Consider the following 115,343-nt stretch of genomic DNA (forward strand, 5'->3'; position numbering starts at 1 on the left):
GCAAAACAGGCAGCGTATGCTGGCAGGTGCATTATGGGAAAACGAATTCAATCTGGTTTTCACGAATGACCTCGGGCGACCTCTGAACCGCAGGACCGTATATAAGCATCTCAAAAAGATACTTGCCAGCATTGGCATGAATGATTGTTATTTCCATACGCTCCGCCATACATTCGCCACCTTATCTCTGCAAAACGGTGACGATGTTCTGACTGTGAAAGAAAACCTTGGACACCATTCTGCGGCATTCACCCTGAATACCTATGGTCACCTGACACAGGCTATGCGCCGTGATAGTGCAGAACGCATGGAGAAGTTGATTCAGACCACCGTGATTTCCAAAAATGCGTGATTGTCGTCAGGATTGTCGTCAAAGAAAGCAATAACCTCAATGTAATTTCGTTTTCTTTGCGATAATAGCAAAAACCGCACTTTATCTTTCGATAAAGTGCGGTAATCTGGCGGAGAGTCAGGGATTTGAACCCTGGAGACGCTCATCACGCCTACACGATTTCCAATCGTGCGCCTTCGACCACTCAGCCAACTCTCCAAATATTCATTTGTTCTCACAAAGGACAAGAGATATTATACCCGACAAATCCGAATCCGTCAAGCACTTTTTCAATTTTTCTTTTCTTTTTCTATCTTAATTTTTTCTCCTCCAAAAACACACCCTGCGCCGATGGCGCAGGGTGCATTTCTTTCACTTCTGGAACTGCGACCGTACTTCCATATACTGCACAATCTCCTCAACCACGCCGTCAAAGCCCAGCACGCCGCTGTTGAGCGACAGGTCGTAATTGCGCGCATCATACCAATCGTGACCAGTGTGATGCTTATAATACTTTGCACGGTATTCATCAATCTCCGCAATCTTGCGTACGACCTCGCCCTCCGGCAGCGAGTCCACTTTCATCGCCTGCTCGAGGCAGAAATCCGCATCCGCATGCACAAACACACGCACCACATCCGGACGGCCCTTAAGCACATAGTCTGCACAGCGTCCAATCAGTACGCACGGACCCTGATCCGCCAGCTTACGAATGATTTTTGCCTGATAATCAAACAGGGCATCATCCCGCAGATAGGCCTTGGAAGAATCGCTCGGCAGTGGCAGATCACCCTTATACCGGCTTTTCAGACGCGTGATCAGATCGGGCTTAAGACGCTCATCTGTAAACAACATCGCATTGATACCGCTGTCCTCAGATGCCATCGTAATGATTTCTCGGTTATAAAACGGGATATGCAGCCGGTCGGACAGCATTTTGCCAACCGTCTTGCCGCCGGATCCATACTGACGGGCGATGGTGATAATATACGGCTTCATATGGTCTCCCCCTTATTCACCCAGATATGCTTTTTTAATTGCGTCATCGCTCAGCAGGTCGGACGCTTTGCCGGTCTTGACAATTTTGCCGGTCTCCAGCACATAGGCGCGGTCGGAAATGGACAGCGCTTTCTTCGCGTTCTGCTCGACCAGCAGCACAGTCGTGCCTGCTGCCGAAACCTCCTGAATGATCTTGAACACCTCTCCAACAAACAGCGGGGACAGGCCCATTGACGGCTCATCCAGCAGCAGGATACGCGGTTTCGCCATCAGAGCACGGCCCATGGCCAGCATCTGCTGCTCACCGCCGGACAACGTGCCTGCAGGCTGGTTTTTACGTTCCTCCAGTCGGGGGAAACGCTGATAGACTTCAGCCAGAGAGGATTCCACCTCACTCTTAGGACGGGTATAGGCGCCCATTTTGAGGTTTTCGCGCACAGTCAACCCGGAAAATACGCGGCGTCCTTCCGGCACATGACTCATGCCCAACCGCACGATCTCGTGGCCGGGCTTTTTGGTGATGTCCTTGCCCTCAAATGTCACCGTACCGCCCTTGGACGGCAGCAGACCGGTAATCGTGTGCAGCGTAGTGGTCTTACCCGCACCATTCGCGCCAATCAGTGCAACGACCTCGCCCTCGTTTACCTCGAAGGAAACATCGCGCAGCGCATGAATCAGGCCGTAATATACGTTAATGTCCTTGACTTCCAGCATTGCCATTGGTTGGTTTCCTCCTTTCTCATTCGCCAAGGTAGGCCGTAACGACCTCCGGATTACTCAGCACTTCGGACGGCGTGCCTTCAGCCAGCAGACGGCCGAAATTGAGCACATACAGATATTCACAGATGCCCGAAACCAGCTTCATATCATGCTCAATCAGCAGCACGGTCACGCCGAACTTTTTACGCACCAGTTCGATCGTCTCCATCAGCTCTTCGGTTTCGTTCGGGTTCATGCCCGCCGCCGGCTCATCGAGCAGCAGCAGCATCGGGTCGGTCGCCAGTGCACGCGCGATTTCCAGCTTGCGCTGCTTACCATAGGGCAAGTTGGCCGCCCTATAGTCCGCGGCGCTTTCCAGTCCGAACACCTCCAGCAGCTCCATCGCACGTCTGTCCATTGCCTGCTCTTTTTTGCGATACGAGCCGACATGCAGCAGACTTTCCGCGAGCGTATAGGTGATCTCGTTGTGCAGGCCGGTCTTAACGTTGTCCAGCACAGACAACTCGGAGAACAGACGGATATTCTGGAACGTACGCGCTACACCCATTTTGCAGATATCGTGCGGCTTTTTGCCGATTAGGTTCTGTCCGTCCAGACGGATACCACCGTCAGTCGGACGGTATACGCCGGTCAACATATTAAATACGGTCGTTTTGCCCGCGCCGTTCGGCCCAATCAGGCCAACCAGACCGCCCTCTTCGATTTTCATGCTCAGCTCATCGACGGCGCGCAGACCGCCGAAGGAAATGCCCAGCGAAGTAACCTCCAGCATTGCCATGGTCACGCACCCTCCTTTTCGCTTTTCTCCAGTTTTTCCATCTGCTTCATGCCGCGCTTTTCAAGCAAGCGTGCCTTGAGCGAGGAGTTGTTGAACAGCATCATCGCAATGAGCAGGATCGCATAGATGAGCATACGGTAGTTATTGACCGCGCGCAGCAGCTCAGGCAGCAGCGTGAGCAGGGTTGCTGCGATGATCGAGCCCCAGATATTGCCCAGTCCACCCAGCACGACAAATACCAATATCAGAATGGACGTGTTGAAGTCAAATTTAGCCGCCGTGATGGTCGAGTAGTTCATCGCATACAGTGCACCCGCCATGCCCGCGAACGCTGCGGAAATAACGAAGGCCATCAGCTTGTAATGCGTGGTGGAAATGCCGATGGAATCGGCTGCAATCTTGTTGTCACGCACCGCCATAATCGCGCGGCCCGAACGGCTATTGATCAGATTTAGAATGATAAAAAGCGTAATGAGAATCAGCACAAAGCCCGAGGTAAAGCTGGACAGCTTTTCCACACCCGATACGCCCATCGGCCCGTTGATGATCATTTTGCCGCCGTCTGCGAGCTGAAACTTCTGCTCGAGAATACTAAAGTGCAGACCGGATGCATCTTTGCCGATATAAAGCACATTGATGATGTTCTTGATGATTTCACCGAACGCCAGCGTCACGATAGCCAGATAGTCGCCTTTCAGGCGCAGCACCGGTACACCGACGATTACACCCGCGATTGCAGCGCATATTGCACCGACAATGATGGCAAGGATCAGGCGCACCACACCGGACGGCACCGCGTCCGCCAGGCTCGTGGTCACCACGATGCCGGAAAACGCGCCGACCGACATAAAGCCCGCATGGCCGAGCGACAGCTCGCCCAGAATACCAACCGTCAGATTCAGCGATATCGCCATGATGATATAGGCACAGATCGGCACCAACAGTCCCTTCATCGAGCTGGAAATGCTGCCGGTGAGCACCAGCGTCTGCACCACAATGAATGCGACAATGACAATGCCAAAGGACAGCAGCGTATCGCGTCCGCTGCGGGAGGCGGCATACTTTTTCAGTTTCTTCATTGTTTTCCGCCCCCTTATACCTTTTCACTCACGCGCTTGCCGAGCAGGCCGTCCGGCTTGACCAGCAGCACAACAATCAGCACCGCAAACACGATTGCATCCGAGAGCTGGGTCGAGATGTACGCCTTGGCGAAAATCTCAATCACGCCCAGCAGGATACCGCCCAGCAGCGCGCCCGGAATGGAACCGATGCCGCCGAATACAGCTGCGGTAAATGCCTTGATACCGGGCATCGATCCGGTTGTCGGCAGCAGGGTCGGATAGGCGGAGCAGAGCAGCACGCCCGCAATCGCGGCAAGGCCCGAACCGATGGCAAAGGTCAGCGAAATCGTCGTGTTGACGTTAATGCCCATCAGCTGTGCCGCGCCCTTATCCTCGGACACCGCACGCATTGCCGTACCCATCTTGCTCTTGCCGGTAAACAGCGTCAGTGCAATCATGATAACAATGCACGCCACAATCGTAACAATCGTTACGCGCGTGATGGTCAGCTGTCCATCGAACAACTGAATCGGATCGCCGCCAACCACCGAAGTGAAGCTCTTCGTGCTCGAACCCCAAATCAGCAGTGCTGCGTTCTGCAAAAAGTAGGAAACGCCAATTGCCGTGATGAGTACCGCCAGCGAGGGCGCCATGCGCAGCGGCTTGTATGCCAGCCGCTCGATAACCACGCCCAGTACCGTGCAGACCACAACCGCAAGCAGTACGCCTGCAATCGGCGGCCAGCCCAGATAGGTTGTGGCACAGAAGCACATATACCCGCCGACCATAATGACGTCGCCATGCGCAAAGTTCAGCATTTTGGCAATGCCGTAGACCATCGTGTATCCCAACGCGATGATTGCGTAAATGCTTCCCAGACTGATGCCGTTTATCAGATGATTGAGAAAGCTCATGGTTTCATACACCTCAAATCTTTTTCATTTCTCTTATCCGTTTGTGGGATGGGGCGGTGGCTTGGCAGCCTCGGTCAAGCCGTCGCCCCACCCCATAATGCCGGTGAACGGGAAAATAGACAAAGGAGGGCCGTCGCAAAATACGGCGCCCTCCTTTGCTGCTCACTTGCGTCTTTTTTGTTCGGGTGCGCGCCGCGCACACCATTTTCACGCTTCAGGGAGAACCGTGTTCCCCTTGAAACCTGTTTTTACATACCTACGTATGCGCCGTTCTCGATGACCATGCCCTTCGGGCTCTTGGAAACCGCACCGGTGGAATCCCAGGTCATGTTCTCGCCGGTCAGGCCGTTAAAGGTCATGGAGGTGAACTGCGCGATCATCGCGTCACACAGCTCTTCGTTGGACATATCCGGCGTTGCACCGGCAGCCTCGAGCGCCTGTGCATACGCATAGATGCAGTCATAAGCGTCCGCTGCGAACTGGTTCGGAACCTCGCTGTATGCTTCCTTGTACTTGTTGACGAAAGAAACGGTCTTTTCATCGGTGGCGTCCGCGTTGAACGGAGTCAGCAGCATAACGCCCTCGGCCAGCTTCACATCGAAATTCTCAACGCCCAGAATACCGTCCATGCCGTCCACACCGAAGAACTTCGGTGCATAGCCCATGGAGTTGGCCTGCGTCAGAATCAGGGATGCCGGGGTGTAATAGATCGGCAGGAATACCAGATCCGCGCCCTTATCCTTCGCATCGTTCAGCTGCACCGAGAAATCGGTCGCGGAACCGTCGGTGAAAGTGGTGTCAGAAACAATCTCCAGACCCTTGTTCTCAGCCTCGGCGACAAACTTGTCGTGGATGCCGGTGGAGTAAACGTCATCGTTCTTCCAGATGATTGCAATCTTGGTACCAAGCTTCTGATCTGCAATGTATTCTGCGGATGCAGTACCCTGGTTCGGGTCGGCAAAGCACATCTGGAACACGTTGTCCTTGCCCTCGGTGGTTGCCACAGAGGATGCCGACGGGGTCAGCGCAAAGATACGGTCGGTATTGATATCAGTCGAAATCGCCTCACAGGGCTTGGAGGTAACCGAACCCAGAGACAGCTGCATGCCCCAGTCCTTGAGGTTGTTGTACGCATTGACAGCCTTCTCGGTGTTGTTCTCGTCGTCCTCGAACTTCAGCTCGATCTGGATGCCGCCCTGCGCGTTGATTTCATCCGCCGCGATCTGCGCGCCGCGCGCAACCGCATTGCCGTAAATGGCTGCGTCACCGGTCAGCGGAGAGGTGCCGCCGATCTTGAACGCCGCGCCGGAAGCGCTGCCGTCATCCGTACCCGCATTATCGGTGCCCGCGGTATTGCCGCCGCAGCCCGCCAGCGTACCAACCAGCATCAAACCGGCCAGCAGCATGCTGAGACTTTTCTTCATGGTAATCTTCTCCTTTACTGTATAATCTCCCCCGCCCCGCAGAATTTATTTCTGTAAAGCGTTCAGATTATTTTTTATTATACTACGGTTTTGTAAAATCGGCATTGTTTTTTTCAATTTGTGTGCAATTTCAGAAAAAACACCGATTATCTTTTGAACAAAAATGCAAATTTTGTGCTTTCTTCCGAAAAACATTTGTCCGCCGTGCAAGGAATCATGCAATCGTTTTCAGTATCACGCAGGTTTCTTTGCACCGGTCTGCCACTCCCCCTGCATCGTCATTGCCGCGTGCGCAAAAAACAGGCCCGGACACCGTCCGGGTCTGCTTTTTTACCGTCTCTGTCCGCGCTTTATTCCGCCCGCTCGAGCAGACAGACACAATGCGCCGCGATTCCTTGCTTTGCGCCCGTAAAACCGAGCTTTTCCTCGGTTGTTGCCTTAACCGACACGCACGAAACCTCGCAGCCGAGCGCCCCGGCGATATTCTGACGCATCTGCATGATGTGCGGCGCGAGCTTAGGTGCCTGCGCCAGCACGGTCGCATCCAGATTTCCCAACCGCCAGCCCTCTTCTGCAATCAGGGATGCTACATGCCGCAAAAGCGCCATGCTGTCCGCGCCCTTGTAGCGCGGGTCGGTGTCCGGAAAGTGCTTGCCGATGTCCCCCAGCGCCAGCGCGCCGAGCAGCGCATCCATCACCGCGTGGATCAACACATCCGCATCCGAATGCCCGTCCAGTCCGGTTTCGTGCGGGATGTCCACTCCGCCGATGATACATTTGCGGCCTTGCACCAGCCGATGTACGTCATATCCGTGTCCGATACGCATATTCAGTCGTCCTCCCTGTTCAAAAACGCCTCGGCAGCGGAAATATCCTCAGGCGTGGTGATTTTAATGTTTTCGTAGCTGCCATGCGTGGCGCGCACGGTTTGTCCCAGTGCTTCCACCGCTGCACAGTCGTCGGTAAACGAACGGTTTTGCCGCTGCGCATCGGTCAGCGCGCGCAGCAGTACCTCCCGCCGGAACACCTGCGGCGTCTGCACCGCCGCGAGCGTATCACGCGGTACATCGGCTGCGATGCAGCCGTTTTTGATGCGCTTGATGCTGTCCTTGACCGGCACGACCGGCGCTGCCGCACCGCATTCCGCCGCCGCGTGCACTGCCTCGGTGATGACCGCTTCACTCACTAGCGGCCGCGCGCCGTCATGCACGGCGACCAGCACGGTATCTTCGGGCGCAGCCGTAATACCCGCCAGCACGGATGCCGTGCGGCTGTCTCCTCCGCGTGTAACTGTGCGCAGCTTGGAGATACCGAACGCACGCGCCAAATCAGTATAGGGCATGATGTCCTGCTCTCGGCAGACCAGCACAATATCACGTACCGCTGCGCATTTCTCAAAGGCAGACAGCGTGTGCGCCAGCACAGGCGCGCCGGCAAGCGGCAACAGCAGCTTGTTTTCCCCGCCCATGCGGCGCGACGAACCCGCCGCCACAATAACCGCACACACCGCAGCGGGTACGGATTTTTTCTTTTTTCTTTCCTGCATATCCATGCTCCTTTGAAAAAAGGCTTTGCTCCACCGCAAAGCCTTCCTGATTACGTTCCTAAATGCTGATTTATCACCCGGGCAATCTCCTCCGGACTGCAGTCCAGCGCGAAGCACAGCTCGGATTCCAGAATCTGCCGCGCAGAGAGCAGCATTTTTTTCTCCCCCGTGGACAGACCACGCTCTCTGTCTCGCGCGGCAAGGCTTTTGACCACCTGTGCCACCTCGTCGAGGTCACCCGAACGGATGTGCAGCATGTTTTCCCGATATCGCTGATTCCATCCCTTGTTCTCACCTCGGGCAATGTCATCCAGCCGCTGCAAAAATGCCTGCGCCTGCGCACGGGAACAGACCGGGCGAATACCCAGCTTTTCGCACGCATCAATCGGAATGAACAGCTGCGTATCGTCCAGCGCCAGCCTGAGAGCATAATACGTCGCGGGCGCACTGTCTATTGTGCGCTCAACAATATCCGCAATCACGCCTGCGCCATGCAATGGATGAACGACCTTATCGCCGATCTGATACATAATGCCTCCGTTCCAGCAAGCCTCTGTGATCTTTTTTATCTTACATCATATTGACGCTATTGGCAAGGTTTTTCACACTTTTCATACCAATCAGCATACCGATGAGCAGCAGCCAGCAGCCGCCTCCTGCGCGCAGCAGCCACATCCCACAGCAAAGCAGGCCTACAACGCTCAGCAGAGCCAGGGCTGCCCGCACGGTCGCCGCACCGCCCGCGCACAAGTGTTCCAGCACCATTCCGCCGTCGAGCGGCGGCAGCGGCAGCAGATTGAACGCACCGAGCAGCACGCTTGCGCCCGCCAGCCGGTACCAACCGCACGCCTGTGCCACTACGGTGAGGGCAAAACTTGCCGCCGGTCCTGCCAGACACACTGCAGCCCGCGCAAACCGCCCTTCCGGCAGCGCGCAGTGCAGAACCGCACCACAGCAGGTCAGCGTCAGCCGGTGCAGGCGCCCGCCGGACAGGTGCAGCACCAGCAGATGTCCGCCCTCATGCACAGCGGCCGCCATCAGCACAAGCGGCAGCACGTTTGTCCGGTCCGCGCACCACAGCGCGGCGAGCAATACGAGAAAGCCGTCCCGTACCTCAACCCGGCCGCGCGTCACGCCAGTTCCAGATAGTCCGACGGATCGAGCGCCATGCCGTCTTTCCACAGCTCAAAGTGCAGATGCGGTCCGGTCGTATTGCCCGTCTGCCCGACCAGTGCAATCTCGCCGCCGCATTCCACCTCGTCGCCCACGCCTGCCAAAATGCTGCTGCAATGCGCATACAACGTGGAAAAACCATCCGGGTGATCGACGATCAGATAGTTGCCGTAATCCGATTCCCCCACCTCGCGCACCGTGCCGTCGGCAAAGGCCGCAATCGGCGTCCCCTCATCTGCGGCGATATCCAAACCGTAATGGAATGCCGGCTCACCTGTAGTTGGACTTAACCGGCTGCCAAATCCCGAAGTCAGTGTGCCCTCGGTCGGTAAAACATGCTCAAACGACAGCGCATGCACCGTGTCATCCACCGTATCCGGGAACAGGCTCTGCTCCCGGCCGAGCACATCTTCTGCACCGCCTGAGGACGCCGCATAGGTGTTCTCCTCTCCGTTCTGCTCCCCAAATACTGCATCCGCGTCCTCTCCACCGAATGCAGCAAGCACCTGATCCACGCCGGGCGTGCCTGCGAGCACCTGCGCGGCCTTCTCCCGTGCGGCGACCGCAAAAGGCGTATCCGTATATTTGACAATCCCCGCGGCAAGCACCAGCGCCACCACCACCAGCAGGCCCTTGCCGCTGCCCGCACGCTTGCGCACCGGACGTTTTCCTGTCATGTCCGCCGCCTCCTTTCACTTGGTACAGCTTATGCAGAGACGGGACAGGAATATGCCGCCGCGCTTTGCCTGTATTTCCTGCGCCGCAGCGCAATAGAAAGAAATAGGCGGCAAAGGGAACCGAAAGTCGCCTGTTTCCAAAACCGGCCCAGCTATGCCGGGTCGGTTTTGACAAACAGAAAAACAGGCCCGGAATCAAATTCCGAGCCTGTTTTTCTGCAATAGTCCTTGCAGTCGAAGACTGCCAAGGACGTATATTCGATTGAAAGCGTGGTTTCAATCGAGAATTAGCATACGCCCTGTGCGAGCATTGCGTCGGCAATCTTCTCGAAGCCGCCGATGTTGGCGCCCATAACCAGATTGTCCTTGTGGCCGTACTTCTCAGCCGCGGTGATGCAGGTCTTGAAGATGTTGACCATAATGTCGTGCAGACGCTGGTCGACCTCCTCGAAGGTCCAGGACAGACGCAGCGAGTTCTGGCTCATCTCCAGACCGGAGGTAGCAACGCCGCCCGCGTTGGCAGCCTTAGCCGGGCCAAAGAATACGTCATTTGCCTGGAATGCAGCAACTGCCTCCGGAGTGGACGGCATGTTTGCGCCTTCGGCAACAAACTTGCAGCCGTTCGCAATCAGTGCCTTCGCATCGTTCTCGTCCAGCTCGTTCTGGGTTGCGCAAGGCAGCGCGATATCGCACTTAACGCTCCACGGACGCTGACCCTCGGTGTAGGTGCTGCCCGCAACGCGCTCTGCGTACTCCTTGATGCGGCCGCGCTTGACTTCCTTGATATCCTTGACAACATCCAGGTTGATGCCGTTGGGATCATAGATGAAGCCATTGGAGTCGGACATGGTGACAACCTTCGCGCCCAGCTCGGTCGCCTTCTGGCAAGCGTAGATGGCAACGTTGCCCGAACCGGAGATGGCAACCGTCTTGCCCTCAAACGAAGTGCCCTTGTATGCGAGCATTTCCTTCATGTAGTAGCACAGACCGTAACCGGTCGCCTCGGTACGAGCCAGGGAGCCGCCGTAGGACAGGCCCTTGCCAGTCAGAACGCCGGTGAACTCGTTGCGCAGACGCTTGTACTGGCCATACATAAAGCCGATTTCGCGGCCGCCGACGCCGATATCACCTGCCGGTACGTCGGTGAACTGGCCGATGTGCTTGGAAAGCTCAGTGATGAAAGACTGGCAGAAACGCATAACCTCTGCATCCGACTTGCCCTTCGGATCAAAGTCAGAGCCGCCCTTGCCGCCGCCCATGGGCAGGCTGGTCAGGCTGTTCTTGAAGCACTGCTCAAAGCCCAGGAACTTGATAACCGAAGCGTTAACGGACGGATGGAAACGCAGACCACCCTTATAGGGGCCGATCGCGGAATTGAACTGTACGCGGAAACCGCGGTTAACCTGAACCTTGCCCTCGTCGTCTACCCACGGAACACGGAACATCACCATGCGCTCCGGCTCAACGATGCGCTCAACGATACCGTTCTTCTCCAGCTCGGGGCGGGCTTCAACAACCGGCTCAAAGCTCTCAAGAACTTCGAGAACCGCCTGCTGAAATTCCGGCTCGTTCGGATTGCGCTTTTGCACAGTCTCATATACGCCCTTGAGGTAAGAATTGGTAAGTGCCATTTTGTTTGTCCTCCTTACATTTCTGCCGCAGCCTCTTTCCAATTTTCAGGAAAAAGTGCGGAATCGCTTACATACTCGCGGTAGTGTGTAACTATTATATAGTATTTTGCAGAAGAGTGCAATAATTTAGCATGTTAGAAATATACATTTTTTTCTTGTCGAAAGGGGATAGAAATTGTGACATTTACCTGATATAATGAAACAGCCAAAGGAGAAACTTGCAAAATGACAGTTTTTGAAAAAATTTACGCAGTTGTGAGGCGTATTCCGCGCGGCACAGTGGCAACATATGGACAGGTGGCTTTTCTTGCAGGGAACCCGCGCTGGGCACGGGTAGTCGGCTATGCCCTGCATGTAAACCCCGACCCGGAGGGCATCCCCTGCTACCGCGTGGTCACGAAAGACGGCCGCACCTCTCCCGCGTTTGCCTTCGGCGGTGCGGATGTGCAGCGCGCCATGCTCGAAGCTGATGGCGTGGAATTTACGTTGGACGGCCGCGTGGATATGCAGAAATACCAATGGGAGGGCTTATCCTATGATTGACATTGCCAAACTGACCGAGCTGGCCGTTGCCTATGATGCAGGCGACCCGCGCCGCGTGCAGCATTTGATGAAAGTTTATGCATTCTGCCGCATCATCGGACAGGGCGAAGCGTTGGACGCGCAAACGCAGAATATCCTTGAAGCCGCAGCCATCCTGCATGACATCGGCATCCATGAAGCCGAACACAAGCACGGCTCCTCCGCCGGCAAGTGGCAGGAGCTAGAAGGCCCGGCGGTCGCCGCGCCGCTGCTGGAACAAGTGGGTGCGGACCCGGCAGCGTGCGAACGAATTTTGTGGCTGATTGCACATCACCATACCTATACTGCATCCGAGGACCGAGACTTCCGCATCCTGCTAGAAGCGGACTTTCTGGTAAACGCCTATGAAGATGCACTCCCGCCGGATGCCTGCCAAACTGCGGACGAAAAAGTATTCCGCACACGCACCGGCCGAATGCTTTTACAGAAGCTGTATCTTGCGCCTCCATATCAGCCGTAAATCTGCACAAAAGCGAATCGGATATTGCCTGCCGCCTTGTCACGCGGCAGGCTTTTTTTGAACATTCTGTGAAGATGGTTGACATTGCCTTTCAACCGGCTATAATGTGTTAGTAAGCTAATAGTAAGGAGGCTAACAAAGTGTGTGACAAGCGAATCGGCACGGAGCTTGGCATGCTCAACAACCTGATCAAACGGCAGATGGTCTGCACCACCGGCAAAGATGAAATGGCAAACATCACCGGGATGCAGGCGATGATTCTGTGGTTCCTGATGCAGGCAAAGGAGGAGCGCTTTCAGCGGGATATTGAAACCTATTTCCGCATCCGGCGTTCCACCGCAACCGGTATCCTGAATCTGATGGAAGATCATGGTCTGCTGCGGCGCGAGCCGGTGGAGCAGGACCGGCGGCTCAAGCGTCTGGTACTGACCGACCGGGCCAAAGCGCTGTATGAGCGTATCCAACAGGCGATGGCGCAAACCGAGGCACTCATGGAAGAGGGCATTGATCCGGAAGAGCTTGCCGTCTGGTTTCGTGTCTGTGAAAAAATCCGTGCCAATTTAGAAAAATATCAACGCAAGGCTTCGGAGGGACAAGGATGATTAAGAGGCTGTTAAAAAGCGTGCGTGAATTCAAAAAGGAAGCGCTGCTCACGCCGTTTTTCGTTGTGCTTGAGGTCGTGATGGAGGTCGTCATCCCCGCGGTGATGGCGCTGCTGATCGACCGCGGCATTGATGCGCAAAACATGGGGGAAATCTGGAAATACGGCATCATTCTGATTGCCTGCGCCATGCTCGCACTGATTTTCGGTGCGGCGGCAGGCACTTATGCCGCGCGTGCCTCCACGGGCTTCGCCCGCAACCTGCGCCACGATATGTATTATGCGGTACAGGACTTCTCATTTTCCAACATTGATAAGTTCTCCACCGGTTCAATCGTCACCCGTCTGACAACCGACGTCACCAACGTGCAGAACTCCTTCCAGATGTGCACGCGCATTGCGGTGCGCTGCCCGGTGATGCTGGTGTTCGCACTGGTCATGGCGTTTCAGATCAACAGCCAGCTTGCACTGATCTTTCTGTGTGTACTTCCGATTTTGGCGATCGGTCTGGGCGTGCTGATGAAAATCGTCGCACCGGTATTTGAGCGCGTGTTCAAAACCTACGACCGCATGAACACGGTCGTGCAGGAAAACGTGCGCGGCATCCGCGTGGTCAAGGCCTATGTGCGTGAGGACCACGAAACCGAAAAATTCAAAGGCGTTTCCGGCCTGCTGTACCGCCAGTTCTCTAAAGCGCAGAAAACCATGGCGGGTGTTATGCCGCTCATGCAGTTCTGCATGTATGCCTGCATGCTGCTCATCTCGTGGTTCGGCGCGCGCCTGATTGTGGGCGGCACTATGACAACCGGCGAGCTGACCAGCCTGTTCTCCTACGCGATGCAGATTCTGATGAGCCTGATGATGGTGGCCATGGTATTCGTCATGATCACCATGTCCAAGGCCAGCGCGGAACGTATTGTGGAACTGCTCGAAGAAAAGTCCGACCTGCATAACCCGGAAAACCCGGTTACTGAAGTGAAGAGCGGCGACATTGACTTCGAAAATGTCAACTTCAGCTACAAAGGCGACGTAAACAAGCTCGCACTCCGGGATGTCAACCTGCATATCAAAGCCGGTCAGACCATTGGCATTCTGGGCGGTACCGGCTCGGCAAAATCCACACTGGTGCAGCTTATTCCGCGCCTGTATGATGTGACTACCGGCTCGGTCAAGGTCGGCGGCGTGGACGTGCGCGACTATGATATCGAGGCGCTCCGCGAACAGGTCGCCATGGTATTGCAGAAAAATGTGCTGTTTTCCGGCACAATCAAAGAAAACCTGCGCTGGGGCGATGAACACGCGAGCGATGCAGAACTGGAACGTGTCTGCCGTCTGGCACAGGCCGACGAGTTCATCGAGCAGATGCCGGACAAATACGATACCTACATTGAACAGGGCGGCACCAATGTGTCCGGCGGCCAGAAGCAGCGTCTGTGTATCGCCCGCGCGCTGCTGAAAAAGCCCAAGGTACTGATTCTGGATGACTCGACCAGTGCGGTCGACACCAAGACAGACGCGCTCATCCGAAAGGCGTTTGCGGAAGAGATTCCGAACACGACCAAGCTGATTATTGCGCAGCGTATCTCCTCCGTACAGGATGCCGATCAGATCGTCATTCTGGACGGTGGCACGATTCAGGCGGTCGGTACACATGATGATCTGCTGGCAAACAACACGATCTATCAGGAAATCTACAACCAGCAGATGAAGAAAGGAGGCGAGGAATAATGCCAGGACCCGGAATGAGAGGACCGATGGGCGGTCCAGGCCGTCACGGCCAGATGGCCGGCGGCAAGCGCAGCAAAAACCCGAAGAAAACCCTCGCGCGTTTGCTCCGTTATTTTAAGGGCGGCTACGCCGTGCAGTTTACCGTGGTTCTGGTCTGCATCCTGTTTTCCGCGGTGGCGAATGTCGCAGGCTCAATGTTCCTGCGCGTGCTGATTGACGATTATATTGCGCCGCTGCTTTTGCAGGCCTCGCCCGTGTTCACCGGACTGATTCATGCCATCTCGCTTATGGCGCTGGTATATCTGGTGGGCATTGTTTCGACCTTCCTGTATAACCGCATCATGGTGTCGATTTCGCAGGGCATCCTCAAGCAGGTGCGCGACGAAATGTTCGAGCGCATGCAGAAGCTGCCCATCCGCTATTTTGATACGCACACCCACGGTGACCTGATGAGCCATTTCACCAATGATACCGACACGCTGCAGCAGATGCTCAGTCAGTCTGTGCCGCAGATGTTCTCCTCGCTGATCACCATTATCGCGGTGTTCATTGCCATGCTGGTGACCAACGTCTGGCTGACCATCTTTGTATTGCTCGGCATTGCCGTGATGCTAGTGGTCGTTAAGCGCATCGGCGGCCAGTCCGCCCGCTTCTTCCTCGAGCAGCAGACCGCACTGGGCAAGGTCAACGGCTACATTGAGGAAATGATCGGTGGCCAGAAGGTCGTCAAAGTGTTCTGCCATGAAGAAAAGTGCAAAGAGCAGTTTGACGTACTCAACGATGCGCTGCGCGAAAGTGCGAAAAACGCCAATACCTTCGCCAACATTCTGATGCCGATCATGTCCAACATCGGCAACCTGCTGTATGTGCTGGTGGCGGTAGTCGGCGGCACGCTGGCACTGTCCGGCGTGGTCGGCAGCAGCATTACCATCGGCGTTATCGCCTCTTTCCTGCAGCTGACCAAATCGTTTACCATGCCGGTGACTCAGATTTCGCAGCAGTTCAACTCCATCATTATGGCGCTGGCCGGTGCGGAACGTATCTTCGAACTGATGGACGAAGAGCCGGAGCAGGACAACGGTTATGTCACACTGGTTAACGCCAAGTACGACAAACAGGGCAATCTGGTCGAAACCCCGGAAAAAACCAACATCTGGGCATGGAAGCACCCGCACGAGGATGGCACTATCACCTACCAACAGGTCAAGGGCGATGTGCGCTTCTACGACGTGGACTTTGGCTACAACCCGGATAAAATTGTACTGCATAACATCACGCTGTACGCCGAACCCGGCCAGAAGGTCGCTTTTGTCGGTGCGACCGGCGCGGGCAAGACCACAATCACCAACCTCATCAACCGCTTTTATGATATTGCGGACGGCAAAATCCGTTATGACGGCATCAATATCAACAAAATTAAGAAGTCTGATCTGCGCCGCTCACTGGGTATCGTTTTGCAGGATACCAACTTGTTTACCGGCACCATCCGCGACAACATCCGTTACGGCAATCTGGACGCCACCGATCAGGAGGTTGAAGCGGCCGCACAGCTGGCCAACGCCGACGACTTCATCCGCCGTCTGCCGGACGGATATGACACCGTCATCGACGGCGAAGGCGGCAGCCTGTCGCAGGGCCAGCGTCAGCTGATTTCGATTGCGCGCGCAGCCGTTGCCGACCCACCGGTTATGATTCTTGACGAGGCAACCAGTTCGATTGACACACGCACGGAATCCATCGTGCAGGCAGGCATGGACAGCCTGATGTACGGCCGCACGGTGTTTGTCATCGCGCATCGCCTGTCGACCGTACAAAACGCGGACGTCATCATGGTGCTGCAGCTCGGCCATATCATCGAGCGCGGCAACCATGAGCAGTTGATTGCCCAACACGGCAAGTACTACCAGTTGTATACCGGTGCATTCGAACTGGAGTAATCCCGTCCAAACCATGTATCAAAGCCGAGGCGCATGTCCCCGGCTTTGATAAAAACAGGCCGCAAAGCGGCCTGTTTTCTGTTTGATACATGCCCTATGGTGCAAAAACGTGCAAGAACCGCCTTACGGCGGTTCTTTTTTTGTTATTGCGTTGATATGCGGCGCAAAATCTGCCGGAATCGGATGAGAAACAGTGTTGTTGTCGTGGCAGCTGCCAGCAGATCGGCGACCGGCTCGGCAAAGAACACCGCAAACAGCTTATCCTCAAATAAATGCGGCAAAATCAAAATCATCGGGATGAGCAGGATGATTTTTCGCTCAAGCGCGAGGAACAGCGAAATCTTAGCCTCTCCCAGCGCGACAAAGCTCTGCTGGAACGTGTTCTGGAACGCCGCCACAAATCCCACGGCAAAATAGATGCGCAGCGCCCACGCCGTCTCGTCGATCAGCGCGCTGTCGTGCGCGAACAGGCGCGCAAGCAAATGCGGAGCAAGCATCGCAAGCGCCCAGACACCGAACGCAAACACACAGGCGATCATCAGGTTGTATCTGACCGACTGTTTCATGCGGTCAGGCCGCTTTGCGCCGTAATTGAAACTCAAAATCGGCTGTGCGCCCTGCGCCAATCCCATCAGCGGCATCTGCACCATCTGCGCCACCGAAGTCAGGATGGTCATTGCGCCGACGGCCAGATCGCCGCCGTACTTCTGCAAAGACACATTGAAGGTCACAGTCAGCAGGCTCTCGGTGGACTGCATGACAAACGGCGATGCGCCCAGCGCAATCGCGGGCAGCAGCAGACGCTTATCCAGCCGGAAAAAGGCTTTTTTCAGCCGCAGCGCAGTCTTGCTTCCGGTCAGGAACCGCACCACCCACAAAGCGGAAACCGCTTGCGAGATGACGGTTGCAATTGCCGCGCCGCGCACACCTAGTCCAAACACAAAGATGAATACGGGGTCAAGCGCAACATTTAATACCGCGCCGATGAGCACGGTTTTCATTGCAACGCCGGATTTGCCCTGTGCGGTGATAAAGCCATTGAGTCCGAGCGCGGTCATGACAAAAATCGTACCCAGCACATAGATATTGAGGTACTGCATGGCATAGGGCAGCGTGTCCGTCGACGCACCGAACAGCACCAGCAGCGGTTCCTGAAACAGCAGAAACAGTACGGTCAGCACAACCGCCAGTCCCCACAGCGCGGCGGTGCAGGTGCCGAGCGTGCGCTCTGCCTTTTCGTGTTCCCCCGCGCCCATCGCAATTGAAGCACGCGGCGATCCGCCCATGCCAATGAGCGCGGCAAAGGCCGAAATCAGTGTGATAACCGGAAAGGTTACGCCCATGCCGGTCAGCGCCAGCTTTCCTTCCACCGGAATCTGTCCAATATAAATGCGGTCAACAATATTATACAAGAGGTTGACCACCTGCGCGCACACGGTCGGCAGCGCAAGACGAACAAGCAGTGGGCCGACCGGGTCGTTGCCCAGATCGGCCGCACGCTTTTGCTTTTTCTGTTTTTCCATGTCAGCGCGCTTTATCCTCCCGGATCAGAATGCGCAGCGCCTCGACCGCCGTGCGTACGCCGCGCTCGGCCGCGTCGGGCGGAATATTCGGCGCCTCATCGTTATCTGCATTCCACAGGACGTTGAGCACCGCGCCGCAGCGCACATGCAGCGTCTGCGAGACGATCAGCAGCGCTGCAGTCTCCATTTCACTGGTCAGCGCACCCGCCGCCTTCCATGCCTTCCACTTGGCGAGCAACTCATCCGCGACAGGCTGCTGTGCGGGGCGAATCTCACCGTAAAAGCTGTCCTTGGACTGAATAACGCCGATATGGTGGGTCAGGCCCAGTTTGACCGCCGCGTCCCGCAGCGCGCTGACAACCTCAAAACTCGCCGCCGCTGGGAATTCGATCGGCAGATACTCACGGCTTGTTCCCTCCTGTCGGATTGCTGCGGTCGCAATGACGATGTCACCGCCGCAAACCTCGTCCACGATGCCGCCCGAAGTGCCCACACGGATGAAGGTATCCGCACCGCACTCAACCAGCTCTTCCAGCGCAATTGCAGCCGATGGACCGCCGATACCGGTCGAGCACACCGCAACCGGTTCACCGTCCAGCGTCCCCGTCCAGATCGTATACTCTCGATTTTGGGCAATCTGCTTGGGCTTGTCAAAATAGCGCGCGATTTTCTCGCAGCGCGCCGGGTCGCCCGGCAGAATCACATACCGACCCACATCACCCTTGGTAATCTGCAAATGCATCTGTTTTCCATCAATCAACATACCGGTTTTCCCTCCCGTTCAATCACTCGGATATTTTTTTCCGCTTTTGCGCGCGGCAGCATGACCTCATGCCCGCAGCCCGCACATTTGAGCTTAAAATCCATGCCCGTGCGCAGCACCTTCCACTGCTTGGAGCCGCAGGGATGCGGCTTTTTCATGGTCAGTACATCGCCGACCTGCACATCCATACTCATTTCCCCTTCCTGCAGGATGGCCGCTGCCATCCTCTCGCTTTTATCATACCATATTTGCAGTGCTAATCCCAGCCGTTTTTTCATATAGTATGACAGACCCCAAAGGAGGCTCTGCTATATTATGAAAACAAGCGAATGTTATCTGCCCGAGGGCAGTTACACCGCGCTGCCCGAGGTACGGCAGGCGCTCACATCCCTCGACGGACTGCGGCACGCGCAGGACGAAGGGATGATTCTGGAAGCGGTCGTGCAGCGATGCACCCCCGCGCATGACCTGCTGTTCGACCTGGGCTTTGCGCAGGGCATTATGCCGCGCTCGTGCTGCGCGCTGGGTGTGGCCGAGGGAGACACGCGAGAAATTGCCATTCTGTCCCGCGTGGGCAAACCCACCTGCTTTGTTGTCACCGAGATAGACGAAAGCGCGGACACGCCGCTCATCTGGCTGTCGCGCACCATTGCACAGCAGCGCGCGCAGGACTATTTGCTCGAGACCCTGCGGCCAGGCGACGTCATCCCGGCCTCCGTCACCCATTTGGAGAACTTCGGCGCGTTTGTCGATATTGGCTGCGGTGTGGCATCACTCATCGGAATTGAGAATCTGTCGGTTTCGCGCATTTTCCACCCTGCCGATCGACTGCATGTCGGCCAGTACATCCACGCTGTCGTGCGCTCGGTCGATGCGGAGGCGCGCCGCATTTCGCTGACCCACCGTGAGCTGCTCGGCACCTGGGAGCAAAACGCCGCGTTGTTTTCGCCCGGCGAAACCGTGCGCGGGGTGGTACGCTCGGTCGAGCCGTACGGCGTTTTTATTGAGCTTGCCCCCAACCTGTCTGGCCTTGCCGAGCCGCGCGACGACCTCACGCCCGGCACTATCGTGTCGGTCTACATCAAATCCATCCTGCCGCAGCGCATGAAAATCAAGCTGACCGTCATCGACATCCTCGCCTCTGCGGGCACGCCTGATCCGCCGCCGTATTTTATCACCGAGGGACATATCGACCAGTGGGTGTACACCCCTGCCTGCTGCGATCGAAAATATATCGCAACCGTGTTCGAGTGAACCCTTATTTTCCGTTCTTGACACGCTCCCAATAGGCTTTGGCGGCCTGCTCGGTTTTGTTCGGGCCGTAGTCATAGTAGTGTGCATGCTTGATTTCATCCGGCAGATACTGCTGCTTCACCCAATGGTTCGGGAACGCGTGCGGATACTGATAAGTCAGCCCACGGCCGAGCTTTTGCGCGCCGCCGTAGTGCGCATCCTTGATATGCGCCGGGATATCGCCGGTTTTGCCCGCGCGCACATCCGCCATCGCCGCGTCAATCGCCGCGGCGGCGCTGTTGGACTTGGGCGCGGTCGCCATCAGGAGGACCGCCTCGGCCAGTGGGATGCGCGCCTCGGGCAGACCGAGTTGGAACGCGCTGTCCACGCACGCCTTGACGATGGCCGCGCACTGCGGATACGCGAGGCCGATGTCCTCGCTTGCAATGACCAGCATACGCCGCGCGGCCGAAATCATGTCGCCCGCTTCGAGCAGACGCGCGAGATAGTGCAGCGCGGCGTCCGGGTCCGAGCCGCGGACAGACTTTTGCAGCGCGGACAGGATATCGTAATGGCTGTCGCCGTCGCGGTCGTAGCGCATGTTGGAGCGCTGCGCCGCCTGCTTGGCATCCGCCAGCGTCACGCCGTCCGCGCCCGCACCCAACACAAGCAGTTCAACTGCGCCAAGCGCCTTGCGCACATCCCCGCCGACCGCCTGCGCAATGTAGGTCGCAACGCCATCCTCGACCGGCGTGCTCTTGTCCCCGATGGCAAGGGAAAACGCCCGCTCGACCGCGCGCTGCATATCCCCTGTCTCGATGGGCTTGAACTCAAAGACCGTGCTGCGGCTGAGTATCGCATTGTAGACATAGAAATACGGGTTTTCCGTCGTGGACGCAATCAGCGTCATTTTACCCGTTTCGATGAACTCCAGCAGGCTCTGCTGCTGCTTTTTGTTGAAATACTGAATTTCGTCCAGATACACCAGCGCGCCGTTGGGCGCAAGAAAGGTGTCCAGCTCATCAATAATCGCCTTGATATCCGCGATGCCCGCAGTCGTGGCGTTGAGGTGATACAGTTTGCGCTCGGTTTGCTTTGCAATAATGGATGCGACCGTGGTCTTGCCCACGCCGGACGGGCCATAAAAAATCATATTTGGAATCGTACCCGACTCAATCACGCGGCGCAGCAGACCGGTTTTGCCCAGCAAATGCTGCTGTCCGACCACATCATCCAAGGTTTTCGGGCGAATTTTATCCGCTAAAGGTTGATACATTTCTTTCTCCTTATAAAATCAGGCTGCGGCGACAAGCGCAGTAATGATTGCCCAGCCGAATACACTGACTAAACACAGCAGGGTAAGCACCAGGGCGGCCACCCTTTCTGCACCGGTACATTTTCCACGAAACAGCCGCACGATCATGTTACAGGCAAGCGCAGCGGACAATACCATCCAAATCGCAGGCCTGCTGAACAGCGGCGAAACCGCGTCGTAATATGGGCGCATGGCCGGACCGATGTCCCCAGCTGTCATCACCCGCACCCACAACAAAAACAACATCCACAAAACTGCCGCAAAGCCAAGTACATATCCTGCCTTTTTCATGTCGCTCCCTCCCATTGCTGATAGCACGATTATATCACGCTTTCGGCAAGCACACAAACAGCGCTTGACTTTTTCACTTTACTGTGATAAACTATCCGCAGTCAGTAAAACAAAAAGGAGAGTTTCCCCGATGGACAAGCCCTTTCTCGCAAAGCTGCGCCGCATTGACCCTTATGTGCCGGGTGAGCAGCCGCAGAGCAACGATATCATCAAGCTAAACGCCAACGAAAACCCGTATCCGCCCGCGCCGGGCGTTGCCGAAACACTGCGCACATTCGACGCCTCGCGCCTTGCGCTTTATCCGGACGCGAACGGAAAGGCGCTCAAAGCTACGCTTGCAGGCCGTTTTGGCGTAAAACCGACGCAGGTGTTTCTCGGAAACGGCTCGGACGACGTGCTGGCGCTTGCGTTTCAGTCGTTCTTCTGCTCGGGTGAGCCGATTCTCTATCCGGATATCACCTACTCGTTCTATCCGGTCTGGTGCGATCTGTTCCGTATCCCGTATGAGACCGTGCCGCTGGATGAGAACTTCTGCGTGAATGTCCGAGACTATGACAAGCCGAACGGCGGCATTGTCCTGCCCAATCCAAACGCACCGACCGGACGCGGCGTGTCGCTCGACTTCATTGAGGACCTTTTGCAGCACAACGCGGACTGTGTCGTCATCATCGACGAAGCCTATGTCGACTTCGGCGCACAGAGCACGGTGCCTCTCATTGAGAAATATGAAAACCTGCTCGTCGTGCAGACGATGAGCAAATCGCGCTCACTCGCCGGCCTGCGCATCGGCTATGCGCTCGGCTCAGAAACACTCATTGCAACGCTCGAAGCGGTCAAAAACTCCTATAACTCCTACACCATGGACACACTTGCGCTTGCCGCGGGCGAAGCCGCAGTCAAGGACGAAGCGTATTTTCAGGACACCTGCCGCAAGGTCATGGGCACGCGCGAACGCACGGCTGACGCGCTGCGCCAGCTCGGCTTCACCGTCCAGCCCTCACTGACCAACTTCCTGTTTGTCACGCACCCAACCAAAAAAGCGCCGGAGATTTTTGAATATCTGCGGCAGAAAAATATCTTCATCCGATATTTTAAGCTGCCACGCATTGACAACTATCTGCGCATCACCGTCGGCACCGACGAGCAGATGGACCGTATGTTGGAAGCGCTCCGGGCTTTCCTGTAAGAATATCCAATTAAAAAGAGCGGAAGAAGCCTTCCGCTCTTTTGTTATGCCTTGATAACGATTCCCAGCCGTTTTGCAAGCATAGCCGCCTGCTCCATCGTCACGATCGCGCCACGCAGTTCGGCATTTGTGTCAGATACCGCGATGCCGTCCAGCACGCAGTCGGTCAAGTCCAGCCCCGCCAGTGACGTATGCAGTAAGCGCGCGGACCGCAGCACAGTGCGCGTCAGTGTCCAGTCCTTCCACTGGCAATCGCAGAATGATGCGCCTGTCAGGTCGCTGCTCAAAAACGCTACCCGGCGCAGCCGCGTCCGATCAACCACCGCATCGGACAGGCGGCAGTCCCGCACATCCACCTCGCGCCAGCCAGTCTCAGCGAAATCCGCCCCAACAGCCTTGCAGCCGATTAGCTCCACCCGTTCAAAAAACGCATCCCGCCATCCGCTGCCTGAAAGCTCGCAGTCGTCGAGCACCACGTCTGCAAAATCCGCGCGCTCCCAGCGGCAGCCGGTCAGACGGCAGCCCTCCAGCCGCACACCGCGCAGCCGCAGTCCTTCATACCATGTGCCAGATAAGTCTGCCCCGCGGATGCATACATTTTCCACCGTTTGCTCGTCATGCGCGGCACGGGCCAGCAGTATATCCGCGTCCTGTACAGATTCCAACGACGCGGGCAAATGCGCGCTCATGCTTTATCGAGCAGCTTGATGATCTCGTCGATCTTGCCTTCGCGGGCCTGCTCGTCGCCCGTTTCAAACGCATCCTGCACACAGCCTGCTAAGTGCCCGCGCAGCACCTCGCGCTGCGCCTTGTGCACGAGCGACTCAACCGCCTGCAGCTGCGTGACAATTTCCATGCAGTAACGGTCGTCCTCAATCATCTTGAGCACCCCGTCGAGCTGACCGCGTGCGGTACGCAGCAGCGGCTCGACCTTTTTCCGGTCCGCCCTCATTTCAGGCCGACCACCTTATACCCCGCCTGCTCGACCGCCTCGGTCAGCTTGGCGTCATCCGGCAGGGTGTTGCTTTGAACCGTCGCGGTGCCGTTTTGCAAATCCACCTGCGCACTCACACCGTCAAATGCCTCCAGCGCCTTTTTGACATGCGCCACGCAATGCTCACACATCATGCCTTCGATCTGAATTACCTTGGTCTTTTCCATTTGCTTTTCTTCCTCCTTCGGCAGTATTACACACTGGCTGCTCTCCGGCTTGGGAGAGGCCTTGAAAAACTTCAAACGCAATGCGTTGGAAACCACACAAACCGAGCTCAGACTCATCGCAGCCGCGCCGATCATCGGGCTGAGTTTCAGTCCCAGCGGCAGCCACAGCACGCCCGCCGCAATCGGGATGCCAATGCAGTTATAGAAAAATGCCCAGAACAGGTTCTGACGGATGTTACGCATGGTCTGCCGTGACAGCCGTATCGCGTCGACTGCATCCATCAAATCGCTCTTCATCAGCACCACGTCCGCCGACGCAATCGCCACATCTGTGCCTGCACCGATGGCGATGCCCACATCCGCACGCGCCAGCGCGGGCGCGTCGTTGATACCGTCGCCAATCATGGCCACCTTGCGGCCCTGCTCCTGCTTTTCGCGCACCACACGCTCCTTGTCCTGCGGCAGAACCTCGGCCACCACATCCTGCACGCCCAGTTCTGCGGCAATGGATTGCGCCGTCGCCTGATTGTCGCCGGTCAGCAGCGTCACCTGCACACCCAGCTTTTGCAGCGTATCGACCGCGGCGCGGCTGCTCGGCTTGAGCACATCCGCTACCGCAAAGATGCCGACCACCTGCCGGTTAGCCGCAAAGTACAGCGGTGTTTTGCCCGCGGCAGCAAGGTTTTCGCCCATCTGCTGCGCCGAGCGCGACAGCGCAAGGCCGTTTGCCAACAGCATACGGCGGTTGCCGGCCATGCAGCGCACACCGTCGATTACCGCGCGCACGCCCTGTCCTTCAATCATTTCAAACGAATCGGTTTTGCGCTCCTTGACATGCTTGGCGCGCGCATAGCGCACGATTGCATCCGCAAGCGGATGATCGCTGTGCACCTCAAGGGACAGCGCCAGCGACAGCAAATCTTCCGGCTCCACACCGAAGGATTTGATATCGGTGACGACCGGACGGCCCTCGGTCACGGTACCGGTCTTGTCCAGCACGACGCAGTCCACGTTATGCAGGTTTTCCAGTGCCTCAGCCGACTGGAACAGCACGCCGTTTTTCGCACCCACGCCCGTACCGACCATGATGGCAACCGGCGTTGCCAGTCCCAGCGCACACGGGCAGGAAATCACCAGAACCGCTATCGCACGAGTCAATGCAAAGCTCGGGGTCTCCCCGACCACCAGCCAGATGATCGCAGTCACCAGCGCAATCAGCATGACAACCGGCACAAATACGCCTGCGACCTTATCCGCGAGCTTGGCAATCGGCGCCTTGGATGCGCCCGCCTCCTCGACCAGCCGGATGATCTGGCTGAGCGTTGTATCATCGCCCACGCGGGACGCTTTCATCGCAAAATAACCGTTTTTCGTCACGGTTGCGCCAATCACCATGTCACCCTTGTTCTTTTCCACCGGCATGGACTCGCCTGTGATGGCGCTCTCATCGAGATAGGCATGCCCCTCTACAATCTGGCCGTCTACCGGCACAGACTGCCCTGCGCGCACGATAACGTAATCGCCCACGCGCACCTCTTCAATCGGTACGGTAACCTCCTGCTCACCGCGTATAACCGATGCGGTCTGCGGCCGCAAATCCATCAGAGCGGCAATGGCCTCGCCGGTCTTGCGCTTGGCGCGCGCTTCAAAGAACTTGCCGAGTGTGACAAGCGTCAGGATCATACCCGCGGACTCAAAGTACAGGTCATGCGCATACTCATGCACGCGCGCCATGTCGCCCGCAGCGCCCGCATAACCAATCTGAAACAGCGCGTACACACCGTACACCACGGATGCACCCGAGCCGACCGCAATCAGCGCGTCCATCGTGGGCGCGCGATGCCATATCGTGCGGAAACCGTTGATAAAATATTTGCGATTGACCAGCAGGATGGGCAGCGTCAGCAGCAGCTGCACCAGTGCCAGCGCAAACGCATGCGCCTCGCCGCTGACAAAACCGGGCATCGGCAGACCCAACATCGGTCCCATGGAAAAATACATCAGAATAATGAGGAACACCGCGGAGACAAGGATGCGAGTTTTCATTTCATGCAGCGCATCCTCGGGCGCGGCATCCTTTGCAGGCGCCGCCGCGCGCGTGCCGCCGTCCACAGCGGCAGTGTAGCCGCCCTCTTCAACCGCGCGGATGATCTGTTCGTCGCCGCATGCACTCTCATCATACTCCACCGTCATGCTGCCTGCCAGCAGATTGACCTGCACTTCGCGCACACCCGGCACAGCGGAAACGCTTTTTTCCACATGTGCAGAGCACGCCGCGCAACTCATCCCGCCGACGCGAAATCGTTGTTTCATATCAGGATCTCCTTTTATCTCTCACCCCTCCCCCGGGGAGGGGGTCTGTTGCACAGTTAGTATACCCCACGCACTTTATTTTGTCAACCCTCTGTGAAAGATGCTGTTTTTTCCGCTTCTCTTGACAAATCCGCTTAAAAACGGTAAAATAAACACAATTAATGGTAGTTGAAGCGGTTCGCAAGGACGCAGTGAAACGAAAGTTTACACTGCGTCCTTTTTTTGTTCCGCTGCACTGCAACAGAATAAAAAGGAGAAAACCCAAATGCCCAAGAACAAAAAACAAGATATTGTCTTTACCCTGCTGATGGCCGCCGTGATGGTATACGGCATGATCTGCTACAATGTTGCCCTCAACATCGGCGGGTGCCGCAACGAGGTCTTTGGCGCAGCGTTTCACGAGTTTCCCATCATGTGGCCGGTCGCGGTACTGCTGGAGCTGATTTTTGTCGGCCGGCTGGCACAAAAGCTGGCATTCCGTCTGGTCGACCCACGCACTGTCCCACCGACCGCCATCATGCTGGCAATCTCCGCGATGTCGGTATGGCTGATGTGCCCGTGCATGAGCTTTTTTGCCTGTCTCTTTTTCAAGGGCGGCCTTCTGCAAAGCGAGTTTATCGCTATCTGGGTGCAGACCACCGTGCTCAACTTCCCGATAGCGCTGCTGCTGCAATTCTTCGTGGCCGGACCGCTGGTGCGCCTGATTTTCCGCCGCATTTTTCCCGATTAACCGCCCTATACATGCAAAAGCCGCACGAGTTTCGTGCGGCTTTTGCTTTCTATTTGCTTATTCGTGAATAGTGGTCGAGAAGGACAGACATTCCTCCTGTCCCGGACGCAGCATGCGCACGCCAACCTTGTTTTCGATTGCGTGGTCAAGATAACCGCCATCCGGCAGCGTGCTCCACGGCTCCAAGCAGACATAAGGCACGTCAAAATCCTTATACGCGCTCCACAGCGCAAAATACGGAAAGTCCGCAAAGTCCATGGTTACGGTTCGGTCGTTGCACGTACTGCCAATGGTCGCACGGCGCACCGGAAGATCGTCCATAATGATTGCATCATTGCGGAACGTCTCGCGCGTGATAGGCAAATAGCCGTCTTTGAGCAGCAGATCACCGTGCGCGCGGCTGAGCATCACGTTTTCATCCGTCAGGATCGGATGCAGCACCGTCGTACCCTCAAACGCCACAAAATAGTCCTCAATCGACTCATTCGGCTGCCAGCAGAGTGTGTATGCATCGTGCCCGCCGACTTCGTAATACATATCGGTATCGCTGCGGTTAAACACGACATGTTCTTTTTTCAGAGTTGCGCCTGTCAGCGTATAGCGCACCGTGCAGACAAAATCCCACGGATACATTTTCTTGGTGAAATCGTTTGCTTCCAGCACAAATTCCACGTACTCATTGCCTACAGCACCGATCTGCCATTCCAAATCACGACCGAAGCCGTGCTGGGTGATTTCATAGGGCGTGCCGCCCACCGTATAGGTTTTATCCTTGAGCCGCCCAACAATCGGGAACAGAATCGGCGCATGCCGTTTCCACACGGCAGGATCGGCCTGCCAGACATATTCCGTGCCGGTTTTTTTACTCTTAAAACTGCTCAATTCCGCCCCAAACGGATTGATCTCCACCCGGAAAAGCTCGTTTTCCAATACCTGCATTGTGTATCCGCCTCCCTTTTTACTCTGATTTAAGCATAGCTTTTTTCACCTGCAAAGTCAATCCGCCGCCTGTTTTTTAGCATTTCCGCCGGATTTCACCGTCTGCATTTGGCAGTTTCGCCGGATTTATCCGCATGCATTGACAATGCGCGCTATATTGCATTACAATATAGTCAGTACCTTGCAAAGCAAAACACCAAGGAAAGGGAGGGCGGCCGGTGTGATACCATCACAACTGCTCAAAGGCACACTTGAGGGCTGTATTCTTGCCGTGCTCAGCCGCGCGCCAACCTACGGCTACGAGATCACCGAACAGCTTTCCGACTATGGCTTCGGCCAGATTGCCGAGGGTACGATTTATCCGCTGCTGCTGCGGCTGGAGAAAAACGGGCTGGCGCAGGCGGAATACCGCGCCTCCGAGGTGGGTCCCAAGCGCAAATACTACGCGCTGACCGACAAAGGCCGCGTGGAATTGCAGAATTTTCTCGCAAGCTACCGCGAGCTGACACAAGCGGTTGATAAACTTCTGGCTGATACAGGAGGCGATTACCATGACCAAGCAAACCCTACTGCTCAGAGATGAAAACGAACGCTCTGCAAGCCTTCTTTCCCATCCCACCGAACGTATCTTCCAACAAATCACTGTTTACATCCGTACCGCCCCTATCAACACTTATTATCAGGAAAGCATTCGCCGCGATATCGTACAAATGCTGCTCGACGCAGAAGCCCACGGGCAAACGGCAGAAGCTGTCATCGGCGCAGATTACCGTGCCTTCTGCGACAGCGTGATCGCAGAAGTGCCGCCGCTGACCCGCCAGGAACAGTGTCTATACGGCCTGCGCGGCGTATTGTTGACCGCCTACTTTCTCATTGCATACTGGCTGATTCCTATCATTGGGCAGCTACAGCAAAGCTGGCCAATGATGCCTGTTACCACGGGCAATCTGGTCGGCGCAGCACTTGTCGTGTTGATTATGATAACTCTTTCCCTGCTTACCCGTTACTTTTCTCGCAGTCCGTTGACACAGCTTTACAGCAGCAGTATGAAAGTCCGCTTGCTGTTTTTGCCTTGGTTTTTGCTTTATCTCATTGCCAGTGCGTTTCTGCGTACCACCGTCTTTTCTGTCAATTTCCCGGCGGCGGTGGCAGTGCTCACCATGCTATTGCTGCTGCACTGCTGGATCGACCGCCAAACCGACTAAACTGCAAAAAAGTCCTGCCGGGATTCCGGCAGGACTTTTCTATGTTTTTCGTTCAAAGCAGTTCCATCTTAGAGTCCGCTTCAGTAATTGGCCGCAGCGGACGGCATGGCACGCCGACCGCAAGGTATCCCGCAGGGATGTCCCGCGTCACCACACTGCCCGCGCCGATAACCGCACCGTCTCCAATGTTCACACCGCCGAGCACCACAACATTCGCTGCAATCCAGACGTTATTCCCGATGTGGATGTCCTTGGCAAACTCGGACATCGAGACATGCCCGTCCGGATAGCGCATGCTGGTGCGCTCGGACGCAATGAGCGGATGGTCGGTCGCCATGAGCGACACATTCGGGCCGAACATCACGTTATCCCCGATAAAGATGCGTGCATCATCCATGACGGTCAAATTGAAATTGCAGAAGAAATTCTCTCCGATAAAGGTATGAAAGCCATAATTGAACTGGATCGGCCCCTGAAAATAGTATTTCTCACCGATCTGCCCGATAAACTCACGCACAATGGGCAGTCGCGCGGGGTCGTATTCGTCCATCGCATTGAATTTCTGACACAGGATGTGCGCCTTATGCTTGATGTCGCGCAGTTCCTTGGTGCGCGCGTCAAACAGCCTGCCCGCAAAGATTTTTTCTTCCTCCGTCATTCTTTGCCGCCTCCCGCCAGTTCCTTTACCGTGCGCTTACGCGAGCGCGGCCTTGAGTTCCTCTACCTTGTCGGTATTCTCCCACTTAACGCCCAGCTCCTCACGGCCCATATGGCCGTAAGCGGCAAGCTGCTTATAAATCGGCTTGCGCAGGTCAAGCGTTTCGATAATTGCCGCCGGACGCAGGTCAAATACCTTGCGCACTGCTTCGGCCAGCTTACCTTCGTCCACAGTGCCGGTGCCGAAAGTCTCGACCATGATGGAAACCGGCTCGGCTACACCGATGGCATAGGCCAGCTGAAGCTCACAGCGCTTGGCCAGTCCGGCCGCAACGATATTCTTAGCCACCCAGCGCGCCGCATACGCCGCCGAGCGATCCACCTTGGTCGGGTCCTTGCCCGAGAACGCGCCGCCGCCGTGACGGCCGATGCCGCCGTAGGTATCGACGATAATCTTACGGCCGGTCAGACCCGAATCGCCCTGCGGACCGCCGATAACAAAGCGGCCGGTCGGGTTGATGAAATACTTGGTGTTCTCGTCGAGCAAATGGGACGGAATGACCGCCTTGACAACCTGCTCAATCATATCCTTGCGAATCTGCTGAAGCGAAACCTCCGGGCTGTGCTGGGTGGACAGCACAACCGTGTCCACACGCACCGGCAGATTGTCATCATCATACTCAATCGTCACCTGGCTCTTGCCGTCCGGGCGCAGATAATCAAACATGCCGTTCTTACGCACCTCGGTCAGGCGCTTTGCCAGCTTGTGTGCCAGAGAGATGGGCAGCGGCATCAGTTCGGGTGTTTCGTCACACGCATAGCCGAACATCATGCCCTGATCGCCCGCACCGATGGCGAGGTCGGCGTCTGACGCGCCTTCCTTGCGCTCAAGCGAGTTGTCTACGCCCAACGCGATATCGGCGGACTGCTCATCGATTGCGGTCAGCACCGCGCAGGTGTCGCAGTCAAAGCCGTACTTGGCGCGGTCATAACCGATTTCCCGAATGGTATCGCGCACAACCTTGGGGATGTCCACATAGCAGGTGGTCGAGATTTCGCCCATCACCTGTACCATGCCAGTGGTGCAGGTGGTTTCGCAGGCAACGCGCGCATACGGATCATTCGTTAAGATTTCGTTAAGGATCGCATCCGAGATCTGGTCACAGATCTTGTCCGGATGTCCCTCCGTTACGGATTCCGAGGTGAAAAAATGATGTGCCATGATATAATTCCTTCCTTTCTGGTACGTCGGGACACAACAAAAAACGCTCCCGTCAGGGAGCGAAAAAGCCGTTTTGCCCCCTCATCTTTCGTCTTCCTACGCCGGATTTGGCACCTTACGCATGGTTTTGCGCAGGTTGCCGGGTTTCATTGGGCCGTTCCCTCCACCGCTCTGGATAAGGTCGTATATTTACTTACGCGGTTTATTTTATATAAAAACAGAATATTTGTCAAGCGAAAATTTCAGTAAATTCGGATATTGTATGCGGATTGACATTTTCTTTGTACCCCGTTATATTAAATAAGTAAGAATGTGCCCTGCCGTCGTTCAGTTTGCGCGGCTTTGCGGCATATTCTTATTCGCATTCACCATGCGTCCTACGGACGCATTGTTTTTATCACGGGAGAGAATAAGGATATATGAACGTAAATGTAGGAATCGATATCGGCTCAACAACGGTTAAAATCGTCGTTGTGCGCGATGGAGAGATCATCCACAAGCACTATGAGCGCCACTTTTCCAAGGTACGCGAAAAAGCGGTTGAGCTGGTGCGAAATGCGCGCGCGCTGATCGGAGAAGACACCACGCTGCGCTGCGCCATCACTGGCTCGGCAGGCCTGGGCGTCGCCAAAGCTGCCGACATCGACTTTGTGCAGGAGGTTTTTGCCACACGCAAAGCGGTTGGCGTGCATGTGCCGCAGGCGGATGTGGTCATCGAGCTGGGCGGTGAGGACGCCAAGATTGTGTTCCTGTCCGGCCAGCTGGAGGAGCGCATGAACGGCTCGTGCGCGGGCGGTACCGGCGCGTTCATCGACCAGATGGCCGTGCTGCTGGACGTAACCCCGGCTGAACTGGATCAGCTCGCGCAGGGCGCGGAGCGCATCTACACCATCGCGTCCCGCTGCGGCGTGTTCGCCAAGTCGGATGTCCAGCCGCTGTTAAATGAAGGCGCGCGTAAAGAGGACGTTGCCGCGTCCATCTTCCAGGCGGTCGTCAACCAGACGGTCGCAGGTCTGGCGCAGGGCCGCGAAATCAAAGGCGACGTGCTGTTCCTGGGCGGGCCGCTGTTCTTCTTTAAGGGCTTGCAGCACCGTTTTCAGGAAACGCTCGGTCTGGACGATGCGCATGCGCACTTCCCCGACCTCGCCCCCTACGCAATTGCCGCAGGCGCGGCGGAGTACGCGGGCGACACACAGAAAACCTATACCGTCTCGTCACTGCTCGACGCGCTTGAGCATGCGGCCGGCGCACCGGTGGTGGCAAACTATCTTCCGCCACTGTTTGAAAACGAAGCGCAGTACGAGGAATTCAAACACCGCCACGGCGTGCACGATGTCATGACGCAAAACGTCACGATGTACGAAGGGGACGCTTATCTCGGCATCGACTGCGGCTCGACCACGACCAAGCTGGTGCTGATTGGTGAGGACCATCAAATTCTGTACCATCACTACCAATCTAATAAGGGCAACCCGGCGGACGTTATCCGTGAGCAGCTCACCCAGCTGTATAAGCTGTGCGGGGACCGCGTACATATCGTTTCCAGCGCGGTCACGGGCTATGGTGAAGCGCTCATTCAGAATGCTTTCGGCGTGGACTTCGGACTGGTAGAAACGGTCGCGCACTTCCGCGCGGCACGCCACTTCTGCCCGGATGTCGATTTCATCATCGACATCGGCGGACAGGACATCAAGTGCTTCAAGATCCGCAACAAGTGCATCGATAACATCTCGCTCAACGAGGCCTGCTCGTCGGGCTGCGGCTCGTTCATCGAGACCTTTGCCCGCTCGATGGGCTACTCTATCGAGGAATTCTGCAAGCTCGGCCTGTTTGCCCAGCATCCGATCGACCTCGGCTCGCGCTGCACGGTATTCATGAACTCCTCGGTCAAGCAGGCTCAGAAGGACGGCGCAGGTATCGACGCGATTTCGGCCGGCCTGTCGGTTTCGGTCGTCAAGAACGCACTGTATAAGGTTATCCGCGCGCACTCGCCGGATGACCTCGGCCAGCACATCGTCGTGCAGGGCGGCACCTTCCTCAATGATGCCATTCTGCGCTCGTTCGAGCAGGAAATCGGCCGCGACGTGACCCGTCCGGCAATTGCCGGCCTGATGGGTGCTTACGGCGCAGCGCTGCACGCCAAGGACAACCGTCCGGAACAGACCTCGCTCATTGGGACAGACGTGCTCGCCGGTTTCGAGCACACCGTGCGCACAGCGCGCTGTGGTCTGTGCGAAAACCACTGCAGCCTGACCATCAACGACTTCGGCGGCGGCCGCCGTTTCATCTCAGGCAACCGCTGTGAGCGTCCGCTCGGCGGCGTGAAAAAGACTGAGCTGCCCAACCTTTATAAATGGAAGCTGGATAAACTTCGCAGCTACGGCGAACCGTCCGGCAATCCTGCGCCGCTCGCCACGATTGGCCTGCCGTTCGGCCTGAACTATTACGAGCTGCTGCCGTTCTGGACGACTTTCCTGCGTTCGCTCGGTTTTGAAACCGTGCTGAGTGACGTGTCCACCCGCGACATGTACATGAAGGGACAGCACTCTATCCCGTCGGACACGGTATGCTACCCGGCCAAGCTGATGCACGGCCATATCGAAAACCTGCTGGAAAAGGGCGTGGACGCGATTTTCTATCCGTGCATGACCTACAATCTGGACGAGGGCCGCGCGACCAACTGCTATAACTGCCCGGTCGTGGCGTACTATCCCGAGCTTTTGAAGGCGAACGTCGCAGCGCTTTCCGATTTTGACTTTATGATGCCGTATTTTGAGCTGGCTGACCCCAAGCGGTTTACCCAGCACGCGGCAAAATATTTCTGCGGCAAGTACCCGCAGCTGAAGAAAAAGCAGGTGGAAGCCGCTTCAAAGGCTGCTTATCAGGAGCTGGCCGACTATTACGCGCAAATCCGCGCAGAGGGCCAGAAGGCCATCGCTTATGCCGACACGCACGGACTGGATATTGCGGTCATCGCGGGCCGTCCGTACCATGTCGACCCGGAGATTAACCACGGCATCGACCAGCTGATCGCCTCGTTCGGACTGGTCATCGTGTCTGAGGACGCAGTCTGGCAGCTGACCGAAGCGCCGCAGGTACATGTGCTTAACCAGTGGACCTATCATTCGCGCATGTACGGCGCGGCGAAATACGTCACCAAAAAAGAAAACGCGCAGCTGATTCAGCTGGTGTCCTTTGGCTGCGGCATCGACGCCATCACCACCGACGAAATGCGTGCCATTTGCGAAAATGGCGGCAAACTCTATACACAGCTCAAGATTGACGAGATCAGCAATCTCGGCGCGGCAAAAATCCGCATCCGCAGTATGCTGGCCGCCGTAGAGGAGGGCAGAAAACTTGCAAAACAACAACACGACGCCTAAAACCTATCAATACGCGCAGTTCACAGAGGAAATGCGCAAGGATTATACCATTCTGGTACCCAATATGCTGCCGGTGCAGCTCGGCCTGATGTGCCGCCTGATGAAGAACTTCGGCTATAACATGGAACTGCTCAACACGTTCGGGCCGAACATCGCGGAACAGGGCCTGCGCAACGTGCACAACGACACCTGCTATCCTGCGCTGCTGGTCATCGGCCAGCTGCTGGATGCCATTGAGTCCGGCAAATACGACATCCACAAAATTGCGCTCATCCTGCCGCAGACCGGCGGCGGCTGCCGCGCTTCCAACTACATCCATCTGATGCGCAAGGCGCTGGAAAAGAACGGATATGGCTTTATCCCGGTCATTTCGCTCAACTTTGCCGGTCTGGAAGAGGATGCCAACCCCGGCTTCAAGCTGACCAAGACCATGCTCATCCAGATTGCTTACGCGCTGCTCATCGGCGATTTGATTATGCTGGTAGCCAACCAGTGCCGTCCGTATGAAGTCGTACCCGGCTCGACCGAAAAGGCCATCGAAATCTGTATGAACGCGGTTACTGCGCGCTTTACGGGCGACCGTATGGTGCGCTACAGCGAGGTCAAGCACCTGTACCAGTATGTGCTGACCGCTTTCGGCAAACTGCGTCTGGACAAGACGCAGAAAAAGAAAATGGTCGGCATTGTGGGCGAGATTTACGTCAAGTTCTCCCCGCTCGGCAACAACCGTCTGGAGGAGTTCCTGCTTTCGGAAGGCTGCGAGCCTGTGCTGCCCGGTCTGACCGACTTCTGCCTGTATTCCATCTACAACTCGGTTATCGACCATAATCTGTACGGCCGCTCGGCCAAGCGCGCCGCCATTTACAAGTTCGTCTATCAGTTCCTGCTTGGCAAACAGGCGGATATCATTAAAATTATGAAAAAGGACGGCAACTTCCGTCCCCCGATGCCGTTTGACGAGGTGCGCAAAAAGTCGCACGCCATCATCGGCGAGGGTGTTAAGATGGGCGAAGGCTGGCTGTTGCCGGCTGAAATGGTCGAACTCATCAGCGAAGGCGTAACCAACATCGTCTGCACCCAGCCGTTCGGCTGCCTGCCCAATCATATCGCGGGCAAGGGCATGATCCGCCGCATCCGCGAGGTCTACCCGCAGGCGAACATCGTCGCGGTCGACTATGACCCCGGCGCATCCAAGATCAATCAGGAAAACCGCATCAAGCTGATGCTGTCGAGCGCAGAGTGACGCAAAAAACCGGAACCCTTGGGTTCCGGCTTTTTGTTGCTGCGCACGCGGGGTCACTCCGTCCGCCAACCGGGGTAATTGGCGTCGAGGTAATACGGGATATAGTCTTGCAATTCGTCAGGAGTCGGGTAGTCTGTCACGGCAACGCCCGCGGCCGCTGCCGCCTTCGCAGCGGGTGAGCGGCGCGTATCCGTCATGCCGAAGCGCGCGGCGGCGATCTCGACCAGCTGTGCGTCGGTCGCACGGGGCAAATCCATGCCCTGCTGCCAGATCAGCACAGCATCGTCTCCTTCGCCCCAGTAATAGGCAGTCGTCGTCTGCGCGCCGTCCCGCACGCGGGCGACATTTTCCTCCTCCCAATCGTAAATATGCCAGTCGCCGTTCTGCCAGTCGCGGTTGTCCATCTCACCCAGTCCAGTGACCGAGTGACAGGGAATTTTGTATACCTCCCCGTTTCCCCCCTCCTCAAAGCGGTATTCCATGTAGCGGTCGCCCGGATAGTCCAACCGGTAGGCGATGCGCCCGTCAGGCAGCACGCACCGGTCGTACACTCGCATCTCCGAAAGGTCATACGGCACCGCCCCATGCCAACCGACCAAAACCGCGAACAGGCCAAGCAGCACGGCACACAGCAACGCGGTAACCGCACACCCCTTTAGAAACGCCCGCAGCTTGCCGCGCCGCCACGTTTTTGCCACGCCGTCCAGCGCACGCACCTCCCGCTGCTCCTCCGCCATCTGCGCAAGCGGTGCGTCCAGCGCCGCCAGCTCCGCGCGACAGGACGCGCAGCCTGCCAGATGTTCTTCAACCAGCGTGCGCGTCTCGTCCGCACACACGCCGTCCCGATAGAGCGGCAGCAGGTCGCGGATCACATTACAGCTCAGCTTCATCCTGCAATTCCTCCTTCAGTTTCAGTCTCGCACGGTGATAGGTCACCCGCGCCCAGCTTTCGGTTTTGCCAAACAACTGCCCGATCTGCGCAAACGGCAGCTCGCCGAACAGCCGCAGCGAAAACACCTCTTTGTAGGGTTCGGGCAGCGCATGCAGCGCCTTGTGAACAGCAAACGCCGTCTCCCTGCGCAGCAATTTGTGCTCCAGATTCTCGACGCAATCCTCGGCCGGTTCGCCGCCCCGGTTTTTGCGCAGCCAGGTGTAATACTCGTTTTTGGCGATCTGGCACAGCCAGACATACAGGCGGCATTCGCCCCGGAAGCCACCGATTGCTTGCAGTGCCTTGAAAAACGCCTGCTGCGTGACCTCTTCGGCTATGCCCTCGTTTCGGCACAGCGACAATACATACCGGTACACGTCGGTGAAGTACGTCCGGTACACCTGCTCGAAGTCCTGCACACGCCCACCTCCTTTTTTCACAGATAAGACCAGCCACTCCACCGTTCGTTACAGCACGGCGGAGAAATTTTTTGCCGCTTTCCAGTATAGCACGCTGCGCACCCGCCGCATAGGATGCAATGACCGCCTTCCCCCCGCGGGAAGTGCGGCCGAAATCTTTCAAACTGGGAATGATTGCATGGACCACGAAATCTTTTCCCCGCTGTCCGACCTGCCCGAAGGCTCACGGGCGCGCGTGCATGCGCTGCATCTGTCAGGCGGCATGCGTCGCCGCCTGCAGGACCTCGGGCTAGTGGCAGGCACGCGGGTATCCTGCATCCAACGTGCCGCAGCGGGCGACCCGACAGCCTACCGCATCCGCGGCGCGATCATCGCACTGCGAGCGGATGACGCCGCGCAAATCGAAATCGGGGTGGACGCTTGATGGAGTCGGAGCGAACCCCAGTCGTGGCGCTGATGGGCAACCCCAACGTCGGCAAATCCACTGTGTTCAACGCGCTGACCGGCGCGCGCCAGCACACCGGCAACTGGAGCGGCAAGACGGTGTCGGGCGCACGCGGCACAATGCACTGCGGCGGCCGCGAAATGACGCTGGTCGACCTGCCGGGGACCTATTCGCTGCGCCCCCGCTCGGCAGAGGAGCGTGTCGCGCGGGATTTTCTCGCCGGCGGCGAAGCGGATGCGGCCGTTCTGGTTGCGGACGCAACCTGTCTGGAGCGCAATCTCATTTTGATTCTGCAAGTGCTGGAACTCCTGCCTAACGTCGTGGTATGCCTGAACCTGATGGATGAGGCGCGAAAAAAGCGCATCCACATCGACATACCTGCACTTGAGCGCGAGTTGGGCGTACCGGTTGTGCCGTGTGCGGCGCGGCGCGGCCGCGGTCTGCCCTCGCTGACGCAAGCTGTGTGCCGTATATTAAACGGTGAAACCGTCCCTCACCCCACCGCTATCCGTTATTCCGCCGAAATCGAGCAGGCCATACGCGCATCCGGCCTTGCGCGCGCAGATGCGCTGGCTGCGCTTTCAGACTGCCCGCCCGAAGGACTGTCCGTGCAGCAGCTGGATGATTTACTAACCGCTGCGGCAGCGCTGCGCGCCGAGGAAATCGCCCTGACCTGCGTGCAGGTCCCCGCGGATGCAGATGCGCGCGACCGGCGTATCGACCGTATCCTGCTCAGCCGCCGGTTCGGGCTGCCTCTCATGCTGCTGCTGCTTGCGCTTGTGTTTTACATCACTCTGTTTGGCGCTAATGTCCCGAGCGAATGGCTGGGCGAACATCTGCTCGGTCTGAGCACACCGTTTGCCACCTTTCTGTCCACACTCGGTCTGCCGCCGTTTGCCGTTTCCCTGCTGGTCGACGGCCTGTGGCGCGTACTCGCGACCGTCATCTCGGTCATGCTGCCGCCCATGGCCATCTTTTTTCCGCTGTTTACACTGCTCGAGGACGCAGGCTATCTGCCGCGCGTCGCCTTTCAGCTCGACCATGCCTTCCGCTGCGCGCATGCCTGCGGCAAACAAAGCCTAACCATGTGCTTGGGTCAAAAACGGATGCGCAATGCGCTGCATTTCCATCTGCGTTAAAGGCAGTTAAAATGTAGGCTAAGCTTTGGCAAGAGTGGTTGAGATGGATATTTTGCGGTGCTATACTCGCTTTTGGACACAGGGAAAATCAATTCACACCCTGCAATTACATGCAAAAAAGGGAGTAATCACGAATGCAGACAAAAAGAGTATTGGCAGGCATCCTGACCAGCACGCTGCTGCTCGGCACCTACCCGTTCGCTTCCGCAGCGGACTATAACGATTCAAGCGTCACCGGTGCTGCGGGCTGGCAGGCATGGACCGAAGCGTGGAACACCATTGCCACCGACTACACGCAGGTTTCCATGACACCCGGCGCGGACGAGACCCAGCTGAACTTCGCCTGGTACAGCAAGGACGAGACCGGCAAGAGCGCAACGCCGGTCGTCCACTTCGGCACGGACAAGAATAACCTTGCTGGGTTCACCGGCACTTCTGCCGCCGTGGACACCAGCCTGACCGATGGCACGGCCTATTCCTACAACCATGTTACTGTGACCGGTCTGAAGGCCAACACCACCTACTACTACACGGTAGAAAAGAACGGTGTGCAGACCGAGGTCAAGACCTACCAGACCGGCGACTTTGAAAGCGCGCAGATCCTGTACGTCGGCGACCCGCAGATCGGCGCTTCCAAGGGTCAGACGCAGAACGGCGAAGCGCTTGCTGCGGACAGCGGCGCTGCCAACACCGCCGCGCGTAACGACAGCTTTGCCTGGGACCGCACACTGGATATTGCGCTCCAGCAGAATCCGGGGCTTGATTTCGTGATTTCCGCGGGCGACCAGATCAACAAGACCGGCAAGCCCAAGGAAGAGGAGTACGCGGGTTACCTTTCCGCCAGCGCGCTGACCAGCCTGCCGGTTGCCACCACGATCGGCAACCACGACTCACTCAACGCGGACTACCAGTACCACTTCTACAACCCGAACCAGACCGGCTACGGTGAAACCGAAGCGGGCGGTGACTACTATTACTCCTACGGCTCCAGCCTGTTCATCGTGCTCAACACCAACAACTACAACGTGGCCGAGCATGAAAAAACCATCCAGAAAGCCGTAGCCTCCGACCCGGACGCTAAATTCCGCATCGTCACCATCCATCAGGACATCTATGGCTCTGGCCTTGACCACTCGGACACCGACGGCATGATCCTGCGCACCCAGCTGACCCCAATTTTTGACGAATACGACATCGACGTCGTTCTGCAGGGCCACGACCACACCTACAGCCGCACCAAGCTGCTCTACGGCGACGGTCAGACCCACGGCACCTACGAATTCCGCCTCAACGAGGACGGCTCGGACTACGACTGGGACAATGCGTACAACACCCAGACCGATGAGCAGATCCCGCTCTATCCCGAGGATGAAGCCGGTCAGGCCAAGCACGACGCATTCCAAGCCGACAACGAGTGCTACACCATCGAGGATATGCAGGGCAACACGGTCACCAACCCGCAGGGCATCCTGTACATGACCGCAAACTCCGCTTCGGGTTCCAAGTTCTATGAGCTGATCGCTTCTCAGCAGGATTACGTCGCCGAGCGCAGCCAGAACTGGCTGCCGAGTTACTCGGTCATCAACCTGACGGCCGACACCTTCTCGATCGACACCTACCAAATCACCGACGCCGGAAAGGTGGAAAAGATCGACAACACCTTCACCATCAAAAAGACCGATGAGCAGTCCGCAGCGGTCACCGTGGACGGCGCAGCCAAGCAGGTTGCGACCGCTTCGGTCAGCGGTGAGACCTACTACCGCCTGCGCGACCTTGCCACCGCGGTAAACGGCACAGCTGCCCAGTTTAACGTCGAGTGGAAGAACGGCGTCATCGTCATCACCGGCGAGCACTACGACACCGCAGCCCTTGCCCCGGCTGCCGAGGCGACCGGCGTCAAGCAAACCCTGACCATGCAGGTAAACGGCAAGACCGTGACCACGGCCGCTGCCGACGTAAACGGCAACTACTATGTCCCGGCAAGCCTGCTGTCCACGCTGGGCATCAAGGGCACGGTATCGAATGGCACGCTGACCATCACCACCAAGTAATTTTCCCCCTCTTTCTTCCGTTCCTACATTCTTTCGGCAGATTCTCCGCGGATGACAGCGCATCCGCGGAGAATTTTCCGGTTTCCCCTGTTTTTCGTCTTTGCCTTGCGCGCAAGACATTATCCATTTCCGTAAAGCGAGTGATTGATTTGCATACCGACCAAAAACAACCCGTCCGCCGTCTGCTGCTCCGCTGGGCGCCGCCGCTTTTGCTGCTGCTTGTGTTCTGCGTATTTGTTGTGCGCATCAATGCGGTAGATAAATTCGGACTCGTCTCCCGTGAAGGGCAGACCTTTGAGAAAGGTGTCGTCACCGAGATCATACAGGACAACTTGCAGTACGACGGCAGTCGTGTGGGCGAGCAGCTGGTGCGCGTGGAAATGAAAACCGGCGCGCGCGCCGGTCAGACGCTCGAAATGACCAGCTCCTCCGGCTATCTGTTCGGCGCGGGCTGCACCGTGGGAATGAAGGTCATCGTCATGCAGAGCGTGTCGGGCGACTCGACCGTTGCAAGCGTCTATGCGCAGGACCGCGAAACCGTTATCTATGTATTTGCGGGGCTGTACCTGCTGGTGCTGTGTCTTGTGGGCGGCAAGCAGGGCGTGAAGGGCGCGCTCGGTCTGGTGTTCACCTTTTTCTGCATCCTATTCATGTATCTGCCGCTTGTCTACCGCGACCATTCCCCATTCTGGGTGTCGGTGTTCATCTGCACTATCACCACGATCGTCACCATGTACCTGATCGGCGGCCCGACGATGAAAACGCTGGTCGCGACCGGCGGTACGGTTGCGGGCGTGTGCATCGCAGGTCTGACCGCGACCGCGTTCAGCGCAGCTTCGGGCATCACGGGCTGGAACGTCAGCGACATCGAAAGCCTGCTGACACTGTGGAACACCAACGGCATCCAGGTCGGCGGCCTGCTGTTTTCCGGCCTGTTGATCTCCAGTCTGGGGGCCACGATGGATGTTGCCATGTCAATCGCCAGCGCCATCAGCGAGATCCACACCCAGACGCCGGATATCTCCCGCCGCGAGCTGTTCCGCGCGGGCATGCGCGTCGGACGCGACATGATGGGCACGGACTCCAACACGCTTATCCTCGCCTTTGCGGGCGGCAGCATCAGCATGCTGGTGCTCGACTATGCCTACGACCTGCCCTATCTGCAAATCATCAATTCCAACAACATCGGCATAGCCATCATGCAGGGGCTGGCCGGCAGCTTCGGCATCGTGCTGAGCGTCCCGGTGACCGTGCTGCTCGCCGTTTTCCTGTACACGCTCGGCCGAAAAACACCAGCAGCCTAAACCAATCCAGCGGCGGCGCCTTTGGGACAAGGCGCCGCCGCTGGGTTATAATCCGTACACTTTTCCGCAAATTGTCTGGAAACCGATTCCAAGATACCCAAAATGTAAAAGATAACAGGATTTCTCACCGGATTTCATGTAATAAAACTCTTGTAATGCGCGTCGGTTTTGCTTAAAATGGTTGTGTATGATTTGTCGCCTGCGGGCGGCACAGGCCCACACACAGAATGCGGAAAGAACACTGCATGGAGGAGGAAGCATGAGCAAAATCGAACCATATATCACCAGCATCCCGGATTTTCCCGAACGGGGCGTGATCTTCCGAGACATCACCACGGTCATCGGCAACGCGGATGGCTTGCAGCTGTCGGTGGACGAAATGGCCGCGCTGCTGGAGGGGGAAAACTTTGATGTGATCGCAGGGCTGGAATCGCGCGGATTCCTGTTCGGTATGCCGATCGCCTACAAGCTGCACAAGCCGTTCATTCCGATCCGCAAGGCCGGCAAGCTGCCGCGTGCGACCGCCGGGATGTCCTACGAGCTGGAGTACGGCACCGCCTCGATCGAGGTACACCGTGACGACATCCAGCCGGGGATGCGTGTCGTGCTGATCGACGATCTCATCGCCACGGGCGGCACGCTGGAAGCGGCGGCCAAGCTGCTCGAGTCGCTCGGCGCAACCGTGGTCAAGATCGTCTGCCTGCTCGAGCTGAAGGGACTGCACGGCCGCGACCGTCTGCAGGACTATCCGCTCGCCACCGTTGTATCCTACGACGGCAAATAAGAAAAGGGAAAATAGAGAAAATAAAAAGGGGCTGAAACCACACATGTTTGAAAAGATGTTCAAACTGTCGGACAACCACACCACCGTCCGCACCGAGGTCATGGCGGGCATTACCACCTTCATGACCATGGCATACATCCTTGCGGTCAACCCGAGCGTGCTCGGCTCGACCGGTATGGATACCACCGCCGTACTGCTGGCGACCGCGCTGGCATCCTGCCTCGGCACGGTCTGCATGGCATTCATGGCAAACCTGCCGTTTGCGCTGTCCGCTGGCATGGGCCTGAACGCCTTTATGGCGTACACCGTTGTCGCCGGTTACGGCTACAGATGGCAGGTCGCGCTGCTCGCGGTCTTTATCGAGGGCCTGATCTTTATCGTTTTGTCACTGACCAACGTGCGCGAAGCGATTTTCAACGCCATCCCGCTGACGCTCAAAAAGGGCGTTTCGGTCGGCATCGGCCTGTTTATCGCCTTCATCGGCCTGCAAAACGCGGGGCTGTCGATCGACTCCTCCACGCTCGTCACCATCACCAGCTTTACCGACAACTTCCACACCTCGGGTATCTGCGCGCTGCTCGCGCTGGTCGGCCTGTTTATTACCGCGGTGCTGTATATCCACAAGGTTAAGGGCGCAATTCTGTTCGGCATTCTGGCGACCTGGATCATCGGTATGCTGTGCCAGCTGACCGGCCTGTATATCCCGGACGTGGAAGCGGGCTTCTACACCCTGTTCCCGGCCTTCGGCATGACCGACTTTACCAAGCTCGGTCTGACCTTCGGCCAGTGCTTCAATGTGGATTTCGGCGCGGTCGGCATCTTCAACTTCATCGTGGTCATCTTCTCGTTCCTGTTCGTCGATATCTTTGACACGCTCGGCACGCTGATCGGCGTAGCCACCAAGGCGAACATGCTCGACAAGGACGGTAAGCTGCCGCGCATCAAGCCCGCGCTTCTGTCCGACGCGATTGCGACCTCGGCGGGCGCTATTCTCGGCACCTCGACGACCACGACCTTTGTCGAGTCCGCCTCCGGCGTGGCTGTCGGCGGCCGCACCGGCCTGACTGCGCTGGTTACTGGCATTCTGTTCCTGGTTTCCACGCTGTTCGCGCCGATTTTCACCGCTATCCCCTCCTTTGCCACCGCTCCGGCGCTGATTATGGTTGGCTTCCTGATGGTCGGCACGGTCACCGAAATCCGCTTCGATCTGGACAACCTGACCGAAGCCATCCCGGCTTATCTCGCCATCATCTCCATGCCGCTGTTTTACAGCATTTCCGAAGGCATCTCGATGGGCGTTATCTCCTATGTTTTGCTGAACCTTGCCGCAGGCAAGGGCAAGAAGGTCACCCCGCTCATGTATGTACTGGCGGTGCTGTTCATTCTCAAATATATCTTCCTGTAAGCAGAATATCGCACGGGCCGCTATCCTCCAGGATGGCGGCTTTTGTATATCCTGCATCGAATGATTGACGGCACGGTAAAAAACGATTACAATGTGGATATCTTACATCCCACGTTTTCCCCGAAAAGGAGATTATTATGAAAAAAAGACTCACCGCCCTATTGCTGATGCTTGCGCTTCTTGTCCCCTGCCTGCCGCTTGCTGCGGCAGCCGAGGATACACCTGTTGCCGCAAGCACAAACACCAAACTGATTGCCTTCACGTTTGATGACGGCCCCTCGACCTATACCGCCACCCTGCTCGATGGTCTGAAAGCCCGTGGCGCCAAGGCAACCTTCTTTATGAACGGTACAAACGGCTCACACGGCATTGTCAACCACAAAGACCTGCTCACCCGCATGCGGGACGAGGGTCACCAGCTCGCAAACCATACTTATCAGCACCTCATCCCGTTCGACAGCTACGGCGCGAGCACGATCTCGAGCGAGGTCAGCCGCGTGGAAAGTCTGCTGTTTGACCGCATGGGCGGCTCATACACCGACATGGTGCGCACCCCCGGCGGCGCAACAGGCGGCGCGGTCAAGAGCACAGTTGCCGCGCCCATCATCCTGTGGAGCGTGGACCCGCTCGACTGGAAGTACCGCAACGCAAACACGGTCTACAACAACATCATCAAAGGCGCGCATGATGGTGCAATCGTGCTGACGCACGACATCTATCAAACCAGCGTACAGGGTGCGCTGCGCGCAATTGATACGCTCAAAGCGCAGGGCTATGAGTTCGTAACCGTAGCCGAACTGCTGCGCCGCCGCGGCATCACCCCACAAAACGGCGTTGTCTACACCAGCGCCCCGAACAAGGGAACTAACCTGCCCGCGTATACTGCGCCGACCATCACCTCCACACCGGGTGACAACGGTGTTTCGGTTACGTTTTCAACTGCAGACAAGGGGCTAACGCTGTATTACACGACCAGCACCGCGACCCCGCATCTGGGAAGCCAGAAATACACCGGCCCGATTACCATTACCAAGGACACAACGTTCACCGTGGTCGGCATTGACAAATACGGCACGCGCACGCCGGTGACAACCAAAACGGTTGCCGGCATACCGCCAACGTCTGCGCCGACGGTTTCCTATGAAAACGGCTTGCTGACGCTCTCGTGCGCCACTGCGGGCGCGTCCATTTATTACACGACCGACGGCTCCACGCCGACCGCCGAAAGCACGCCCTATACCGGGCCGTTCGCGCCCACGACAACCACCAAGTGCATCGCCATGCTATCCGGCCATCTGAACAGCCCGGTTGTCACCTGCACACTGACCAAGTACGGCCGCCTGTTCACCGATGTACCCGCGGAAAGCTGGTATTATGACAGCGTGGGCGAGGTTGTCGAGCAGGGGCTGATGAATGGCACGAGCGCCTATACCTTCTCGCCCGATACGGTTGTCACACGCGCCATGCTGACCACGGTGCTGTATAACCTCGCAGGCAAGCCCGAAGTGGGCGATAACCTCGGCTATCCCTATGCCGATGTGGATGCAAACGCCTATTATGCCCTGCCCGTCTACTGGGCGCGGGCCAACGGACTCGTGACCGGCTACAACGACGAAACCTTTGCACCCAATGACACAGTTACCCGCGAACAGGCCGCCGTACTGCTCTACCGTCTGGCAAATTACCTCGGCATGGATACCAGCGCACGCGCCGATCTGTCCGTGTACACGGATGCCGCACAGGTGAGTGCATACGCGCAGGAAGCCATGCAGTGGGCGGTTGCGTCCGGATTGCTGAACGGCCGCACCGCAACCACGCTCGCCCCGCAGGGCAGCGCCACCCGCGCGGAGGGTGCAAAAATCCTGACGAGCTTCACCGCACTGACATAGCTCCATAACAGACAAAAACAAACGGGACGTACCATCCAAGTACGTCCCGTTTATTCTATCCAGTCGATTTCACAGGGTACGGGCAGAAAGCGAAAATGAATGATAACTTTCTGCCGCTTCACCTTGCCTTTTTCTGTTTTTTCGTATGTACCCTGTCCGACCTCGATCCGCTCGATCAGTTCAAACAGCAGAGACGGTGTCAATTCCTCCACATCCGTATAGCGGCGAATGATCGCCCGCAAGCGTTCCTGTAGCCGCTGCAAGCTTTGCGCCCCACAATCCGACTGCACCGCGTCGATCTGCTGCTGCAGCGCAGCCGTTTTGCGCTCATACCGTTCGAGCAGCGGATAAAAGTTTGTCTCCCCGATCTTCCCTGCCGCGCGATCTTCATAAAGCTGCGCAACCAGACGCTGTACCCGCGTTAGCTCCTGTGTCAGCCGTTCCCGCTCACGGCCTGCTTCTCGTCCCCGCTCATCCAGACGCAGGCGATGCTGCAACCGCTCGAATAAGGCATCGCAGTCCTGTTCGGACAGGCAGACATAGCGCCGCACCGCATCCAATACACAGTGGTAGAGCGACTCATAGGAGATAAAATGATTGGAACAGGCAGCGGTGCCCCGGAGTTTGTACGCGCCGCAGGCTAGACTCGCCGCCGAGCCTTTCTTGCGCGTGCCGACCGTGGACATGGCCTTGCCGCAGTCCAAGCAAAAGACGAGCCCGGAAAACAGATTGGAAAACGCCCCTTTCCGGTCACAGCGACGAGCCGACCGCTGGCGCTGCACCGCGTCAAAGGTCTGCTGGCAAACCAGCGGCTCATGGCAATCTGGAACGATGATCCACTCGTCCGCCCGCTTTTCGCGGGTCTTTTTGCTTTTGAAGCTGACCTTGTCGGTCTTCCCCTGCGCAATATGCCCCAGATACACCACATCCTGCAACATACGGCTAACCCCCACCGAGGTCCATACCTTGTATTTGGAGGAATGGTTTGGATTGAGTCCCGGATGCACCAAGGTGCGATAGACAGCCGGCGGCGGCTCGCCGCGCTCGTTCAGCATCCGCGCGATCTCCGCCGGGCGCTTGCCTGCCGCCGCCCATGCAAAGATCTGCCGCACGGTCGCGGCGGCCCGCTCATCCGGAATCAGGTGGTTTTTGTCTTGGGGATCTTTTTGATACCCGTATGGCGCAAAATTGCCGATAAACTTACCTGCCCGCATTTTGGTATGCAGCGCGCCGCGAATCTTGCGGCTGGTATCGCGGGCATACATCTCGTTGATGACATTTCGAAACGGCGCGAGGTCGGTATCCGCCCGCGCAGTGTCGATTCCGTCCCCTACCGCGATAAGGCGCACGCCATGCTCAGGAAACACCAATTCCAGATACCGCCCAGTCTGGATATAATCGCGCCCCAGCCGCGACAGATCCTTGACCAGCACGACCTCGAACCGGTGCTGCTCCATATCACGGAGCATATCCTGAAAGCGCGGACGGTCGAACCGTGTACCCGACCAGCCGTCATCCACATATTCCCCGACGATGGTGAACCCGTGCTGTGCCGCATACCCTTGCAGCAGGCTGCGCTGGTTCTGGATGCTCTTGCTTTCGCCGAGATTGTCGTCGTCGCGGCTCAGCCGCAGGTACAGAACCGCCCTGCAGGCGGCTGTTACTTCACACATAGCATACGCCCTCCTTTCTAATCACCGCCTGCAAGCAATCCGATGCGTTATGCCTGTGTCCCGACTGTTTCTGCCTCAAATTGTGCCGCAATGACGTTCTCGAGCAGTTCGAGCAGAAATTGACGATACTGCGCTGAACGCTCGTTTGTCTGCGTATCGTTCACAGATCGGCCTCCTTTCCATCTCGGTTGAATTTTATGCTTCTTCGCTTCCTGGATTGCCTGACTGGTGCAGAAACTTGGTACAAAAAACTTTTATCAAAGAAGCGCTGATGCAGATGCTCATCTTCTATGCCGCTTACCCAAGCATGTGCATGGGTTTCGGATGCAACGCCTGCGGCGTGACCGGCTGCCGCATCATCGACTCACCGCGGGAGCGGCTCATCGCCATTCTGACCAACACGTTCGCGCCCTGCAACGGGCGGTTTCCGCTGCTGATTTTCCTATGTGCCGTGTTTTTCACGGACAGCGCAGCAGGCGGTGCACTGCTGCTCACCGCCGTAATCGCAGGTAGCGTCGTGCTGACCCTTGCAGCCTCTCGCCTGCTGTCGGCAACCGTACTGAAAGGCGCCCCCTCCTCTTTTACGCTCGAATTGCCGCCCTACCGCGCCCCGCAGATTGGGCAGGTGATTGTGCGCAGCGTGTTCGACCGGACGCTGTTCGTGCTCGGTCGTGCGGCGGCGGTAGCTGCACCCGCAGGCGCACTGATTTGGCTGCTGGCCAATCTCGACATCGGCGGCATATCAGTGTTTTCGCACCTGACCGCCTTGCTCGACCCTGCCGGGCGTCTGTTCGGTCTGGACGGCGTGATTCTGCTGGCCTTTATCCTTGCCTTTCCGGCAAACGAGCTGGTCATGCCGCTCATCGTCATGGGCTACCTTGCAACCGGATCTATTACGGATGTTGCCGACCTTGCCGCGTTCCGTACACTGCTGCTGGCCAACGGCTGGACGGTCTGCACCGCGCTGTGCACACTGGTGTTTTCGGTAGCGCATTGGCCGTGCTCGACCACCTGCCTGACCATCTGGAAAGAAACACGCAGCATCAAATGGACGCTTGCCGCCTTTGCTCTGCCAACCGCGTTCGGCCTTGCACTCTGCCTTGCGGTACACGGCGTATGCACACTCATCGGACTTATCTGAAAAAAGCCGCCTCACAGGGCGGCTTTTTTACGTGCACAGAGCACAAGAACATTTGTTTTCTTTCCCGGTTTATGCTATACTGATTTCGTATCTCCAAAATGAAACGAGGAACCCCATGGAACCGACCAAATTTGACATAAAATACGCCGCCGTACGGCGCGCGATTATCGAGCAATCCTTCGCGCACTTGAACGACCGCCAGCGAGAGGCGGTATTCACCACCGAAGGCCCGCTGCTCATTCTGGCAGGCGCAGGCAGCGGCAAGACCACTGTGCTCATCAACCGCATCGTCAACATTCTGCGCTTCGGACAGGGGCTGACCAGCCAATTCGCTCCTGAGGGCGCAACCGAGGATGACTTGCTGTTCCTGACCGAATATCTGACCGCACCCAAGCCGGAAAACCGCGCGCGCGCCGAAAAGCTGTGCGCGGTTGATGCCGCGCGCCCGTGGCAGGTCATTGCCATCACCTTTACCAATAAGGCCGCACGCGAGCTGCGCGACCGTCTGCTGGCCGCGCTGCCCGACGAACAAGCGGCAAACGACGTCTGGGCCTACACCTTCCACACGGCCTGTCTGCGCATTCTGCGCCGCCACGGCGATCTTCTGGGCTTTGACAGTGCGTTCACCATCTACGACGAGGACGATAAAAAGCGTGTGGTCACGAACTTGCTCAAGCAGTTAAATCTCGACCCGAAAGCCTTTGACCCGCGCACGGTTATCAGTATGATTAGCCGCGCCAAGGACAAGCTGATGACGCCGAAGCAGTTCGCCGCGGACGCTGCGGGCGACTACTTCCGTGAAAAGGTTGCGGATGTCTATAAGCTGTACGAAAAGGAGATGCGCAAGGCTTGCGCGCTCGACTTCGACGACATCATCATGAAAACCGTGCTGCTGCTGCAAAGCAACCCGGACGTGCTGGACTATTATCAGCGGCAGTTCCGCTATGTGCTGGTGGACGAGTATCAGGACACCAACTATGCCCAGTATGTGCTGACCAGTCTGCTCGCGGGGCATTATGAGAATATCTGCGTGGTCGGCGACGATGATCAGAGTATCTACAAATTCCGCGGCGCGACCATCGCCAACATTCTCGAGTTTGAAAAGCAGTTTAAAAACGCCAAAACCATCCGTCTGGAGCAGAATTACCGCTCGACCGGCAATATTCTGAGCGCCGCCAACGAAGTCATCCGCAACAACGTCGGCCGAAAGGGTAAGGAGCTTTGGACCGATCAGGCGGGCGGATCGAAAATCCATCTGCATCGCTCGGACAGTCAGGAGGGCGAAGCCGCCTATATCGCGGACACCATCCGCGAGGGTGTGGAAGCAGGCCGGCGGTGGAGCGATTTTGCGATTTTGTACCGCAACAACGTTCTTTCGGATAACATTGCTGCCGCGTTCATCCGCGCAGGCATCCCCTATCGCGTCTATAAGGGCCGCGACTTCTTCTCACGCGCCGAGGTGCGCGATATGTTCGCCTATCTGTGGGTGTTGGAAAACCCGGCGGACGAACTTCGTCTGCGGCGCATCATCAACGTACCCACGCGCAAAATCGGAGACAAATCAGTCGAGACCGCATCGCAAATCGCATTGGAAAACGGCATGCTGCTGTATGACGTCGTGCGCAACGCCTCGCAGTTTGCGCCGCTCACGCGCAGCGCATCCGCAATGGAGAAATTCGGTACGATGATGGAAAACCTGCGTCAGCAGCGGGAATTTCTTTCGCTCTCCGAGCTATACGACGAGCTGCTCGAAAAAACCGGTTATCGCCATGCCCTCGAAGAAAAGGGCGGCATGGAAGAACAGGGCCGTTTGGAGCACATTGAAGAACTGAAATCCTACATTGTCGACTATGAGGAAAAGAACGAAGCGCCCACGCTGGGCGGCTTTTTGGAAAACATGGCGCTCTACACCGATGCAGACCAGTCTGCCGAGGACGAGGATGCGGTGCTGATGATGACCATGCACTCCGCCAAGGGCCTGGAGTTCCCCATCGTGTTCCTTGCAGGCATGGAGGACGGTCTGTTTCCCGGCTTCCGCGCAATGGAACGCGAGGAGGATATGGAAGAGGAGCGGCGGCTGTGCTATGTTGCGGTCACGCGCGCCAGAGAACAGCTCTACCTGACCTGCGCCGAGCGCCGCCTGCTGTACGGCCGCACACAGTACGCGCATCCCTCGCGCTTCATCGACGAGATGCCGCGTGAGCTGCTCGACAGCAACATCGTGGAGAGCCGTATGTTCTCCTCCGCCACCCAGCCCGAACCCGGCCTGCCCCGTGCACAGATCACACGTGCGCGCACGCTTTCGTCCGCGTCCTCGGTTGCTTCTGCACCCAAGGCTGCGGGTGCGCCGCTGCCGGATTTTCCGGCGGGCTGCCGCGTGCATCATAAAGCCTTTGGCGACGGTATGATTGTATCGGTAAAGCCGATGGGCAATGACGCACTGCTGGAAATCGCGTTCGACCAGAAGGGCACCAAACGACTTATGGCCAAGGCAGCGGCCAATTTTATGCAGAAAATCTGAAAAATACAAAAAGTAAGGCGGCTGCCGATTGGCAGCCGCCTTACTTATGCCACAGGCATACAGTAAATAGGAGAAAAGAGAGAGATTGTCAGATTATTGCCATTCCAGATAGGTTTCCGCATTTTCCGAAGTAACAATGTCACATCCCGTATCCACTTCTTTTTCCACAGTTTCACCTGCAAGGTATGCTTCAATAGCCTCTACTACCATTTTTCCCATTGTTGCAGGCTTTTGTGCGATAGTAGCGTCGATTTCGCCGTCAATAATTGCCTGCGCTGCGTCCGGCTGACCATCAAAACCGCAAATCTTAATCTGATCACGCAAGCCTGCCGCTGCAACCGCCTGACCCGCGCCGATTGCCATATTATCGTTTGCGCAGAAAATGACCTTCAAATCCGGATAGGCCGCCAGGAAATTCTCCGTAACTTCCATCGCCTTGGAGATTTCACAGTTTGCATAATCCGAAGCCACAATTTCAATGTCCGGATACTGAGATTCAATCACTTCCGTAAATCCCTTAACACGTTTGGTTGTTGCATCGTTGCCGGAATTGCCATCCAGAATAACACACTTGCCTGCATCGACATTTTCACCGACCCATTCGCCTGCCAATTGCCCGCCGGCATAATTGTCTGTGCCGATAAACGAAATATACGGCCCGCCATCCGCGCCGGAATCCACCAGAAATACCGGTATTCCTTTCTCATCCGCCTGCTCAATCACATCTACGATAGCCGTGGAGGAGCAAGCCGAGGTGACAATTGCCGTTACCCCTTGCTCGATGTAGGTTTCAATCAAGCTGATCTGCTTATCCACGTCTGTTTCTGCGTCCGGTCCGGAAACAACAACTTCATAGCCCGCGGCTTCGCCTGCCTCCTTAATCGCTTCGCCATATGTCACATGGAATGGATTATTCATGGTTTTGGTCACAACGGCAATCGTTCCATTTTCGCCGCCGGAGCCGGCTGCGTTGTCCGTGCTGTCATCTGTTCCGGATGCATTATTCTGTCCTCCGCAAGCACTGATTGCCATGCACAACATTGCTGCCGATAATACTGCTGCTAACGACTTTTTCATCTGTGATTCCCTCCATACAAGCTTCTCTTGTTGATTTTCTACCGATTGTGCTTATTTATTCGACGCAATCCGCGTACGAATCACATCCAATGAAACTGCGGCGATGATAATCACACCGACAACCAACGTGGTAAAATAGCTTCCCACACCAAGCTGTACCAATCCGTTGCGAATCACTGTAACGATAATGGCGCCGATTACGGTGCCGAAAATACCGCCTTCTCCACCGGCAATGCTGGTGCCGCCAATCACAGTAGCGGCAACCGCTTCCATTTCGTAGCTCTGACCGGCTGTAGGCTGTGCTGCGGTTAGGCGTGCCAAATAAACGACCGATGCCAATGCAATTGCCAACCCGGACAACACAAACACCTGAATGGTTGTTCGTTCCACATTCACACCGGAAAGACGCGCGGTTTCGCAATTCGATCCCACTGCAAAGATATACCGTCCGGATGCGGTATGCGCCAAAAAGATGTACGCCGCAATTGCAATGATAATAAAGACATAGACCGGAACGGGAATACCTGCCAAAAAGCCTTGTCCAATAAACGAAAACCTGTCATTCTTTACCGCAATTTGTGCAGAATTTGTGATCCACAGGGTCACTGCACGCACAATATACATGGAACCAAGCGTCATGATAAAGGCAGGGATCTTGATGTACGCAACGATGACTCCATTGATAAGTCCAACCAGAAACCCTGTTGCCAACGCTACCACAATACATAGCAGAATACTTCCCGTCGCATTCAGCGTCAGACCGCTTGTCACACAGCACAATGCCAAGAGCGATCCTTGTGACAGGTCAATGCCGCCGGTCAATACTACAAAGGTCATTCCGATACCCATGATGACATATACGGCGGACTGCCGCAGGATCTGCATCAGGTTATTGGTACTCCAAAAGGTATCTGTTGTGACAGCAAAGAAAACCAGTAAGAGTGCAAGCGGCAACAGCGATCCTATTCCGTTTACCCGTTTTATTTTGACCCAAATCTGTTTTGCCTGTTCCATCTCACTGCCCTCCTAACGCATAGTGCATAATGGCTTCCTGCGTTGCATCCTTTCTATCCAGCGTTCCTGTCAGCCTGCCCTCATGAAACACAGCAACCCGGTCGCATATTCCTAAAATTTCCGGCAGTTCGGAAGAAATAACGACAACCGCATGCCCTTGTCCCACCAGCATGTTTATGATTTTGTACATTTCGCTCTTAGCGCCAACATCAATGCCTCTTGTCGGCTCATCAAAAAAGTAAATTTTTGATTCCGCACAAAGCCACTTGGCAAACACGACTTTTTGCTGGTTGCCACCCGATAAGTACTTGATTTGCCGATCCAGCGAAGGCGCTTTAATCGACAGCATATCCCGGTATGCCGCCACATCCGCATACTGCTTTTTTTCATCCAAAAACGGGCCGCATTTATACTTGTGCAGACTGGCAAATACCATATTCCATGCAATCGACTTGGTTAAAATCAGACCCTCTTCCTTCCGGTTTTCCGGCAGCAAACTGATACCGCACCGAATCGCATCCTGCGGGTTTCTGATATGCACCTCTTTTCCGTCCACAGTAATTTTTCCCGCCGCCTTTTTCAGCGCACCAAAAACCGCCTTTGCCGTAGTGGTTCGCCCTGCACCGACCAATCCCGAAAAGCCCAGCACTTCACCACGACGCACTTGAAAGGAAACATCCTCAATCAAGCCTTTTACGGTTAATCCCTGCACATCCAGCAGCACATCGCCGATTTCCGATTGGCGGGCCGGATATTGTTCCTCCAAATCACGCCCTACAATAAGCTTGATGATTTGGTCCATATCCATTTGCTTGACATCTTCGATGGTGGCAATATACTTTCCATCACGCAATACCGTTCCGCTGTTTCCAATTCTTTTTATTTCTTCCATGCGGTGTGAAATATAGATGAACGTGATTCCCTTTTTCTGCATGCGCAAAATAATATTGAACAGGTTATCAATTTCATTATCCGACAGGGAAGAAGTTGGCTCATCCAGAATAACAATTTGCGGGTCCTGTGAAAACATCTTAACGATCTCCACAATCTGCTGTTGCGCAACCGAAAGTTTTTTCACTTGCATATGAGGATCGAGCGCAACCCCCAGCTCGCTGCCCCATCGAACGCATTCGCTATACATTTTGTTCCAATCGATAAAGCCTGCCTTATTTTTTATCTCACGTGTCAAAAAGACGTTTTCCGCCACTGTCATATGCGGGATCAGACTGTTTTCCTGAAAAACAGTGCCGATGCGCAGCTTCTGCGCCTGATGAATATCTCCGACGTTTATCTTTTCACCTCGTAAATAGATCTCTCCTGATTCCGCATGGTAGACACCTGTTAAAATTTTCATCAGTGTTGATTTTCCGGCACCGTTTTCACCCAGTAAGCAGTGTACCTCCCCTTCCCGAATGCTGAATGACACATCATCCAACGCTTTGATTCCCGGAAACACTTTTGTGACATGTTCAAAACGAATAATCGGAACTGTACCCGCTCCTTCCATCTTCCCACCGCCTTTCTCACCGCATATTGATGGTTCTGTCCGCATTTCCCAAGGCATTTTTTACTTTTCTTTAATTCGCTTCAATTACTACCTTCATACTTTCATCCGTTTGGCTGACTCGAATCGCCTCATCATAATCATCCAGCTTAAATTTGTGGCTGATAAACTTCTTCCACGGAAAATCATTCTGATGGCGCAGCATCATCTCCATGGTCGGCCGATAGCCCGTAGCCGCGTGGTTGTTCATGCCAATGATGCGAATATTCTTGCCGGTCACCTCTGCCATGTTGATTGGAATACCGCCCATATCCACATACATACCCACTTCAAGAAATACGCCGCATTTGCGTACCATACGCAATCCCTCCGGAACCACAGACGGCACGCCGGAGCATTCGCACACAACATTAGCGCCCAGCCCGTGCGTTGCCTCACGCACCATCTGCACCCGCTCGTCCGCTGTTGTATTCCGCACATTGAGTACAACATCCGCGCCGAATTCCTTGGCCAAATTAAGTTTATAATCCGAAATATCCGTTGCAATCACCGTGCCGGCCCCCAGCATGCGGGCTTTGATAACATGTGCCAATCCCAGCGGACCACAGCCCAGCACCACCACGGAACCGCCGAATTCAAAACCTTCGCCATCAAACGCAAACATTTCCTTTGCCTTATCCAGCGAATAAGTAACGCACATCAGCTCTGTCAAAACTGCCATATCATCCGGGAGCTTGTCCGGTACCTTGTACAGATATGCCTTGGGCGGCAGGAACATGTATTCGGCATTGGCTCCGAACAAACTTGGCTCCCGCGTTATCGACATGGTATTACCGAAACACTCTCGTGATGGATCTTCGCACCACGGATACCACGATGCTGTTCGACAATAGTAGCATTCGCCGCATACGATATCCGGACAAAAGGTAATTCGTTCCCCTACATGTATTTCTTCTCCGTAAAAATCTTTCCGAACAACGCCCGGAGAAACGGCGTCCAGAATCCCAACTGCCTCATGACCCATGATGTATGGATAGGCAACGTTAAATTCTGTGTCGCTCCCGCTGTTTTGTCTTGTTTCGCCGCGGTAAGAATGCTTATCCGTGCCACAGATGCCGCATTGGATCACCTTCAAAACTGCGCCCTCATACTTCTCCAAATCCGGATAGGGGAAGTGTTGAATTGAAATTTTTCCCGGTCCCTCAATAACAGCCGCTTTCACCTGTTTTGCCATATCCATCATCCCTTCTCTTTAAAATTTTTAAAAAATATCTAAATTTATTTTGTGTTTTAATTAAATCATTCTTCTTCTTTTTTGTCAATATGTCTATTTTTATGAATTATTCTTTTATTTTTTGTTGTTATTATCCTTATAACTGGAATATTTTTCTTTTGATGGAATTAAATTATTTAAAAAATTTTTTAATTTTTTATTTGAAATTTTGATTTGCATACGTTATCATAGAATCAGCATCAGGAGGCGAGGCCCATGAAACTCAAAGAAATTGCCGCATTGGCAGGCGTTTCCCCCGCAACGGTTTCCTTAGTTCTCAACAACCGTGCCGGCGTGAACGAAAGAACCCGAGCGCAAGTTGCGAAACTGCTATCCGAACACGGCTATTCCATACGGCATGAAACCACTGTTCCCGCCAAAAGAAACATTCTTTATATTCGTTTTCGAGGTTCCGGGCATCTCTTTGAATCCGTGGACGATTTTTATGAAAAAATATTCGACGGAGCGGATTCCACCGCAAAAAAACTGGGCTACAACATCAATGTAACCAATACCAACCTAACCGGCTTACCGCACCTTCTCGACGAAGCGAACCAGCAATCTCTGGACGGCATTATTTTCTTCGCCTCCGAATTTGATCCCATACATGCCGATTTATTTTCGGCAACCCGCATTCCAACCGTCGTGGTTGACTCGCGCTTTCCCGAACACGCCATCAATTCCGTCACGGTGGAAAGCACTTTCAGCGTCTATCAGGCATTGCGCTATCTGTACGATCTCGGCCATCGACGCATCGGCTTTTTAACCGCTAACGAGGCCACCGGCGCACTGCCGGAACGACAAAACGCATTTTATCATTCCCAACAAAAGCTCGGTTTGGAATTGAGACCGGAAGATATTATCACACTTCCCATTTTTGTTGATCCCGCCTGTCGTGCCTTCAGCCGTTATCTGGAGCAAACCACCGATTTACCTACCGCTTTTTTTGCTTACAATGACATCATAGCCGCCGGCGCTCTCAAAGCACTATCTTTTTCTTCCCTTCGTGTACCGCAAGACCTCTCCATCGTCGGTTTTGACGATTCCCTCGTTTGTTCCCTCTTTTCCCCCGCTTTAACCACAATGCGTATCCCCAAACAAAAAATCGGCGAATTGGCGGTAAAACGATTGGACGAAATTATCAACGGTGATACCACCGTATTGGTGTCGCTTGTTGCCTCCGAACTCATCGTTCGAGACACTACCGCTCCACCACGCTCCCCCCAATCTCTTGCCGTTTCCACGCACGCATAAAAAAGGCTTGATATCTGTTTGTTTCAGATATCAAGCCTTTTACTTATCATTTCAGACGGCATACCACGCCATCCGTTATTCACCTTAAGCCGCCCCGCGCACGGGAAACGCCGCCCGGAACCACAGGAAACCCATAATAAACGCTGCAACGCCCAACACCGCCACAAGAGCGAACCATCGGTCAAGTCCCATGACATACCATCCCTCAATGCCGATTTGGAAGAGCAGCATAATTACCATCAGGCCGAGCAGCACAAGCGTCACCACCATTACCGCACCGTTGATAACAGCAAGCAGATATTTCGCCCAATGCTGCCCCACGCCGTATAACACCGCAGGAATCAGATATACCGCTGCAGCCAGCGCAGCTGCAACCCACATCGTGCGGCTGCCAAAGCTGCCGAAATACGGAATGCTGCCCTGCATCGTGGGAGAAAGCGATATGGCAAGCACGATCATCACCCAAATTACAGCCAGACCCGCAGCCCAGCCAACCACCGATTTCCGCACTGTTTTCCGCATCGTTTCCACCCCTTTCCGATATCTGCTTTCAGTTTAACCCAGCCCGCGCGACCTGTCAACGCCAATCTGCATCCCATAAAAAAGCGGGCCGCATTCAGCATGCTGCCCGCTCTATTCCACCAGTTTCTTACGCAGCGCTTCAATCGCGCGCTTTTCAATGCGCGACACCTGCACCTGTGACACCCCGATAATTTTGGATACCTGCTGCTGCGTCAGGTCGCGCGAAAAGCGCAAAGAAAGCACCTGCCGCTCGCGCTCCGGCAGTGTGCCGATCGCCTCACCCAGTGACAAATACAGGCAGGTGCGCTCCTCCATGCCCTCATCGCCCACCATATCGCCCAGCCGTCCGCCGCCGGACAACTCGCGCTCAAATGAATCCACCGTCACGTCCGCCTGCTCACAGGAAGCGACCTCTTCCACCGTCAGTCCAGCAGCCGCCGCAACCTCGGTCACCGTGGGCGAGCGCCCGGTGCGTCCCTCCAGCTCAGCCTGAATGCGACGCACGCGCACCGCGCGTTCCTTGACCGCACGCCCGACCTTGACTGCACCATCGTCCCGCAAAAAACGCCGGATCTCGCCCGCGATTTTGGGCACCGCATAAGTAGAAAATTCGTTGCCGAGCGCCACGTCAAAACCGCGCACCGCCTTGATAAAGCCCACACAGGCCAGTTGGTACAGGTCGTCCGGGTCTACGCCGTGCCCGTAGTACCGTCGCGCAATCGACCAGATAAGCCCGCTGTTTTCCTCAATCAGCTGCGCTTCCGCATCGCGGTCGCCCGCCGCTGCCCGCTCGAGCAAGCCGCGCATTGCTCCGGTCACGCGCCACGCTCCCGCAGCAGCTTAATCATCGTCACCATCGTTCCCTTGCCGGGCGTGGAGCGCACGCGCAGCTTATCGGTAAACGATTCCATAATGGTAAAGCCCATGCCGCTGCGGGTATCGTCCCCAGTGGTGAACATGGGCTGTCTCGCCTGCTCGACATTCTCGATACCGCGTCCGGTGTCCTTAACCTTAATTTCCAGAATACGCCCTTCCAGCAACCGCACCGTGACCGTAATAAACCCGGTTTTATCCGCATAACCATGGACAATCGCATTTGTGACTGCCTCGGATACGACGGTTTTGATATCGCCCAGCTCCTCCATTGTTGGGTCGAGCTGCGCCACAAACGCGCCCACCGCCTGCCGCGCAAACGCTTCGTTAACCGAGTGGCTTTCAAATTTCAGGCTCATTTTGTTGATGACCGCGCGCAAATTACTCCCCCCTCTCGAAAATCATGACCTGCGGCAGACCCGCCGCCTCAAACACACGCATGGGCTGCGGCGGCGTGCCGCGCACCACAAAATCGCAGCCGCTGCGCGCACAGGTGCGGTGCAGATGCAGCACGACCGCAAGGCCCGAACTGTCCATAAACGTCAGTCCCGCCAAATTGAGCACCAGCTTTTCGCAGGGATAGAGCGCCATCAAATCCTCGCTCTGCTCAATGGCTTCGCGCGCAGCATGATGATCCAGCTCACCCGATAGCGAAACCGTCAGCACGCCGCCGCTCTCCGCCTGTGTGATATGCAGCATAAGTGTTTTTCACCTCATTTTTTCTGTCAAAACAAAAAAGGCTTGTACCTTCCCGGTACAAGCCTTAGTTTACCATTTTTTACCGTTTTATTCTGCCGCTTTCTGTCGCGTGCGCAGGATTTTTTCCGCCTCGCCAATCAGGTACAGCGAACCGCACACCAGCACGCAATCGCGTGGCGCGGCCTTTTCCAGCGCCAGTTCAAGCGCGCGCTCAATCGTATGGCAGTCATACACCTCACCGCAGTGCTGTTCGGCAATGGCCGCCGCAGTCTGCGCAGGCAGCGCGCGTGTATCCTCCTCAGGCGCGCAGGCAAAGAACACATCTGCGCGGCGTGCCATCTGATAAATGCATCTCCCATATTCCTTATCTTTGACCATACCCATCACGACCAACAGACGGCGCATTTTGAGCATTTCGTCCACCGTGCGGGTGAGTGCCGCCACGCCCGCGGCATTGTGCGCCCCGTCGAGCAGCACCAGCGGCTGATCCATCATGCGCTCCAGCCGTCCGGGCATGCGCGCCCGCGCCAGTCCGCGCACCTCAGCTTCCTGCGGGATGTTCCAGCCGCGCTCCCGCAGCGCGGCAAGCGTACGCAGCGCAGTTTGTGCGTTTTGCAGCTGATGGCGGCCGGGCATCGGGATGGTGTAACCCTGTCCTCCGCGCACAAACGCCGAACCCGTGATATCGCAGCGCAGCAGCTGCATATCCTGCATGCCGTCATACCAGACCGCGCCCGCCGCGTCGCACGCGCGCCGGATGACTGGCAACGCCTCATCCGGCTGACCGTCCGCACAAACCACCGCACAGGCGGGCTTGATGATCGCAGCCTTTTCGGCCGCGATTTCGGCAACCGTGTCGCCCAGCACCGCCATATGATCGCGCGAAATCGGGGTGATAACACACACCTCAGGTGCCAGGATGACGTTGGTCGCGTCGCACCGGCCGCCAAGTCCAGTCTCAAGCACGACGATATCGCACCGCTGCTCGGCAAAGTACAGAAATGCCAGCGCCGTGGTGAACTCGAACTCACCGATGCGCTCACCCTCCGGCAGTGTCAGCCCTTCACAGGCCTGCGCCACACGCGCAGACAAACGCGTTAAATTCACATCCGGAATCATGACGCCGTCTACGCGGATGCGCTCATGAAACTGCACGAGGTAGGGCGAAGTATACAGTCCTACATGATATCCCGCCGCGCGCAGCACAGAATCCAACATGCACGCGGTCGAACCTTTGCCGTTCGTGCCCGCCAAATGCACGAATTTCAGTCCGTCCTGCGGATTGCCCAGCGCCGCGCACAAAGCGCGGATGCGGTGCAGGCCGGGCGCGCCGGAAAATCGACCGAGCGAGTGAATATAATCAACGGCGGTTTTGGGAATTGCGGTATTCATAGTAAACCCTTTCCTGAAAAACGATATGCAACATTATACCATGCCTCGCCAAAAAGAAAAAGGAGAAACCGCAGTTTCCCCCTCTTCCGTTGCTCGACTGACTCAAAGCGCAATCTCCGGTCCCATCTCGACCGCGCCGCCCGTAGCGTCCCCCGCGCCGTCCATATCGCCCGCAGAAACCGAGGGCAGCGGACAGGCAGGCGCTGCCACAGCGGAAAACGCATCATAGGGACTGTTCTTCCAGCGCTTGTTCTGCGCGGGCATCTGTACGATGCCGCCGTTTGCCGTTGTCACATCCGCGCGCATCCGCTTGGTGCGCTGCTCCTTCTGCGCACGACGCAAGCGGTTTGCCTCCTCCTGCTTTTGCTCACGCTCGGCGCGTTTTTTCTTGGCACTGAGCAGCTTTTCCGCTTGCAGACGGCTGATTTTCCGTGTCGCACGCTGCAGCAGCGTGCGCAGCGAACGAATAGCGCGCCGTGCTTTGGCTGCGTTTTCGCCGGAGGACATGGCCTCGCCCTGCAGGCTGTCAATCGTGCTGTTGATATCCGAAATCAGCATATTCACCTGCCCCACACTCGCTGCACGGGCCAAGCGATGATACTTTCCCTTGGTCGAGTAGTTGCGCGGGTTGGTGACGAAAATCGTCTTTTTCTGCTCCTTCGGTTTGTTCATCTCCGCAAACCAGTGCAGCAGCTGCCTTGCCTTCTCCATCTGCTCAGCTGCCGGAGATTTTTCGAAATACTTCCATGTCTGCGCTTTCTCCTCGCCGACATATACGCCCGTGATATCCGTGGCGCTCAGCGTGCGCAGCAGCCGCATCAGTGCGTCGCAGCCCTCGTGAAACTCCTCCGGACCCTGCGCCATTTTATCCAGAAACGCCTGATCGATCACCAGATGCTTTCCGCCGCCCAGCCCGATAGCGAGCTGCTTCAGTTCGTCTCCATCCTGCACACTGCCGGTCGCAATCTCGATGTCAGGAAAGCTGTCACGCAAGCTTTCCAGCACCTCATTGACCGCGCGCGTCCAGTCGGTCTGCTGCCAGTCGGTATCCAGCGTCACTGTATCCTGCGGCTCCGCCTGACCGGCGGCGCGATAAGTGTCCACACCGGTACTCCGAAGCTGCTGTCCTGCCGCACGATAAAGTGCCCGTATTCGCTGAATTCGTTCCACCATAATCTGTCCCTCCATCCCTTGCTGCCAATTAAATCCCTTTATATGTAAATATCCGACCAAAACGGCAAAAAAGTAATGGACAGTTTCAACAATTTTTCAACCTTTGTTTCGTATTAAATACGGGGAAGCGAAAAGCGCCGCAGGCTTTTTGCCTGCGGCGCTTGCATTTGAATTGAACCAATCAGCCCAGTGCCGCGATGGATTCCTCCAGCTTTGCGAGGTGCTCGCGCAGCTTTTCGGCCTTCTCGCGCTCGACCGCGACAACCTTCTCAGGCGCCTTGTCGACGAACTTCGGGTTACTCAGCTTTTTCATGACGAACTCGATGTCGTCCTCGACCTTAGCCTTCTCCTTTTCCAGGCGCGCGCGCTCGGCGGCGAAGTCGATGAGGTCGCCCATCGGCATATAGAGCTGCGCGTCGCCCGTGACGACCGAGGCCATCTTGGCCGCGTCCGCGGGTACTGCGTCAATCAGCTCGATGCCGGATGCATAAGCGAGTTTCGGGAAGAAGCCTTCGCCGGCAGCGAAGGTGTCCTTCTTCTCGGTCAGGATGAGCACCTTGGCCTTCTTGGACGGCGGAACGTTCATCTCGCTGCGGCGGTTGCGGATGGCGCGCACCGCGTCCATCAGTGTCTCCATCTGCGCCTCTTCAGCAGCAAAGTGCAGCTTTTCGTCGTACTCCGGCCACTGGGAAACCATGACCGAGGGGCCTTCGTGCGGCAGCGCCTGCCAGATGGTTTCGGTGATGAACGGCATGAACGGATGCAGCAGCTGCATCGCGCCGGACAGCACATAGCACAGCACCTTCTGCACATTCTCGTCGCCCGCCTGCAAACGGGTCTTGGCGATTTCGATATACCAGTCGCAGAAGTTGTCCCAGATAAAGTCGTTGAGCTTAGCGGCAGCCAGACCCAGCTCGTACTGGTCGATGTTGCGGGTGACCTCGGCAATGAGCGTATTGTATTTGGACACGATCCACTTGTCCTCGAGCGCCAGCGTCTCGGGCAGCTCGGCGGCCTTGTCCTTGCCGATGGTCAGGTTCATCTGGATAAAGCGCGACGCGTTCCAAATCTTGTTGCAGAAGTTACGCGACGCCTGCACACGCTCATCCGAGAAACGCATGTCGTTTCCGGGGCTGTTGCCGGTCGCCAGCGTGAAGCGCAGCGCGTCCGCGCCGTACTGGTCGATGATTTCCAGCGGGTCGATGCCATTGCCGAGCGACTTGGACATCTTGCGGCCCTGCGCGTCGCGCACCAGCCCGTGAATATACACGGTGTCGAACGGGGTCTGGCCCATGTGCTCGACGCCCGAGAAAATCATGCGGGCTACCCAGAAGAAAATGATATCATAGCCGGTAACCAGCGTGGAGGTCGGATAGAAGTAGTCCAGCTCGGGCGTCTTGTCCGGCCAGCCGAGCGTGGAGAACGGCCACAGTGCAGACGAGAACCAGGTATCCAGCACGTCCTCTTCCTGACGGACGTTCTTCGAGCCGCACTTGGGGCAAACGTGCACATCTTCCTTGGAGACGGTCATCTCGCCGCAGTCGTCGCAGTAGAATGCCGGGATGCGATGGCCCCACCACAGCTGACGCGAAATGCACCAGTCATGCACATTTTCCATCCAGCGCAGATAGGTCTTGGAGAAGCGGTCGGGTACAAACTTGGTCTTGCCCTCGGTGACAACGTCCATTGCGGGCTTGGCCAGCGGCGCCATCTTGACAAACCACTGTGCCGAAGTCATCGGCTCGACCGTCGTGCCGCAGCGATAGCAGGTGCCGACGTTGTGCTCGTGGTCCTCAATTTTAACCAGATAACCGCCCTCTTCGAGGTCCTTGATGACCGCCTTACGGCACTCGTAGCGGTCCATGCCCTCATACTTGCCGCCGTTTTCGTTGACGGTCGCGTCCTCGTTGAATACGAGAATCTGCTCGAGGTTGTGGCGCTGGCCCATCTCGAAGTCGTTCGGGTCGTGGCAGGGCGTGACCTTGACGCAGCCCGTACCAAACTCCATATCAACGTAATCATCGCCGAAAATCGGGATTTCACGGTTCATAATCGGCAGGATGCAGGTCTTGCCAATCAGATGCTTGTAGCGCTCGTCGTTCGGGTTGACTGCAACGCCGGTATCGCCCATGAAGGTCTCCGGGCGGGTGGTCGCCACGACCAAATCGCCCGAACCGTCCGCCAGCGGGTAGCGGATGTGCCACAGCTTGCCCGGCTGGGTCTCATATTCGACCTCCGCGTCGGAAAGCGCGGTCGTGCAGTGCGGGCACCAGTTGATGATGCGGTGGCCCTTGTAAATCAGCCCCTTGTTATACAGGTTGACAAACACCTCGCGTACCGCCTTGGAGCAACCCTCGTCCATCGTGAAGCGCTCGCGCTCCCAGTCGCAGGACGAGCCGAGCTTTTTGAGCTGGCTGATGATGCGGTCACCATACTTGTTCTTCCAGTCCCAAACGCGCTCGAGGAACTTCTCGCGGCCGAGGTCGTAACGGGTCAGGCCCTCTTCCTTGCGCAGGTTCTCTTCCACCTTAATCTGGGTGGCAATACCCGCGTGGTCGGTGCCGGGCATCCACAGCGCTTCATAGCCCTGCATGCGCTTGGTGCGGATGAGGATGTCCTGCAAAGTCTCGTCGAACGCATGGCCCATGTGCAGCTGGCCGGTCACGTTCGGGGGCGGAATGACGATGGTATAGGGTTTCTTGTCCGGGTTGACCTCGGCATGGAAAAAGCCGGAGTCGTTCCAGAAGCTGTACAGCTTGTCCTCGACCGCTTTCGGGTCGTAGGTCTTGGGCAGTTCGCTCATGGGTCTATCTCCTTTTGAATTGAATTAACGTTTTTTTGCAGCACCGACGCCGCTCTGGGGTGGCAAATATCCCTTGCTGTTTCTCCCGTCAGATGGGTGGAAGCCGTTTGGCAAAACACACTTTTGCGCGCGAAGCGCGCCCTGAAGGAGGGGGAGGTGATTCACAAGAGGCCGGGGGAACCTTGGTTCCCCCCACCTCTTGTGCGCCTGCGGCGCGTAGCCGCACGTTTCCCGCTGCCCGCGAAATACGGGCAAACAAAAAAGCACGCCGTCCGTATAGGACGAAGCGTGCTCCGTGGTACCACCTAAATTCGCGGCAAAACTGCCGCGCACTCATTGACCCGTAACGTGGGCGGGACGGGACGGCCTACTGGTTTCAGCCCTCCTGCTCCAAAGCGACCTTCTTCCTTCCCGCCGAAGGGCTTGCACCGAACCGCCCTCTCTCTTGACGCGCGGGGACAGGAATACTCCTCTTTGTCATTGCATTTTGCGTATTAACTTAATCAGTATATCCACAAAAATGGGGTTTGTCAAGATTTTTGCGCCTCAGAAATGTCAATTTGACCATGTTCTTTTTCAAAGCGGCGAATATCTTCCCGCGCAAGATACATTAAGTGTCCATTGATAGAGCGGCCTTCGTAGGACGCAACATAACGTAGCTTTTCCAGCGTTTCCTCATCCACGCGAAAACCGATGTGTTTGGACTCACCCATAATACACCTCAAAACACTTGAACTTATTTTAAGTTCACTTTAAGACTTTTATGTGGTATGATGTTGGTAGTCTACTAAAAATGTACTAAGAATATACTAACAATTTGGAGGTGTATCTCATGGATGAACTCAACTACAAGGACGCCTATCTGTATCTGGTGCGCGCGGTGGACGACCTTGTCCGCTACATGGAGCTGTCGGACGAAACCGCCGACCGCAAAACCGTCCTTTCCGGACTGCGGCAGGCGCTCTCCGGCGCGGAGGAGCGCGCCATCGACTGAAAACCCGTCCTGTAACTTGTGCTTTGCCGCCCCTCTGCTATAATGAAGGTATCAAAACACAGGGAGGCGATCGCCATGCGTCAAAAGCTCCGTTCTGTTCTCTGCCTGTTTGCTTTGCTCCTTGTTCTGCTGCCTGTTTCCGCGCGCGCCAACGGCCTGCCGACCTCGTCCATTTACATCAGCATCGCCGGGATGAACGACGGCATTGTATCTGTCGCCCTGCTCGGAAACGAGCCGTATGACAATCCCCCGCAAAATCCGCCCGAAGCGCTCACCGCCGCCCTGCCGGACGGCTGGTATGTGTGGGACTATGCACCGTACAACAGCGAGCAGGTGTTTTTATGGACCATTCCCTTTCCCTCGCCGTTCCGTGCGGCGCTGCTGCATGAGGACGGCACGGTGCTGCTGACCGGCGAGGCCGAGCGCACCCGCGCAATGCAAACCTTTACCATCAACGCACAGACCGGCGAAATCTCGACCTCACCGATTGGAATTGGCCTGCTCAAACAATTTGTCTGCACCTTTATGGTAACGCTCCTCATCGAGGCAGCGGTGCTGCTGCTGTTCCGTTTCAAGCTGTACGAAAACCTCAAGCCGTTTTTGCTGGTCAACCTTGCAACGCAGACTTTGATGACGCTTACCTATGGGCGCATTTTGCTCTCCGCCGATTGGAGACAAGCCTTTTTCTGGGCGTTTGCCGTCGAAGCGGTTATTTTCGTCGTCGAAGTGCTTGCCTATGCGCGCTTTCTGCGCGGACACACCCGCGCGCGCCGCGTGGCGTATGCCATCACCGCCAACCTTGTGAGCTTTGTCATCGGCACGCTGTTCATCACGCCGGTTTACAGCGCGCTGGCGCATTTGATGTATTAGAAGGAGGAATCGAATGACCCGCAAACGAAAATTTCTGCTTGTGCTGCTCGCCATGGCGGTGCTCGTCGCGGTGTCCGGTCTTGCGTGGCAGACCGTCGGCAAACAACAGACCATCCAGGCCGAAGTGCGCACCGCGCGCATGACGCAAATTGAAAACACCGTGCCGGACGGCATCCTGTCGGCGCAGGAGCTGCTTTCACAGCCCGTCGAGCAAGACGGCGTGAGCTTGCACCGCGCGGCCTACTATCCGCAGGCCGAGGCGCTCGTATGCTTCTTCGAAAACGAGGACCCCAACCGGGATATATACCCCGCCGCACTCCCCAACTGCAACGCTACCATACTGCCCGATGCATACGGCATCACGGCATATATTTTTGAGGACGTGCCGGCCGATGCGCTCACCGGCGGCGTGGTCGTCGAGATGACTGACTGGCAGTTTGAAAGCTGCAAACCGCTCACCTTTGCGCTGGGCGCCTGATTGTACGCAAATTTGTGCAACTTCCCCTTGCATTTGCCGGAAAACTGTGTTTTAATAATACTGTTATGGAATAACGATACCTGCGATGAACAGGGAAAGTACCGTCACTCCCCTCTTTTCAGAGAAAACGGCCTTTGGCTGCGAGCCGTTCAAAGAGACCTGACGCGAAGTTCCCCTGCGAGCACCGGCGCTGAACGGCTTTTCCAGTAGGCGCAGGCGAAGTAACGCCCCGTTACCGGCGTTCAATGAGCGCCCGGCCTGTCCGGGAATCAGGGTGGTACCACGGAAGATGTATTATACGCCTTTCGTCCCTACTTTTTCGGGACGAAAGGCTTTTTTATTGCGTCCCTGAACGATTTTTCATAAAGGAGAGTCATCATGAAAGAAAAACTGCAAGGCATTTTGCAGGCCGCCAAGGACCAGCTTGCCGCTGCGGGCGACGCCCGTGCGCTCGACGAGGCGCGTGTACGCTTTCTCGGCAAAAAGGGCGAGCTGACCGCACTCTTAAAGGGCATGAAGGACGTGGCCGCAGAGGAGCGTCCGGTTGTCGGCCAGCTCATTAACGACGTGCGCGCCGAAATCGAAACCATCATCGACAAGCAGAAGGAAGTCATCGAGCAGGCTGCGCTGGCACATAAGCTGGAGGCTGAGACCATCGACGTCACTCTGCCGGGCGAGGAAGTCGTCATCGGCAAAAAGCACCCGCTCAATATCGTGCTGGACGAGCTCAAGGAAATCTTCATCGGTCTGGGCTTCTCGATTGCAGAAGGCCCGGAGGTCGAGCTGGACCACTACAACTTTGAAGCGCTCAACATCCCGAAGGACCATCCCGCGCGCGACACGCAGGACACCTTCTACATCTCGGACAACGTGGTGCTGCGCACGCAGACCTCGCCCATGCAGGTGCGCACGATGGAGCAGAAAAAGCCCCCCATCCGCATCATTGCACCGGGCCGCGTGTACCGTTCGGACGCGGTTGACGCCACCCACTCCCCGCTGTTCCATCAGATTGAGGGGCTGGTCGTCGATAAGGGCATCCGCATGTCTGACCTCAAGGGCATCCTTGAACTGTTCGCCAAAAAGCTGTACGGCGAGGACACGGTCGTGCGGTTCCGCCCGCACCACTTCCCGTTCACCGAGCCGAGTGCCGAAATGGATATCCAGTGCTACCGCTGCCACGGCGCGGGCTGCCCGCTGTGCAAGGGCGAGGGCTGGATCGAAATCCTCGGCTGCGGCATGGTGCACCCCAAGGTGCTCGAAATGAGCGGCATCGACCCCGAGGAGTATTCGGGCTATGCGTTCGGCATCGGTCTGGAGCGCACGGTCATGGGCCGTTTCAAGATTGACGACATCCGCCTGTTCTACGAGAACGACGTGCGGTTTTTGGAACAGTTCTAAGAACTTCGTTCGAAACCACGCTTTCGAACGAAAGGATGCACCGTACCTCCGTACGGATGCATCCCACGCTGAGAAAAAACCGTGATACACGGCCCAGGCCGCCCTCTCTTGGTCTGCGACCAATTCACCTTGTGCTCCCGGTTTTTTCGGCTGCTTTGCAGCCTTTCTAAAATGCGCCTGACGGCGCGGTATCCTGAACATTACGATAAAGGAGCGTTCATCTATTATGAAGTTGCCGCTTTCCTGGCTTTCGGATTATACCGATATTTCCGGCGTCACCCCCAAGGAGTATGACGCCCGTCTGACCATGTCCGGCTCCAAGGTCGAGGAGGTTTACTATCTCGGCGCGGAGATTGAAAACGTCGTGACCGGCAAAGTGCTGTCGGTTGTCGACCATCCGGACTCCGACCACCTGAAAATCTGCCAGATCGACGTGGGTCAGAGCGAACCCATTCAGATCGTCACCGGCGCGCCCAATGTCACCCCCGATTCGGTGGGCGAAATCTGCCCGGTCGCGCTGCACAAGTCCACGCTGCCCGGCGGCGTCAAAATCACCAAGGGCAAGCTGCGCGGCGAAGTCTCTAACGGCATGATGTGCTCGTTCCAGGAGCTGGGGCTGACGCACGGCTGCGTGCCCTACGCCTGCGAGAACGGCATCCTGTTCCTGCCCGAAGGCACGCCCGTGGGCGAGGATATCAAGAAGGTGCTCGGTCTCGACGACTACGTTGCCGACTTTGAAATCACCTCCAACCGTGCCGACTGCTTCAGCGTCATCGGTCTTGCGCGCGAAACCGCCGCGACCTTTGACCGTCCGTTTTCGGTCAAGGAGCCGGTGGTCAAGGGTTCGGGCGACGACATCAACAAGTATATGTCGGTTGAGGTGGTCGACACCGATCTGTGCCCGCGCTACACCGCGCGTCTGGTCAAGAACATCAAAATCGAGCCGTCCCCCGCGTGGATGCGCGAGCGTCTGCATGCCTGCGGCGTACGCCCGATTAACAACATCGTTGATATCACCAACTACGTCATGCTTGAATACGGTCAGCCGATGCATGCGTTCGATTACTCCTGCCTGTCCGACGGCAAGATTGTCGTGCGCCGCGCTCGGAACGGCGAGTCCATCCAGACCCTTGACGGGCAGGATCACGACCTGACCGACAAGATGCTGGCCATCTGCGACAACGACAAGCCGGTTGCAGTTGCGGGCGTTATGGGCGGCGCAAACTCCGAAATTGAGGACGACACCAAAACGGTCGTGTTCGAATCCGCCTGCTTCCACGGCGCAACCGTGCGCGTGACGGCCAAGGCGCTCGGCATGCGCACCGAGGCATCCGGCCGCTTTGAAAAGGGCCTTGACCCGTCGCTGACCATGCCCGCCGTGCAGCGTGCGTGCGAGCTGGTCGAAATGCTCGGCGCGGGCGAGGTTGTCGACGGCATCATTGACGCATGCGCCGCCGACCTGACCCCCAAGACGCTGCCCTTTGAGCCGGACAAGATGAACGCACTGCTCGGCCTTGACCTTTCGGCCGACGAGCAGAAGGCATATCTGGAACGCCTCGAGTTCCGTGTTGAGGACGGCAAGGTCATTATCCCGTCCTTCCGCGTGGACATTGCGCGCATGTGCGATCTGGCGGAGGAAGTCGCGCGCATGTACGGCTACGACAAGATTCCGACCACGCTGTATGCCGGCGAAATGGTGCAGGGCGAGTACACGCCCAAGCAGCTGGCGGAGCAGAATGTCTCGCTGACCTGCCGCGAGGCCGGTTTTGACGAGGCGATGAGCCATTCTTTCATCTCCCCGAAGTTCTATGACATGATCGGCTGGGATAAGGACGACCCGCGCCGCATCTCCACGACCATTCTCAACCCGCTCGGCGAGGATTTCAGCGTCATGCGCACGACCGTGCTGCCCTCTATGCTGCAATCGCTGGCGCACAACCATGCGCACCGCAATCCGACCGCGTCGCTGTTTGAGCTGGGCACAGTCTATATCCCGACCGTCAAGGACGGCAAGGCCGACCCGGACGTTTTGCCGCGCGAAGAGAAAATCATCACCCTCGGCAGCTACGGCCGCCTGTCCTTCTTCCAGTTCAAGGGCGTAGTAGAAGCCATCTGCCGTGAGCTGAATGTCAAGAACGTGCAGTTCATGCCGGAAAAGAACAACCCGTCCTATCATCCGGGCCGCTGCGCCAACATCCTGATCGACGGCAAGCCCGCCGGTGTGTTCGGCACGGTGCATCCGACCGTCGCCGCACGCTATGGCCTGTCCGGCGAAGTACTCGCCGCCGAGCTGCCGCTGGACGCTCTGTTTGAAGCAATTGACCCAGTCAAGCTCTATCACCCGCTGCCCAAGTTCCCAGCGTCGACCCGCGATATCGCCGTGCTGGTCGACGATGCGGTACCCGCAGCCTCCATGCAGGCTGCGATCGAAAAGGCCGCAGGACACATTCTGGAAAACGTCAAGCTATTCGACGTGTACAAGGGCAAGGGCATCCCCGAGGGCAAGAAGTCGGTTGCCTACTCGCTGTCCATGCGCACCCCCGACCGCACGCTGACCGACGAAGAGTGCGATAAGGCAATGAAAAATGCACTGGCAGCGCTGGAAAAAGATTTCGGTGCGGTTTTGCGCGGATAAGACTTTACTTTTCGGCCGTTTTGTATTATGCTGTTTATAGCAAAAAGCCAACCGGTAGGATCGGAAAGGAGACAGACATGCTTGACGGCACAAGAAAATTCAGCCTTGTAGACGAGTCCAACAAGGAAATGAAGCGCACGCTGACCGCAGTATATGACGCGCTTAAGGAGAAAGGGTATAACCCGATCAACCAGATCGTGGGCTATCTCCTCTCCGAGGACCCGACGTACATCACCAACCATAACAACGCGCGCAGCCTGATCTGCAAGATCGACCGCGACGAGTTGATGCAGGAGTTGGTACAGTTCTACCTCGATAACTGAGGCAGGGCTTGACAAACGGAGTAAATCCGTTATAATGAAAGTAGAAAAAGGGCAGTCCGGCAAAGACGGTTGACCCTAAGTATCTATCATTTCAAAAAAATGACCGTACCCGGGGCAAGTGGGCGGTCATTTTTTTATGGTTTTGATGATTTCAAGAAGGATCAGCAGCAAAATGATCTGCCACAGCATCTCCATAAAAACCACCTCCCTTGCAGGAGCATGGTCAACCGCCTTTTGTCTTGCCGGACTGCTTATTTCCATGATAGACTATCTTTTACTTTTTGTAAAGCGAAAGGGAAATTATGAACGGTTTTCTCCCAATAAACAAACAGGATATGGTCGATCGCGGCTGGTATTACTGCGATTTTCTGCTCGTCACGGGCGACGCTTATGTCGACCACCCTTCCTTCGGAACCGCTATTATCTCGCGCGTTCTGGAGGACGCGGGCTACAAGGTTGCCATCCTCAGCCAGCCGGATTTCCATGACGAGCGCGACTTCGCCGCCATGGGCCGCCCGCGCTATGCGGTGCTCATCAACGGCGGCAACATCGACTCGATGGTCGCGCACTACACCGCCGCCAAAAAGCGCCGTTCGAACGACGCCTATACCCCCGGCGGCAAGGCAGGCAAACGCCCCGACCGCGCGGTGACCGTCTATGCGATGCTTGCGCGGCGCGCGTTCCCGGATACGCCTATCTATCTCGGCGGCATCGAAGCCAGCCTGCGCCGCTTTGCGCATTACGACTACTGGGCCGACCGCGTCATGCCCTCGATACTGGAATCGACCGGTGCAGACGGGCTGATGTTCGGCATGAGTGAGCACTCGGTTGTCGAATTGGCAAACAACCTCAAGCACGGCAAAAAGGGCGCGGACGCTTGCGTCGGTGTGCGCGGCACGGCCTATATGGCACATGACGCAGGCGGCATCCAAAACGCGGTAGAGTGTCCGTCCTACGAGGACGTGTGCGCGAGCAAACCGGATTACGCCCGCTCGGTCAAGCTCCAATATGACGAGCAGGACGCAGTGCGCGGCAAAGCGCTTTTGCAGCGCCACGGAAAGCGCATGCTTATCCAAAACCCGCCTGCACGTCCGCTGACCATGGAAGAGATGGATCACGTCTATGCTCTTCCCTATATGCGCACCTATCATCCGTCCTATGAATCACTCGGCGGCGTGCCCGCGATTCAGGAAGTACAGTTCTCCATCATCCACAATCGCGGCTGCTTCGGTGCATGCAACTTCTGTGCGCTCGCCTTCCATCAGGGACGCTATATTCAGGCGCGCAGCCACGAAAGCGTGATTGCAGAAGCCAAACAAATCGTGCAGATGCCCGGCTTCAAGGGCTATATCCACGACGTCGGAGGACCGACTGCCAATTTCCGTTTCCCGTCCTGCAAGCAGCAGGAGGAACACGGTTTATGCAAGAACAAGCGCTGTTTGTTCCCATCAGCCTGCAAAAACCTGGAGGCCGACCACGCGGATTACCTCAATCTGCTGCGTGAGCTGCGTCAAATTGAAGGCATCAAAAAGGTATTTGTGCGCTCCGGCCTGCGCTACGACTATATGATGGCCGATCATAACGACGCCTTTTTCCGTGAGTTGGTCGAGCACCATATTTCAGGCCAGCTCAAGGTTGCGCCCGAACACATGAGCGATAACGCTCTGTATTATATGGGAAAACCATCATTCTCCGTATATGAGCAGTTCCGTGAGCGATACGCCCGCATCAATCAGAAACTGGGCCGCAAGCAATATCTGGTGCCCTATCTGATGAGCTCGCACCCCGGCGCGACGCTGGACGACGCGATTCTGCTGGCCGAGTACCTCAACCGCGTCGGCTATATGCCCGAGCAGGTGCAGGACTTCTACCCCACGCCGGGCACACTGTCAACCGCGATGTACTACACCGAAATCGACCCGCGCACAATGAAGCCGGTCTATGTTGCCAAAACGCCCGAGGAAAAGGCCATGCAGCGCGCACTGCTGCAATGGCGGCGGCCGGACAAGCGGCCGATTGTGCTCGCCGCGCTCAAAAAGGCCGGCCGCGAGGACCTGATTGGCTTCAGCAAAGAATGTCTGATTCGTCCTACGCGTGGCGAAAAGCCGCCTGTTCCGTCCGGTCGTGCGGCAAAATCCGGAAAGAGCGCGCGCCCTGCGGCTCACCGCCCGACCGCCCCCAAGAAAAAAGGCTGGGCCAAGGCCAAGCGCAAAAAATAATGCAGTCAATCGTCAGAAATCTGCACAATGCATGCCGCGCCTTCTTCTTGCGCTGTGCGCTTTCTCTCCAAACTTTACGAAAGCCGTTGACGAAACGGCTTTCTGTTGATAAAATTATGTAGCAAGCTACTTACTGATAAAGGGGGTTTTCACTTGGACAGTCCGGTTTTTCCCGGCGATCTTTTTAAGATGATTAACATTCTGTTCATTGCACATGCCGATGCAGCGCTGCGCCCACTCGGACTGACCTGTGCGCAAAGCGATCTGCTGGAATATCTGGCCGAGCGCGGCGAGGAGGAAACCACGGTGCAGGACATCGGTCAGCATTTCCAACTCAAGCATCCGACTGTAATCGGCTTTATCCATCGGCTGGAGCAGAAAGGCTTTGTCACCAGTTCGGTTTCGCAGCGCGACCGACGCTGCCGCGTCATCCGACTGACCGAAAAATTCGACGAAGTGCAGCGCGTCATGCGTGAGACCCGCGACACGATAGACGCCCGCGTTACGCGCGGTTTTACCGCCGAGGAAATGGCGCAGCTGGAAGAATATCTGTCCCGCGTCTACCACAATATCAGCGAGAGCTGATATTTTTTCGCCTTTTTATGTAGCTACCTACATTTGTCTTATTACAGGAGGTAATATAATGAGAAATAATAACGACTCTGTGTTCCGCGATGCCCCTATCCCTAAGGCAGTCGCGCAAATGGCCGTGCCAACCATGCTGAGCATGCTGGTGGTCGTACTGTATAACATGGTCGATACCTTTTTCGTCGGCCAGACGGGCGATGCCAATCAGGTGGCGGCGGTTTCGGTGGCAACGCCGGTGTTCCTCATCCTGATGGCCTTCGGCAACATGTTCGGCATCGGCGGTTCGTCTCTCATCTCTCGCCTGCTGGGCGCAAACGAGGGCGAACGCGCCAAAAAGGTCAGCGCGTTCTGCTGCTACGGCTCACTCATCTGGGGCGTGATTATGATTTTCGTGTTCCTTGCCGCCATGCCGTTCATCCTGTCGATCATCGGCACCAGCGAATACACCATCGGCTATGCCCACGACTACCTGTTCTGGATTTCGCTCGGCGCGCCGTTCATCATTTTCGCAAACGGCTTTTGCAACCTGATTCGCGGCGAGGGCGCAGCCACCGCCTCTATGATTGGCAACATGGTTGGCACGGTGGTCAACATCATCCTTGACCCCATTATGATTCTCGCACTGGGCTGGGGTGTTGCAGGCGCAGCCATCGCCACGGTCATCGGCAACATCTGCGCCTGCTTTTTCTACCTGTTCTACTTTCTGCGCGGCAAAACCGTGCTGTCCATCCATCCGCGCGACTTCGCCGTGCGCGGCATCATCGGCGGCGTGATCTCCATCGGCCTGCCTGCCTCGCTCAACAACATTCTGATGAGCCTGTCCAACATCCTGCTCAACAAATACCTCGCAGGCTACGGCGATGACGCAGTCGCAGGCATGGGCGTGGCCATGAAGGCCAACATGCTGGTGATTTTTGTACAACTCGGCCTTGCCATGGGTGTGCAGCCGCTTATCGGCTTTGCCTACGGCGCGAATAACATCCGCCGTGTGCGCGGGGTGGTCAACTTCTCGGCCGTCTGCACAACGATCATCGGCGTGATTCTGACTGTGATATACTGGTTTACCGCCGACTCGATTATCTCCATCTTTATTGACGACGCCGCCGTTATTGAAGCGGGCGTACCCATGCTGCGCGCGCTGATGTTCTCCTCTCCGGTGCTGGGCATCATGTTTGTGCTGCAAAACGCCCTGCAGGCGATGGGCCGCGCAGCCGCGTCCCTTATCCTCGCGGTCAGCCGTCAGGGCTTTGTGTTCGTACCCTGTGTCATCATCGCGGGCGCATGGTTCGGCATGACCGGCATCATCTTCTCCCAGCCGGCGGCCGACCTGTTCTCAGTGGTCATGAGTATCATCATGTTCATCGTCATCGCTCGCCGTCTGTCCCATACATCCGAAAACAAAGCCTAAACAGATTTTTCTCTTTACGCGCACATACTCGCTCTGAGCGGGTATGTGCGTTTTTTGCCGTTTTACCTAAAGCCGCGTATTTTGACTGCGTTTCTTTTTTGATTGCACGCGCCGCAGTTTGGTGTTAGAATAGAAGCTGATATATTGTGTAAATCTCACATCTGAATGAGGGATATCTTTTATGTGGATCGCAAACAACTGGAAAGAATACGCCGTCATCGACTGCGGCGGCGGCGAAAAGGTGGAGCGCTGGGGCAATCAGGTGCTGGTGCGTCCCGACCCGCAGGCCATCTGGCCGCGGGCGGAGGGCTGCCGCGCCTGGGACAAGCCGAACGCCATCTATCACCGCTCCAAGGCGGGCGGCGGACAATGGGAGATTCGCAAGCTGCCCGAGCAGTGGGCGATCCATTACGGCGACCTCACCTTTCAGCTCAAGCCCATGAGCTTCAAGCACACCGGCCTATTCCCTGAGCAGGCCGCCAACTGGGACTTTATCGACCGCATGGTGCGGGGCGCGGGCCGTCCGGTCAGTGTCCTCAACCTGTTTGCCTATACGGGCGGCGCAACGCTTGCCGCGGCAAACGCGGGCGCGTCGGTCTGCCATGTGGATGCTTCCAAGGGCATGGTGCAGTGGGCACGCGAAAACGCCGCGTCCAGCGGCCTTGCTGAACGGTCCATCCGCTGGATCGTAGACGACTGCAAGAAGTTTGTCCAGCGCGAAATTCGGCGCGGCCGCAAGTACGACGCCATCATCATGGACCCGCCAAGCTACGGACGCGGACCGTCGGGCGAGACGTGGAAAATTGAAGAGGACGTGGCCGACTTCGTCGAGCTGACCATGGGTGTTTTGTCGGATAATCCCCTGTTTGTGCTGATTTCCAGCTATTCGACCGGGCTTGCCCCGTCGGTGATGGCCTATCTGCTCGGCATCACGGCGGCAAAGCGCGCCGCAGGACACATTGAAGCGCAGGAACTCGGCCTGCCGGTCGAGGCGACCGGACTTGTTCTGCCGTGCGGCTCAAGCGCGCGGTTTATCGCAGAAACATAAGACGGACAACCATCAACCGGGATAAAGAGATAAGGAGTTGAACGTTATGCCTTCCATGCTTCATTTTACCAATGTTCTTTTCTCACTGATTGTCGCCTTTGTGCCGATGGCTATCGGCCTGCTTCTGCTGTATTTTGTCATCAAAAAGGCGGTTAAGGATGCCATCAACGAATCCAACCGACCGAAATTCTAATTTTTTTTGCAAGGACGAAAAGCGATGTCTGAAATCATCAAAACCGAAAACCTGCAATACGCCTACCCCGTCGAGGAAGGCCAGCTCGCCGTGCCCGTGCTCAAGGGTGTGAACCTGTCCATCCAGCGCGGCGAGTTCGTCGCGGTGCTGGGGCACAACGGCTCGGGCAAGAGTACGCTCGCGGGCTGCTTCAATGCCATCCGTCTGCCGACCGGCGGCGTGTGCTACGTCGATATGATGGACACGCGAGACGAGAACAACACCTACGAGGTGCGCAAGACCGTCTCGATGGTGTTCCAGAACCCGGACAACCAGCTGGTTGCGACCGTGGTTGAGGAGGACGTGGCGTTTGCCCTCGAAAACATGGGCGTTCCCCCCGCAGAAATCCGCAAACGCGTGGATGAAGCGCTCAAGGCCGTCGGCATGTATGAATACCGCACGCAGGCGCCGCATCGCCTGTCCGGCGGACAAAAGCAGCGCGTGGCCATCGCAGGCGTAATCGCCATGATGCCGCGCTGTGTTGTACTGGACGAGCCGACCGCCATGCTCGACCCGCAGGGCCGGCGCGAGGTGATGTCGGTTGTGCGTGAGCTGAACCGCAAATTCGGTATCACGGTCATTTTGATTACCCACCACATGGACGAGGCCGTGCAGGCTGGGCGCGTGGTGGTCATGCATCAGGGCAATGTGCTGATGGACGGCACGCCGCGCGAAATTTTCACACAGGTGGATACGCTGCGCGCCGCGTCGCTGACCGTGCCGCAGACCATTGAGGTGCTGTACGACCTCGACCGGCAGGACGGCGAAACCCTGCCTATTGACGCACTCTCTGTGGATGAGTGCGCGGATATTCTCGAAAAATATTTACAGTAACCTCCAGGGGTATCCATACCCCCTAGATACAGCCAATGGTTCCGTAAAAACCATTGGCTGATACCCCCGGACGCCGCCCAAGGCGGCTGAGTCGGGGACAACAAACCGAGATACATGCTCCTGGTTTGTTGGGATTTGGCAGTACACTGCAAAATCCATTTGAACGCGCGCTTTGCGCGAGAAACGAAGTGGGAGGACGAATCCTTTGTCAACCATTCTGGAAACACGGGGCTTGACCCATATCTATGGCGCAGGCACCCCTTTTGAGCGCAAAGCGCTCGACCACGTCGACCTGAAAATCGAAAAAGGCGAAATTCTGGGCGTTATCGGCCACACCGGCTCGGGAAAAAGTACGCTCATTCAACATTTTAACGGTCTTTTAAAGCCCGACGAGGGCGAAGTGCTGTTGGGCGGCCAGTCCATCTGGAACGAAAAAGGCAAATGCGCCAGAGAGACACGCTTTCGCGTCGGCCTGGTGTTCCAGTACCCGGAATATCAGCTGTTTGAGGAGACGATTGCCCGAGATATCGCCTTTGGCCCGACCAACATGGGGCTGAAGCAGGCCGAAATCGACGAGCGCGTCATTGAATCCATGCGTGCGGTCGGGCTGGACGAGGGCATGGCGAACCAGTCGCCGTTTGCGCTGTCCGGCGGACAAAAACGCCGCGTCGCCATTGCGGGCATCCTTGCCATGCGGCCGGAAGTGCTCGTACTGGATGAGCCAACCGCAGGCCTTGACCCGCAGGGCCGCGATGAAATCCTGGGTCTTATCCGCGACTACCACAAGCAGTCTGGCGCAACCGTTCTGATCGTCTCACATTCGATGGAGGACATCGCAGGTCTGGCCGACCGCCTGCTCGTGATGAATCACGCGAAAGTCCTGTTCTGCGACACGCCGCGCGCTGTGTTCTCGCACGCAAATGAAATCATCGCGGCGGGGCTGGACATTCCCATGATTACCAAGGTGATGCTGGAACTGAAAAAACGCGGGCATGACGTGGACACCTCGGTCTACACGGTGCAGCAGGCGCTGGACGCCCTGCGCGCCTGCAAAGCGAAAGGGGGTGCGCGCTGATGCTCAAGGATATCACCATCGGTCAGTTTTTCCCCGGCGACAGCGCCGTGCACCGACTCGATCCCCGCGTCAAGATTGTGCTGACGGTCGCGTTCATCGTGCTGCTCTTCCTTGCGGAAGGGCCGGTATCCTACGCGCTGATTGTCGCATTTCTGGCCATTATCATCGGCATTTCGCGCATTTCCCCCAAACTGGTCGTGCGCGGACTGCGGCCGATTCTGTTCATTGTCGCCTTCACGGCGGTACTCAACCTGTTCTATACACCGGGTGAGTATATCTGGCAGTGGGGCTTTCTGCATATCAGCCGCGAGGGCATCCGCACAGCGATTTTCATGGTCATCCGTCTGATGCTGCTGATTATTGCAACCTCTATGCTGACCTATACGACCAGCCCTATCCAGTTGACCGACGGTTTGGAGCGGCTGCTTTCGCCTCTCAAAAAGCTGCACGCTCCCGTGCACGAGCTTTCCATGATGATGTCGATTGCGCTGCGCTTTATTCCGACACTTATCGAGGAGACCGAGAAAATCATCTCGGCGCAAAAGGCGCGCGGCGCGGATTTTGAATCCGGCAGTCTGGTGCAGCGCGCAAAAGCCATGATTCCCATTCTCGTACCGCTGTTTATCTCGGCGTTTCGCCGCGCGGACGAGCTGGCAACCGCGATGGAGTGCCGTTTATACCGCGGCGACGTGGGCCGCACACGCATGCGGCAGCTCAAAATCGCCCGTGTGGATATCTGCGCGTTGCTGATCTGTGCGGCCATGTTCGCGGCGATTCTCCTGCTCAGGCGGTACGGCCTATGAACATTGCCGTGATTTTGTCCTACGACGGAACGGCCTACAACGGCTGGCAGATACAGAAAAACGGCCCGTCCATTCAGGAATCGATGGAAACCGCGGTTTTCCGGCTGCTCGGCCAGAAGGTGCATGTTTCCGGCGTAGGCCGCACGGACTCGGGCGTGCATGCACGCCGGTATGTAGCGAATTTCAAGGCGGACTGCACCATTCCGATGGACCGTCTGCCCTATGCACTCAACAGCTTTTTGCCCGAGGACATTGCGGTTTCGGGTGCAGTAGAGGTGCCGGAGAACTTTGACGCACGATTTGACTGCACCAAAAAAGAATACGCCTACTATATTTTCCCGTCCACTTTGCGCAACCCGTTCCACGCGCGTTACGCCTACCGATACAACTATCCGCTCGACATCGAGCGCATGCAGGCGGGCGCACAGCGCTTTGTCGGGAAACAGGACTTTGCCGCCGTGCGCAGTCAGGGCACGCCGGTCAAAAGCACGGTGCGCACCATCTTCTGGTGCGAGGTCGAGCCGGTGGACGACTTAATCCGCATCCGCGTGTGCGGGGACGGCTTTCTCTATAATATGGTGCGTGCCATCGCGGGCACACTGACCTATGTCGGCGGCGGAAAACTCACGCCGGACGATGTTTCCGCCATCCTGCGCGCGGGCGACCGCGAGCAGGCCGGCCCTACCCTGCCCGCCTGCGGCCTGTTTATGAACCGGCTGTGGTACGAGCACACACCGGAGCTTGCCCGCTTCCGGCTGGATGCGTAAGCGGCTTTCGGATAATTTATTTTTTATTCACATTTTCCACCCCCAAACGCGATACAATGAGGAGACGGAACAACATGAGCGAACAACAGCCCACCAAGTCCAAACAGAATATCATCCGTTTCCCGTCCTCACGGAAGGAGCGCCGCCGCCTGCTGCGCGAAAGCAAGGACCCACGCGTGCGCCTGACCGCGCTGCTGCGCTCGGTATGCGGCTGGCTACTGGTGGTCTGCACGTTCCTGTTCCTGCTCTCTAACTACCGGCTGTTCTCGCCCACCTCTATCCGCAGTCTTGCGGAATATGCCGTGGCGGGTTTCAAGCAGCATGAGGGCGATATCACCACCATCAATTATGAAAACGGCACGTTTTCGGATGCAGCGCTGTTTGAAGCAGGCATTGCCTATGCGGACAACGACTCCCTGTTCCTTGCGCGCCCCGGAAGCGTGACCACGATGAAATACACGCTCGGCTATTCCTCCCCCGTGGTGGAGACCAGCGACAATTATGTGCTGGTCTATGACCGCGGCGGTATGCAGGCGGTGCTGACCAACTCAGCCACAGCGGTGGCTGAACTGAGCCTCGACTCCGCAATCCTTACCGGCAGCATCGGACAGGACGGGCGATTTGTACTGGTGACCGACGAGCAGGGCTACCGCACTGCAGTCGCTGTCTATGACACCTCCGGCAAGGAGGTATTCAAATACCAGTCCTCGGAATACTATATCGTATCAGCCGATCTGTCCCCGGACGGCAAAACACTCGCCGCGCTGGCCTTCCAACAGGATGGCGTGGCGCTCAACTCCTATGTACTGTTTTATGACGTGTCCAGCGGTTCGCTCGATGCAAAAGCGACGCTGGAGGATACGCTTGGCATGGCGCTGTGCTATCCGGAAAGCAATACCGCCGCCGTTCTGTGCGATGATGGATTGTACCTGATAGACCGCAGCGGCGAGACCAATCACACGCTCACCATCGCTTCCAGCGACCTCATCTCTCTGACCGCACACGACAACATGCTGGCCATTGCCACACGCTCTTATTCAGGCGGCGCGCGCAGCGACCTGTATACCATACGCAGCGGTACGCTGTCCGGTCCCTACGCACTGGCGGAGGAGCCCTCCGCGCTGGCGATTTCCGCAGCGGGAACAGCCGTTCTGAGCGCCTCAGGCGTGACCGTTTATGATACGTCATTTCATCCCCAGTGGTGCAACACCGAAGCGGTGGGCGCGCGTCGCGTACTGCTGACCGACGACGGCACCGTATGCGCCCTTTACACCAAAAACGCGCGTCTGTTTACCGCGCATTCCGAACATTCCGAGGAAGTTACCAATGCCAACTGACGTTTTATCCGTTCTCACCGGTCTGTGCAACCTGCCCGACCTGATTATTCTGGCGGTTTTGCTTGTCAATCTCATTCTGGGTTTCCGACGCGGCTTTTTCGGCGCGCTTACCGGATTAGTAGGCCGCGTGATCGCGGTAGCCGCCGCCTTTTTTGCAGCCCGCGCCGCCGCGCCCTATGTGTCGGAATGGGTTGTCACCCCAATTGTCGGTGATATGTTTGAAAAACGGGCGGGTGTGAGCGGCGCTGCCGGCGCATTGGATGCGCTGCGTCAGACCGCGACCCAAGCCGCTGTCTCCATGGCGGAAAGCGTAGCGTTTGTACTGCTGCTCATCCTGTTTTGCATTCTGTTCGGCTGGCTGGTTAATCTGGCCGCCAAAAGTCTGCATGCTATCGCACATCTGACCCCACTGGGCATTCTCGACTCGCTGGCGGGCGGTGCGGTTGGGCTTGTGGCCGGCGCTGTGCTGATTGCTTTGATATTACTGGGCGTCTGGTGGGTCTATCCCATTGCCTATTCCCCGCTCGGCTGGCTGTCTCCCGAACGGGTTTCCCACAGTCTGCTGCTGGCGGCGCTGATTGACGTGCTGCCGGTCGCCATCTGATTTTGTTTTCCCACTTCCCCAAAGGAGTTTTTCATATGAATATGCCAATGTGCTCGCGGTGCAAAAAGAACATCGCAGTGGTGTTTATCACCAAAATCGAAGGCCCGGATAAGACGACGCAGGAGGGGCTGTGCCTCAAGTGCGCACGCGAGCTGGGCGTCAAGCCGCTCGACAACATCATGGAACAAATGGGCATTACCGAGGATGACCTTGAGGCCCTTTCGAGTGAAATCGGATCGCTGTCCGACTTAAACGATCTGGTCACCGCCGGTGCGGACGGATCGGATGACGACGCGCCGCACGAAACCGACCCCATTTCCAATCCGCCTGCTCCTTCGTCACTGCCGCCGCAGCGGCCGCTGCGCGGCGGAGAAGGCGCGCGTACGCGCACGCAGGCCCCCCCGCGCGATGACAAAAAGCGCAAATACCTGAATAACTACTGCGAAAATCTCACGCGCAAGGCGGCAGAGGGCCGTATCGACCACATCGTCGGCCGTGACCGCGAGACCGACCGCGTCATCCAGATTCTCAACCGCCGTCAGAAGAACAACCCCTGTCTGATTGGCGAGCCGGGCGTCGGCAAGACGGCTGTTGCGGAAGGCTTGGCCGTGCGCATCAACGAGGGGCGCATCCCATTCAAGATGCGAAATAAGGAAGTGCATCTGCTCGACCTGACCGCACTTGTCGCGGGCACGCAGTTCCGCGGCCAGTTTGAGAGCCGCATGAAAGGCCTGATTGACGAGGTCAAAAAGCTCGGCAATATCATTCTTGTCATCGACGAGGTGCATAATATCGTCGGCGCGGGCGACTCGGAAGGCTCGATGAACGCCGCGAACATCTTAAAGCCCGCGCTTGCCCGCGGCGACATTCAAGTCATCGGCGCGACGACGCTCAAGGAGTACCGCAAGCACATTGAGAAGGACGCCGCGCTCGAGCGACGCTTCCAGCCGGTCTATATCGGGGAGCCGTCAGTCGCAGAGACGACCGAAATCCTCAAGGGCATCCGCTCGTACTATGAGACTTTCCACGGCGTACAGGTGCCGGACGATATCTGCCGCCGCGCTGCCGAGATGAGCGAGCGCTATATCACCGATCGTTTTCTGCCCGACAAGGCTATCGACCTTATCGATGAAGCATGCTCGCGGCTCAATCTGGATTCGCCGCAGCTGTCTGAAATCCCCGCCCTGCAAACCGAAATGGAGGGCCTGCAGACCCAGCTCGACCTGCTGACCCAGTCGAGCGCGCGCGACGAGCAGGAGGACACCTACGCCCGCATCGCATCCTGCCGTCAGCGGCTGCTGCAGGTCGAAAGCCGGCTGCACGAGCTGCTGTGCAAGCCTGCACCCACAGTCGACGAGCAAATGCTTGCCTCGGTCATTGAGCTGTGGACCGGCATCCCGGCCGCTAAGGTCGCAGCACAGGAATCCGCACGCCTGCGCGGCATGGAGGAGCGTCTGAAATCCCATGTCATTGGACAGGACGAAGCGGTCGACGCGGTTTGCGCATCCATCCGCCGCTCACGCGCGGGCATCAGCCCCAAGCGCAAGCCCGCGTCCTTCCTGTTCGTCGGCCCGACCGGCGTGGGCAAGACCGAACTGGTCAAGCAGCTCGCGCTCGACCTGTTCGACTCGCCGGATGCGCTGGTGCGGCTGGACATGTCGGAATATATGGAAAAGCACACGGTTTCTCGTCTGATCGGTTCGCCTCCGGGCTATGTCGGCTATGATGAGGCCGGTCAGCTGACGGAAAAAATCCGCCGCCGTCCGTACTCGGTCGTCCTGTTCGACGAAATCGAAAAGGCGCATCCGGATGTACTCAACGCACTGCTGCAAATCCTCGACGACGGCCGTCTGACCGACGCGCAGGGCCGCGTGGTCAGCTTTGAGAACACGGTTATTGTCATGACCTCCAACGCCGGTTCGCAGACCGGAGGCGCGCCTGCGGGCTTTGGCCGCACGGTCAGCCAGCAGAGCCGTGAGCGCGCAATGAAGGCGCTTGAGGACATCATGCGTCCTGAGTTCTTAAACCGCATCGACGAAATTATTGCCTTCAACCAGCTCACCGAAGCGGACTTCCGCTGCATCTCGGTTATCATGCTGGATGAGCTGCGTGACAATCTGGCCGACAAGGATATCCGCCTGACGTGGGACGACAGCCTGCTCGACTGGCTGGTCGAAAAATCCTTCTCGCTCAAATTCGGTGCGCGCAACCTGCGCCGCCTGATTGAAAAAGAGGTGGAAAACCCGCTGGCGACTGCCATCGTCACGGGCGAACAGCCGCTCAAGGGCGCATATCTGCGCGCCGAGGACGGCAAGCTCATCATCGACACGATTTAATACAATGCCGCCGGGTCAAGTGTCCGGCGGCAAATTTTTTCTTCTTCTCCGGGAACAATTCCCCGCCTCCGTGCATCCTTAGAGTGTCCGGACAACGAGACGAGGTGATACGATGGAAATGATATTAAGCCAGACACAGGATGACGCGCGTGAGCGCTTTGCCGCCGCCGTGACGGCGCATCGCCGCGCGATGTACCGCGCCGCCCGCGCGCTGCTTTCGAGCGATGCCGACACGGAGGATGCGGTGAGTGAAGCCATCTTGCGCGCGTGGCAGGCCTTCGGGCGGCTGCGCGACGAGAAAGCGCTCAAGAGCTGGCTGATTAAAATTACGGTCAACTGCGCCTACGAGCATCACCGCCGCGGCGCACACGTGACCTATACGGACGATTTGGAACCGCTCGCAGGCGGTGCGGAGGATAAGCACGACTTTACCCTGTGGGATGCAGTCTGCGCCCTGCCCGAGGACTACCGCGTAGCGACCGTACTGTTCTATTACGAGGATATGACGACTGCCGAGATTGCAAAAACGCTCGGCGTGCGCGAAGGGACGGTGCGCAGCCGCCTGTCCCGCGCGCGAAACCGTCTGCGCACGCTGCTGGAGGAGGAATGAGACATGACATTAGACGAGAAACTGAAGGCGCGCGCGCAGCGCGAGGACAGCCCGATTCCCAAGGGCTTTGACGAGCGCATGGACGCGCTCCTGCACGACCTGCCGGAGCAGGTGACTCCCATCAAAAAGCGCCGCGCACCGCGCACCGCCGTCTGCATCGGTATTGCCGCCGCGATGGTGGTTGGAGCGGCGGCCGCAGCGCCGACCGTGCTGGAAATGGCACGCAACGCCATCGGCTACTTTACGCAAAACAGCGGCTCAGAATATGCCGAATATCAGGGCAAGTATGAGAAATATAACGCTGCCGTCGGCATGAGCGACACCAACGGCGACCAGACGCTCACCATCGACAACCTTGCCGTGGATGACAGCTATATGCTGGTGTTCTACACACTGAAAAGCAAAACGCCGATCGAGCTGGCAGGAACAGATGATGAACCGCAAAGCTGGCGCACCAGCTGGACAGCACCCACCTTCTTTGCACAGGTCAATGGCAAGCAGCTTGACACGACCGGTGCGATTGAAAACGAAGCGACCATGCCGGACGAATACACGCTGACCGGCGTGCACCGCATCGTGCTGAAAGAAGCGCTGCCCGACCAGTTTGACCTTTTGCTTTACGACAGCGGTTCGAGTGATATCAATGACGCGAACTTCCAGTTTGCGATGTCGGTGGATAAAAGCACGGTCGCGGTCGAAACGCTGACCGTCGAACCGAAGCAGGATTTCACCGTCGATTTTTCCACAGAATATGACGGGCAAACCTTTCATATGCACTATAAACCGCGCATCGAGCGTGTGTCGATCTCGCCGTTCGGCTCGACAATCACACTGAGCGAACAGGCAGAGGACCCAATGACCAACTTTGTCCTGCGCGACGACAAGGGCAATTACCTGCCGGTCATCTCAAACGGCAGCGTCGGCGGTGGTATCAGCCGCGCAACCAACAGCTTTGAATTCCTCGGTGCCGATCTGAATACCAAGTCGGTCACGCTCATCCCCTGCATTGGTCAGTATCGCTTACACGAGGTCAAGGGTGCGCTGGACAGCCTGCCGCTGACCGATGACAGCACGGGCGGCTATACGCTCGAAAGTCTGGACGTTGGCGAGCACCGCGCCGTTGCAACGTTCTCTTTCCATGGCCCGATCACGGAAAGCAACGCGCAATTCTTCCTGCTGAATGCAGACGGCACGGAACTGGATGCCGACTGCTATATCGACTATGCGTATGATCGCGAAAACAGCCTGTGCATCACGACGATCGAATACCCCGACGCAACACCTGAGCAGATCGCGCAGCTCACCAGCGTATGCTTCTGGCAGCCGGACGACGATCTGGAATTGCTCGAAGATCAGGCGGTCACCATTAACCTGCAATAACGCAAAAAAGCCACCCGAAAACCAGCCTGAGACAGGAAAACAAAACTAAATCAATATGTTTCTAGGCAGCGGTCAAACAGGTTTTGTCAAACTTTCAAACTAAAAAGGCATAATCAAAGACAAAGGGATAGGTTTTCTCACATTCGAGATCACCTATCCCTTTTCTTTTTTAACAGGAGGTTTTATATTTCAAGAGTTTATCAGACAACTAAGCCACCACCTTGGTTGATGTCAGTTGATGCACTCGCGAATGTGAATAACATTGTAAACGCTAATAGAAAGCTAGTAAACCGTGTTAACAGTTTTCTATGAGCTGACATTACACATAAACCTCCTTTGTTATGGAATATAATTCATTTCGTTGCGGCGGTGCCCTTACTACCATTGCTTTATCACTTCCTATATCATAGATCAACCTACTACTTAGAATGTCTGATACCAACTATATATTCCCAGAACATCGTCATACTTACACTCAAAGAGTATTGTAGCGCCGGAATTTGGTTCTACAATATTACCATTGATGTCTACGCACTTACCAACATACTTTGCTGAGGCTGTTGGCATTTTACTCTGAACGTATGAAATGATTTTGCCCCATTCACCGTCCCAAAATATATAGTCTCCAATCTGCGTATAGGTGTTGCCTGCAGACATTCCGTCGTAGGTGTCAATTGCTCTGGTACCTACTTCAATAGTACGGTAAGAGCCGTCTGCTAAACGCTCCTTGATACCAAGATATATACCACCCTTTTGCCCATTACCATATCCAAGCACTCCAGTTATCGGGTCGCGAGTAACCTTAACACCGTTCAGAATATCGCCTTCTTTAGGATATACAGCATCGGTATACTCACCAATGTTACTGCAGTCCGGAAGAGGAGATAAACCTTCAGTGCCTTCGGGCTCCTCTGTATCTAAATTAACCTCTACTGCCTTGCGCTTGCTAGAATCTACTACTCGGTTAATAATTGCCGCAGCTTCCGCGCGGATGATAGTATCGTTTGGTTTGAACGTGCCGTATTTATCCGAACCGGTCAGGATGCCCGCATTATACAGCAGGAAAATCTCGTCGCTGTACTGTGTCTGCTCCTTTACGTCCGGCAGTGCTGTAACGTCGTTGATTGCCGTGTATTCGCTTTCCGGCAGCGCGTTTGCGAACAGATACGCCATCTGTGCGCGGGTCGCGTTCGCGTTATAGTCGGCAAATTCCGTGCCGGAGATCATACCGTTTTCCGTGGCGTAATTAACTGCGCCCTGATACCAAGCCCCCTCAGCAGCAGGAACTTCCGTGCCGTTGTGTCGTGCGTTCGTGCGTACTGCCATGGTCAGTGCTTCCGCAATAGTCAGCGTGCCGTCCGGGTCGAATCGGTTATCACCTACGCCGTTGATAATGCCGTATTCCTGCACCGCCTCAACGTCAGCAGCATACCACGCATTCTCCGGTACATCTGAAAACGCAGCAAACGCTGGAACGGTCAGCAGCGCAGCCACGCCCGCTGCCGTCAGACCTTTTACCCATCTTTTCATATTGCTATGCTCCTTTTCGTTTTGAAATTGCAATTCTATTGTAATCCACCATTTGCCATAATTCAATCATAAGTCAAGGACAGGTTTTCTCATATCAGAGATTTCCTGTCCTTTTACCCTATCCCTCTGTATTCTCCCCTTTACCAGTTGGACGGGTAGCTTTGTTTCCCGTCACAAACGGACAAGGGGCAGCGCAGGCCGCAGGCGGGAGCATAGGCCGCGCGCCCCGTTCCGTTGTAAGCGCCAGCTTTCCCGCCCGCCTGAGCGGGCAAGGTAGCCTAAAAGCCAGTATTACCTTTTAGGCTACTTTTGTAGCTTATAGCAAAGGCAGGAGAATTACAAAATCGGCAATGGCTATCGCACACAAGGATGTGATGGCTAAAATTCATCATCTCATTCGCAATGACCTAAAAACAGAAGCTATAAAATTTTATCCTCTTACAGACGGGCGGCGGGTTTTATAGTATACTATACATAACCTGTTTGTCCGTCTGTCAGATGGGAGGTAACATGAAACAGCCGGATAAATTTACTGCGCACACAGCGCAGAATCATACTACAATGAACCTTGACAATCCAATGCACCAACAGCCGCTTGCGCCCTTTCAGCGCGTGTCCAACGACGCACCGTTGAGCGAACAGGCCAAGACAGCCATCCAAAACACAGTGCTGCAATTCTATGTTCACAGCCAGCCACAAGAGGAAGCCGAGGGCATTACCGCATGTTACGAGCGTCTTTCCCAAGAAGATAAGCTGGACGGCGAGAGCAACAGCATCAGCAACCAAAAGCGTATTTTGGAAAAGTATTGCCGCGACCATGGCTATACCGCCATCCGGCACTATGATGAAGATGACGGCTATTCAGGGACGAACTTTAACCGCCCCGGCTTCCAGCGGATGCTTGCCGATATCAAGGCGGGCAAGATCAAGCGCGTTGTCGTTAAGGATATGAGCCGATTCGGGCGCAACTATCTGCAAGTCGGGATGTATACGGAAATGATGTTCCCAGAGTATGGCGTTCACTTTATCGCTGTCAATGACGGTGTGGACAGTGTGCGTGGGGACAGTGAGTTTACCGCCATCCGCAACGTATTTAACGAAATGTATGCCAAGGACACCAGCAAGAAAATCCGGGCAACATGGCAATCCAAAGGACGTTCCGGCGAACACCTTGCGACTATCCCTCCTTACGGGTATAGGAAAGACCCGGACAACAAAAAGAAGTGGGTTATTGACGAGCAAGCCGCAGCCGTTGTCCAGAAGATTTTTGCCTTGTGTGTTTCCGGCATGGGGCCGAGCCAGATCGCCCGGTGGCTGCAAGAGAACAAGGTATTGAATCCTGCCGCTTACGCACACGAAAAAGGGCTGCCTACCGCAAACAATCCCCCGGTTCATCCCTATAAATGGTCAAACGAGACGGTTTCTCGTATTCTGGAAAAGCTGGAATACTTAGGACATACGGTAAACTTCAAAACCCGCAAGCAATCGTTCAAAAGCAAGAAAAAGTTGTGGAACGACCCGTCCGAGTGGGTAATCTTTGAGAAGACCCAAGAACCGATCATTGAGGAAAGCGTGTTCCTGATTGTGCAGAAAATTCGGCAAGGCCGCTGCCGCCCCACCAGAATGGGTGACATGGGAATGTTCTCCGGCCTGCTGTTTTGTGCGGATTGCGGCGGTAAAATGTATCTGTGCCGGGCAAACCGTTACAAGCCGGAACAGGAATACTATCTTTGCTCTACTTACCGAAAAGACCGTGCTTTGTGCACAACACATTCTATCCGGCGCGTTGTCCTTGAGGAAATTGTACTGCGTAATTTACGTGAAGCGATTCAGTATGTGTCACAGTTTGAGGACGATTTTATCCAGCAGGCAGCAGACCAAAGTCTAAAGGAACAAAACAAGGAACTCGTACAGAAAAGAGATGACCTAAGCCGATCACAAAAACGCATTGCCGAACTGGATGTTATTATAAAGCGGCTGTATGAGGATAATATTTCCGGAAAACTCTCTGATGAGCGTTTTATTAAGCTATCCCGTGACTATGAGTTGGAACAAACGAACCTTACGAATATTGTCGAGACGCTTCGACAGGAAATCAAAAAGCAGGAACAGCAAAAAGTCAATGTTCGGCAGTTTATTGCGGCGGTTAGAAAGTATACCGATATGCAACAGCTCACCGCTTCTGTTCTTAGAGAGTTTATAGACCATATTGAAGTTTCACAGATGGATAAGCAAACGAAAACACGAGAAATCAAAATCGTTTATAATTTTATTGGTGCATTTGATTTTGAACACGCAATGACCAAAACAAAAACTGCTAAAACAAAAAAGAATGGTATAGCCGTTTGACTATACCATTCCTTACTTTGCTGTTTTCCTAACTCAACGCCGCTAACGGGTGGCTTTTTATATCGGATACCAGCAGACAGCAAAAAACAGCCGGTTTCCGGACCGGCTGTTTTCTCTTATGCCACAGACTGGAACTGGCTGGGGGCCTGCTCCTGCTGCTGATACAGCTGCGCGGCTTTCTCCTGCCGTGTGGTGGTGCGGGTGGTTCCGCCGGAAACGTAAACCCTGCCGCACTCGGGGCAGATAGCGGTATGAATCGTGACCGACTGGCTGACTACCTCCCGGCCTTCCCGCTGTGCCTTGGACTGCTCCCGGCTTACATGCTCCTGCTCATGACCTCGAACGGCGGAAGCTGCTGCCTCAGGCGCAATATTGGTTGGCGTTTTATACGAAACGCCGGGGTCATCCGAACCATCCTGATACTTGCGCTCCTTACAAGTCTGGCACTCGCTTTCCGCCATAACCTCCTGCGCAGACTTGGATTCCGACGCGGCCTGTCCTTCCGCCGCAGCAGCATCTTCGGATGCCGCCTGACCAGTCCCATCAGCATACTGAATACGGCCACGGACAGCCCATTCAACCGGGTCTACGCCCTCCCGCTGAGAAGGAAGCTGAGGGCCCGCCTGCTCCGGTACGGCCTGCGCCGTGTCCGGCTGTACCGAGGCCACCGCCGGCACAGGGGAAACTGCCGTGGTCTGCGCGGGGACGATGCCGTTGACCGGCTCCATGCTGCGCGCACCAGCCGCGCGGTCCAGATACGCAGACGAATACGCGGTGCTGCCGCCCAATCCTACCGCATTCCAACCAAACATGTTTCTCACCCTTTCCGTACATCATACGTTTTATTTGTACTCTCAGTTTACCGCATTGGGGCGCAATTCTCAAGCGTAATCTGCACAAAAAAGGAAAAATGTTTGACTGATGGACAAGCGTCTGTCACGCTTTGCCGAAGCGGAACCAGAAACGCGGCCCCGCGGGTGTATTCTCCGCGCCGCAGGCGTAGCCATGCAGGTCGAATACGGTTTTTGCAATCGACAGCCCCAATCCGTCACCCTGTTTGCTGCGTGCCGGATCAGCCTGATAATACGCCTCCCACAAGCGAGGCAGCGCTGCGGGAGGAATTGCCTCACCCGTGTTGATTACCGCGCACACGCCTTTCTCGATGCGCACGGTGATGCTTCCATCCGGCGGAGTGTGCTGCACCGCGTTCTCGAGCAATGCGTCGAGCGCACGGATAAGCAGCGCGCGGTTGGCCTCGGCCTCATCCGGGCCGTCCACTACAACCGACGTGTGCAGACGGCTGTCCGGCGGGACGGCAGCATCCAGCCGCTCACGCGCAAGGGCGGAGAGAGACACCTGCTCACGCCGCAAGGCTTTCACACCCGCCTCCAGCCGGGACAGCTCCAACATATGCCGCACGCTGCCGTCCATGCGCTGCGCCTGCTGCCGGATGACATCCAGATAGTGCGTGCGCTTATCCTGCGCCATGTCGTCGGAGAGCAGCTCGGCGATCGCGGACAGCACGGACAGCGGCGTTTTCAGCTCGTGCGCGAGCGCGGCGGTTGTGTCGCGGCGCGCCTGCTCAACACGCTCCTGCTTGCGCCAGACGCGCAGCAGGGCAAAGGCCAGAATAGCGGACATGGCCAGCATCGCCAGCAGGCTCATTCCGTAAACCGGCTTCAGCTCATCCATCGCGTCGCGCAGCGGATAGTACGACCAGATGTAAACCATAGAATAATCCGTCGGTTCCATGGTGACTATATCCTGTCCGAGATATCTGCCAACCTCCACATAATAATGGAAAATCGTACTGTCCTCATCCCATGCGCCGATAACAAAGTTCATGTCCTCCACACCTTCGGCCAATGTCATCATACGCGCACGCATCTGTTCCAATTCTGCAGAATCCCGCGCCTTGACGTAACCCGAAACACCGTCCTCCACATCAAACCCCGATAACGTGAAATTATCGGGGATATGACCCATCAGACATTCAAACGGCTGGTCGTTCCAGAACAGGCCGCCGGTGTCGATATCCGGCTGGCGCTCCATCAGCACGGTTTCGCCCTCCAGTTCGGTTTCCATAATTCCGCCGTCCTCGAGAATATGATACTCGGATGTGGTGTAGGTCAGCCGATAGGGGATAAACATGCCGTTGTCCTGCCAGCCCTGGTAATACAGCTTGTGATAGGTATTACCGGTTTTCACCGGATACGCCTTGCGGCTTTCCTGCTCTAACCGGATAAGCTGAAACACCTCTTCCTCGGTCAGCCAACGCTCCAAATCGATATATAACCCGCCAAGGTTATAATAATTTCCCGATGACACAAGCAGATTGCGCTCTTTGTCAAAAATACCGACCATTGTTAACGGTTGCGTTTCCTTGTTGCAAATATAATACTGCATCCTGCCGTAGCCGATCTCCCCTTGCTCCGTTTCGTAATTGGCTGCATCCAGCAGCTCATCATAGTCACCATAGGTTTCGCGCGCCTCGTCCAGCTTGCGCTGCGCCGTCATATAGGTGAACAGCCCCATCACCGCCAGATAAAACGCCAGAAATCCCGCGCCCACGCGCCAGAAAAAGCTCCAGAAATTCCTATGCTTGCTTTTCATCTCCGTCCACCTCCAATTTGTGGCCCTGCTTGACCACGGTTTTGATGCAACCCGCGTGCGCGCCAAGCGCTTTCCGCAGCTTTTTGATATGGCTGTCCACAACGCGGTCCGTACCGTCAAAATCCCATCCCCACGCGAGATTTAACAGCTCGTCACGCGTCAGCACGCGGTTTTTGCGCTCCATCAGCGCCCGCAGCAATGCAAATTCCTTGGGCGGCAGCGCGACCGGCTGCCCGCCTGCTGTCACCGTGCCGCGCGCGGGGTCAAGAACAAGCGCACCCGCCGCCAGCATGTCCCCCTGCGTCAGCCCCTTCGCGCGGCGCAGCAGCGCCTGTGCCTTGGCGTACAGCACCGCCAGCGAAAACGGCTTGACGACATAGTCATCCGCGCCAAGGCCATAGCCGTGCAGCTTGTCCTGCTCGTCCTCACGTGCCGTGACGAACAGAATAGGTACATCGCCCCGCTGCCGCGCCGCACGGCACAACGCAAAGCCATCCGTTCCCGGCAGCATCACGTCGAGCAGCAGCAAATCGAACGCACGCTGTTCGATTAAAGCAAGTGCGGCATCACCGTCCGGCGCTGCCACCACCGTCATCGCGCCGCCGCTCTTTTCGGTAAAATAGTCGGCAACCACCTCGCGCATGGCAGGCTCATCCTCCGCCAGCAAAATTGTGTAGCCCACGCTGCATCCCCCCCCTTTGTGCTTTCAGTATACCATGCCCTTATGCCCTTTTGATGACGTACAAACTGCTTTCCGAAAATTTCCGGTTCAGCCCAAAAATTTTTCACAAAAGAAAATAAAAAATCTGTTGACAAAATCCGCATTCGTTGTTATACTATTTAAGCGTCAGAAAAACCCGCGGGTGTAGTTCAATGGTAGAATGTCAGCCTTCCAAGCTGAACACGTGGGTTCGATTCCCATCACCCGCTCCACTTCTTCCAGGCATCGGGTTGCCGGAATTGATATGCGCCAGTAGCTCAGCCGGATAGAGCAACTGCCTTCTAAGCAGTAGGCCGGGGGTTCGAATCCCTCCTGGCGTGCCAAATTCCGCTAGCGAAACAAAATATGGTGGGTATAGCTCAGTTGGTTAGAGCATCGGATTGTGGTTCCGAGGGTCGAGGGTTCGAGTCCCTTTACCCACCCCATATGACCCTATGACGCGCTGCCTACCGCAGCGCGTTATGCTTAGGGTACGGCCTGTTTTTTGATTCAACGGATACAGGGGCGTCGCCAAGCGGTAAGGCATCGGCCTTTGACGCCGACATTCGCTGGTTCGAATCCAGCCGTCCCTGCCATTGTTTCTTCTTTGCACCGGATTCGAAAGGCGGCTCTTGCAAACAATCCGGTGGATTGTTTGAACCGCCGTGGCTTTTCCGCAGAAAAGCGAATCCAGCCGTCCCTGCCATATCTATTCGAGCAAATCCGGCATCCATGACACAACCCAATATGACCCAGTAGCTCAGTCGGCAGAGCACCTGCCTTTTAAGCAGGGTGTCCGGGGTTCGAATCCCCGCTGGGTCACCAGAACAAAAGCCTGCGCAATCCTTTGGATTGTGCAGGCTTTTTTCTTTTTCATGCACTTTTTCGAAATTTTAAAGTCTTGCTTGTTTTCACAAAACCTCATGTCGCTTCGTGCATATCGTGTCTTAATTACACGCGTCGTTCCACTCCGTGCCTATGCATTCCTATGCATATATGCACCAGACTGTTATAGTTTTACCGAGCTTATCACGCATTCATTTGCTGATACACATGCTCTAAAGCAACGCTTACTGATTCACTAAGTGCCGGTGTAACATGGGTATAAACACCAAGAGTTGTATTCACACTCGTGTGACCGAGTTGGCTCTGAACCACTTTTGGATTCATTCCCGCTTCTACCAACATGGTAGCAAAGGTATGGCGATAGCTATGCAAATTTAGATGGCATGCTTTTAGTCCGTTTCGCTCGAGACAATGATAATATACTGCGCGAAATCCTGTGTATGTATATGGTTTTCTTGTCTTCCGATTGGTAAAAACGAAGCTATCCAGACGAATCAGCCAACATCCATACCTCTCGTCTTTCCGCCCACGTCGCCTGATTTTTGGCAACTTGACGCCTACAGCAGGATTTCCCTGCATCAGACCGAGCTGATTTGCCAAGTCAAACGACTGCATCAAGATGCCGCGAACGCCGCGAACTGTACGCGCCGCGTAATTATCCACCATCACCAGCCTATTAAATCAACGTCTGCACAGCAAGCGCATTCACTCGACTAAGTATAACGCCACCAATATTGTGACACCAGCGCAAAGCCGGTACTTTCATCTATCGCAAGGAGAAAAAAGCTTACTGTTCGCGTTTTGCTTTGAGTGCGGCGATGTTAGCATCAACGCGTTTTTTGCTCAGCGGATAGATAAAGATCAGCGCGAGTGCAAGCAGGATAAAGCCGCCAGCTGGTACAATGCAGGTGATGTTATAGATGCCATCTACCACGTTTTGGTCGAATTGGGTCGCGGCAGAGTATCCGATTAAAGACAGCAGACCACCGGTCAGTCCGGAGGACGCCGCCTGTCCCAACTTGCGTGCAAAGGAATAAGTAGCGTAGATGGTGCCGTCCGCACGCTTGCCAGTACGGACCTCGGCATCATCAATAACGTCGGTGATCATTGCCCAGCAGGAGACGTTGAAAAACGCGATGCCAAGAAAGGCTATCAGGTTGATCACAACGAACAGCACAACATTATCCGTGTGCAGTATGTAGCCGACAATCAGCGCCGCGGCACCTAACAGCGCGCCGAAAATAGAAAGCTCTTTTTTGCCGAATTTCTGCACCAGTGGCGGCATAACAGCAGCCAGCGCGATGGTCAGCACGCTGGTTCCCAGATTAGATGCTGAGATCGCTGCGCTGGAACGGAAATAATTGGGGTAAATATACTGTGCCATGCTAGAAAGACTCAATTGGGCGAGCAACAGCATGATAGCGGCGACGATGATGCCGATCAGGGCACGGTTGGTGAGCAAATACTTGAGCAGGGCGAGCAAATTAAACTTCTCGGTTTCCTGTTCTATTTTGACGCGCTCAGTGGTCATCTTATAGCAAATCAAATAGCAGATGACCGCACCAATCGAACACCCCAAAGCCGCAAAGCCCATTCGGCTGCCCGAAAGCACGCTATTGCCGGCGGCATCAGTATAATAGACGATCAGCGGCAGCACCACGCCAATGACCGTACTGGCCAGCGTCGCGCCGATAGTACGCCAACTGGAAAGCTCCTGCCGGTCCTTTGCCTCAGCTGAAATTGCCGAGGCCATCGAGCCATAAGGGATATTGATGCTGGTGTAGAACACAGAGCCCCACAGAATATAGGTAGCAAACATCCAGACGACCTTGAAGGTCATCGACATGTTCTCAAGCCAAAAGGCATACATCAGAAACGACGCTACGGCCACCGGGCCGCACATGCGGCGCAGCCACGGGACGAACTTGCCCTTGGCAGTGGGTCGGCTGCGGTCACAGATCTGCCCCATGGTCACATCAGTAATCGCGTCGATGAAACGCGCTACCGTCATCAGGATGCCAACGATATAGGGCGCGATCCCCATAACATCGGTATAAAACTTCATCAGATAGACGGAAGAAAGCAGGAAGGTGAAATCATTGCCGAAATCACCGAACATATACCCTACCTTATCCCGAATACCAAACGGCCGTGCTTTGGTCTTTTCGCTCATTTACATTACCTCTCTTTCTCTTTCGGGCAGGGCGCCCGGCAGCAGGGAGACGCTTAACCCCGGTGCGGTGCGGTTTATGCCTTGTGTTCCTCTGGAAGCGTGGTCCAACGGCTACGGAAGTAAAAGGCGGCATCCTTGGGCTGGCGCTGGCGGGTGAATACACCCTTCTTGTTGCCATTGACACGCATGATGCCCTCGGTGGTCTGGAAATCGGCAAAGTTCCAAACCAGCTCACCCTGCACGAAATCATAGTCGTCGAAAACGCGGTGGTTCATTCCAAGGTATTCCACCTGATACTCCTGGCTCCACATCACGCTAGGCAGCTTGTGCTCGCTCGGCATAGTGTCCGCGCCATATTCGGTGAAGATCATCGGACGGCCGTTAAGCACCTCTCTCCAGCCATCCATCTCCTTGCGGAAGGCCTGCTCACTGTCGCTGATGGCGTAACCGCCCTGCACATACCAGCCGTAGTAACGGTTCAGGCTGATGAAATCGGCGAACTGCTGGCCCTTGGAGGTCTCCGGCAGGCTGGTCATCACGACCGCATAGGTGCGCGGACGCTTTTGCACGTCCAGCTCATGCGCAAGATCGAACAGCGGTTTGAAGTAGGCTTCAGTGCCCTCGCTCGTGCACTGCGGCTCGTTGAGGATGCTCCATGCGATGACCGAGGCGTGGTTCTTGTCGCGCGTTATCATCTCGGTGAGCGCCTGCTTGTGGTTTTCCAGCAGCTGGGGAGTGGTCTCCTTTTCAAAATAGCCCACCTGCTTACCGGTGCCCTGATTGGCAGCGACGAAGTTCATGAGGCTTTCCAGAAAGCCTACCGCGGGCACCTCGTCGATGATCAAGAAGCCCTCCTCGTCGGCCATCTGGTACAGCTCCTCGGCGTAAGGATAGTGGCTGGTGCGGAAGCAGTTCGCACCGATCCACTTCATGCACTCGTAGTCGCGCTTGACCGTGACCAGATCAAGGCCGCGGCCGCGCAGGTCAGCATCCTCATGCTTTCCGAAGCCCCGCAGATAAATCGGCTTGCCATTGAGCAGGAAACGGCCGTTCTCAATGGCAAAGGTGCGAACACCAATCTTTTCCATATATTCATCCACTACGCTTGCGCCGTCCATGATGCGGATGACAAAGGTATACAAATAGGCGTTGTGCACACCCCATAGGTGGACGTTCGGAATGTGCAGCGTGCCTTCCTTGCCTGTGCACGCGGCAACCTTGGCACCGTCCGCATCCAGCACTTCGACCACACAGTCGTGCGCGCCTGTGGTGCGGACGGTATAGTCTACCTCAGCGTCCGCGCCGTCCAGCCGGTGGTTGACCGAGAAATCCACCACCTGCTCGCCGGGCAGGCAGAGCAGCTTGACCGGGCGCTGCAAGCCCGCATAGTTGTAGAAATCGAAGTAGGGCGCGGCCATTTTGCGGCCGTTTGCCAGCGTAGTGGTGCGTCCGGCGGGCAGCATATACTCGTTCAGCTCGTTGTTGAGCAGCACTGCCAGTTTGTTATACTGGTTGTAGCGCACAATCTCACTGACCTCGGCGTTGAAAGGAAGGAAACCACCCTCATGCGCGGCAACCTCAACACCGTTGACAAACACGCGGGCGCGGTGGGTGGCCGAGCCGAAGCGGATGGTCACATCGCGGCCCAGCCACTCGCCGGGCACGAAGAAATCGGTCTCATACCAAAAGTCACCGCAGTATTCACGGCTTTCCTTGTCGGTAAACAGATCACAGAAGGAGGATGGCACCGGCATGGAGACCGGAGCGGGCAGGCCGTTGGCCCAGCCTTGCGCAAGTCCGACGCTTTCGGGATCGAACTGGAACTTCCACATACCGTCCAAGCTCACAGCGCGGCGGCTAGCAGAATCGATTGGATAAAGCAGCGATTGTTTCATAAGAATGGCCTCCTGACAATTTGGTTCTGAAAGCGTACCCTGATATCCGGCGCGCTTTTTCTAACTCCGTTATTATCCCTTGCGCAGACATCAAAATGTTAGAATAATCCTGATGTCAGAAGCAACGAAAAGCTCCTTTATTTTTTGTATTACTTGAATAAAATATTGTTTTTATTTTTGTTGTTATTTACCATATTGTCTAATTTTGCGCTTGCCCGTCCATAGATTGTCTGCTACAATGAAAAAAACAGAGCGAACGGAGGAAGCATAGCTGTGCAGCTTGATTTTCTGAACATACTCCGCAAATTGACAGCGGAACAGAACCTGCAGGTAACGCTGGTGCGTCCACCGTTTGATGGACTGGAACACTGTGATTACGGGCTCCGCAAGGCGCTGGATCCGGCGTTTGACTGGCAGGCACTTGGACAGCTCATAGTGGCGATAGTCAAGGAGAACACCCTTTTTTTAGGCGAAGACGTATTTAACCTGCACTTCGCCTCTTTCCGACTGCCGGACGAGCCGGACACGGTCTGTTTGATCGGGCCGTGGACGCACGGTGAACGTACCGCTGCGCAGTCACGCGCAGTGGAGCAAATGCTCGGTCCCGAGGCAGCCGCCGCCGTGCAGGAGTATTACAACGGTGTGCGCATCCTCCGGCCGGAATGGCTTTCCGAGGTGTTTGTCCCGCTGGTTTCCAGCATTTTCCCCGACAGTGATTTCTGCATCCGTGAGGATCTGGAGTTTCTGCCGCTCAACTTCGAGCCAGATATACGCTATTTCAACGAACCAACCTTTACGCAGGAGATTCCCGCCGCGATGCTGGAGCGGCGCTATGCCGCCGAGGAACAAATGCTCACCGCGATCAGCAAAGGCGACCACGAAGACGCCCTTCGCAGCAAGAACGCATTGACATGCTTCCAGATCAAGGGGCGCTTCACCGATACGCCCTATCAGATCAGGACCAAAATGACTATACTGAACACGCTGTTACGCAAGGCCATTCAGAGCAGTATGATCCATCCTTTCTATATTGACCAGATATCCTCCCGCTATGCCCGGCTGATCGAAAACATGGATGTGCGGGATGACGACCGGCTGACCGTCCAAATGCTGCGCGAATACTGCGCATATGTGCAGCGATACTCGCTCAAGGCGTACTCCCCGCTGGTGCAGAAGGTCATCAACCACATCAACCTCAATCTGGGCGACGATCTCTCGATCGGTCGGCTAGCCGATCTATGCTTTATCAGCCCGGGCTATCTATCCACTCTATTCAAGCGCGAAACAGGTGTGACACTCGTCAGCTACATCAATTCCCAGCGGATCGACCGTGCGGCTCATCTTCTAACCAGCACCCAACTCAGCATTGCAGCCATTGCTGAGCAGGTCGGCATTACCGATGTCAACTATTTCACCAAGCTGTTCAAAAAAGCTATGCACATAACCCCCTCCCGTTTCCGTTGCAACCGCGCGCGCCAAAAATAATGCCCGGTGCGTCCGACAGTTCGAAATAGGTTCGCTGCAGCAGTGCGCGCCCGCACGAACGGCAGCATTCACCTTGCAGCCGAGGATGCGCAGTCCGGCGCAGACAAGTCAACCCGCCTCCCCTTCCGATTTGCGAAAAAGACGCATTTTTTAAAATCTACTGTTTAATCAGGGAATGGAATTGGGTACTGCCGTACTTGCTCTCCACGCGCCTGACCGTGATCTTATTGTTTTGACCCGTCTGGCTTTCCGCTTTCTGAAAACGCAAGAATCATTCTGACCAAACCTGCACACAAAGATGTAGAACGCGTTTTGGTGGCTTCAGCGCGGACGATTTCAGTCAAGATTTCATTGTTTATTTTTAACAAATATTGTCCCATGTTTTATTGCACTTTGAACAGTTTATGTATTGTTTTTTTGTATGGAACGATCTAAAATGAGAGTGTGGTTAAAAAAAGCCACATCATCAAAATGATACACAATATACGAAATGGAGGCATCCCGACATGAAAAAGAAGAATTCCTACTTGCAAAATCTGGGTGCAGTCGCATATGCTATGAACCGATCCACCAGCGTGGGGCCTATCACCTCCGCTGACCGTGATTTCATGAAGGCACTACACGATATTTTCAAATAAGCCGCAAGGCTTGTAAGCACCGCTCCATCGCAGCCCAGCATACGGTCAAGTCGTTTGCTCCAGACAATGCACTTTTTCCAAACAGACCCGGGAAAACAGACACTATTAACGACCCGCGATCTTGCGGTTAGACGAAGAGGTGTCGCGAAAGCGGCGCCTCTTTGTTTTTACGGAATGTTCCCTTGTCTGAAAAAATGTGAATAGACAAGCGTGTTTTCCACAACCCCATACGCTTTCAAGCCTTGAAGGCGGCGTAAACAACCCTATCATATTCTTCTGCATTATCAACTGTCCAAAAAGGCTGTTCGGCATAATTTTTATCCATTTCACTGATTCTAACGATCTTTTCGCTGAATTTTGCAAGGCTGAACTCCATGCCCGGGCTTTCCGCATCCAGCAGCAGACCCACCCGCGGATCAGCCGCAGGGCCTCCCGGAACGGCGTTTCAAAGTCAGTTCCGCCGTGCATGCCATCAGCGCCAGTTCACCGGAGAGCATCTCCTTCATGCGCCCCAGCTGGCGAGTGATGCCTTGCAGCATAGGGTTATTCCGGACACAATCGAGCAGAGCCTGATTGTGTTCCACCTGCTGCGCTGCATTTGGACTATTCTCGCTCCAACACTGTGTCACGCATGTCGGCCTGCACAGCCTGCTGGTAAGCACGTGCCGCCTCCATGGCCGCAAACGCATTGCCTTTGCAAAGGTTGCGTAGTTGCAAAAAGTCGTCCTCCAGATAATACGGTGCGCTGGCGCAAAATCCATATCTCCCAGCCGCGTCGGACGGGTACTTCTATCCGTACGCTTCGTGGACTGATAAGACTTAGAGAAGTCAAACAGCGGCGAGTACAACACCTGATCCAGAGAGAAAAAGCGATATTTCATAGCAAACCTCCCATCAGCAAGGAGGAAAAGCAGGGCAAATGCCCTGCGCGCTGTCCTGATACCGTACCTCTAACAATCTGTTTTCCCTCACATTCGATTTTCCTCCGTTCTTTTTGGAATTTGCACTAAAAAAGACCATACAGCCCCATAAATGGGTGTTCTGTATGGTCTCATGCTTTTTATCAGGTTACAAAGTTAGGTTACAGCTCGGATAGGCAGACTACCCCCGGGCGGGATACGATGACAACACATTACTTTGACCTGCATTCGTATATAGCATAGCGCAGAAAAGTAAAAAGATATAGTTGAAGTTTTGTCTGGTCAGGAAAGGAAACATATTTACTTGCCGACTGTCTTTTTTCCTGCTATATCATTAAAAATGGCGCTTTCCCAGCTATTCAGCCATAGGAAAGCGCCACTTTTATGCAATATTTTTGTTACGGACTGCTGATATAGCCACTTCAATCATTAAATCTCGTATCCTGCCATATAGCCTTCTAAAATAGCATGCAGGCCGTTGCGAACCTGTTTGGAATCACCGATCACGCGCACCGGAATACCAAGCTCCTTGACCTCCGCTTCCAGCGTGTTGACCGGCTTTGAACCTGCTGCAACCACCACATGATCCACTTCTTCCAGAACAATCTTCTTGCCCTTGCGCTCCAGCGTGACCGTTCCTTCACCGATTTCACAGACTTTCGAATCGGTGTAAACCTGAATGCCATTCTCCTTGATGCCCTGTCGGAGCATCAGCATCGTTTCACGCTCACAACCGATCAAAATATCTTCACGCATTTCCACGATGGTGACATTGCTGCCGAACCAAGCAATATATTCTGCCGTTTCCACGCCAACCGAGCCGCCGCCCAGCACAACCACATTTTTACCGCAGCGTACATTCTGCTGCAGCACATCATTCGCCTGCACAACATGAGGCATATCATGACCCGGAATATTGGGAATAAACGGTTTGCAGCCTGTTGCCACAATCACTTCATCCGGCTGATGTTGTGCTATCATTTCCTTTGTCAGTTCAGTGTTCAGCTCGATTTTTACATGCAGCTTTGCGAGTTCATGCTTCTGCCAACCGACGAAGGTGAGCAGTTCCGACTTGTAAAGCGGCAGCGCAGCAATCAGCCAGGTACCGCCCAATTTATCTGACTTTTCAAACAAAGTGACATCATGTCCTCTTTGTGCCGCAACAATAGCAGCTTCGCAACCGGCCACACCGCCTCCAGCAATAAAAATCTTTTTCCGCTTTGCAACCGGGTTAGGCTTTAATTCAAATTCGCGATCCAATTCCGGATTGACAAGGCAATGGCAGTTTTCGCCGCGCATGTTTCCGCCAATGCAGGCCTGCACACAACCGATGCAGTAGCGAATATCTTCGATTCTGCCTTCCTGTACCTTTTTGGGGAAATCCGGATCGGCCAGAGAGGCGCGGCCCATGCCTACCATATCCGCCTTGCCAGTCAGGAGCACAGTTTCCGCCAGACATGCCTCATTGATGCGGCCGGCAGTCAATACGGGGATATTCACTACTTTCTTGATCTCCTCGGAGGCATCAACGAAAGCACAGTTATCCACCTGCATCGGTTCCACAATGTTATAGGAAACCGTGAAAATGCCCTGTGAGCAGTCGATGGCATCTACCCCTGCCTGCTCCAATTTCTTTACAATGACACGGGTTTCTCCCATTGAAATACCGCCCGGGACGAATTCGCGGGTGGACAGGCGTACTAGAATCGGAAAGTCCGGTCCTACCTTTTCACGCGTGTCTTTAATGATCTCCAGCAGAAACCTCATTCTGTTTTCCAGGCATCCGCCATATTCATCTGTCCGCTTATTGGAATACTTGGACAGGAAATTGGAAATCAAGTAGCCATGTGCCGCATAAATCTCCACGGCATCAAATCCGGCCTTTTTCAGATTCCGCGCGGTATCGCCATATTGAGAAACGATTTCCTTGATCTCTGCAACCGTGAGTTCCCGAGGTTTCTTCTCTCCGGCAACATCCATATAAGGCGATGGCGCAACAAGATTTTCATCGGAAACGGCAATATATGTCTCACGCCCTGAGTGGCTGATTTGCGCACCGATTTTTGCACCGGCTGCATGCACGCGCCGGGTCAATTCCTTATGGCTTTCGATCAGCTCATCATTCCAGATGCCCAGCATCCGAGGGAAAAATCCCACATACGGAGCAACGCCAAAATACTCCGTGATGATAAAGCCCCAGCCGCCCTGCGCTTTACGTTCATGGTACGCAATAAATTGTTCGGTAGACGCACCTTCCGGTGTGGCCGTCAAGGTGGACATTGCAGGCACAAACAAACGGTTTTTCAGTTCCATCGAACCAATCTTGATGGGTTCAAATAATTTTTCGTACATAAGAAACCTCCCAAAATTAAATCGTGCTCTAAATCGTGATTTAATTTTATGCTATTGTTAAAACATTGTCAAGCCGCAACTTCCACATGTTTTTGGCCCCATATCTGTGCATAACAAATAAAAACCGCTGCGACCTATTCCGTCGCAGCGGTATATGGAATCAGAAACGTTGTCAAACATTTCCTCACTTCACCTACAATATCGAATTTTGCTTGGCTGATGCACCAGTTGAAGGTAACGCCGTTAAAAATATAAGCATACATGTGAATCATCCGCTCAATGTCTGCATCCGATTTTAATAGATTTTGCGCTTTTGCCTTTGTCAGATATTCTCTTCCCAAGCGTAATAGCGGTGTAAAAGAATATTCCTGCTCAGGACTGCCCGGATCGGGAAATAGACTGTAATTATTGGGAGAATAGAATGCGCTGACAAACTTCAGGCCTTTATCGATATTATATTTTGCGCAGCAGCAAAAAATATCTATGCTTTTCTCTATCGGATTCATGGCCTGAAATTCTTCAGAATGTGTCACATAGTATTCATCCATATATTTTATGAAATCATGCGTCAGATAAAAACACAAAAAGTTTTCTTTTGTTTTGAACAGGTTGTAAAACGACCCATAAGAAACGCCGGATACCGTGCATAGATTCCGGATGGTAACCGTATTATAATCATACTTCTCAATAATCTGATGCATTGCATTGAGCAGTTTCTCTCTGTTTTGCTGATTATTGAAATCACGCTTAGAAATATTGAGTTCTTTCATATTTTTCCTCGAAATTTGCTCATGCGAAAAACTAAGATTCCCTCTGTTTACATGTGTCCCCGTTGCTTGGGCAACACTTTTTTGCTTTGTATTCAAACGATTCGCCCTATGCGAACCACCCTTTTCGGTTTTGTTGTGTTTTATTTTACTATATTTTAGGGAAGAAAACAAGAACGTCATCCTAATCGTGCGAAGAAACATTCAGATCGATCACGATAAATGCAATGGCTATGGATGTATATATGAAAAGACAGCCAAATCATATTGACGACAGCGGAATATCTATTCTCTATCATATGGCAACCAGATAAAATCTAAATTAATACTGCTTTGATCTGAGCCATTTTGGCCTCGTTAGATTCAGGTGATACAGCTTTGTATTTCCTGTATCTGGACGAAATCTTTGGCGCACAAAATTATCAATAAATATTTTAGCTATGCAAATTTGCGATAAGAGCCACAGACTATCCACTCAAGCAGTGGTAGTCTGTGGCTCTTTCTTTATTCTTTAATGTTTTTGAGCGACTTGCTTCAGGCAAAACCAGGACCCTTTTGTATCGAGCAGTCCTGCTTTTTTTAATTTGCTGATTTCTGCCGACATGGCGGTGCGCTCCACACCTAAATAATCCGCTAGGGCTTGCCGATCGCAGGGAATGACAAACTCTGCGCTTCCTTGCTGTTTTGCCTGATCAAAAAGATAAGCCAGCAGCTTGTCTTTTGTGGTTTTTTGAGACATATACCGTACCTTTTGTGTGAATGCTAAGTTTTTTTGCGCCAAACCCTTTAAGAGGTTCTGGATTAACAGACTGTGAAAGTGGCAGGTGTGAGCGCACATGGTCAGTATGCTCCGACAGTTCAGGAGAAGCACCTCACTGTCCTTGATTGCAAACACACTGACAGGCATGCTGTCCAATCCTGCGCAGGAAAAGGCCTCTCCAAAGGATTCTCCAGGCTGCAAAATGGATAACACACTCCTGTTTCCATAGTAATCATCCTGAACCACCTGTACGCCGCCGGAGAGAACAACACCCACCAGTTGTGCAGGATCACCCTCCAAAAAGACAGGGTCTCCTTTGGGAACCGCTATAAATTTCGCGCCAAGGCATGCCATCATTGCCTGCAAGTCCTCCTGCCCAATTCCGTAAAACAGAGGGCATTGGAATAGAATCGAAAAATATTTTTCCATAAATACCTCCGATGTTGGAATTCCAACAACTGTTTTTTTCTTATTATAGTAAAATGCAAACGTAAGGTCAAGCACGTCAGTTTTGAGGAGGAATGACATTGATGGGCCAGACTATCAGATTTTTGTAGAGGCAAATTTTCTGGTGAATTTGTACGAGCAGCAAACCTCGTCAGATGGGATAACAAACACATTGGATCGTATTTTCAAGAAGCAAATGGGGTCAAGGTTGTGCGAAATCCTATTTGCAGTGAATAAGTCTCAGGAAACCGTATGAAACTGAATGCAGACAAGGAGGCATCATCATGAATGTGAAAATGAAAAACATCAGCCAGGCAGAGGTACTGGTTTTGAAGGACCAAATCGCCTATCAGGAAGGCCAGGTGGTCAGCAAGACCCTGGCCCAGAACGATGCCCTGAGCATCACCCTGTTCTCCTTTGCCAAGAGTGAGGAAATCAGTACCCACGAATCCGGCGGCGACGCTTTTGTTACCTGCCTGGACGGAGTGGGTAAAATCACCATCGACGGTGTCGATTACCTTCTCCACGAAGGTGAGTCCATTGTTATGCCCGCTGGGCATCCCCACGCGGTGTATGGAGAAGAAGCGTTCAAGATGCTGCTGGTTGTTGTATTTTAAGAAGAGGAGCGATGAATATGAAAGCAGTTGTAGATCAGAATACCTGCATCGGATGCAGCCTTTGCTGTGGAATGTGCGACGCAGTGTTTCGCATGAATGACGATGGAAAGGCCGAAGCCTACCAAGCGGCAACCGAGGAAAATCAAGGCGATGTGCAAAGCGCCATTGACTCCTGCCCCGTATCGGCAATCAGTTGGGAGGACTAAAAATTGAAAAAGCAAGTAAAAAATAATGTCAGCTGGGTGGGCTACATTGATTGGGAATTGGAGAAATTTCACGGCGATGAATACTCCATTCTCAACGGCTCCAGCCAGAACGCCTATCTGATTCAGGAGGGAAAAACGGTTCTGATCGATACCGTTTGGGCGCCTCATCAGTTTGAATTTGTGGAAAACCTGAAGCAGGAAATCGACCTCAAGCAGATCGACTATATCGTGGTCAACCACGGTGAGATCGACCATTCCGGCGCGCTTCCCGCTCTAATGGCGGAAATTCCCGACACGCCCATCTACTGCACAGCCAACGCGGTGAAGAGTCTGGAAGGTCAGTTTGGCCAGCGCGGCTGGAACTTTCAGGTTGTCAAAACTGGTGACACGCTGGACATCGGCAACGGTAAGCAGCTGGTATTCGTGGAAATGCGGATGCTGCACTGGCCGGATTCCATGGCGACATACATGACCGGCGACAATATTTTGTTTTCCAACGACGCCTTTGGTCAGCACTTTGCGGTTGAAGAAATGTTCAATGACAAGGCCAATCAGTGCCTTCTCATGAAGGAAGCAATGAAATATTATGCCAATATCCTCAACCCCTTCTCCCCGCTGGTGGCAAAAAAGATCGACGAGATCGTTGGGCTGAACCTTCCCATTGACATCATCGCCCCCAGTCACGGTGCGATTTGGCGGGACAACCCCTTGCAGATCGTGGAACAATATGCAAAATGGGCAGACAGCTATCAGGAAAACCAAGTGACCATCGCCTATGATACCATGTGGGAGGGTACTGCAAAGATCGCCCACGAAATTGCCCGTGAGATCGCAAAGCAAAGTCCTGATACCGTGGTCAAGTTGTTCAACATCGCCAAGGCGGACAAAAACGAGATCATGACTGAGGTCTTTAAATCCAAGGCCATTGCGGTGGGGTCTCCTACGGTTGGAAACGACATTCTGTCCAGTGTGGCTGGTTGGCTGGCATTTCTGAAGTCGCTCAAATTTAAGAAGAAAAAGGCGGCGGCGTTTGGCTGCTATGGATGGAGCGGTGAAAGTGTTAAGCTCCTGAAAGAGAAGTTGGCCGACGCCGGATTCTCCGTCGTGGACGGAGAGGTAAAATCCCAGTGGAATCCTGACCAGAGTGATTTTGCAAAAATTCCCGAACTGGTTCATCAACTAATCGATTAATTTTTGAAAGGCGGTTTTTGATTATGAAGTATGTCTGCACAGTTTGCGGCTCTATTTATGACGAAGAGGCTGGCTATCCAGAGGGCGGCATTGCCCCCGGAACTGCCTGGTCTGATGTACCTGCCGATTTTGAGTGTCCTCTCTGCGGCGTAGGTAAAGATCAATTTGAGGCGGAGTAATGTCTCAAGACAGAAAGGATTGCTCTACTATGATTTATGAAGCATGGAAGGACAAAACGGCACAGTTTCAGACGGTAGATGTCCGGCATATTCAGGGAAATTTTTTCCCAGGTTTGCGCAATAAGGCAGCGGCTCTGGAGATTGGAGAGGGCTTGCACATCGTGCAGACATTCCGTCCCCATCCACTCTACCAGGCCCTAGAGGAATTGGGCTTCGATCACTATACGGAAGAGAGATCTCCGACAGAATTTCATGCATATTTCTACCGCACAGAAAAGAAAAGCCAAGAAAAAAACACCCCATTTCGCCCTCTGGCGCTTCTGAATTATCCCATGATCGACGAGGACTTAGGACACATCGCAGCCGATTTCTGGGAGCTCACCTGGCAAAATTCCAAACGCACATTGTCCTATGATATGCGGCTGTTGCTTTCCTTGACCAATGCTGTCGGTGCCGGCCGCATGCGTCAGGCGACCAGAGAGCTGGTAAAGGCATATCATCACGGGGTAGAGTCTGCCGCATTGGACGATGTATTCGAGCTTTTGGCCTGGAATCAGGGAATTGGATTTTTCAGTTCTGAGATTGGCCCATCTTCCCTGTTTCGGGCATATAAGCTGATTAAAACAATGGAAAAGCAGGGCAAATGCCGGGAAGAGATCTGCGAGAAGCTTCAGGAAAACTTCGGAGAGAAGAATCCGGAAGTACAGGTATAAAACAACACGAAGGAGTATATCGATGGAAAATAAAATGTTTTGTTATCAGTGTCAGGAGACCGCTGGATGCAAGGGCTGCACCATGGTGGGCGTGTGCGGCAAGAAGCCGGATGTAGCCGCCATGCAGGATTTGCTGGTGTATGCGAGCAAGGGAATCTCCGCTGTCACCACTGCACTGCGCAAAGAGGGTAAACCCGTTTCTGCCGAGATCAATCATCTGATCACCCTGAACCTGTTCACCACCATCACCAACGCCAACTTTGATAAGGAGAGCATTGAGGCGCGCATCCATGCTACGCTGGATGCTAAGGAGGAACTGCTCTCTCAGTTGAGCAACACCGCAAACCTGCCCGAAGCCGCTCTGTGGGACGGCTCCGGCGACTGGGAGGAGAAGGCCAAGACTGTGGGCGTTCTCTCCACTGAGAATGAGGATGTCCGCTCCCTCCGCGAGCTCATCACCTACGGCCTGAAGGGCCTGTCCGCCTACTCCAAGCACGCCAACGTGCTGCTTCAGGACGACGAGGAAGTAGACGCCTTCCTGCAGCGCGCCCTGGCCGCCACGCTGGACGACACCCTCAGCGTGGACCAGCTGGTGGCGCTGACACTGGAGACCGGCAAGTACGGTGTCTCCGGCATGGCATTGCTGGACAAGGCGAATACCACCGCCTATGGCAATCCTGAAATCACCAAGGTCAACATCGGCGTGGGCAAGAATCCGGGCATCCTGGTGTCCGGCCACGACCTGCGGGATCTGGAGATGCTGCTCGAGCAGACGCAGGGCACCGGTGTAGATGTGTACACCCATTCCGAAATGCTGCCCGCACACTACTATCCGGCCTTTAAGAAGTACCCCAACTTTGTGGGCAACTACGGCAATGCCTGGTGGAAGCAAAAGGAAGAGTTTGAATCCTTCAACGGCCCGATTCTGATGACCACCAACTGCATCGTGCCTCCCAAGGACAGCTACAAGGGCCGCCTGTACACCACCGGCGCCGCTGGCTATCCCGGCTGCAAGCACATCCCCGGCGAGATCGGGGAGCAGAAGGACTTCTCTGCCATCATCGAGCATGCCAAGAAATGTGCACCTCCTACGGAGATCGAGACTGGCGAAATTATCGGCGGATTTGCGCACGCGCAGGTTTTTGCGCTGGCCGACAAGGTGGTTGAGGCTGTGAAGTCCGGCGCAATCAAGAAGTTTGTGGTGATGGGCGGCTGTGACGGCCGGGCCAAGAGCCGCGACTACTACACTGAGTTTGCCAAGGCTTTGCCGAAGGATGCCGTCATCCTCACCGCCGGCTGCGCCAAGTATAAGTACAACAAGCTGCCGCTGGGCGACATCGGCGGTATCCCCCGCGTGCTGGACGCCGGCCAGTGCAACGACTCCTATTCCCTGGCGGTCATCGCGCTGAAACTCAAAGAAATTTTCGGTCTGGATGATATCAACGACCTGCCCATTGTCTACAACATCGCATGGTATGAGCAGAAGGCCGTCATTGTCTTGTTGGCTCTGTTGTATCTGGGTGTTAAGAATATCCATCTTGGCCCCACCCTGCCCGCTTTCCTCAGCCCCAATGTGGCAAAGGTTCTCGTTGAGAACTTCGGCATTGCAGGCATCGGCACGGTCGAGGACGATATGAAGCTGTTCTTCGGCGAGAACGCCTGATAAAATGTATAAAAAATGTGGGCGGAAAATATTTTTCGCCCACATTTCTTATGATTATGCAAAAGGATTTTCGGTTGGATACGGCAAATTTTTAGGCTGGTTATACGCAATATCATCTACACCCAAGAACTTAAATACCTCGAAGAGGTACTTTCCCACGTGAGAGAACGCCACAGCACCATGATGGGGGTATCCCTTCTGTATGAGTACGTGACGATAGAAACGGCCCATTTCAGGAATCGCAAACACACCAATGCCGCCAAAGGACTTCGTAGCCACATCCAGAATCTCACCCTGCGCAATATACGCCCGCAGATCTCCATTGCTGTCGCACTGGAGTCGGTAGAAGGTAATGTCACTAGCAGCGATATCGCCCTCTAAGGTACCGCGAGAAATGTCAGGCTCACTGCCGGCGGGTTCCAAAACCCGATGCTGAATCAGCTGGTATTTCACCGCCCGATCCGCGCACATCTTACACGAGGGGGTATTGCCGCAGTGAAAACCCATAAAGGTGTCCGTGAGGGTATATTGTTCATAACGGCTCTTGATATGCTCCTCAAACATCGAGGCAGGAACTGAGTTATTGATGTCTAGCAGAGTTACCGTATCTCCAGATACACACATGCCTATGTACTCGCTGAGGGCACCGTAAACATCCACCTCGCACGCTACAGGAATGCCGCAAGTCACCAAACGAGAATTGACATAACAGGGTTCAAAGCCAAACTGGCTGGGGAAGGCCGGCCAGCACTTATCTGCAAATGCGACATACTTTCTGGCCCCCCTGTGTTCCTCTGCCCAATCCAGAAGCGTTAACTCGAACTGGGCCATGCGGGCATTGAGATCAGGATAATATTTCCCCTCCCCCATCTCCCTAGCCATATCCTTGCACACATCGGGTATGCGTGGGTCATTCTCATGAGCCTTATAAGCAACCAGATGGGGGCGTTGCAGGCAAAAAAGTCCTGTGGACGCGGACCGAAGGTAATGATCTTCAGATTCTGGATGCCAATGACCGCACGCGCAATGGGGATAAACTGCGTAATCATGTCCGCAATCTCCGCGGCAGTACCCACGGGATACTCCGGAATATACCCTTTCAGGTGACGCATACCCAAGTTGTAAGAGCAATTGAGCATGCCGCAGTAAGCATCGCCTCGTCCGTCAATCAGATCTCCGTCTCCCTCGGCAGCAGCTACGAACATGCAGGGACCGTGAAAATGTTTAGCGATTAGGGTCTCGGGAGTCTCAGGCCCGAAATTACCCAGAAACACTACCAGCGCATTGCAATTCGCTTTGTTCACATCCTCCACAGCACGGAGCATATCCTGCTCATTTTCCACTGTCACGGGACACTCATACAAATCCTCCCCACGATACGCCTGTACAATGTTGGCGCGACGCTTCTCAGACAAAACAACGGGGAAGCAATCTCGGGATACGGCAATGATGCCTAACTTCACTACCGGAATATTACTGCCTAACATAATATTTTTCCTTTCTATTCCTAATTTTTTAAATATACGGTGTAATGTCAATATTGGCTCCGGTCAGTCCCACAACCGCACCGTTTTGTGCTTCGTTCGACTCCCGGTGAGCCAACAGCCACTTGTTCCGAGCCGCCATCCGAACGTCCTCTTGATTTCCTGGCTGAAAATTCGGCTTATTCGTATTGGTGCCGCGAGGCAGCACGACTAACACCTTGAATCCCTGGCCCTGTTTGGCGCTGCACGGCGCATAGTGCAGAGACGTTGCATAGACCTCCACCAAAACCCCCGCCGGCACCAAAAAAGCGCGGATCTTAGCCGTGTCAAACATGCCGTTTTCGTCTATATCTTTCTGCTTACCCAGCAAAAGAATGAAGTCGGACACCCCAAAGTTTACCTCACTGTTCCGATGGTATTCCAGACAATTGAGCTCGGTGTTGTGTCCGTTGCACCACCCCATCTGAATGGGCATGCCTCCGTACTGCCGATCTTGCAGCTCCTGAGTCACCGCCAGCATCTGCAATTCAGGCTGTTCAGGCACATACTCTACTCCCGCGGGCAACGGGGTTGCCTGATCCAGCGTTTTAAGCAGCTCGTTCACATCGTAGCCTGTAATCACCTGCCCATATTCTCTGAAGGCAGGATCGTACACAGAATCAATTTTCATATTTTTTCTCCTTACAGCAGATGGGGAAAGACGCCTTTCAGCGCCGGATAAATCGTAGAAAACTGCTGATAACGTTTGTCATATTTATCCACCAGCACAGGATCCGGCTCCACCGTGTCCACCACCTGCACCAACGCATCGCAGGCCGCCTGCACCGTGGGATACACGCCGCAGGCTACCATGGCCAGCATGGCTCCGCCCATACCGGGTCCTTGTTCCGAGGCAACCAGATCCAGCTTCAAGTTGAGAACATTGGCGAAAATAGTTTTCCATAAGGTACTTTTGGCGCCACCGCCGCAGATTTTACTGCGCTCCATACGGATACCCAGTTTTTTTGCCACCTCAAAGCTATCCCGGATGGCAAAAGCCACTCCCTCCAACACAGCTTGTGTCAAATCAGCCCGTGTTGTATTCAGGGTGATGCCGGTGAAGGTACCTCTGGCGTTCGTATCGTTGATAGGAGAACGTTCTCCCATGAGGTAAGGGAGGAAAAATACATGGTTTTCCCCCAATTGGTCCAGAGTAATGGGCTCTTGCTCTGCCTGATAGTCCCGGGTTTGGAAAATGTCCTCCATCAGCCATTTGTTGCAGGACGCAGCAGACAGCATGCAACCCATCAAGTGATAGTGGCCGTCAGCGTGGGCAAAGGCGTGTAGCGCGTTGTTGTCATCCACGCGAAAAGCCTCGCTGGAGATAAACACGGTTCCGGATGTACCCAAAGAGATGTTACATCCTCCGTCTCCCACCGTACCTGTGCCTATCGCAGCAGCAGCATTGTCGCCAGCACCGGCAGCCACCACAACCGCTTCCGATAGTCCCAGTTTCCGGGCCATCTCAGGCTTCAAAGTCCCTACTGCTTGATAAGACTCAAACAATTGGGGTAACTGCGTCTCTCTGATGTGGCAGATGTTCAGCATCTCCTTTGACCAGCACCTGTGCTCCACATCCAAAAGCAGCATGCCCGAGGCATCAGATACATCGGTGCAGTGCACCCCGGTCAGCATGTAGTTGATATAATCCTTAGGCAGCATGATTTTTGCGATTCTGGCAAACAGTTCCGGCTCATGCTTCTCCATCCACAATAGTTTGGGAGCAGTAAACCCAGCAAAAGCAATGTTAGCGGTATACCGACTGAGCTTGTCTTTGCCGATCACATTATTCAGGTATTCCACTTCTTGCACAGTACGTCCGTCGTTCCACAGGATAGCGGGACGAATCACTTTGTCCTGATCGTCCAGCACCACCAGACCGTGCATCTGACCACCTGCCCCAATGCCCGCCACCTGACTGGGATCAGAACCCTGCAGCAGTTCAGGGATTCCCTCTTCCACAGCGTGCATCCAGTCATCCGGATTTTGCTGACTCCATCCTATCTGCGGAAACTCCAGCGGATACTCTTTCGATACAACATTCTTGATCCGACCTTGCTCATCCATCAAAAGCAGTTTGACAGCAGAGGTTCCAAGGTCGATGCCTATGTATAACATATCTGTTCTCCTTCGTTAAGCTAAATATCGATCTCGATATTGTTTTGGGGTCATACCCATTACCTTTTTAAAAGCCTGTCCAAAATGGCTTTGAGAAGAAAATCCCAATTGATAAGCAATTTCACCATATGTTTCCTTCGTATGACGCAAAGCTTTCAATGAGGAATATATCTTCTGCTGTGTAATGTAGTCCACCAGCGAAATACCTTCTTCTTTCATAAATAGTTGAGAAAGATAGTTGCGGGTAACACACAGTTCATCTGCCAACTGCGTGACAGTAATCTTTTGATGAAGCCGTTTTTCAACTTCCTCCTTGCATTTGGTTACAAGTGTATTTTTCTGCATACCATTGATATGATCACGTACAAGAGTAGCGTAGTGCACCTCAGCCTGACGCGCTAATGCGGTGACCTCATCTACATGCAGAAGTTCTTCCACCTGTAAAACATATGCATCGGACAAAGAATAGGCGATCTCAGAAGGTATTCCGCCTGCAATGGCAGAACGGCTAGACAAAGCAATGAGTGTAATTGCTATGTTTTTGGAATGGCGCAGAGGATTTTTTGCTAATGTTCCTACTTCACCCACATAGGTTTCCCTAAAACTTTGGCAAAGGGATTCTAAATCTCCACGCCGAATACTATCCTGCTCTCGTTCTTCCTGGCTGTATGGATTGTGAACCTTGCCTTGTTCATTATAGGAAGAAT

The 115,343-nt window shown here is 55.3% G+C and carries 105 protein-coding genes, 6 tRNA genes, 2 pseudogenes, 1 riboswitch and 2 other annotated features (2 of these 116 running past the window's edge); of the genes and pseudogenes, 57 read left to right on the forward strand and 56 right to left on the reverse strand.

From position 1 onward, the window contains the following. A protein-coding gene (locus tag ACESSO_RS04510) for a tyrosine-type recombinase/integrase (protein WP_373163851.1) crosses the window boundary here: on the forward strand, positions 1-352 show its final stretch. 842 nt of this gene lie to the left of the window's left edge; 352 of the gene's 1,194 nt are visible here — the last part of the coding sequence; its start codon lies beyond the left edge, outside the window; the stop codon is at positions 350-352. Between the two features lie 107 nt (positions 353-459). On the opposite strand, the gene ACESSO_RS04515 is transcribed toward ACESSO_RS04510, so the two are convergent. From ACESSO_RS04515 to gdhA, 13 genes are all read right to left on the reverse strand, one after another. Then, positions 460-550: transfer RNA gene (locus ACESSO_RS04515), tRNA-Ser, on the reverse strand. A gap of 153 nt (positions 551-703) precedes the next feature. Further along, entirely contained in the window at positions 704-1,330 is a 627-nt protein-coding gene (locus ACESSO_RS04520; RefSeq protein WP_373163852.1) for an AAA family ATPase, read from the reverse strand. 12 nt (positions 1,331-1,342) lie between these two features. Then, positions 1,343-2,050, reverse strand: a complete 708-nt coding sequence (locus tag ACESSO_RS04525; RefSeq protein WP_373163853.1) for an ABC transporter ATP-binding protein — start codon at positions 2,048-2,050, stop codon at positions 1,343-1,345. Positions 2,051-2,069: 19 nt separating this feature from the next. Then, positions 2,070-2,828 carry an ABC transporter ATP-binding protein gene (locus ACESSO_RS04530; protein WP_373163854.1) on the reverse strand — a complete coding sequence of 253 codons (759 nt, stop codon included), beginning with the start codon at positions 2,826-2,828 and terminating at the stop codon, positions 2,070-2,072. Between the two features lie 2 nt (positions 2,829-2,830). Then, positions 2,831-3,907, reverse strand: coding sequence for a branched-chain amino acid ABC transporter permease (locus ACESSO_RS04535; RefSeq protein WP_373163855.1), 1,077 nt, complete (start codon positions 3,905-3,907; stop codon positions 2,831-2,833). Positions 3,908-3,921: 14 nt separating this feature from the next. After that, positions 3,922-4,803 carry a branched-chain amino acid ABC transporter permease gene (locus tag ACESSO_RS04540; RefSeq protein WP_373163856.1) on the reverse strand — a complete coding sequence of 294 codons (882 nt, stop codon included), beginning with the start codon at positions 4,801-4,803 and terminating at the stop codon, positions 3,922-3,924. 248 nt (positions 4,804-5,051) lie between these two features. Next, positions 5,052-6,227 carry an ABC transporter substrate-binding protein gene (locus ACESSO_RS04545; protein ID WP_373163857.1) on the reverse strand — a complete coding sequence of 392 codons (1,176 nt, stop codon included), beginning with the start codon at positions 6,225-6,227 and terminating at the stop codon, positions 5,052-5,054. 350 nt (positions 6,228-6,577) lie between these two features. Next, complete coding sequence (gene ispF / locus ACESSO_RS04550; RefSeq protein WP_373163858.1) at positions 6,578-7,054, reverse strand: 2-C-methyl-D-erythritol 2,4-cyclodiphosphate synthase; 477 nt, start codon at positions 7,052-7,054, stop codon at positions 6,578-6,580. Positions 7,055-7,056: 2 nt separating this feature from the next. Then, positions 7,057-7,773: a 2-C-methyl-D-erythritol 4-phosphate cytidylyltransferase gene (gene ispD / locus ACESSO_RS04555; RefSeq protein WP_373163859.1), complete on the reverse strand. Its 717-nt coding sequence runs from the start codon at positions 7,771-7,773 to the stop codon at positions 7,057-7,059. A 50-nt stretch (positions 7,774-7,823) separates the two neighbouring features. After that, complete coding sequence (locus ACESSO_RS04560; protein ID WP_373163860.1) at positions 7,824-8,303, reverse strand: CarD family transcriptional regulator; 480 nt, start codon at positions 8,301-8,303, stop codon at positions 7,824-7,826. Positions 8,304-8,343: 40 nt separating this feature from the next. After that, entirely contained in the window at positions 8,344-8,907 is a 564-nt protein-coding gene (locus ACESSO_RS04565; protein ID WP_373163861.1) for a site-2 protease family protein, read from the reverse strand. Then, positions 8,904-9,623 (reverse strand): M23 family metallopeptidase, encoded by a 720-nt coding sequence (locus tag ACESSO_RS04570; RefSeq protein WP_373163862.1) that lies wholly within the window; start codon positions 9,621-9,623, stop codon positions 8,904-8,906. Before ACESSO_RS04570 ends, ACESSO_RS04565 begins: the two co-directional genes overlap by 4 nt. 287 nt (positions 9,624-9,910) lie before the next feature. Then, a complete protein-coding gene (gdhA, locus tag ACESSO_RS04575) occupies positions 9,911-11,254 on the reverse strand; it encodes an NADP-specific glutamate dehydrogenase (protein ID WP_373163863.1) in 1,344 nt (447 codons plus the stop codon). A gap of 225 nt (positions 11,255-11,479) precedes the next feature. Here gdhA and ACESSO_RS04580 point away from each other — a divergent pair, with 225 nt between their 5' ends. From ACESSO_RS04580 to ACESSO_RS04600, 5 genes are all read left to right on the forward strand, one after another. Continuing rightward, entirely contained in the window at positions 11,480-11,797 is a 318-nt protein-coding gene (locus tag ACESSO_RS04580; RefSeq protein ID WP_373163864.1) for an MGMT family protein, read from the forward strand. Beyond that, a complete protein-coding gene (locus tag ACESSO_RS04585) occupies positions 11,790-12,296 on the forward strand; it encodes an HD domain-containing protein (protein WP_373163865.1) in 507 nt (168 codons plus the stop codon). The genes ACESSO_RS04580 and ACESSO_RS04585 overlap by 8 nt, the downstream gene beginning before the upstream one ends. A gap of 140 nt (positions 12,297-12,436) precedes the next feature. Further along, on the forward strand, positions 12,437-12,898 hold the full coding sequence (locus tag ACESSO_RS04590; RefSeq protein ID WP_373163866.1) for a MarR family winged helix-turn-helix transcriptional regulator: 462 nt from the start codon (positions 12,437-12,439) through the stop codon (positions 12,896-12,898). Further along, positions 12,895-14,625, forward strand: coding sequence for an ABC transporter ATP-binding protein (locus ACESSO_RS04595; RefSeq protein ID WP_373163867.1), 1,731 nt, complete (start codon positions 12,895-12,897; stop codon positions 14,623-14,625). Before ACESSO_RS04590 ends, ACESSO_RS04595 begins: the two co-directional genes overlap by 4 nt. 14 nt (positions 14,626-14,639) lie before the next feature. Beyond that, complete coding sequence (locus ACESSO_RS04600) at positions 14,640-16,562, forward strand: ABC transporter ATP-binding protein (protein WP_373163990.1); 1,923 nt, start codon at positions 14,640-14,642, stop codon at positions 16,560-16,562. 143 nt (positions 16,563-16,705) lie between these two features. Here the strand turns inward: ACESSO_RS04600 and ACESSO_RS04605 are convergent, their stop codons facing one another. From ACESSO_RS04605 to ACESSO_RS04615, 3 genes are read right to left on the reverse strand one after another with little or no spacing between them, the layout of a single operon-like run. Continuing rightward, positions 16,706-18,085: an MATE family efflux transporter gene (locus tag ACESSO_RS04605; protein WP_373163868.1), complete on the reverse strand. Its 1,380-nt coding sequence runs from the start codon at positions 18,083-18,085 to the stop codon at positions 16,706-16,708. Position 18,086: 1 nt separating this feature from the next. Continuing rightward, complete coding sequence (gene udp, locus ACESSO_RS04610) at positions 18,087-18,848, reverse strand: uridine phosphorylase (RefSeq protein WP_373163869.1); 762 nt, start codon at positions 18,846-18,848, stop codon at positions 18,087-18,089. After that, positions 18,842-19,036: a DUF951 domain-containing protein gene (locus ACESSO_RS04615; protein WP_373163991.1), complete on the reverse strand. Its 195-nt coding sequence runs from the start codon at positions 19,034-19,036 to the stop codon at positions 18,842-18,844. Before ACESSO_RS04615 ends, udp begins: the two co-directional genes overlap by 7 nt. 127 nt (positions 19,037-19,163) lie before the next feature. Here ACESSO_RS04615 and ACESSO_RS04620 point away from each other — a divergent pair, with 127 nt between their 5' ends. Then, a complete protein-coding gene (locus ACESSO_RS04620; protein WP_373163870.1) occupies positions 19,164-20,102 on the forward strand; it encodes a S1 RNA-binding domain-containing protein in 939 nt (312 codons plus the stop codon). Between the two features lie 4 nt (positions 20,103-20,106). On the opposite strand, the gene ACESSO_RS04625 is transcribed toward ACESSO_RS04620, so the two are convergent. Beyond that, on the reverse strand, positions 20,107-21,357 hold the full coding sequence (locus ACESSO_RS04625; protein ID WP_373163871.1) for a replication-associated recombination protein A: 1,251 nt from the start codon (positions 21,355-21,357) through the stop codon (positions 20,107-20,109). An 18-nt stretch (positions 21,358-21,375) separates the two neighbouring features. After that, complete coding sequence (locus tag ACESSO_RS04630; RefSeq protein ID WP_373163872.1) at positions 21,376-21,687, reverse strand: hypothetical protein; 312 nt, start codon at positions 21,685-21,687, stop codon at positions 21,376-21,378. 130 nt (positions 21,688-21,817) lie between these two features. Here ACESSO_RS04630 and hisC point away from each other — a divergent pair, with 130 nt between their 5' ends. Then, on the forward strand, positions 21,818-22,873 hold the full coding sequence (gene hisC, locus ACESSO_RS04635) for a histidinol-phosphate transaminase (protein WP_373163873.1): 1,056 nt from the start codon (positions 21,818-21,820) through the stop codon (positions 22,871-22,873). 44 nt (positions 22,874-22,917) lie between these two features. On the opposite strand, the gene ACESSO_RS04640 is transcribed toward hisC, so the two are convergent. The 3 genes from ACESSO_RS04640 to ACESSO_RS04650 are packed head-to-tail and all read right to left on the reverse strand — an operon-like array spanning position 22,918 to position 26,347. After that, positions 22,918-23,562, reverse strand: a complete 645-nt coding sequence (locus ACESSO_RS04640; RefSeq protein WP_373163874.1) for a pentapeptide repeat-containing protein — start codon at positions 23,560-23,562, stop codon at positions 22,918-22,920. Continuing rightward, positions 23,559-23,825 (reverse strand): metal-sensing transcriptional repressor, encoded by a 267-nt coding sequence (locus ACESSO_RS04645; RefSeq protein ID WP_373163875.1) that lies wholly within the window; start codon positions 23,823-23,825, stop codon positions 23,559-23,561. Before ACESSO_RS04645 ends, ACESSO_RS04640 begins: the two co-directional genes overlap by 4 nt. Further along, complete coding sequence (locus tag ACESSO_RS04650) at positions 23,822-26,347, reverse strand: heavy metal translocating P-type ATPase (protein WP_373163876.1); 2,526 nt, start codon at positions 26,345-26,347, stop codon at positions 23,822-23,824. The genes ACESSO_RS04645 and ACESSO_RS04650 overlap by 4 nt, the downstream gene beginning before the upstream one ends. A gap of 265 nt (positions 26,348-26,612) precedes the next feature. Here ACESSO_RS04650 and ACESSO_RS04655 point away from each other — a divergent pair, with 265 nt between their 5' ends. Then, positions 26,613-27,077: a DUF2798 domain-containing protein gene (locus ACESSO_RS04655; protein ID WP_373163877.1), complete on the forward strand. Its 465-nt coding sequence runs from the start codon at positions 26,613-26,615 to the stop codon at positions 27,075-27,077. A 57-nt stretch (positions 27,078-27,134) separates the two neighbouring features. On the opposite strand, the gene ACESSO_RS04660 is transcribed toward ACESSO_RS04655, so the two are convergent. Further along, complete coding sequence (locus ACESSO_RS04660; RefSeq protein ID WP_373163878.1) at positions 27,135-28,016, reverse strand: aldose 1-epimerase family protein; 882 nt, start codon at positions 28,014-28,016, stop codon at positions 27,135-27,137. Between the two features lie 220 nt (positions 28,017-28,236). Here ACESSO_RS04660 and ACESSO_RS04665 point away from each other — a divergent pair, with 220 nt between their 5' ends. Continuing rightward, positions 28,237-28,599: a PadR family transcriptional regulator gene (locus tag ACESSO_RS04665; RefSeq protein WP_373163879.1), complete on the forward strand. Its 363-nt coding sequence runs from the start codon at positions 28,237-28,239 to the stop codon at positions 28,597-28,599. After that, complete coding sequence (locus ACESSO_RS04670) at positions 28,568-29,221, forward strand: hypothetical protein (RefSeq protein WP_373163880.1); 654 nt, start codon at positions 28,568-28,570, stop codon at positions 29,219-29,221. The genes ACESSO_RS04665 and ACESSO_RS04670 overlap by 32 nt, the downstream gene beginning before the upstream one ends. Positions 29,222-29,273: 52 nt before the next feature. On the opposite strand, the gene ACESSO_RS04675 is transcribed toward ACESSO_RS04670, so the two are convergent. Together ACESSO_RS04675 and metK are read right to left on the reverse strand one after the other, a co-directional pair. After that, on the reverse strand, positions 29,274-29,879 hold the full coding sequence (locus tag ACESSO_RS04675; protein ID WP_373163881.1) for a sugar O-acetyltransferase: 606 nt from the start codon (positions 29,877-29,879) through the stop codon (positions 29,274-29,276). 36 nt (positions 29,880-29,915) lie between these two features. Continuing rightward, entirely contained in the window at positions 29,916-31,100 is a 1,185-nt protein-coding gene (gene metK, locus ACESSO_RS04680) for a methionine adenosyltransferase (protein ID WP_373163882.1), read from the reverse strand. Positions 31,101-31,178: 78 nt separating this feature from the next. Continuing rightward, positions 31,179-31,282: riboswitch (SAM riboswitch) on the reverse strand. A 237-nt stretch (positions 31,283-31,519) separates the two neighbouring features. Here metK and ACESSO_RS04685 point away from each other — a divergent pair. Then, entirely contained in the window at positions 31,520-34,483 is a 2,964-nt protein-coding gene (locus ACESSO_RS04685; RefSeq protein WP_373163883.1) for an acyl-CoA dehydratase activase, read from the forward strand. Further along, on the forward strand, positions 34,458-35,726 hold the full coding sequence (locus ACESSO_RS04690) for a 2-hydroxyglutaryl-CoA dehydratase (protein ID WP_373163884.1): 1,269 nt from the start codon (positions 34,458-34,460) through the stop codon (positions 35,724-35,726). The genes ACESSO_RS04685 and ACESSO_RS04690 overlap by 26 nt, the downstream gene beginning before the upstream one ends. A gap of 53 nt (positions 35,727-35,779) precedes the next feature. Here the strand turns inward: ACESSO_RS04690 and ACESSO_RS04695 are convergent, their stop codons facing one another. Both ACESSO_RS04695 and ACESSO_RS04700 read right to left on the reverse strand, forming a co-directional pair. Continuing rightward, positions 35,780-36,616 carry a zf-HC2 domain-containing protein gene (locus tag ACESSO_RS04695; protein WP_373163885.1) on the reverse strand — a complete coding sequence of 279 codons (837 nt, stop codon included), beginning with the start codon at positions 36,614-36,616 and terminating at the stop codon, positions 35,780-35,782. After that, positions 36,600-37,076: an RNA polymerase sigma factor gene (locus tag ACESSO_RS04700; RefSeq protein WP_373163886.1), complete on the reverse strand. Its 477-nt coding sequence runs from the start codon at positions 37,074-37,076 to the stop codon at positions 36,600-36,602. Before ACESSO_RS04700 ends, ACESSO_RS04695 begins: the two co-directional genes overlap by 17 nt. A gap of 178 nt (positions 37,077-37,254) precedes the next feature. On the opposite strand from ACESSO_RS04700, the gene ACESSO_RS04705 reads away from it, so the two are divergent. The 7 genes from ACESSO_RS04705 (at position 37,255) to ACESSO_RS04735 (ending at position 46,093) form a co-directional block, all read left to right on the forward strand. After that, on the forward strand, positions 37,255-37,500 hold the full coding sequence (locus ACESSO_RS04705; RefSeq protein WP_373163887.1) for a ferrous iron transport protein A: 246 nt from the start codon (positions 37,255-37,257) through the stop codon (positions 37,498-37,500). Further along, positions 37,500-38,660, forward strand: a complete 1,161-nt coding sequence (locus tag ACESSO_RS04710) for a FeoB small GTPase domain-containing protein (protein ID WP_373163888.1) — start codon at positions 37,500-37,502, stop codon at positions 38,658-38,660. Before ACESSO_RS04705 ends, ACESSO_RS04710 begins: the two co-directional genes overlap by 1 nt. A 134-nt stretch (positions 38,661-38,794) precedes the next feature. Next, the gene (locus ACESSO_RS04715; RefSeq protein WP_373163889.1) at positions 38,795-40,711 is read left to right on the forward strand and encodes a metallophosphoesterase; all 1,917 of its coding nucleotides are present in this window, start codon (positions 38,795-38,797) and stop codon (positions 40,709-40,711) included. A gap of 140 nt (positions 40,712-40,851) precedes the next feature. Then, positions 40,852-42,015, forward strand: a complete 1,164-nt coding sequence (locus tag ACESSO_RS04720) for a YibE/F family protein (RefSeq protein ID WP_373163890.1) — start codon at positions 40,852-40,854, stop codon at positions 42,013-42,015. A gap of 259 nt (positions 42,016-42,274) precedes the next feature. Beyond that, a complete protein-coding gene (locus ACESSO_RS04725) occupies positions 42,275-42,799 on the forward strand; it encodes an adenine phosphoribosyltransferase (RefSeq protein ID WP_373163992.1) in 525 nt (174 codons plus the stop codon). Between the two features lie 43 nt (positions 42,800-42,842). Then, on the forward strand, positions 42,843-44,204 hold the full coding sequence (locus tag ACESSO_RS04730) for an NCS2 family permease (RefSeq protein WP_373163891.1): 1,362 nt from the start codon (positions 42,843-42,845) through the stop codon (positions 44,202-44,204). Positions 44,205-44,341: 137 nt separating this feature from the next. Continuing rightward, the gene (locus tag ACESSO_RS04735; RefSeq protein WP_373163892.1) at positions 44,342-46,093 is read left to right on the forward strand and encodes an S-layer homology domain-containing protein; all 1,752 of its coding nucleotides are present in this window, start codon (positions 44,342-44,344) and stop codon (positions 46,091-46,093) included. Positions 46,094-46,143: 50 nt separating this feature from the next. On the opposite strand, the gene ACESSO_RS04740 is transcribed toward ACESSO_RS04735, so the two are convergent. After that, positions 46,144-47,766, reverse strand: a complete 1,623-nt coding sequence (locus ACESSO_RS04740) for a recombinase family protein (RefSeq protein WP_373163893.1) — start codon at positions 47,764-47,766, stop codon at positions 46,144-46,146. A gap of 304 nt (positions 47,767-48,070) precedes the next feature. Here ACESSO_RS04740 and ACESSO_RS04745 point away from each other — a divergent pair. Beyond that, positions 48,071-48,907, forward strand: a pseudogene (locus tag ACESSO_RS04745) (nucleoside recognition domain-containing protein); the annotation flags it as partial. Positions 48,908-49,022: 115 nt separating this feature from the next. Then, the gene (locus ACESSO_RS04750) at positions 49,023-51,428 is read left to right on the forward strand and encodes an ATP-dependent helicase (protein WP_373163894.1); all 2,406 of its coding nucleotides are present in this window, start codon (positions 49,023-49,025) and stop codon (positions 51,426-51,428) included. Positions 51,429-51,521: 93 nt separating this feature from the next. On the opposite strand, the gene ACESSO_RS04755 is transcribed toward ACESSO_RS04750, so the two are convergent. The 4 genes from ACESSO_RS04755 to ACESSO_RS04770 are packed head-to-tail and all read right to left on the reverse strand — an operon-like array spanning position 51,522 to position 56,257. Beyond that, positions 51,522-52,505, reverse strand: coding sequence for a sugar ABC transporter substrate-binding protein (locus ACESSO_RS04755; RefSeq protein ID WP_373163895.1), 984 nt, complete (start codon positions 52,503-52,505; stop codon positions 51,522-51,524). Positions 52,506-52,556: 51 nt separating this feature from the next. Further along, positions 52,557-53,519: an ABC transporter permease gene (locus ACESSO_RS04760; protein WP_373163896.1), complete on the reverse strand. Its 963-nt coding sequence runs from the start codon at positions 53,517-53,519 to the stop codon at positions 52,557-52,559. 1 nt (position 53,520) lies between these two features. Then, entirely contained in the window at positions 53,521-55,083 is a 1,563-nt protein-coding gene (locus tag ACESSO_RS04765) for a sugar ABC transporter ATP-binding protein (protein ID WP_373163897.1), read from the reverse strand. A gap of 13 nt (positions 55,084-55,096) precedes the next feature. Further along, positions 55,097-56,257 carry a zinc-binding dehydrogenase gene (locus ACESSO_RS04770; protein ID WP_373163898.1) on the reverse strand — a complete coding sequence of 387 codons (1,161 nt, stop codon included), beginning with the start codon at positions 56,255-56,257 and terminating at the stop codon, positions 55,097-55,099. A gap of 255 nt (positions 56,258-56,512) precedes the next feature. On the opposite strand from ACESSO_RS04770, the gene ACESSO_RS04775 reads away from it, so the two are divergent. Further along, complete coding sequence (locus ACESSO_RS04775; protein ID WP_373163899.1) at positions 56,513-57,550, forward strand: LacI family DNA-binding transcriptional regulator; 1,038 nt, start codon at positions 56,513-56,515, stop codon at positions 57,548-57,550. Between the two features lie 84 nt (positions 57,551-57,634). On the opposite strand, the gene ACESSO_RS04780 is transcribed toward ACESSO_RS04775, so the two are convergent. The 8 genes from ACESSO_RS04780 to ACESSO_RS04815 all read right to left on the reverse strand — a co-directional run bounded on the left by ACESSO_RS04780 (position 57,635) and on the right by ACESSO_RS04815 (position 65,725). After that, positions 57,635-58,072 carry a DUF5391 family protein gene (locus tag ACESSO_RS04780; protein WP_373163900.1) on the reverse strand — a complete coding sequence of 146 codons (438 nt, stop codon included), beginning with the start codon at positions 58,070-58,072 and terminating at the stop codon, positions 57,635-57,637. A 111-nt stretch (positions 58,073-58,183) separates the two neighbouring features. After that, positions 58,184-58,891 (reverse strand): sigma-70 family RNA polymerase sigma factor, encoded by a 708-nt coding sequence (locus tag ACESSO_RS04785; protein WP_373163901.1) that lies wholly within the window; start codon positions 58,889-58,891, stop codon positions 58,184-58,186. Then, positions 58,888-59,304 carry an anti-sigma F factor gene (gene spoIIAB, locus ACESSO_RS04790; protein ID WP_373163993.1) on the reverse strand — a complete coding sequence of 139 codons (417 nt, stop codon included), beginning with the start codon at positions 59,302-59,304 and terminating at the stop codon, positions 58,888-58,890. The genes ACESSO_RS04785 and spoIIAB overlap by 4 nt, the downstream gene beginning before the upstream one ends. Positions 59,305-59,326: 22 nt before the next feature. Then, positions 59,327-59,644, reverse strand: coding sequence for an anti-sigma factor antagonist (locus tag ACESSO_RS04795; RefSeq protein ID WP_302666763.1), 318 nt, complete (start codon positions 59,642-59,644; stop codon positions 59,327-59,329). A gap of 87 nt (positions 59,645-59,731) precedes the next feature. Next, positions 59,732-61,036, reverse strand: coding sequence for a folylpolyglutamate synthase/dihydrofolate synthase family protein (locus ACESSO_RS04800; protein WP_373163902.1), 1,305 nt, complete (start codon positions 61,034-61,036; stop codon positions 59,732-59,734). Positions 61,037-61,138: 102 nt separating this feature from the next. Continuing rightward, positions 61,139-62,209, reverse strand: coding sequence for a hypothetical protein (locus tag ACESSO_RS04805; RefSeq protein WP_373163903.1), 1,071 nt, complete (start codon positions 62,207-62,209; stop codon positions 61,139-61,141). Positions 62,210-62,390: 181 nt separating this feature from the next. After that, positions 62,391-65,012: a valine--tRNA ligase gene (locus ACESSO_RS04810; protein WP_373163904.1), complete on the reverse strand. Its 2,622-nt coding sequence runs from the start codon at positions 65,010-65,012 to the stop codon at positions 62,391-62,393. 274 nt (positions 65,013-65,286) lie between these two features. Further along, positions 65,287-65,502 (reverse strand) — a binding site (T-box leader). A 40-nt stretch (positions 65,503-65,542) separates the two neighbouring features. Further along, entirely contained in the window at positions 65,543-65,725 is a 183-nt protein-coding gene (locus ACESSO_RS04815; RefSeq protein WP_373163905.1) for an Arc family DNA-binding protein, read from the reverse strand. Between the two features lie 119 nt (positions 65,726-65,844). Between ACESSO_RS04815 and ACESSO_RS04820 the strand changes: the two genes are divergently transcribed. From ACESSO_RS04820 to ACESSO_RS04845, 6 genes are all read left to right on the forward strand, one after another. Further along, the gene (locus ACESSO_RS04820; RefSeq protein WP_373163906.1) at positions 65,845-66,006 is read left to right on the forward strand and encodes a hypothetical protein; all 162 of its coding nucleotides are present in this window, start codon (positions 65,845-65,847) and stop codon (positions 66,004-66,006) included. 75 nt (positions 66,007-66,081) lie between these two features. Continuing rightward, complete coding sequence (locus ACESSO_RS04825) at positions 66,082-66,876, forward strand: hypothetical protein (protein ID WP_373163907.1); 795 nt, start codon at positions 66,082-66,084, stop codon at positions 66,874-66,876. A gap of 13 nt (positions 66,877-66,889) precedes the next feature. Beyond that, the gene (locus tag ACESSO_RS04830; RefSeq protein ID WP_373163908.1) at positions 66,890-67,354 is read left to right on the forward strand and encodes a hypothetical protein; all 465 of its coding nucleotides are present in this window, start codon (positions 66,890-66,892) and stop codon (positions 67,352-67,354) included. Positions 67,355-67,430: 76 nt separating this feature from the next. Continuing rightward, positions 67,431-67,670: a binding site (T-box leader), on the forward strand. 62 nt (positions 67,671-67,732) lie between these two features. Continuing rightward, positions 67,733-68,752: a phenylalanine--tRNA ligase subunit alpha gene (gene pheS, locus ACESSO_RS04835; RefSeq protein WP_373163909.1), complete on the forward strand. Its 1,020-nt coding sequence runs from the start codon at positions 67,733-67,735 to the stop codon at positions 68,750-68,752. 226 nt (positions 68,753-68,978) lie between these two features. Next, on the forward strand, positions 68,979-71,387 hold the full coding sequence (gene pheT / locus ACESSO_RS04840; RefSeq protein ID WP_373163910.1) for a phenylalanine--tRNA ligase subunit beta: 2,409 nt from the start codon (positions 68,979-68,981) through the stop codon (positions 71,385-71,387). Positions 71,388-71,464: 77 nt separating this feature from the next. Then, positions 71,465-71,710, forward strand: coding sequence for an IreB family regulatory phosphoprotein (locus ACESSO_RS04845; protein ID WP_031475480.1), 246 nt, complete (start codon positions 71,465-71,467; stop codon positions 71,708-71,710). 126 nt (positions 71,711-71,836) lie between these two features. Here the strand turns inward: ACESSO_RS04845 and ACESSO_RS04850 are convergent, their stop codons facing one another. Continuing rightward, on the reverse strand, positions 71,837-71,971 hold the full coding sequence (locus tag ACESSO_RS04850) for a hypothetical protein (RefSeq protein ID WP_373163911.1): 135 nt from the start codon (positions 71,969-71,971) through the stop codon (positions 71,837-71,839). A gap of 74 nt (positions 71,972-72,045) precedes the next feature. On the opposite strand from ACESSO_RS04850, the gene ACESSO_RS04855 reads away from it, so the two are divergent. From ACESSO_RS04855 to ACESSO_RS04920, 14 genes are all read left to right on the forward strand, one after another. Beyond that, positions 72,046-73,929 (forward strand): YgiQ family radical SAM protein, encoded by a 1,884-nt coding sequence (locus tag ACESSO_RS04855; RefSeq protein ID WP_373163912.1) that lies wholly within the window; start codon positions 72,046-72,048, stop codon positions 73,927-73,929. A 153-nt stretch (positions 73,930-74,082) separates the two neighbouring features. Beyond that, positions 74,083-74,514, forward strand: coding sequence for a MarR family winged helix-turn-helix transcriptional regulator (locus ACESSO_RS04860; RefSeq protein ID WP_373163913.1), 432 nt, complete (start codon positions 74,083-74,085; stop codon positions 74,512-74,514). Between the two features lie 58 nt (positions 74,515-74,572). Continuing rightward, entirely contained in the window at positions 74,573-75,925 is a 1,353-nt protein-coding gene (locus ACESSO_RS04865; RefSeq protein WP_373163914.1) for an MATE family efflux transporter, read from the forward strand. 181 nt (positions 75,926-76,106) lie between these two features. Beyond that, positions 76,107-76,973, forward strand: a complete 867-nt coding sequence (locus ACESSO_RS04870; protein ID WP_373163915.1) for a class I SAM-dependent methyltransferase — start codon at positions 76,107-76,109, stop codon at positions 76,971-76,973. 46 nt (positions 76,974-77,019) lie between these two features. Continuing rightward, positions 77,020-77,166, forward strand: coding sequence for a hypothetical protein (locus ACESSO_RS04875; RefSeq protein WP_373163916.1), 147 nt, complete (start codon positions 77,020-77,022; stop codon positions 77,164-77,166). 24 nt (positions 77,167-77,190) lie between these two features. Then, complete coding sequence (locus ACESSO_RS04880) at positions 77,191-78,039, forward strand: energy-coupling factor transporter ATPase (protein ID WP_373163917.1); 849 nt, start codon at positions 77,191-77,193, stop codon at positions 78,037-78,039. Between the two features lie 205 nt (positions 78,040-78,244). Then, entirely contained in the window at positions 78,245-79,114 is an 870-nt protein-coding gene (locus ACESSO_RS04885) for an energy-coupling factor transporter ATPase (protein WP_373163918.1), read from the forward strand. Continuing rightward, positions 79,114-79,917: an energy-coupling factor transporter transmembrane protein EcfT gene (locus tag ACESSO_RS04890; RefSeq protein ID WP_373163919.1), complete on the forward strand. Its 804-nt coding sequence runs from the start codon at positions 79,114-79,116 to the stop codon at positions 79,915-79,917. Before ACESSO_RS04885 ends, ACESSO_RS04890 begins: the two co-directional genes overlap by 1 nt. Continuing rightward, a complete protein-coding gene (gene truA, locus ACESSO_RS04895) occupies positions 79,914-80,684 on the forward strand; it encodes a tRNA pseudouridine(38-40) synthase TruA (protein ID WP_373163920.1) in 771 nt (256 codons plus the stop codon). Before ACESSO_RS04890 ends, truA begins: the two co-directional genes overlap by 4 nt. A 74-nt stretch (positions 80,685-80,758) precedes the next feature. Continuing rightward, a complete protein-coding gene (locus tag ACESSO_RS04900; protein WP_373163921.1) occupies positions 80,759-82,021 on the forward strand; it encodes a DUF5711 family protein in 1,263 nt (420 codons plus the stop codon). Continuing rightward, positions 82,011-82,625, forward strand: coding sequence for a CvpA family protein (locus ACESSO_RS04905; RefSeq protein WP_373163922.1), 615 nt, complete (start codon positions 82,011-82,013; stop codon positions 82,623-82,625). Before ACESSO_RS04900 ends, ACESSO_RS04905 begins: the two co-directional genes overlap by 11 nt. A 35-nt stretch (positions 82,626-82,660) precedes the next feature. Beyond that, entirely contained in the window at positions 82,661-84,961 is a 2,301-nt protein-coding gene (locus ACESSO_RS04910) for an ATP-dependent Clp protease ATP-binding subunit (RefSeq protein WP_373163923.1), read from the forward strand. A gap of 112 nt (positions 84,962-85,073) precedes the next feature. Continuing rightward, positions 85,074-85,571: an RNA polymerase sigma factor gene (locus tag ACESSO_RS04915; protein ID WP_373163924.1), complete on the forward strand. Its 498-nt coding sequence runs from the start codon at positions 85,074-85,076 to the stop codon at positions 85,569-85,571. Between the two features lie 3 nt (positions 85,572-85,574). Continuing rightward, positions 85,575-86,951, forward strand: coding sequence for a DUF4179 domain-containing protein (locus ACESSO_RS04920; RefSeq protein WP_373163925.1), 1,377 nt, complete (start codon positions 85,575-85,577; stop codon positions 86,949-86,951). A gap of 423 nt (positions 86,952-87,374) precedes the next feature. Here the strand turns inward: ACESSO_RS04920 and ACESSO_RS04925 are convergent, their stop codons facing one another. Further along, a complete protein-coding gene (locus ACESSO_RS04925; RefSeq protein WP_373163926.1) occupies positions 87,375-88,481 on the reverse strand; it encodes an S-layer homology domain-containing protein in 1,107 nt (368 codons plus the stop codon). Positions 88,482-88,991: 510 nt separating this feature from the next. Here ACESSO_RS04925 and ACESSO_RS04930 point away from each other — a divergent pair. Next, positions 88,992-90,830: a recombinase family protein gene (locus ACESSO_RS04930; RefSeq protein ID WP_373163927.1), complete on the forward strand. Its 1,839-nt coding sequence runs from the start codon at positions 88,992-88,994 to the stop codon at positions 90,828-90,830. A gap of 116 nt (positions 90,831-90,946) precedes the next feature. Here the strand turns inward: ACESSO_RS04930 and ACESSO_RS04935 are convergent, their stop codons facing one another. From ACESSO_RS04935 to ACESSO_RS04945, 3 genes are all read right to left on the reverse strand, one after another. Continuing rightward, positions 90,947-91,642, reverse strand: coding sequence for a hypothetical protein (locus ACESSO_RS04935; RefSeq protein ID WP_373163928.1), 696 nt, complete (start codon positions 91,640-91,642; stop codon positions 90,947-90,949). A 124-nt stretch (positions 91,643-91,766) separates the two neighbouring features. Continuing rightward, positions 91,767-93,443, reverse strand: coding sequence for a sensor histidine kinase (locus ACESSO_RS04940; protein ID WP_373163929.1), 1,677 nt, complete (start codon positions 93,441-93,443; stop codon positions 91,767-91,769). Further along, the gene (locus ACESSO_RS04945) at positions 93,427-94,125 is read right to left on the reverse strand and encodes a response regulator transcription factor (protein WP_373163930.1); all 699 of its coding nucleotides are present in this window, start codon (positions 94,123-94,125) and stop codon (positions 93,427-93,429) included. The genes ACESSO_RS04940 and ACESSO_RS04945 overlap by 17 nt, the downstream gene beginning before the upstream one ends. Positions 94,126-94,302: 177 nt before the next feature. Here ACESSO_RS04945 and ACESSO_RS04950 point away from each other — a divergent pair. From ACESSO_RS04950 to ACESSO_RS04970, 5 genes are all read left to right on the forward strand, one after another. Further along, a tRNA-Gly gene (locus ACESSO_RS04950) sits at positions 94,303-94,376 on the forward strand. Between the two features lie 34 nt (positions 94,377-94,410). After that, positions 94,411-94,487, forward strand: a tRNA-Arg gene (locus tag ACESSO_RS04955). Between the two features lie 25 nt (positions 94,488-94,512). Continuing rightward, a tRNA-His gene (locus tag ACESSO_RS04960) sits at positions 94,513-94,589 on the forward strand. Between the two features lie 75 nt (positions 94,590-94,664). After that, positions 94,665-94,739, forward strand: a tRNA-Gln gene (locus ACESSO_RS04965). A 153-nt stretch (positions 94,740-94,892) separates the two neighbouring features. Then, positions 94,893-94,968, forward strand: a tRNA-Lys gene (locus ACESSO_RS04970). A gap of 204 nt (positions 94,969-95,172) precedes the next feature. On the opposite strand, the gene ACESSO_RS04975 is transcribed toward ACESSO_RS04970, so the two are convergent. The 3 genes from ACESSO_RS04975 to uidA all read right to left on the reverse strand — a co-directional run bounded on the left by ACESSO_RS04975 (position 95,173) and on the right by uidA (position 99,057). Next, a complete protein-coding gene (locus ACESSO_RS04975; RefSeq protein ID WP_373163994.1) occupies positions 95,173-95,655 on the reverse strand; it encodes a tyrosine-type recombinase/integrase in 483 nt (160 codons plus the stop codon). A gap of 121 nt (positions 95,656-95,776) precedes the next feature. Next, positions 95,777-97,162: an MFS transporter gene (locus ACESSO_RS04980; RefSeq protein ID WP_373163931.1), complete on the reverse strand. Its 1,386-nt coding sequence runs from the start codon at positions 97,160-97,162 to the stop codon at positions 95,777-95,779. 74 nt (positions 97,163-97,236) lie between these two features. After that, positions 97,237-99,057, reverse strand: a complete 1,821-nt coding sequence (gene uidA, locus ACESSO_RS04985) for a beta-glucuronidase (protein WP_373163932.1) — start codon at positions 99,055-99,057, stop codon at positions 97,237-97,239. Between the two features lie 273 nt (positions 99,058-99,330). Between uidA and ACESSO_RS04990 the strand changes: the two genes are divergently transcribed. Together ACESSO_RS04990 and ACESSO_RS04995 are read left to right on the forward strand one after the other, a co-directional pair. Next, positions 99,331-100,542: a helix-turn-helix transcriptional regulator gene (locus ACESSO_RS04990; RefSeq protein ID WP_373163933.1), complete on the forward strand. Its 1,212-nt coding sequence runs from the start codon at positions 99,331-99,333 to the stop codon at positions 100,540-100,542. A 506-nt stretch (positions 100,543-101,048) separates the two neighbouring features. Then, positions 101,049-101,180 carry a hypothetical protein gene (locus ACESSO_RS04995; protein WP_373163934.1) on the forward strand — a complete coding sequence of 44 codons (132 nt, stop codon included), beginning with the start codon at positions 101,049-101,051 and terminating at the stop codon, positions 101,178-101,180. A gap of 235 nt (positions 101,181-101,415) precedes the next feature. Here ACESSO_RS04995 and ACESSO_RS05000 read toward each other — a convergent pair whose 3' ends face one another. The 5 genes from ACESSO_RS05000 to ACESSO_RS05020 all read right to left on the reverse strand — a co-directional run bounded on the left by ACESSO_RS05000 (position 101,416) and on the right by ACESSO_RS05020 (position 106,408). Further along, on the reverse strand, positions 101,416-101,589 hold the full coding sequence (locus ACESSO_RS05000) for a hypothetical protein (protein ID WP_373163935.1): 174 nt from the start codon (positions 101,587-101,589) through the stop codon (positions 101,416-101,418). A 7-nt stretch (positions 101,590-101,596) separates the two neighbouring features. After that, entirely contained in the window at positions 101,597-102,061 is a 465-nt protein-coding gene (locus ACESSO_RS05005; RefSeq protein ID WP_373163936.1) for a hypothetical protein, read from the reverse strand. Between the two features lie 468 nt (positions 102,062-102,529). Continuing rightward, positions 102,530-104,452, reverse strand: a complete 1,923-nt coding sequence (locus ACESSO_RS05010) for an FAD-dependent oxidoreductase (protein WP_373163937.1) — start codon at positions 104,450-104,452, stop codon at positions 102,530-102,532. A 134-nt stretch (positions 104,453-104,586) separates the two neighbouring features. Beyond that, positions 104,587-105,318, reverse strand: a complete 732-nt coding sequence (locus ACESSO_RS05015; protein ID WP_373163938.1) for a TetR/AcrR family transcriptional regulator — start codon at positions 105,316-105,318, stop codon at positions 104,587-104,589. Positions 105,319-105,730: 412 nt separating this feature from the next. Then, positions 105,731-106,408, reverse strand: a complete 678-nt coding sequence (locus ACESSO_RS05020; RefSeq protein ID WP_373163939.1) for a Crp/Fnr family transcriptional regulator — start codon at positions 106,406-106,408, stop codon at positions 105,731-105,733. A gap of 302 nt (positions 106,409-106,710) precedes the next feature. Here ACESSO_RS05020 and ACESSO_RS05025 point away from each other — a divergent pair, with 302 nt between their 5' ends. Genes ACESSO_RS05025 through hcp form a run of 6 tightly spaced genes read left to right on the forward strand, consistent with a single transcriptional unit; the run spans position 106,711 to position 110,995 of the window. After that, a complete protein-coding gene (locus tag ACESSO_RS05025; protein WP_373163940.1) occupies positions 106,711-107,043 on the forward strand; it encodes a cupin domain-containing protein in 333 nt (110 codons plus the stop codon). A gap of 17 nt (positions 107,044-107,060) precedes the next feature. Then, positions 107,061-107,249 (forward strand): ferredoxin, encoded by a 189-nt coding sequence (locus ACESSO_RS05030; protein WP_373163941.1) that lies wholly within the window; start codon positions 107,061-107,063, stop codon positions 107,247-107,249. Between the two features lie 3 nt (positions 107,250-107,252). Continuing rightward, complete coding sequence (locus tag ACESSO_RS05035; protein ID WP_373163942.1) at positions 107,253-108,440, forward strand: MBL fold metallo-hydrolase; 1,188 nt, start codon at positions 107,253-107,255, stop codon at positions 108,438-108,440. 23 nt (positions 108,441-108,463) lie between these two features. Next, positions 108,464-108,619, forward strand: coding sequence for a rubredoxin (locus ACESSO_RS05040; RefSeq protein ID WP_373163943.1), 156 nt, complete (start codon positions 108,464-108,466; stop codon positions 108,617-108,619). Between the two features lie 29 nt (positions 108,620-108,648). Then, positions 108,649-109,332, forward strand: a complete 684-nt coding sequence (locus ACESSO_RS05045) for a DUF2249 domain-containing protein (RefSeq protein ID WP_373163944.1) — start codon at positions 108,649-108,651, stop codon at positions 109,330-109,332. A gap of 22 nt (positions 109,333-109,354) precedes the next feature. Continuing rightward, complete coding sequence (gene hcp, locus ACESSO_RS05050; protein WP_373163945.1) at positions 109,355-110,995, forward strand: hydroxylamine reductase; 1,641 nt, start codon at positions 109,355-109,357, stop codon at positions 110,993-110,995. A 54-nt stretch (positions 110,996-111,049) separates the two neighbouring features. Here hcp and ACESSO_RS05055 read toward each other — a convergent pair. From ACESSO_RS05055 to ACESSO_RS05070, 4 genes and pseudogenes are all read right to left on the reverse strand, one after another. Next, positions 111,050-112,482, reverse strand: a pseudogene (locus tag ACESSO_RS05055) (L-fucose/L-arabinose isomerase family protein). A gap of 28 nt (positions 112,483-112,510) precedes the next feature. After that, entirely contained in the window at positions 112,511-113,149 is a 639-nt protein-coding gene (locus ACESSO_RS05060) for a DUF4867 family protein (RefSeq protein ID WP_373163946.1), read from the reverse strand. Between the two features lie 11 nt (positions 113,150-113,160). Next, complete coding sequence (xylB, locus tag ACESSO_RS05065; protein ID WP_373163947.1) at positions 113,161-114,636, reverse strand: xylulokinase; 1,476 nt, start codon at positions 114,634-114,636, stop codon at positions 113,161-113,163. Positions 114,637-114,651: 15 nt separating this feature from the next. Further along, positions 114,652-115,343: the 3' portion of a helix-turn-helix transcriptional regulator gene (locus ACESSO_RS05070; protein ID WP_373163948.1), read on the reverse strand. The gene runs 499 nt beyond the window's last position; only the last 692 of its 1,191 coding nucleotides appear in the window; its start codon lies off the right edge, out of view — the gene reads right to left on this strand; it ends in the stop codon at positions 114,652-114,654.

This window comes from Agathobaculum sp. Marseille-P7918, assembly GCF_964248325.1.
In the GTDB taxonomy this organism is placed as follows: domain Bacteria; phylum Bacillota; class Clostridia; order Oscillospirales; family Butyricicoccaceae; genus Agathobaculum.

What these genes read in the sequence shown, in the direction of transcription:
- ACESSO_RS04890 (WP_373163919.1), top strand. Translation starts at nt 79,114, where the DNA reads ATGCTCAAGGATATCACCATCGGTCAGTTTTTCCCCGGCGACAGCGCC.
- ACESSO_RS05060 (WP_373163946.1), bottom strand. Translation starts at nt 113,149, where the DNA reads ATGAAAATTGATTCTGTGTACGATCCTGCCTTCAGAGAATATGGGCAG.
- ACESSO_RS04775 (WP_373163899.1), top strand. Translation starts at nt 56,513, where the DNA reads ATGAAACTCAAAGAAATTGCCGCATTGGCAGGCGTTTCCCCCGCAACG.
- ACESSO_RS04650 (WP_373163876.1), bottom strand. Translation starts at nt 26,347, where the DNA reads ATGAAACAACGATTTCGCGTCGGCGGGATGAGTTGCGCGGCGTGCTCT.
- ACESSO_RS04800 (WP_373163902.1), bottom strand. Translation starts at nt 61,036, where the DNA reads ATGAATACCGCAATTCCCAAAACCGCCGTTGATTATATTCACTCGCTC.
- ACESSO_RS05020 (WP_373163939.1), bottom strand. Translation starts at nt 106,408, where the DNA reads ATGGAAAAATATTTTTCGATTCTATTCCAATGCCCTCTGTTTTACGGA.
- ACESSO_RS04875 (WP_373163916.1), top strand. Translation starts at nt 77,020, where the DNA reads ATGCCTTCCATGCTTCATTTTACCAATGTTCTTTTCTCACTGATTGTC.
- ACESSO_RS04670 (WP_373163880.1), top strand. Translation starts at nt 28,568, where the DNA reads ATGACCAAGCAAACCCTACTGCTCAGAGATGAAAACGAACGCTCTGCA.
- ACESSO_RS04810 (WP_373163904.1), bottom strand. Translation starts at nt 65,012, where the DNA reads ATGAGCGAACTGCCCAAGACCTACGACCCGAAAGCGGTCGAGGACAAG.
- ACESSO_RS04855 (WP_373163912.1), top strand. Translation starts at nt 72,046, where the DNA reads ATGGTCGATCGCGGCTGGTATTACTGCGATTTTCTGCTCGTCACGGGC.
- ACESSO_RS04730 (WP_373163891.1), top strand. Translation starts at nt 42,843, where the DNA reads ATGTTTGAAAAGATGTTCAAACTGTCGGACAACCACACCACCGTCCGC.
- ACESSO_RS04975 (WP_373163994.1), bottom strand. Translation starts at nt 95,655, where the DNA reads ATGGTGGATAATTACGCGGCGCGTACAGTTCGCGGCGTTCGCGGCATC.
- ACESSO_RS04580 (WP_373163864.1), top strand. Translation starts at nt 11,480, where the DNA reads ATGACAGTTTTTGAAAAAATTTACGCAGTTGTGAGGCGTATTCCGCGC.
- ACESSO_RS04815 (WP_373163905.1), bottom strand. Translation starts at nt 65,725, where the DNA reads ATGGGTGAGTCCAAACACATCGGTTTTCGCGTGGATGAGGAAACGCTG.
- ACESSO_RS04870 (WP_373163915.1), top strand. Translation starts at nt 76,107, where the DNA reads ATGTGGATCGCAAACAACTGGAAAGAATACGCCGTCATCGACTGCGGC.
- ACESSO_RS04740 (WP_373163893.1), bottom strand. Translation starts at nt 47,766, where the DNA reads ATGTGTGAAGTAACAGCCGCCTGCAGGGCGGTTCTGTACCTGCGGCTG.
- spoIIAB (WP_373163993.1), bottom strand. Translation starts at nt 59,304, where the DNA reads ATGAGCCTGAAATTTGAAAGCCACTCGGTTAACGAAGCGTTTGCGCGG.
- ACESSO_RS04930 (WP_373163927.1), top strand. Translation starts at nt 88,992, where the DNA reads ATGAAACAGCCGGATAAATTTACTGCGCACACAGCGCAGAATCATACT.
- ACESSO_RS04655 (WP_373163877.1), top strand. Translation starts at nt 26,613, where the DNA reads ATGCCCAAGAACAAAAAACAAGATATTGTCTTTACCCTGCTGATGGCC.
- ACESSO_RS05025 (WP_373163940.1), top strand. Translation starts at nt 106,711, where the DNA reads ATGAATGTGAAAATGAAAAACATCAGCCAGGCAGAGGTACTGGTTTTG.
- ACESSO_RS05005 (WP_373163936.1), bottom strand. Translation starts at nt 102,061, where the DNA reads ATGAAATATCGCTTTTTCTCTCTGGATCAGGTGTTGTACTCGCCGCTG.
- hcp (WP_373163945.1), top strand. Translation starts at nt 109,355, where the DNA reads ATGGAAAATAAAATGTTTTGTTATCAGTGTCAGGAGACCGCTGGATGC.
- ACESSO_RS04780 (WP_373163900.1), bottom strand. Translation starts at nt 58,072, where the DNA reads ATGCGGAAAACAGTGCGGAAATCGGTGGTTGGCTGGGCTGCGGGTCTG.
- ACESSO_RS04645 (WP_373163875.1), bottom strand. Translation starts at nt 23,825, where the DNA reads ATGAGGGCGGACCGGAAAAAGGTCGAGCCGCTGCTGCGTACCGCACGC.
- ACESSO_RS04880 (WP_373163917.1), top strand. Translation starts at nt 77,191, where the DNA reads ATGTCTGAAATCATCAAAACCGAAAACCTGCAATACGCCTACCCCGTC.
- ACESSO_RS04685 (WP_373163883.1), top strand. Translation starts at nt 31,520, where the DNA reads ATGAACGTAAATGTAGGAATCGATATCGGCTCAACAACGGTTAAAATC.
- uidA (WP_373163932.1), bottom strand. Translation starts at nt 99,057, where the DNA reads ATGAAACAATCGCTGCTTTATCCAATCGATTCTGCTAGCCGCCGCGCT.
- ACESSO_RS04520 (WP_373163852.1), bottom strand. Translation starts at nt 1,330, where the DNA reads ATGAAGCCGTATATTATCACCATCGCCCGTCAGTATGGATCCGGCGGC.
- ACESSO_RS04920 (WP_373163925.1), top strand. Translation starts at nt 85,575, where the DNA reads ATGACATTAGACGAGAAACTGAAGGCGCGCGCGCAGCGCGAGGACAGC.
- ispF (WP_373163858.1), bottom strand. Translation starts at nt 7,054, where the DNA reads ATGCGTATCGGACACGGATATGACGTACATCGGCTGGTGCAAGGCCGC.
- ACESSO_RS04560 (WP_373163860.1), bottom strand. Translation starts at nt 8,303, where the DNA reads ATGTATCAGATCGGCGATAAGGTCGTTCATCCATTGCATGGCGCAGGC.
- ACESSO_RS05040 (WP_373163943.1), top strand. Translation starts at nt 108,464, where the DNA reads ATGAAGTATGTCTGCACAGTTTGCGGCTCTATTTATGACGAAGAGGCT.
- xylB (WP_373163947.1), bottom strand. Translation starts at nt 114,636, where the DNA reads ATGTTATACATAGGCATCGACCTTGGAACCTCTGCTGTCAAACTGCTT.
- metK (WP_373163882.1), bottom strand. Translation starts at nt 31,100, where the DNA reads ATGGCACATCATTTTTTCACCTCGGAATCCGTAACGGAGGGACATCCG.
- ACESSO_RS04605 (WP_373163868.1), bottom strand. Translation starts at nt 18,085, where the DNA reads ATGGAAAAACAGAAAAAGCAAAAGCGTGCGGCCGATCTGGGCAACGAC.
- ACESSO_RS04825 (WP_373163907.1), top strand. Translation starts at nt 66,082, where the DNA reads ATGCGTCAAAAGCTCCGTTCTGTTCTCTGCCTGTTTGCTTTGCTCCTT.
- pheT (WP_373163910.1), top strand. Translation starts at nt 68,979, where the DNA reads ATGAAGTTGCCGCTTTCCTGGCTTTCGGATTATACCGATATTTCCGGC.
- ACESSO_RS04820 (WP_373163906.1), top strand. Translation starts at nt 65,845, where the DNA reads ATGGATGAACTCAACTACAAGGACGCCTATCTGTATCTGGTGCGCGCG.
- truA (WP_373163920.1), top strand. Translation starts at nt 79,914, where the DNA reads ATGAACATTGCCGTGATTTTGTCCTACGACGGAACGGCCTACAACGGC.
- ACESSO_RS04675 (WP_373163881.1), bottom strand. Translation starts at nt 29,879, where the DNA reads ATGACGGAGGAAGAAAAAATCTTTGCGGGCAGGCTGTTTGACGCGCGC.
- ACESSO_RS04725 (WP_373163992.1), top strand. Translation starts at nt 42,275, where the DNA reads ATGAGCAAAATCGAACCATATATCACCAGCATCCCGGATTTTCCCGAA.
- ACESSO_RS04765 (WP_373163897.1), bottom strand. Translation starts at nt 55,083, where the DNA reads ATGCCTTGGGAAATGCGGACAGAACCATCAATATGCGGTGAGAAAGGC.
- ACESSO_RS04865 (WP_373163914.1), top strand. Translation starts at nt 74,573, where the DNA reads ATGAGAAATAATAACGACTCTGTGTTCCGCGATGCCCCTATCCCTAAG.
- ACESSO_RS04845 (WP_031475480.1), top strand. Translation starts at nt 71,465, where the DNA reads ATGCTTGACGGCACAAGAAAATTCAGCCTTGTAGACGAGTCCAACAAG.
- ACESSO_RS04525 (WP_373163853.1), bottom strand. Translation starts at nt 2,050, where the DNA reads ATGGCAATGCTGGAAGTCAAGGACATTAACGTATATTACGGCCTGATT.
- ACESSO_RS04910 (WP_373163923.1), top strand. Translation starts at nt 82,661, where the DNA reads ATGAATATGCCAATGTGCTCGCGGTGCAAAAAGAACATCGCAGTGGTG.
- ACESSO_RS04935 (WP_373163928.1), bottom strand. Translation starts at nt 91,642, where the DNA reads ATGTTTGGTTGGAATGCGGTAGGATTGGGCGGCAGCACCGCGTATTCG.
- ACESSO_RS04735 (WP_373163892.1), top strand. Translation starts at nt 44,342, where the DNA reads ATGAAAAAAAGACTCACCGCCCTATTGCTGATGCTTGCGCTTCTTGTC.
- ACESSO_RS04995 (WP_373163934.1), top strand. Translation starts at nt 101,049, where the DNA reads ATGAAAAAGAAGAATTCCTACTTGCAAAATCTGGGTGCAGTCGCATAT.
- ACESSO_RS04905 (WP_373163922.1), top strand. Translation starts at nt 82,011, where the DNA reads ATGCCAACTGACGTTTTATCCGTTCTCACCGGTCTGTGCAACCTGCCC.
- ACESSO_RS04545 (WP_373163857.1), bottom strand. Translation starts at nt 6,227, where the DNA reads ATGAAGAAAAGTCTCAGCATGCTGCTGGCCGGTTTGATGCTGGTTGGT.
- ACESSO_RS04755 (WP_373163895.1), bottom strand. Translation starts at nt 52,505, where the DNA reads ATGAAAAAGTCGTTAGCAGCAGTATTATCGGCAGCAATGTTGTGCATG.
- ACESSO_RS04715 (WP_373163889.1), top strand. Translation starts at nt 38,795, where the DNA reads ATGCAGACAAAAAGAGTATTGGCAGGCATCCTGACCAGCACGCTGCTG.
- ispD (WP_373163859.1), bottom strand. Translation starts at nt 7,773, where the DNA reads ATGCAGGAAAGAAAAAAGAAAAAATCCGTACCCGCTGCGGTGTGTGCG.
- ACESSO_RS04530 (WP_373163854.1), bottom strand. Translation starts at nt 2,828, where the DNA reads ATGGCAATGCTGGAGGTTACTTCGCTGGGCATTTCCTTCGGCGGTCTG.
- ACESSO_RS04940 (WP_373163929.1), bottom strand. Translation starts at nt 93,443, where the DNA reads ATGAAAAGCAAGCATAGGAATTTCTGGAGCTTTTTCTGGCGCGTGGGC.
- ACESSO_RS04600 (WP_373163990.1), top strand. Translation starts at nt 14,640, where the DNA reads ATGAGAGGACCGATGGGCGGTCCAGGCCGTCACGGCCAGATGGCCGGC.
- ACESSO_RS04710 (WP_373163888.1), top strand. Translation starts at nt 37,500, where the DNA reads ATGGAGTCGGAGCGAACCCCAGTCGTGGCGCTGATGGGCAACCCCAAC.
- ACESSO_RS04760 (WP_373163896.1), bottom strand. Translation starts at nt 53,519, where the DNA reads ATGGAACAGGCAAAACAGATTTGGGTCAAAATAAAACGGGTAAACGGA.
- ACESSO_RS04660 (WP_373163878.1), bottom strand. Translation starts at nt 28,016, where the DNA reads ATGCAGGTATTGGAAAACGAGCTTTTCCGGGTGGAGATCAATCCGTTT.
- ACESSO_RS04630 (WP_373163872.1), bottom strand. Translation starts at nt 21,687, where the DNA reads ATGAAAAAGGCAGGATATGTACTTGGCTTTGCGGCAGTTTTGTGGATG.
- ACESSO_RS04595 (WP_373163867.1), top strand. Translation starts at nt 12,895, where the DNA reads ATGATTAAGAGGCTGTTAAAAAGCGTGCGTGAATTCAAAAAGGAAGCG.
- ACESSO_RS04640 (WP_373163874.1), bottom strand. Translation starts at nt 23,562, where the DNA reads ATGAGCGCGCATTTGCCCGCGTCGTTGGAATCTGTACAGGACGCGGAT.
- hisC (WP_373163873.1), top strand. Translation starts at nt 21,818, where the DNA reads ATGGACAAGCCCTTTCTCGCAAAGCTGCGCCGCATTGACCCTTATGTG.
- ACESSO_RS04570 (WP_373163862.1), bottom strand. Translation starts at nt 9,623, where the DNA reads ATGACAGGAAAACGTCCGGTGCGCAAGCGTGCGGGCAGCGGCAAGGGC.
- ACESSO_RS04585 (WP_373163865.1), top strand. Translation starts at nt 11,790, where the DNA reads ATGATTGACATTGCCAAACTGACCGAGCTGGCCGTTGCCTATGATGCA.
- ACESSO_RS04540 (WP_373163856.1), bottom strand. Translation starts at nt 4,803, where the DNA reads ATGAGCTTTCTCAATCATCTGATAAACGGCATCAGTCTGGGAAGCATT.
- ACESSO_RS04750 (WP_373163894.1), top strand. Translation starts at nt 49,023, where the DNA reads ATGGAACCGACCAAATTTGACATAAAATACGCCGCCGTACGGCGCGCG.
- ACESSO_RS04805 (WP_373163903.1), bottom strand. Translation starts at nt 62,209, where the DNA reads ATGGTGGAACGAATTCAGCGAATACGGGCACTTTATCGTGCGGCAGGA.
- ACESSO_RS04535 (WP_373163855.1), bottom strand. Translation starts at nt 3,907, where the DNA reads ATGAAGAAACTGAAAAAGTATGCCGCCTCCCGCAGCGGACGCGATACG.
- ACESSO_RS05010 (WP_373163937.1), bottom strand. Translation starts at nt 104,452, where the DNA reads ATGTACGAAAAATTATTTGAACCCATCAAGATTGGTTCGATGGAACTG.
- ACESSO_RS04830 (WP_373163908.1), top strand. Translation starts at nt 66,890, where the DNA reads ATGACCCGCAAACGAAAATTTCTGCTTGTGCTGCTCGCCATGGCGGTG.
- ACESSO_RS04695 (WP_373163885.1), bottom strand. Translation starts at nt 36,616, where the DNA reads ATGAAGCTGAGCTGTAATGTGATCCGCGACCTGCTGCCGCTCTATCGG.
- ACESSO_RS04915 (WP_373163924.1), top strand. Translation starts at nt 85,074, where the DNA reads ATGGAAATGATATTAAGCCAGACACAGGATGACGCGCGTGAGCGCTTT.
- ACESSO_RS04795 (WP_302666763.1), bottom strand. Translation starts at nt 59,644, where the DNA reads ATGCTGCATATCACACAGGCGGAGAGCGGCGGCGTGCTGACGGTTTCG.
- ACESSO_RS04900 (WP_373163921.1), top strand. Translation starts at nt 80,759, where the DNA reads ATGAGCGAACAACAGCCCACCAAGTCCAAACAGAATATCATCCGTTTC.
- udp (WP_373163869.1), bottom strand. Translation starts at nt 18,848, where the DNA reads ATGTTGATTGATGGAAAACAGATGCATTTGCAGATTACCAAGGGTGAT.
- ACESSO_RS04625 (WP_373163871.1), bottom strand. Translation starts at nt 21,357, where the DNA reads ATGTATCAACCTTTAGCGGATAAAATTCGCCCGAAAACCTTGGATGAT.
- ACESSO_RS04980 (WP_373163931.1), bottom strand. Translation starts at nt 97,162, where the DNA reads ATGAGCGAAAAGACCAAAGCACGGCCGTTTGGTATTCGGGATAAGGTA.
- pheS (WP_373163909.1), top strand. Translation starts at nt 67,733, where the DNA reads ATGAAAGAAAAACTGCAAGGCATTTTGCAGGCCGCCAAGGACCAGCTT.
- ACESSO_RS04620 (WP_373163870.1), top strand. Translation starts at nt 19,164, where the DNA reads ATGAAAACAAGCGAATGTTATCTGCCCGAGGGCAGTTACACCGCGCTG.
- ACESSO_RS04615 (WP_373163991.1), bottom strand. Translation starts at nt 19,036, where the DNA reads ATGGATGTGCAGGTCGGCGATGTACTGACCATGAAAAAGCCGCATCCC.
- gdhA (WP_373163863.1), bottom strand. Translation starts at nt 11,254, where the DNA reads ATGGCACTTACCAATTCTTACCTCAAGGGCGTATATGAGACTGTGCAA.
- ACESSO_RS04925 (WP_373163926.1), bottom strand. Translation starts at nt 88,481, where the DNA reads ATGAAAAGATGGGTAAAAGGTCTGACGGCAGCGGGCGTGGCTGCGCTG.
- ACESSO_RS04850 (WP_373163911.1), bottom strand. Translation starts at nt 71,971, where the DNA reads ATGGAAATAAGCAGTCCGGCAAGACAAAAGGCGGTTGACCATGCTCCT.
- ACESSO_RS05030 (WP_373163941.1), top strand. Translation starts at nt 107,061, where the DNA reads ATGAAAGCAGTTGTAGATCAGAATACCTGCATCGGATGCAGCCTTTGC.
- ACESSO_RS04705 (WP_373163887.1), top strand. Translation starts at nt 37,255, where the DNA reads ATGGACCACGAAATCTTTTCCCCGCTGTCCGACCTGCCCGAAGGCTCA.
- ACESSO_RS05045 (WP_373163944.1), top strand. Translation starts at nt 108,649, where the DNA reads ATGATTTATGAAGCATGGAAGGACAAAACGGCACAGTTTCAGACGGTA.
- ACESSO_RS04770 (WP_373163898.1), bottom strand. Translation starts at nt 56,257, where the DNA reads ATGGCAAAACAGGTGAAAGCGGCTGTTATTGAGGGACCGGGAAAAATT.